The sequence below is a fragment of the Actinospica acidithermotolerans genome (assembly GCF_018139625.1).
Taxonomy (GTDB): Bacteria; Actinomycetota; Actinomycetes; order Streptomycetales; family Catenulisporaceae; genus Actinospica; species Actinospica acidithermotolerans.
In genome coordinates, this window is sequence record NZ_JAGSOH010000002.1 from 1 (window position 1) to 114,992 (window position 114,992).

The 114,992-nt window shown below is 70.9% G+C and carries 99 protein-coding genes and 2 tRNA genes; 24 read left to right on the plus strand and 77 right to left on the minus strand.

Annotation, left to right across the window (positions count from 1 at the left end; all coding sequences use genetic code 11):
• Positions 1–32: 32 nt before the first annotated feature.
• Positions 33–503: a hypothetical protein gene (locus tag KDK95_RS00845; RefSeq protein ID WP_212515996.1), complete on the minus strand. Its 471-nt coding sequence runs from the start codon at positions 501–503 to the stop codon at positions 33–35.
• Here KDK95_RS00845 and KDK95_RS00850 point away from each other — a divergent pair.
• The 3 genes from KDK95_RS00850 to KDK95_RS00860 are packed head-to-tail and all read left to right on the plus strand — an operon-like array spanning position 502 to position 4,316.
• Positions 502–1,854: a MinD/ParA family ATP-binding protein gene (locus KDK95_RS00850; protein ID WP_212515997.1), complete on the plus strand. Its 1,353-nt coding sequence runs from the start codon at positions 502–504 to the stop codon at positions 1,852–1,854. The genes KDK95_RS00845 and KDK95_RS00850 overlap by 2 nt on opposite strands.
• A gap of 20 nt (positions 1,855–1,874) precedes the next feature.
• A complete protein-coding gene (locus KDK95_RS00855; RefSeq protein WP_212515998.1) occupies positions 1,875–3,503 on the plus strand; it encodes a N,N-dimethylformamidase beta subunit family domain-containing protein in 1,629 nt (542 codons plus the stop codon).
• A 30-nt stretch (positions 3,504–3,533) separates the two neighbouring features.
• A complete protein-coding gene (locus KDK95_RS00860; RefSeq protein ID WP_212515999.1) occupies positions 3,534–4,316 on the plus strand; it encodes an IclR family transcriptional regulator in 783 nt (260 codons plus the stop codon).
• Between the two features lie 64 nt (positions 4,317–4,380).
• Here KDK95_RS00860 and KDK95_RS00865 read toward each other — a convergent pair whose 3' ends face one another.
• The 3 genes from KDK95_RS00865 to KDK95_RS00875 are packed head-to-tail and all read right to left on the minus strand — an operon-like array spanning position 4,381 to position 9,064.
• The gene (locus KDK95_RS00865; protein WP_212516000.1) at positions 4,381–5,958 is read right to left on the minus strand and encodes an amino acid permease; all 1,578 of its coding nucleotides are present in this window, start codon (positions 5,956–5,958) and stop codon (positions 4,381–4,383) included.
• A 4-nt stretch (positions 5,959–5,962) separates the two neighbouring features.
• Complete coding sequence (locus KDK95_RS00870; protein WP_212516001.1) at positions 5,963–7,483, minus strand: GMC family oxidoreductase; 1,521 nt, start codon at positions 7,481–7,483, stop codon at positions 5,963–5,965.
• 21 nt (positions 7,484–7,504) lie between these two features.
• Positions 7,505–9,064 carry an aldehyde dehydrogenase family protein gene (locus KDK95_RS00875; RefSeq protein ID WP_249159991.1) on the minus strand — a complete coding sequence of 520 codons (1,560 nt, stop codon included), beginning with the start codon at positions 9,062–9,064 and terminating at the stop codon, positions 7,505–7,507.
• A gap of 174 nt (positions 9,065–9,238) precedes the next feature.
• Between KDK95_RS00875 and KDK95_RS00880 the strand changes: the two genes are divergently transcribed.
• The 3 genes from KDK95_RS00880 to KDK95_RS00890 are packed head-to-tail and all read left to right on the plus strand — an operon-like array spanning position 9,239 to position 13,988.
• A complete protein-coding gene (locus tag KDK95_RS00880) occupies positions 9,239–11,680 on the plus strand; it encodes a GcvT family protein (RefSeq protein ID WP_212516003.1) in 2,442 nt (813 codons plus the stop codon).
• A 14-nt stretch (positions 11,681–11,694) separates the two neighbouring features.
• Positions 11,695–12,858: an N-methyl-L-tryptophan oxidase gene (gene solA / locus KDK95_RS00885; RefSeq protein WP_212516004.1), complete on the plus strand. Its 1,164-nt coding sequence runs from the start codon at positions 11,695–11,697 to the stop codon at positions 12,856–12,858.
• Positions 12,855–13,988, plus strand: coding sequence for an aromatic ring-hydroxylating oxygenase subunit alpha (locus KDK95_RS00890; protein WP_212516005.1), 1,134 nt, complete (start codon positions 12,855–12,857; stop codon positions 13,986–13,988). The genes solA and KDK95_RS00890 overlap by 4 nt, the downstream gene beginning before the upstream one ends.
• Here KDK95_RS00890 and KDK95_RS00895 read toward each other — a convergent pair.
• The 4 genes from KDK95_RS00895 to KDK95_RS00910 are packed head-to-tail and all read right to left on the minus strand — an operon-like array spanning position 13,985 to position 18,121.
• Positions 13,985–14,479 (minus strand): hypothetical protein, encoded by a 495-nt coding sequence (locus KDK95_RS00895; protein WP_212516006.1) that lies wholly within the window; start codon positions 14,477–14,479, stop codon positions 13,985–13,987. The genes KDK95_RS00890 and KDK95_RS00895 overlap by 4 nt on opposite strands.
• 38 nt (positions 14,480–14,517) lie before the next feature.
• Positions 14,518–15,840, minus strand: a complete 1,323-nt coding sequence (locus KDK95_RS00900) for a M20/M25/M40 family metallo-hydrolase (RefSeq protein ID WP_212516007.1) — start codon at positions 15,838–15,840, stop codon at positions 14,518–14,520.
• Positions 15,837–17,129, minus strand: coding sequence for a hypothetical protein (locus tag KDK95_RS00905; RefSeq protein WP_212516008.1), 1,293 nt, complete (start codon positions 17,127–17,129; stop codon positions 15,837–15,839). Before KDK95_RS00905 ends, KDK95_RS00900 begins: the two co-directional genes overlap by 4 nt.
• A gap of 50 nt (positions 17,130–17,179) precedes the next feature.
• Positions 17,180–18,121: a bifunctional riboflavin kinase/FAD synthetase gene (locus KDK95_RS00910; RefSeq protein ID WP_212516149.1), complete on the minus strand. Its 942-nt coding sequence runs from the start codon at positions 18,119–18,121 to the stop codon at positions 17,180–17,182.
• 122 nt (positions 18,122–18,243) lie between these two features.
• Between KDK95_RS00910 and KDK95_RS00915 the strand changes: the two genes are divergently transcribed.
• A complete protein-coding gene (locus KDK95_RS00915) occupies positions 18,244–18,951 on the plus strand; it encodes a hypothetical protein (protein ID WP_212516009.1) in 708 nt (235 codons plus the stop codon).
• Positions 18,952–19,070: 119 nt separating this feature from the next.
• On the opposite strand, the gene truB is transcribed toward KDK95_RS00915, so the two are convergent.
• The 12 genes from truB to dxr form a co-directional block, all read right to left on the minus strand.
• Positions 19,071–20,009 (minus strand): tRNA pseudouridine(55) synthase TruB, encoded by a 939-nt coding sequence (truB, locus tag KDK95_RS00920; RefSeq protein WP_212516010.1) that lies wholly within the window; start codon positions 20,007–20,009, stop codon positions 19,071–19,073.
• A complete protein-coding gene (gene rbfA, locus KDK95_RS00925) occupies positions 20,006–20,461 on the minus strand; it encodes a 30S ribosome-binding factor RbfA (protein ID WP_212516011.1) in 456 nt (151 codons plus the stop codon). Before rbfA ends, truB begins: the two co-directional genes overlap by 4 nt.
• A gap of 15 nt (positions 20,462–20,476) precedes the next feature.
• Positions 20,477–20,773 (minus strand): DUF503 domain-containing protein, encoded by a 297-nt coding sequence (locus KDK95_RS00930; RefSeq protein ID WP_212516150.1) that lies wholly within the window; start codon positions 20,771–20,773, stop codon positions 20,477–20,479.
• Positions 20,774–20,921: 148 nt separating this feature from the next.
• Positions 20,922–23,960, minus strand: a complete 3,039-nt coding sequence (gene infB, locus KDK95_RS36615; protein ID WP_212516012.1) for a translation initiation factor IF-2 — start codon at positions 23,958–23,960, stop codon at positions 20,922–20,924.
• Between the two features lie 185 nt (positions 23,961–24,145).
• Positions 24,146–24,562, minus strand: a complete 417-nt coding sequence (locus KDK95_RS00940) for a YlxR family protein (RefSeq protein ID WP_372463242.1) — start codon at positions 24,560–24,562, stop codon at positions 24,146–24,148.
• 35 nt (positions 24,563–24,597) lie between these two features.
• Positions 24,598–25,590 (minus strand): transcription termination factor NusA, encoded by a 993-nt coding sequence (nusA, locus tag KDK95_RS00945; RefSeq protein ID WP_212516013.1) that lies wholly within the window; start codon positions 25,588–25,590, stop codon positions 24,598–24,600.
• A gap of 7 nt (positions 25,591–25,597) precedes the next feature.
• Positions 25,598–26,200, minus strand: coding sequence for a ribosome maturation factor RimP (rimP, locus tag KDK95_RS00950; protein WP_212516014.1), 603 nt, complete (start codon positions 26,198–26,200; stop codon positions 25,598–25,600).
• Between the two features lie 136 nt (positions 26,201–26,336).
• Positions 26,337–28,076 carry a proline--tRNA ligase gene (locus tag KDK95_RS00955; protein WP_212516015.1) on the minus strand — a complete coding sequence of 580 codons (1,740 nt, stop codon included), beginning with the start codon at positions 28,074–28,076 and terminating at the stop codon, positions 26,337–26,339.
• Between the two features lie 90 nt (positions 28,077–28,166).
• Positions 28,167–29,027: a GNAT family N-acetyltransferase gene (locus tag KDK95_RS00960; RefSeq protein ID WP_249160002.1), complete on the minus strand. Its 861-nt coding sequence runs from the start codon at positions 29,025–29,027 to the stop codon at positions 28,167–28,169.
• Positions 29,028–29,240: 213 nt separating this feature from the next.
• On the minus strand, positions 29,241–30,395 hold the full coding sequence (gene ispG, locus KDK95_RS00965) for a flavodoxin-dependent (E)-4-hydroxy-3-methylbut-2-enyl-diphosphate synthase (protein WP_212516017.1): 1,155 nt from the start codon (positions 30,393–30,395) through the stop codon (positions 29,241–29,243).
• Positions 30,396–30,696: 301 nt separating this feature from the next.
• Positions 30,697–31,902: a M50 family metallopeptidase gene (locus KDK95_RS00970; protein WP_212516018.1), complete on the minus strand. Its 1,206-nt coding sequence runs from the start codon at positions 31,900–31,902 to the stop codon at positions 30,697–30,699.
• A 157-nt stretch (positions 31,903–32,059) separates the two neighbouring features.
• Positions 32,060–33,286 (minus strand): 1-deoxy-D-xylulose-5-phosphate reductoisomerase, encoded by a 1,227-nt coding sequence (dxr, locus tag KDK95_RS00975; protein ID WP_212516019.1) that lies wholly within the window; start codon positions 33,284–33,286, stop codon positions 32,060–32,062.
• 106 nt (positions 33,287–33,392) lie between these two features.
• Between dxr and KDK95_RS00980 the strand changes: the two genes are divergently transcribed.
• Complete coding sequence (locus tag KDK95_RS00980) at positions 33,393–34,319, plus strand: AfsA-related hotdog domain-containing protein (RefSeq protein WP_212516020.1); 927 nt, start codon at positions 33,393–33,395, stop codon at positions 34,317–34,319.
• A 265-nt stretch (positions 34,320–34,584) separates the two neighbouring features.
• Here KDK95_RS00980 and KDK95_RS00985 read toward each other — a convergent pair whose 3' ends face one another.
• Both KDK95_RS00985 and KDK95_RS00990 read right to left on the minus strand, forming a co-directional pair.
• Positions 34,585–36,030, minus strand: a complete 1,446-nt coding sequence (locus tag KDK95_RS00985; RefSeq protein ID WP_307844055.1) for an aldehyde dehydrogenase family protein — start codon at positions 36,028–36,030, stop codon at positions 34,585–34,587.
• A 92-nt stretch (positions 36,031–36,122) separates the two neighbouring features.
• A complete protein-coding gene (locus KDK95_RS00990; protein WP_212516022.1) occupies positions 36,123–38,141 on the minus strand; it encodes a DUF2510 domain-containing protein in 2,019 nt (672 codons plus the stop codon).
• Between the two features lie 195 nt (positions 38,142–38,336).
• On the opposite strand from KDK95_RS00990, the gene gabT reads away from it, so the two are divergent.
• Positions 38,337–39,698, plus strand: coding sequence for a 4-aminobutyrate--2-oxoglutarate transaminase (gabT, locus tag KDK95_RS00995; RefSeq protein ID WP_212516023.1), 1,362 nt, complete (start codon positions 38,337–38,339; stop codon positions 39,696–39,698).
• Positions 39,699–39,890: 192 nt separating this feature from the next.
• Positions 39,891–40,559, plus strand: a complete 669-nt coding sequence (locus KDK95_RS01000) for a phosphatase PAP2 family protein (RefSeq protein ID WP_212516024.1) — start codon at positions 39,891–39,893, stop codon at positions 40,557–40,559.
• Here KDK95_RS01000 and KDK95_RS01005 read toward each other — a convergent pair.
• The 8 genes from KDK95_RS01005 to KDK95_RS01040 all read right to left on the minus strand — a co-directional run bounded on the left by KDK95_RS01005 (position 40,526) and on the right by KDK95_RS01040 (position 50,595).
• Positions 40,526–41,494 carry a hypothetical protein gene (locus tag KDK95_RS01005; protein ID WP_212516025.1) on the minus strand — a complete coding sequence of 323 codons (969 nt, stop codon included), beginning with the start codon at positions 41,492–41,494 and terminating at the stop codon, positions 40,526–40,528. The two genes, KDK95_RS01000 and KDK95_RS01005, sit on opposite strands and share 34 nt — an antisense overlap.
• 93 nt (positions 41,495–41,587) lie before the next feature.
• Positions 41,588–43,105 carry a CoA-acylating methylmalonate-semialdehyde dehydrogenase gene (locus KDK95_RS01010; RefSeq protein WP_212516026.1) on the minus strand — a complete coding sequence of 506 codons (1,518 nt, stop codon included), beginning with the start codon at positions 43,103–43,105 and terminating at the stop codon, positions 41,588–41,590.
• Positions 43,106–43,251: 146 nt separating this feature from the next.
• Positions 43,252–44,649 (minus strand): NAD(P)/FAD-dependent oxidoreductase, encoded by a 1,398-nt coding sequence (locus tag KDK95_RS01015; protein ID WP_212516027.1) that lies wholly within the window; start codon positions 44,647–44,649, stop codon positions 43,252–43,254.
• A 191-nt stretch (positions 44,650–44,840) separates the two neighbouring features.
• Positions 44,841–45,647, minus strand: coding sequence for an ABC transporter permease (locus KDK95_RS01020; RefSeq protein ID WP_212516028.1), 807 nt, complete (start codon positions 45,645–45,647; stop codon positions 44,841–44,843).
• Positions 45,647–46,570, minus strand: coding sequence for an ABC transporter permease (locus KDK95_RS01025; protein ID WP_212516029.1), 924 nt, complete (start codon positions 46,568–46,570; stop codon positions 45,647–45,649). Before KDK95_RS01025 ends, KDK95_RS01020 begins: the two co-directional genes overlap by 1 nt.
• Positions 46,567–47,706 carry an ABC transporter ATP-binding protein gene (locus KDK95_RS01030; RefSeq protein WP_212516030.1) on the minus strand — a complete coding sequence of 380 codons (1,140 nt, stop codon included), beginning with the start codon at positions 47,704–47,706 and terminating at the stop codon, positions 46,567–46,569. The genes KDK95_RS01025 and KDK95_RS01030 overlap by 4 nt, the downstream gene beginning before the upstream one ends.
• A 23-nt stretch (positions 47,707–47,729) precedes the next feature.
• Positions 47,730–49,028 carry a polyamine ABC transporter substrate-binding protein gene (locus tag KDK95_RS01035; protein ID WP_212516031.1) on the minus strand — a complete coding sequence of 433 codons (1,299 nt, stop codon included), beginning with the start codon at positions 49,026–49,028 and terminating at the stop codon, positions 47,730–47,732.
• Between the two features lie 79 nt (positions 49,029–49,107).
• Complete coding sequence (locus KDK95_RS01040; RefSeq protein ID WP_212516032.1) at positions 49,108–50,595, minus strand: gamma-aminobutyraldehyde dehydrogenase; 1,488 nt, start codon at positions 50,593–50,595, stop codon at positions 49,108–49,110.
• Between the two features lie 407 nt (positions 50,596–51,002).
• Between KDK95_RS01040 and KDK95_RS01045 the strand changes: the two genes are divergently transcribed.
• The gene (locus KDK95_RS01045; protein WP_249159994.1) at positions 51,003–52,670 is read left to right on the plus strand and encodes a PucR family transcriptional regulator; all 1,668 of its coding nucleotides are present in this window, start codon (positions 51,003–51,005) and stop codon (positions 52,668–52,670) included.
• A 95-nt stretch (positions 52,671–52,765) separates the two neighbouring features.
• Here KDK95_RS01045 and KDK95_RS01050 read toward each other — a convergent pair whose 3' ends face one another.
• Entirely contained in the window at positions 52,766–54,193 is a 1,428-nt protein-coding gene (locus tag KDK95_RS01050; protein WP_212516034.1) for a gamma-aminobutyraldehyde dehydrogenase, read from the minus strand.
• A gap of 162 nt (positions 54,194–54,355) precedes the next feature.
• On the opposite strand from KDK95_RS01050, the gene KDK95_RS01055 reads away from it, so the two are divergent.
• The 6 genes from KDK95_RS01055 (at position 54,356) to KDK95_RS01080 (ending at position 59,824) form a co-directional block, all read left to right on the plus strand.
• Positions 54,356–54,850: an Lrp/AsnC family transcriptional regulator gene (locus KDK95_RS01055; RefSeq protein ID WP_249160007.1), complete on the plus strand. Its 495-nt coding sequence runs from the start codon at positions 54,356–54,358 to the stop codon at positions 54,848–54,850.
• Positions 54,847–56,226: an aspartate aminotransferase family protein gene (locus KDK95_RS01060; protein ID WP_212516035.1), complete on the plus strand. Its 1,380-nt coding sequence runs from the start codon at positions 54,847–54,849 to the stop codon at positions 56,224–56,226. The genes KDK95_RS01055 and KDK95_RS01060 overlap by 4 nt, the downstream gene beginning before the upstream one ends.
• Before the next feature lie 52 nt (positions 56,227–56,278).
• Positions 56,279–56,959, plus strand: coding sequence for a pyridoxamine 5'-phosphate oxidase family protein (locus tag KDK95_RS01065; RefSeq protein WP_212516036.1), 681 nt, complete (start codon positions 56,279–56,281; stop codon positions 56,957–56,959).
• 12 nt (positions 56,960–56,971) lie between these two features.
• On the plus strand, positions 56,972–58,342 hold the full coding sequence (locus tag KDK95_RS01070) for an NAD(P)/FAD-dependent oxidoreductase (protein ID WP_212516037.1): 1,371 nt from the start codon (positions 56,972–56,974) through the stop codon (positions 58,340–58,342).
• 97 nt (positions 58,343–58,439) lie between these two features.
• Positions 58,440–59,204 (plus strand): ATP-binding cassette domain-containing protein, encoded by a 765-nt coding sequence (locus KDK95_RS01075; RefSeq protein WP_212516038.1) that lies wholly within the window; start codon positions 58,440–58,442, stop codon positions 59,202–59,204.
• Entirely contained in the window at positions 59,201–59,824 is a 624-nt protein-coding gene (locus KDK95_RS01080) for a hypothetical protein (RefSeq protein ID WP_212516039.1), read from the plus strand. Before KDK95_RS01075 ends, KDK95_RS01080 begins: the two co-directional genes overlap by 4 nt.
• On the opposite strand, the gene KDK95_RS01085 is transcribed toward KDK95_RS01080, so the two are convergent.
• From KDK95_RS01085 to ffh, 24 genes are all read right to left on the minus strand, one after another.
• Positions 59,769–60,455: an HAD family hydrolase gene (locus KDK95_RS01085; RefSeq protein WP_212516040.1), complete on the minus strand. Its 687-nt coding sequence runs from the start codon at positions 60,453–60,455 to the stop codon at positions 59,769–59,771. The two genes, KDK95_RS01080 and KDK95_RS01085, sit on opposite strands and share 56 nt — an antisense overlap.
• 5 nt (positions 60,456–60,460) lie before the next feature.
• Complete coding sequence (rlmN, locus tag KDK95_RS01090; protein WP_212516041.1) at positions 60,461–61,570, minus strand: dual-specificity RNA methyltransferase RlmN; 1,110 nt, start codon at positions 61,568–61,570, stop codon at positions 60,461–60,463.
• Positions 61,571–61,600: 30 nt separating this feature from the next.
• The gene (locus KDK95_RS01095) at positions 61,601–62,428 is read right to left on the minus strand and encodes a phosphatidate cytidylyltransferase (protein WP_307844061.1); all 828 of its coding nucleotides are present in this window, start codon (positions 62,426–62,428) and stop codon (positions 61,601–61,603) included.
• A 180-nt stretch (positions 62,429–62,608) separates the two neighbouring features.
• Positions 62,609–63,166, minus strand: a complete 558-nt coding sequence (frr, locus tag KDK95_RS01100; RefSeq protein WP_212516042.1) for a ribosome recycling factor — start codon at positions 63,164–63,166, stop codon at positions 62,609–62,611.
• Positions 63,167–63,228: 62 nt separating this feature from the next.
• Positions 63,229–63,981, minus strand: a complete 753-nt coding sequence (gene pyrH, locus KDK95_RS01105; protein WP_212516043.1) for a UMP kinase — start codon at positions 63,979–63,981, stop codon at positions 63,229–63,231.
• Positions 63,982–64,086: 105 nt separating this feature from the next.
• On the minus strand, positions 64,087–64,926 hold the full coding sequence (gene tsf / locus KDK95_RS01110; protein WP_212516044.1) for a translation elongation factor Ts: 840 nt from the start codon (positions 64,924–64,926) through the stop codon (positions 64,087–64,089).
• A 42-nt stretch (positions 64,927–64,968) separates the two neighbouring features.
• Positions 64,969–65,880, minus strand: a complete 912-nt coding sequence (gene rpsB, locus KDK95_RS01115) for a 30S ribosomal protein S2 (protein WP_212516045.1) — start codon at positions 65,878–65,880, stop codon at positions 64,969–64,971.
• Positions 65,881–66,154: 274 nt separating this feature from the next.
• Positions 66,155–66,712: a M23 family metallopeptidase gene (locus KDK95_RS01120; RefSeq protein WP_212516046.1), complete on the minus strand. Its 558-nt coding sequence runs from the start codon at positions 66,710–66,712 to the stop codon at positions 66,155–66,157.
• Between the two features lie 77 nt (positions 66,713–66,789).
• Entirely contained in the window at positions 66,790–67,383 is a 594-nt protein-coding gene (locus tag KDK95_RS01125) for a TetR/AcrR family transcriptional regulator (RefSeq protein WP_212516047.1), read from the minus strand.
• A 297-nt stretch (positions 67,384–67,680) separates the two neighbouring features.
• A complete protein-coding gene (gene whiG / locus KDK95_RS01130; protein ID WP_249159995.1) occupies positions 67,681–68,544 on the minus strand; it encodes an RNA polymerase sigma factor WhiG in 864 nt (287 codons plus the stop codon).
• Positions 68,545–68,717: 173 nt separating this feature from the next.
• The gene (gene dprA / locus KDK95_RS01135; protein ID WP_212516048.1) at positions 68,718–69,881 is read right to left on the minus strand and encodes a DNA-processing protein DprA; all 1,164 of its coding nucleotides are present in this window, start codon (positions 69,879–69,881) and stop codon (positions 68,718–68,720) included.
• Positions 69,878–71,449, minus strand: a complete 1,572-nt coding sequence (locus KDK95_RS01140; protein WP_212516049.1) for a YifB family Mg chelatase-like AAA ATPase — start codon at positions 71,447–71,449, stop codon at positions 69,878–69,880. Before KDK95_RS01140 ends, dprA begins: the two co-directional genes overlap by 4 nt.
• Positions 71,449–71,862 carry a hypothetical protein gene (locus tag KDK95_RS01145; RefSeq protein WP_212516050.1) on the minus strand — a complete coding sequence of 138 codons (414 nt, stop codon included), beginning with the start codon at positions 71,860–71,862 and terminating at the stop codon, positions 71,449–71,451. Before KDK95_RS01145 ends, KDK95_RS01140 begins: the two co-directional genes overlap by 1 nt.
• Positions 71,862–72,242 carry a YraN family protein gene (locus KDK95_RS01150; RefSeq protein ID WP_212516051.1) on the minus strand — a complete coding sequence of 127 codons (381 nt, stop codon included), beginning with the start codon at positions 72,240–72,242 and terminating at the stop codon, positions 71,862–71,864. The genes KDK95_RS01145 and KDK95_RS01150 overlap by 1 nt, the downstream gene beginning before the upstream one ends.
• A gap of 141 nt (positions 72,243–72,383) precedes the next feature.
• Positions 72,384–72,692 (minus strand): DUF2469 domain-containing protein, encoded by a 309-nt coding sequence (locus KDK95_RS01155; protein ID WP_212516052.1) that lies wholly within the window; start codon positions 72,690–72,692, stop codon positions 72,384–72,386.
• Complete coding sequence (gene rnhB / locus KDK95_RS01160) at positions 72,689–73,447, minus strand: ribonuclease HII (protein ID WP_212516053.1); 759 nt, start codon at positions 73,445–73,447, stop codon at positions 72,689–72,691. The genes KDK95_RS01155 and rnhB overlap by 4 nt, the downstream gene beginning before the upstream one ends.
• Positions 73,448–73,525: 78 nt before the next feature.
• On the minus strand, positions 73,526–74,563 hold the full coding sequence (gene lepB, locus KDK95_RS01165; protein ID WP_212516054.1) for a signal peptidase I: 1,038 nt from the start codon (positions 74,561–74,563) through the stop codon (positions 73,526–73,528).
• Between the two features lie 25 nt (positions 74,564–74,588).
• Positions 74,589–75,473 carry a signal peptidase I gene (gene lepB / locus KDK95_RS01170; RefSeq protein WP_212516055.1) on the minus strand — a complete coding sequence of 295 codons (885 nt, stop codon included), beginning with the start codon at positions 75,471–75,473 and terminating at the stop codon, positions 74,589–74,591.
• 180 nt (positions 75,474–75,653) lie between these two features.
• The gene (gene rplS, locus KDK95_RS01175; protein ID WP_212516056.1) at positions 75,654–76,007 is read right to left on the minus strand and encodes a 50S ribosomal protein L19; all 354 of its coding nucleotides are present in this window, start codon (positions 76,005–76,007) and stop codon (positions 75,654–75,656) included.
• 128 nt (positions 76,008–76,135) lie between these two features.
• Entirely contained in the window at positions 76,136–76,927 is a 792-nt protein-coding gene (trmD, locus tag KDK95_RS01180) for a tRNA (guanosine(37)-N1)-methyltransferase TrmD (protein WP_212516057.1), read from the minus strand.
• Positions 76,928–76,944: 17 nt separating this feature from the next.
• A complete protein-coding gene (gene rimM / locus KDK95_RS01185; protein WP_372463243.1) occupies positions 76,945–77,454 on the minus strand; it encodes a ribosome maturation factor RimM in 510 nt (169 codons plus the stop codon).
• Between the two features lie 53 nt (positions 77,455–77,507).
• Complete coding sequence (locus KDK95_RS01190) at positions 77,508–77,747, minus strand: RNA-binding protein (RefSeq protein WP_212516059.1); 240 nt, start codon at positions 77,745–77,747, stop codon at positions 77,508–77,510.
• 4 nt (positions 77,748–77,751) lie between these two features.
• Positions 77,752–78,201 carry a 30S ribosomal protein S16 gene (gene rpsP, locus KDK95_RS01195; RefSeq protein ID WP_212516060.1) on the minus strand — a complete coding sequence of 150 codons (450 nt, stop codon included), beginning with the start codon at positions 78,199–78,201 and terminating at the stop codon, positions 77,752–77,754.
• 197 nt (positions 78,202–78,398) lie between these two features.
• Positions 78,399–79,943, minus strand: coding sequence for a signal recognition particle protein (gene ffh, locus KDK95_RS01200; protein ID WP_212516061.1), 1,545 nt, complete (start codon positions 79,941–79,943; stop codon positions 78,399–78,401).
• Positions 79,944–80,069: 126 nt separating this feature from the next.
• Between ffh and KDK95_RS01205 the strand changes: the two genes are divergently transcribed.
• The gene (locus KDK95_RS01205) at positions 80,070–80,978 is read left to right on the plus strand and encodes an exonuclease domain-containing protein (protein WP_212516062.1); all 909 of its coding nucleotides are present in this window, start codon (positions 80,070–80,072) and stop codon (positions 80,976–80,978) included.
• A gap of 89 nt (positions 80,979–81,067) precedes the next feature.
• On the opposite strand, the gene KDK95_RS01210 is transcribed toward KDK95_RS01205, so the two are convergent.
• The 5 genes from KDK95_RS01210 to KDK95_RS01230 form a co-directional block, all read right to left on the minus strand.
• Positions 81,068–82,693, minus strand: a complete 1,626-nt coding sequence (locus KDK95_RS01210) for a purple acid phosphatase family protein (RefSeq protein ID WP_212516063.1) — start codon at positions 82,691–82,693, stop codon at positions 81,068–81,070.
• Positions 82,694–82,771: 78 nt separating this feature from the next.
• Complete coding sequence (locus tag KDK95_RS01215) at positions 82,772–85,150, minus strand: [protein-PII] uridylyltransferase (protein ID WP_307844066.1); 2,379 nt, start codon at positions 85,148–85,150, stop codon at positions 82,772–82,774.
• Positions 85,151–85,171: 21 nt separating this feature from the next.
• The gene (locus KDK95_RS01220; RefSeq protein WP_212516065.1) at positions 85,172–85,510 is read right to left on the minus strand and encodes a P-II family nitrogen regulator; all 339 of its coding nucleotides are present in this window, start codon (positions 85,508–85,510) and stop codon (positions 85,172–85,174) included.
• Positions 85,510–86,907, minus strand: coding sequence for an ammonium transporter (locus KDK95_RS01225; RefSeq protein ID WP_212516066.1), 1,398 nt, complete (start codon positions 86,905–86,907; stop codon positions 85,510–85,512). Before KDK95_RS01225 ends, KDK95_RS01220 begins: the two co-directional genes overlap by 1 nt.
• A 135-nt stretch (positions 86,908–87,042) precedes the next feature.
• The gene (locus KDK95_RS01230) at positions 87,043–88,536 is read right to left on the minus strand and encodes an NsdA family TPR-like regulatory protein (RefSeq protein WP_212516067.1); all 1,494 of its coding nucleotides are present in this window, start codon (positions 88,534–88,536) and stop codon (positions 87,043–87,045) included.
• Positions 88,537–88,799: 263 nt separating this feature from the next.
• Between KDK95_RS01230 and KDK95_RS01235 the strand changes: the two genes are divergently transcribed.
• Positions 88,800–89,357: a bifunctional DNA primase/polymerase gene (locus KDK95_RS01235; protein ID WP_212516068.1), complete on the plus strand. Its 558-nt coding sequence runs from the start codon at positions 88,800–88,802 to the stop codon at positions 89,355–89,357.
• 123 nt (positions 89,358–89,480) lie between these two features.
• Here the strand turns inward: KDK95_RS01235 and ftsY are convergent, their stop codons facing one another.
• The 6 genes from ftsY to KDK95_RS01265 form a co-directional block, all read right to left on the minus strand.
• Complete coding sequence (gene ftsY / locus KDK95_RS01240) at positions 89,481–90,671, minus strand: signal recognition particle-docking protein FtsY (protein WP_212516069.1); 1,191 nt, start codon at positions 90,669–90,671, stop codon at positions 89,481–89,483.
• A 44-nt stretch (positions 90,672–90,715) separates the two neighbouring features.
• Positions 90,716–91,462: a hypothetical protein gene (locus tag KDK95_RS01245; RefSeq protein WP_212516070.1), complete on the minus strand. Its 747-nt coding sequence runs from the start codon at positions 91,460–91,462 to the stop codon at positions 90,716–90,718.
• Positions 91,463–91,475: 13 nt separating this feature from the next.
• Complete coding sequence (locus KDK95_RS01250) at positions 91,476–91,763, minus strand: hypothetical protein (protein ID WP_212516071.1); 288 nt, start codon at positions 91,761–91,763, stop codon at positions 91,476–91,478.
• Positions 91,764–91,810: 47 nt separating this feature from the next.
• Positions 91,811–95,407 carry a chromosome segregation protein SMC gene (gene smc, locus KDK95_RS01255; protein ID WP_212516072.1) on the minus strand — a complete coding sequence of 1,199 codons (3,597 nt, stop codon included), beginning with the start codon at positions 95,405–95,407 and terminating at the stop codon, positions 91,811–91,813.
• Positions 95,408–95,602: 195 nt separating this feature from the next.
• A complete protein-coding gene (locus tag KDK95_RS01260; protein WP_212516073.1) occupies positions 95,603–95,812 on the minus strand; it encodes a hypothetical protein in 210 nt (69 codons plus the stop codon).
• Positions 95,813–96,269: 457 nt separating this feature from the next.
• Complete coding sequence (locus KDK95_RS01265) at positions 96,270–98,921, minus strand: valine--tRNA ligase (protein ID WP_212516074.1); 2,652 nt, start codon at positions 98,919–98,921, stop codon at positions 96,270–96,272.
• 90 nt (positions 98,922–99,011) lie between these two features.
• Between KDK95_RS01265 and KDK95_RS36625 the strand changes: the two genes are divergently transcribed.
• Positions 99,012–100,028 (plus strand): hypothetical protein, encoded by a 1,017-nt coding sequence (locus tag KDK95_RS36625; RefSeq protein ID WP_212516075.1) that lies wholly within the window; start codon positions 99,012–99,014, stop codon positions 100,026–100,028.
• A 63-nt stretch (positions 100,029–100,091) separates the two neighbouring features.
• Here KDK95_RS36625 and clpX read toward each other — a convergent pair whose 3' ends face one another.
• From clpX to tig, 4 genes are all read right to left on the minus strand, one after another.
• Entirely contained in the window at positions 100,092–101,387 is a 1,296-nt protein-coding gene (gene clpX, locus KDK95_RS01275; RefSeq protein ID WP_212516076.1) for an ATP-dependent Clp protease ATP-binding subunit ClpX, read from the minus strand.
• Positions 101,388–101,559: 172 nt separating this feature from the next.
• Entirely contained in the window at positions 101,560–102,222 is a 663-nt protein-coding gene (locus KDK95_RS01280; RefSeq protein ID WP_282971175.1) for an ATP-dependent Clp protease proteolytic subunit, read from the minus strand.
• Positions 102,223–102,247: 25 nt separating this feature from the next.
• On the minus strand, positions 102,248–102,835 hold the full coding sequence (locus tag KDK95_RS01285) for an ATP-dependent Clp protease proteolytic subunit (protein ID WP_212516158.1): 588 nt from the start codon (positions 102,833–102,835) through the stop codon (positions 102,248–102,250).
• A gap of 259 nt (positions 102,836–103,094) precedes the next feature.
• Entirely contained in the window at positions 103,095–104,471 is a 1,377-nt protein-coding gene (tig, locus tag KDK95_RS01290) for a trigger factor (protein ID WP_212516077.1), read from the minus strand.
• A 253-nt stretch (positions 104,472–104,724) separates the two neighbouring features.
• Between tig and KDK95_RS01295 the strand changes: the two genes are divergently transcribed.
• Positions 104,725–105,573 carry a hypothetical protein gene (locus KDK95_RS01295; protein WP_212516078.1) on the plus strand — a complete coding sequence of 283 codons (849 nt, stop codon included), beginning with the start codon at positions 104,725–104,727 and terminating at the stop codon, positions 105,571–105,573.
• A 62-nt stretch (positions 105,574–105,635) separates the two neighbouring features.
• On the opposite strand, the gene KDK95_RS01300 is transcribed toward KDK95_RS01295, so the two are convergent.
• Positions 105,636–105,709: transfer RNA gene (locus KDK95_RS01300), tRNA-Pro, on the minus strand.
• 110 nt (positions 105,710–105,819) lie between these two features.
• Here KDK95_RS01300 and KDK95_RS01305 point away from each other — a divergent pair.
• Together KDK95_RS01305 and KDK95_RS37570 are read left to right on the plus strand one after the other, a co-directional pair.
• Positions 105,820–105,890, plus strand: a tRNA-Gly gene (locus tag KDK95_RS01305).
• 193 nt (positions 105,891–106,083) lie between these two features.
• The gene (locus KDK95_RS37570) at positions 106,084–109,221 is read left to right on the plus strand and encodes a penicillin-binding transpeptidase domain-containing protein (RefSeq protein WP_212516079.1); all 3,138 of its coding nucleotides are present in this window, start codon (positions 106,084–106,086) and stop codon (positions 109,219–109,221) included.
• Positions 109,222–109,246: 25 nt separating this feature from the next.
• Here KDK95_RS37570 and KDK95_RS01315 read toward each other — a convergent pair whose 3' ends face one another.
• From KDK95_RS01315 to KDK95_RS01325, 3 genes are all read right to left on the minus strand, one after another.
• Positions 109,247–110,383 (minus strand): PP2C family protein-serine/threonine phosphatase, encoded by a 1,137-nt coding sequence (locus KDK95_RS01315; protein WP_212516080.1) that lies wholly within the window; start codon positions 110,381–110,383, stop codon positions 109,247–109,249.
• Between the two features lie 160 nt (positions 110,384–110,543).
• Positions 110,544–111,011: a ribose-5-phosphate isomerase gene (locus KDK95_RS01320; protein ID WP_212516081.1), complete on the minus strand. Its 468-nt coding sequence runs from the start codon at positions 111,009–111,011 to the stop codon at positions 110,544–110,546.
• Positions 111,012–111,015: 4 nt separating this feature from the next.
• The gene (locus KDK95_RS01325; RefSeq protein WP_212516082.1) at positions 111,016–111,627 is read right to left on the minus strand and encodes a biotin transporter BioY; all 612 of its coding nucleotides are present in this window, start codon (positions 111,625–111,627) and stop codon (positions 111,016–111,018) included.
• 200 nt (positions 111,628–111,827) lie between these two features.
• On the opposite strand from KDK95_RS01325, the gene KDK95_RS01330 reads away from it, so the two are divergent.
• Positions 111,828–112,553 carry a response regulator transcription factor gene (locus KDK95_RS01330; protein ID WP_212516083.1) on the plus strand — a complete coding sequence of 242 codons (726 nt, stop codon included), beginning with the start codon at positions 111,828–111,830 and terminating at the stop codon, positions 112,551–112,553.
• An 841-nt stretch (positions 112,554–113,394) separates the two neighbouring features.
• On the opposite strand, the gene KDK95_RS01335 is transcribed toward KDK95_RS01330, so the two are convergent.
• From KDK95_RS01335 to KDK95_RS01345, 3 genes are all read right to left on the minus strand, one after another.
• Positions 113,395–113,592 carry a hypothetical protein gene (locus KDK95_RS01335; protein WP_212516084.1) on the minus strand — a complete coding sequence of 66 codons (198 nt, stop codon included), beginning with the start codon at positions 113,590–113,592 and terminating at the stop codon, positions 113,395–113,397.
• A gap of 192 nt (positions 113,593–113,784) precedes the next feature.
• Complete coding sequence (locus KDK95_RS01340) at positions 113,785–114,753, minus strand: MvdC/MvdD family ATP grasp protein (protein WP_212516085.1); 969 nt, start codon at positions 114,751–114,753, stop codon at positions 113,785–113,787.
• Between the two features lie 2 nt (positions 114,754–114,755).
• Positions 114,756–114,989, minus strand: coding sequence for a hypothetical protein (locus KDK95_RS01345; RefSeq protein WP_212516086.1), 234 nt, complete (start codon positions 114,987–114,989; stop codon positions 114,756–114,758).
• Positions 114,990–114,992 lie beyond the last annotated feature (3 nt).

Genomic DNA, 114,992 nt, shown 5'->3' on the forward strand with positions numbered 1-114,992 from the left:
GGTCCGGCGCTGCCTCCGTCGCCCGCGCCGCATCAGTCGCAGGGCGGTTCGGCGCTGCCGCCGCCCCCGCCGCCGCCGCCGCCGAACGCGCAGACGTCGCGGAACACTGACTCGTCGGCTGACGCGTCGTCCGCCGCCGCGCGCTCCAGCGAGCTTCCGGTGGACCCGCCCGCGCCCGGCGTGTGGCAGGCCGCCGCCCCGTCCCCGGCCACTCCGCCGTCACCGCCTTCGCTGCCCACTCCGCCGTCGCCGGCCACTTCGCCGTCGCCGCCTTCCCCGGCCACTCCGCCGTCGCCTTCGTCGCCGGTCCAGGACCAGCGCTCCGAGTCGCCCGCTCCCCCGGCGCTGCCGAAGCCGCTGTCCGCGCCGCCGCAGTCGCAGTCGCTGCCCGCGCCGCTGACGCCGCCGGCGCCGCCCGCGACGCAGGGTTCGCAGAACCTGCCCGCCCCGGTGCCCGCGCCGCAGTTCCCCGCTCCGCAGCCGCCGCACCCGGCGCCGCCCATGCCGATCAACCAGGCGCCGGTCAACACCCCGCAGCCGCCGCAGCCCGGTCCGAACCCCGGTCCGCAGCCGTTCGCGGTGTTCAACGCGCCGACGCCACAGCAGGGCCCGCAGCAGGGCGACCAGCCGATCTACGCGCCACAGCAGCAGCAGCCTCCGTACGGCTACCCGCAGCAGCAGGCTCCATACGGCTACCCGCAGCAGTACCCCGGACAGCCGGGCCAGCCGCCGCAGGGTCCGCAGCAGCCGCTGCCCGGCCAGCCGTACGACTCCGGCCAGAACCCGGCGCCGCAGCCCGGCTACTTCCCGGCCCAGCAGCTGCCGCCGGCCCCGAACTCCGGCTACACCGCGTCCGCCGGGCAGTCCTACGGCTCCGGCCTGGCCACGCCGCTGGGCTTCCAGGCCTCGCAGGAGCTCAGCTCGGAGCGCCTGGTGCGCCGGGCCGAGCCGGTGGCCAAGACCGGCTGGCGGCGCACCGTGCGCTCGGTCAGCGGCGGCGTCATCAAGGTCAAGCCCGGCAAGTCCGAGGCGCAGCGGCTGGAGAAGCTCGAGCGGATCCGCACGCCGCTGCTCGGCTGCTACAAGATCGCGGTCATCTCGCTCAAGGGCGGCGTCGGCAAGACCACGACGACCACCGCCCTCGGCGCGACGCTCGCCTGGAACCGCGGCGACCGCGTCATCGCGGTGGACGCCAACCCCGACGCCGGCACGCTCGGCCGCCGCGTGCGCCGGGAGACCGGCGCGACGATCCGCGACATGATGCAGGCGCTGCCGAACATCCGCAGCTACGTGGACATGCGCCGGTTCACCTCGCAGGCCCCGAGCCGGCTCGAGGTGCTGGCCAACGACGTCGACCCGGCCGTCTCGACCACGTTCAACGACGAGGACTACCGGCGGATCATCGAGGCGCTGCAGAACCAGTACTCGATAATCCTCACCGACTCCGGCACCGGCCTGCTCTACTCGGCGATGCGCGGCGTGCTGACGATGGCCGACCAGCTGATCGTCGTCGCGACGCCGAGCGTGGACGGCGGCAACTCGGCCTCGACCACGCTGGACTGGCTGATCGCGCACGGCTTCGAGGACCTGGTCCGCCGCTCGATCACGGTGATCTCCGCGGTGCGCCCGTCGTCCAAGGAGATCGACCTGTCCCAGCTGGTCGCGCACTTCGCGGCGCGCTGCCGGGCGGTCGTCTCGGTGCCGTACGACTCGCACCTCGCCACCGGCGCCGAGGTCGACCTCGAGTACCTCAAGCCGGCCACCGCGGACGCCTACCTGGAGCTCGCCGCGCACGTCGCGGACGGTTTCGCCTCGCAGCGCGGCGCCGGTCCGCAGCACCACTTCGGGCCCTGATCCGCAGGTACCATGGCGCCGTGAGCGAACAGCGCGAGCGCGGCGCGGATCAGGATCAGGACCACGAAGGCGGACGCGGCCCGAAGCGACGGGTCGTGCTCGGCGCGGCGGCGGCGGGCGCGCTCGGCGCCGTGGGAGTCGGTATCGCGGTCACGCAGCACTCCGGGGCCTCCGGCGCACCCGGGTTCTCGAGCGCCACTGCGGCGTCGGGGGCAGGCCCGAGCGCGGCCGCCGGCGTGTCCGCGGCGTCCTCGTCGGCCGTCGCCGAGGAGGACCTGCCGGGCGACGCGAACTGGCGGATCACCTCGGCCGGCAAGCCCGACGCGATCCAGGGATACGCCGATCGGTACAGCGTGCTGCCGGGTCAGCAGTTCGGCCTCTACGTCTCGACGACCGCCGCGTCGTACCAGGTCCGCGCGTTCCGCGTCGGCTGGTATGGCGGCGCCGAGGCTCGTCTCGTGTGGACGTCCGAGTCGCAGCGGGGGGCGATGCAGTCCGCCTCGCGGCTCGACAGCGCCACGCGCCGCGTCTCGACCGAATGGACCAAATCGCTGACCGTCTCGACGGACGGCTGGCCCGCGGGCGCCTACCTGCTGCGCCTCGACGCCGCGAACGGCCATCAGCGCTACGTGCCGATGATCGTGCGGTCGTCGAGCGCGAAGGGCAGACTGCTGCTGATGCACGCGGTTGCTACGTGGCAGGCGTACAACCTGTGGGGCGGCTACAGCCTCTACCAGGGTCCGAACGGAAGCTACGACACCCGGTCGCTCGTGGTCAGCTTCGATCGGCCGTACGACGACGTCGGCGCCGAGAAGTTCCTGGTCTACGAGCGCGCGGCGGTCGTGCTCGCGGAACGCCTCGGCCTGCCGGTCGCGTACACCACGGGCATCGACGTGCACGACGATCCGAGCATCCTCGACGGCGCCAATGCGGTCTTCTCTCTCGGCCACGACGAGTACTGGACGCCGCAGCAGCGCAAGAGCGTCATGGCCGCGCGCGATGCGGGCACGAACGTCGCGTTCCTCGGCGCGAACACGTGCTTCCGCCGGATCCGCCTCTCCGACACAGCGCTCGGCGCGAACCGCGACGTGGCCTGCTATAAGACCTCTTACGAGCAGGATCCGCTGTACGGCCGCGACAACGCGCTCGTGACCACGGACTTCCGCGCCGACCCGTCACCCGATCCCGAATCGTCGATGACCGGCGTGCTCTACGAGAACTATCCGACCGACGCGCCCTATGTCGTCCTGAACGCCGACCACTGGCTGTTCGACGGCACTGGCGTGAAGAAGGGCGACAGCTTCGACCACCTCATCGGCGTCGAGTACGACCGCGTGACGCCGGACCAGCCGACGCCGCGGCCGATCGAGATCGTCGCGCACTCCCCGCTGGTCTGCAACGGCGAGTCGAGTCACTCGGACTCGGCGTACTACACGGTCGCCAGCGGCGCCGGCGTCTTCGCCTCGGGAACGATGCGCTGGGTCGAGGGCCTGCTCGCGGGTACCCCCGACGCGGACAACGGCATGGATGCCAGGACCGGCGCCTTCGTCACGAAGACGACCGAGAACCTGATGCGCGCCTTCGCCTCAGGCCCCGCGGGCCACGGCCAACCGGTCCCGAAGGACAACGTCGCCGAGGTCTACGCGTAGCGGGGACACTTTCCTGCATACTGTTGCGCTATGAGCAACACTGAGGGCGTGTCGGGCGCGTCGCCGGTGCAGTCGGTGGATCGGGCGGTCAGCATCCTGGAACTGCTCGCCGGGCGCGGCGAACTCGGGATCACGGAGCTCGCCGCGCACCTCGGCGTGCACAAGTCCACGGCCTTCCGCCTCGCCGCCGCCCTGGAACGCAGGGGCCTGATCGAGCAGACCCGCGAGCGCGGCGCCTACCGCCTCGGCTTCGGCCTACTCCGCCTCGCGGGCGCGATGAGCGGCCAGATGGACCTGAACCAGCAGAGCCGGCCGATCTGCGCCCGTCTCGCCGACGAGGTCGGCGAGACGGTCAACATAGCCGTGCTCGACGGCTCCAGCGCGGTCAACATCGACCAGGTGCTCGGACGCTCCTCCATCACGACGCACAACTGGGTCGGCCAACGCACGCCGCTCCACGCCACGTCCAGCGGCAAGGTCCTGCTCGCGCACCTCCCGGACGACCGCGCGGCGGCCCTGATCGCCGAAGGCCTCGAACCCTCCACCCCCCGCACGTTCACCGACCCCGCCGCGCTGCGCGAGCAGCTAGAGCAGGCGCGAGCGGCCGGCTACGCCTACACCGTCGAAGAACTCGAACCCGGCCTCAACGCCGTGGCCGCCCCGATCCGCGGCCCCGGCGGCCTCGTCATCGCCGCCGTCAGCGCGTCAGGCCCCTCATTCCGCCTGCCCGAGGCGCGCATCCCCGAAGTCGCCGAACGCGTCATCGCGGCGGCTACCGAGATCTCGTACCTCATGGGGCACCTGCCGGGCTGAGCCGGAGCCACGCGCGGCTGCCGGGCGGAGCACGCGATCCGCTCTCCACCCGGCAGTCGCCGAATCAGACCTCCGGCAGCGCCTCCGGCACCACCTCCCCCTCGATCACCGACTCGATCACCGACTCGGTCACGCGGCCATGCTGGCGCAGTGCGTAGTAGGCGGCGCCGACGAGGACGATGACGGTGGTGAACACGACGCCGCCCCACTGGTAGTACCAGTGGTCGCTGCCGTAGACGGCGGCGCGGGGCCAGGCGAGGTTGACGATCATCGCGGCGCCGTAGAGGACGGCGAAGCCGTTGACGAGCAGGCCCCAGCGGCCGAGGCTGAAGTACGCGCCGTGCTCGGGTCCCGGCCAGCCGCCGCGCAGGCGGCGCAGCAGGACGGGAGCGGTGACCATCAGGTACGGGATGTAGAACAGGATGATGGCCACCGACGTGAGGATGTAGAACACCCGCTGGTTTCCGATGTTGATCAGCAGCAGCACGATCGTCAGGCCGCCGGTGAGCAGCGCGGGCAGGACGGGGGTGCGGGAGCGCTCGGAGACCTTGGCGAGCGAGGCGGAGAAGGGCAGCCGCTGGTCGCGGGCCATGGAGAAGATGAGCCGGATCGCGGCGGTCTGCACGGCGAGGCAGCACACGGTGATCGCGATCGCCGAGCAGATCAGGAAGACGTCTCCGAGTCCGTTGCCGAGCACGCTCTTGACGATGTACGGCAGGCCGAGGGTGCCGATGTTCGAGTCGCCGAGGTTCTTGGTGGCCATCATCGCGAACAGCATCAGCAGGCCGCCGATGACGAACGCGGCGCTGATGGCGCGCAGGATCGCCTTCGGGGCGTGCTTGCGCGGTTCGAGGGTCTCCTCGGCGAGCGAGCCGGCGGTGTCGAAGCCGTAGAACACGTACGCGCTCATGACGGCCGCGACGAGGAACGCGCCGACGTAGCCGCCCGCGTGCCCGGCTCCGGTCCCGTTGGTCTCGGTGACGATCTGCGGGCCGTGCTTGACGTGCGCGATCAGCAGGATGACGAGCAGCGTGGAGCCGCAGAGCTCGACGAGCACGCCGAAGTTGTTGATCTTCGCCATCGCCTTCACGCCGAGGATGTTCACGACCGTCGTGAACACGATCAGCGCGAGGGCGAGCACGATGGCGTTCCGCGCGCCGGCCGGGGTGCTGGTCAGGCCCGCGTCGGAGGAGCCGCCGACGATCTCGAAGCCGAGCGAGACCTGCGGCAGGATCACCTGGTAGGCCACGGCGACGGCCGCCGCGGTGACGATCGAGCCGATGATGATGATCCAGCCGGCCATCCAGGACGTGGCCGGGCTGGCGATCTGCTTGGCCCACTGGTAGACCGAGCCGGCCAGCGGGAACTGCCCGGCCAGCTCGGCGAAGCAGAGCGCGACGGCGAACTGGCCGAGGAAGACCAGCGGCCAGGTCCAGATCATCGCCGGTCCCCCGGCGCCGAAGCCGAAGCCGAAGAGCTGGAAGACACCGGTCATGATGGAGATGTAGCTGAACCCGGCGGCGAAGCTGGAGAAGGAGCCGAGGGATCGGTGCAGCTCCTGCTTGTAGCCGAATCGGGCCAGATCGCGTGTGTCGCCCGGTTCGGCGAGGGCGGTGGCTGCGGGCGGTTCGGATGAGGTCACGTGCTCACTCCTTAGCGATCAGGGTTGCTGCCTTCTCGCCGATCATCAGCACGGCCACCATCGGGTTGACGGTGGGCATGCTCGGGAACACGGAGGCGTCGGCGATCCGCACTCCGGCCACGCCGCGCAGCCGCAGCTCGGGGTCGACGACGGCGAGCCCGTCGTCCGCGGCGCCCATCCGGCAGGTGCCGGCCGGATGGAAGACGGTGAACGCGGCACGCCGCGCGTACTCGGACAGCTCCTCGTCCCCGGTCACGTCGGGTCCGGGCGCCACCTCGCGCAGCAGCCAGTCGGACAACGGGGCCGTCCGGGCGACCTCGCGGGCCAGCCGGATGCCGTCGACGAGGGTCCGGGCGTCGTAGTCGTCCGGGTCGGTGAAGTAGCGGAAGTCCAGCGCGGGCTTCACCGCGGGGTCGGCGCTGGTGAGGTAGAGCCGGCCGCGGCTGTGCGGCCGCGGGATGTTCGGGGTCATGCACACCCCGTGCTCGGGCACCGGGTAGCCGAGCGGGGCCGTGTTCTCGCAGAACGGGATCTGGTAGAAGTGGAACATCAGGTCGGGGCGCGGATCGCCGGCGTCCCGGCGCACGAACAGGCCCGCGTCCGAGTCCATCGCCGACTCCGGCGGCAGCGGCGCCTTCGTCTCCCAGATGATGATCGACTCGGGGTGGTCGAGCAGGTTCTCGCCGACTCCGGGTACGTCCGCGACGACCTCGATGCCGAGTTCGCGCAGCTGGTCCGCGGGGCCGATCCCGGAGAGCAGCAGCAGGCGCGGCGTGTCGATGGATCCGGCGCACAGCACGACTTCCTCGCGCGCTTCGACGAACTCGACGGAGCCGTCCGGCCGGCGCACGCGCACGCCGGTGGCGCGGCCGTCCGCCACCGACAGCTTCTCGACCCACGTCTCCAGGTGCAGGGTCAGGTTCGGCCGGTCGAGGACCGGGTGCAGGTAGGCGACGGAGGAGGACGAGCGGATGCCGGTTTCCGGGTCGTAGCCCACCGAGAAGAACCCGACGCCCTCGTCGAAGGGCTCGGCGTTGAAGTCCTCGATCTCCGCGATGCCGAGCGCGGTGCTGACGGCGGTGACGAAGTCCTTGGCGATCGGGTTCCGGTCCTTCTCGGCGACCGGCGCGATGGTGTTCCGCAGCCGCCGGTAGTGCGGCAGCATCGCCTCGTAGCCCCAGCCGGCGGCCCCGGCCGCCTCCCAGTCGGCGAAGTCGGCCGGCTGCGGCAGGAAGCTGATCATGGTGTTGTGCGAGGAGCAGCCGCCGAGCACCCGGGCGCGCGAGTGCCGGATGTTGGAGTTGCCGCGCGGCTGCGGCGTGGTCGGGTAGTCGTAGTCGAGTTCGGTGCCGAGCAGGTTGATCCAGTTGCGCAGCCGGAGCACGCGGTCGTCGCCGAGGTCGCTGGGGCCCGCCTCGATCAGGCAGACGGTGCGGTCCGCGTTCTCGGTCAGCCGCGCGGCGAGCACGGCGCCCGCCGTGCCGCCGCCGACGATCACCACGTCGTGGATCTCGGCCGAAGTCATATGCCTCCCTAGGTCGGTGCCTCAGCCCGAGAACCACCTCTGCGGCTTCGGGTCGAGCGTGCGCCAGATGTGCTTGGTCTCCTGGTACTCGCGCAGCCCGGCCGGGCCGAGTTCGCGGCCGGTGCCGGACTGCTTGTAGCCGCCCCATTCGGCCTGCGGCACGTAGGGGTGGTAGTCGTTGATCCACACCGTGCCGAGCCGCAGCCGGGCCGCGACCCGCGCGGCGCGCGCCTCGTTCGCCGTCCAGACGGCGCCGGCGAGGCCGTAGGGCGTGTCGTTGGCGAGCTCGACGGCCTCGTCCTCGGTCTCGAAGGTCTCGACGGTGAGCACCGGGCCGAAGACCTCCTCGCGCACGATGGTCATGCCCGCGGTGCAGTCGTCGAGCACGGCGGGCCGCAGGAAGAAGCCCGGCTTCAGGGCTGGCTCGGTCGGCCGCGTGCCGCCGCAGCGCAGCTTCGCGCCCTGCTGGAGCGCGCCCGAGATGTACCGCACGACCTTCTCGCGGTGGGCGGCCGAGATCAGCGCGCCGGTCTCGCTGTCCTTGTCGAGGCCCCGGCCGACGCGGATCAGCTCAGCGCGGCGCACCAGCTCGGCGACGAACGGCTGGTGCAGGCTCCGGTGCAGCAGCAGGCGCGAGCCGGCCGAGCAGACCTGGCCGGAGTGCAGGAACGCGGCGGTGAGTGCGAAGTCCACCGCGGTGTCGAAGTCGGCGTCGTCGAACACGATGTTCGGGTTCTTGCCGCCGAGTTCGAGCGCGACGCGCTTGACCGTGCTGGCGGCGGCCCTCATGACGGACTTCCCGCTGGCCGCTCCGCCGGTGAACGACACGAGGTCGACGTCCGGGTGCGCGGCCAACGCGGCTCCGGCCGCGCCCGCGCCCAGAACGAGGTTCGCCACCCCGCTCGGCGCGCCTGCTTCGAGCAACGCGATCTCCAGCAGCTCGAACAGCCGGATGGTCGTCAAGGGGGTGAGCTCGCTCGGCTTGGCGACGAGCGTGTTCCCGGCCGCGAGCGCGGGCGCGATCTTCCAGGAGATCTGCAGCAGCGGGTAGTTCCACGGCGTGATCAGGCCGCACACGCCGACCGGCTCGTGCACGACGCGGCTGTCCACATCCGCACGTCCGGCGTCGACGACGCGTCCCGAATCCTGGGCGGCCAACGCCGCGTAGTAGCGGTAGACGGCGGTGGAGTCGTCGACGTCGTATTCGCTCTCGGCGAGCGTCTTGCCGGTGTCGCGGGTCTCCAGCCTGGCGATGTCGTCGCGGTGCGTCTGGAGGGCATCGGCGACGGCGTTGAGCACGGCGATGCGCCGCGAGCTCGGCAATCCGGACCACTCGCCGCTCCGGAACGCCGCCTTCGCCGCGGCGACCGCGGCACCCACGTCGGCCGCATCCGCCTCGGCGACCTGCGCGATCACGGTCCCGTCGCAGGGATCGAGGATCGAGCGGGTGGCGCCGGCGGCGGACGGCCGCCAGGTGCCGTCGATGAAGAGCGAGTCGGAACGCACGGTCGGACCTACCTCCTCGATCGTTGCGCAATCAGAGACAGTCTCCTTATCGCGCAACGGGATTGCAGACAGCATGGAATCAGCCGAGTACCCCGTCAAGGCTCCGGAGTTAACTCGGCATGAGCCATTGTTTCCCCGTCGTATCAGCTCACAACGATGCCCCCGAGCCCTTGACAGCTGCCGGACCGCGCCCGAACCTGTTCCTTATCGCGAGCTCCATTTCGCTATACGCAACAGCGAGGGGACCCCATGCCGGCGCAGCCCAGGATCGTGATCATCGGCGCGGGCATCGTCGGCTGCGCGCTCGCCGACGAACTGAGCGCGCGGGGCTGGGCGCGGCGGCTCACGGTGCTGGACCAGGGCCCGCTGTTCGCGACCGGCGGTTCCACGTCGCACGCGCCCGGGCTCGTCTTCCAGACCAACCCCTCCAAGACGATGACCGGATTCGCCGCGTACACCGTCGCCAAGTACTCAGGGCTCGAACTGGACGGCCGCTGGTGCTACAACGCCGTCGGCGGCCTCGAAGTCGCGACCACGCCCGAGCGCGCCGAAGACCTCAAGCGGAAGGCGGGCTACGCGGCCTCCTGGGGCGTTCCGGCGCGCCTACTCGATCCCGGCGAGTGCGTCGCGCTGCACCCGCTGCTGGACCGCGGCCGCGTACTCGCCGGGTTTCACACACCGACCGACGGATTGGCCAAGGCGGTACGCGCCGCGGAAGCCCAGGCACTGCGGGCGATCGAGCAGGGGGCGCGCTTCCTGCCTCAACACACCGTCGTCGGCATCGAGTCGGCGAACGGACGCGTGACCGGCGTGGTGACCGATCAGGCCACGTTCCCTGCGGACGTCGTCATCTCCTGCGCGGGCTTCTGGGGGCCGAAAGTCACACGCATGGCAGGGCTCGAACTCCCCCTCCTGCCGATGGCGCACCAGTACGTCCGAACGACGCCGGTCCCCGCGCTCAGCGACCGGAAGGCCGATCCGGTCGCCGAAGCGCTCCTTCCGATTCTGCGCCACCAGGACCGTGACCTGTACTTCCGCGAGCACGAGGACCGGATCGGCATCGGCTCGTACGCACACCGGCCGATGCCCGTCGACCTCGCCGACGTCGGCTCGCCGGGCGGCCCGGCCATGCCCTCGATGCTCGCGTTCACGGCCGACGACTTCGAACCCTCCTGGCGCGACGCCGCCGATCTGCTGCCCGCGCTGTCCGCCGCGAAGCTGGACGAGGGCTTCAACGGCATCTTCTCGTTCACGACCGACGGCTTCCCGCTCCTCGGCGAATCCCCGCAGTTGCACGGCTTCTGGGTCGCCGAGGCGGTGTGGGTGACGCATTCGGCGGGCGTGGCCAAGGCCGTCGCGGAGTGGCTGGTCGACGGACAGCCGAGCGTCGACGTGCACGAGTGCGACATCAACCGCTTCGAGGACGTGCAACTCGCGCCGCCGTATGTGCATCGGCGCAGCAGCCAGAACTTCGTCGAGGTCTACGACATCATCCATCCGCTGCAACCCGCCGAGCAGCCGCGTCCGCTGCGCGTCAGCCCCTTCTACCCGCGACAGCAGGAGCTCGGCGCCGTGTTCCTCGAGGCGGGCGGCTGGGAGCGCCCGCACTGGTTCGAGGCCAACGCCGGCCTCCCCGGCGTCGACGCGATCCCGCCGCGCGGCGCGTGGGCCTCGCGCTACTGGTCGCCGATCGCGGGCGCGGAGGCGCTGGCCACGCGCGACCGCGTGGCGATGTACGACATGACCCCGCTGAAGCGCCTCGAAGTCACCGGCCCGGGCGCGCTGGCTTTCCTCCAGCGCACGACCACCAACCAGCTCGACAAGCCCGTGGGCGCGGTCACGTACACGCTGCTGCTCGACGAGCTCGGCGGGATTCGCAGCGACCTGACCGTTGCCCGCCTCGGCCCCGACCGCTTCCAGGTCGGCGCGAACGGCCAGCTCGACCTCGACTGGTTCACCCGGCGACTGCCGGACAACGTCCGGATCCGCGACATCACCGCCGGCACCTGCTGCATCGGCGTCTGGGGACCGCTCGCGCGCGACCTCGTCCAGCCGCTGACGCGCACCGACTTCAGTCATCGCGGCTTCGGCTACTTCAAGGCCAGGCAGGCGTACATCGGCGAGATACCGGTCACGGCCCTGCGCGTCTCCTACGTCGGCGAGCTCGGCTGGGAGCTGTATACGACGGCCGACGCCGGACTGCGGCTGTGGGACACGCTCTGGGAGGCGGGACAGGCACTTGGCGTCGTGGCCGCCGGCCGTAGCGCATTCAACAGCCTGCGCCTGGAGAAGGGCTACCGATCCTGGGGCGTGGACATGACGCCCGAGCACGATCCGTACGAAGCAGGGCTCGGATTCGCCGTGCGGCTCGGCAAGGGCTCCTTCACCGGTCGCGACGCCCTGGCCGACCGGCAGACGCCGGCCCGGCGCCTCGCCTGCCTCGTCCTCGAAGACCCCGAAGCGGTCGTGATGGGCAAGGAGCCGGTGTACGTCGACGGAACCCCGGTCGGCTACGTCACGAGCGCGGCGTACGGGTACAGCGTCGGCGCGTCGATCGCGTACGCCTGGCTGCCGGCCGCGGCGGCCGAACCCGGCTCCCACGTGCACGTAGAGTATTTCGGAGGCCGCCTCGCCGCCCGCGTGGCCGAGGAGCCGCTCTTCGATCCCGCGATGGCCCGCATCCGCCGTTAGGAAGGCGCACCCGGATGACCAGCTCGTACGACGCGATCGTCATCGGCCTCGGCGGAATGGGAAGCGCCGCCGCCTACCGGCTCGCCGCGCGCGGACTGCGCGTGCTCGGCCTCGAACGCTTCACGCCCGGCCACGACCGCGGCTCCAGCCACGGCGGCTCGCGGGTGACCCGGCAGGCCTACTTCGAGGACCCCGCCTACGTGCCGCTGCTACTGCGCGCCGCCGACCTGTGGGAGCAGGTCGAACGCGACTCGGGCCGCGACATCGTCACCTACACCGGCGGCGTGATGATCGGCCGCCCCGACAGCCGCACGGTGGCCGGGAGCAAGCTCAGCGCCGAGCAGTGGGGGCTGGCCCACGACATGCTCGACGCGGCGGAGATCCGGCGCCGCTTCCCGACCCTGAACCCGGCCGACGACGAGATCGCCCTCTACGAGGCGATGGCGGGCTTCGTCCGGCCCGAGGAGTCCGTCCTCGCGCACCTCCAGCTGGCCGGCCAGGCGGGCGCGGAGCTGCACTTCGAGGAGACGGTCGCCGAGTGGGCGGCCGAGGGCTCGGGCGTGCGCGTGACCACGGATCAGGACACGTACACCGCCGGCCGCCTGGTGATCTGCCCGGGCGCCTGGGCCCCGGATCTGCTCGCCGGCCTCGGCGTCGACTTCGAGATCGAGCGGCAGGTCATGTACTGGTTCGCCCCCGAGGGCGGCACCGCCGCCTTCGTCCCCGAATCCCACCCCGTCTACATCTGGGAGGTCGACGCCGACACGCAGTTCTACGGCTTCCCGGCGATCGACGGCCCGGACGGCGGTGCGAAGGTCGCGATGTTCCGCGGCGGCCGACGCTGCACGCCGGAGACGATCGACCGCGAGGTGCACGACGCCGAGGTCGAGGCCATCCGCACCCACCTGCGCCCGCGCATCCCCGCGCTTCCCGGCCCGCTGCTGCACGCCGCGACGTGCATGTACACGAACACCGCCGACGAGCACTTCGTCATCGCCGCGCATCCCGCACACAGCCAGGTGACGGTCGCGTGCGGCTTCTCCGGCCACGGCTTCAAGTTCGTCCCGGTCGTCGGCGAGATCCTGGCCGACCTGGCCGCCGAGGGCTCGACCCCGCACCCGATCGCCCTGTTCGACCCCGCACGCCTGCTGCCCGCGTCCCGGAAGGCTCACCCGTGACCGCTGCCCCCCACGACATCTCACTCCCCGCCAGCCTGCTGCGCACCCTCCCCGGCACCGCGTACGCCGACCCCGACGTCTTCGCGCTCGAACAGGAGCGGATATTCGAGCGCATGTGGATCTGCGCCGTACGCGGCGCCGACCTGCCCGGCCCGGGCAGCTTCCGCACCGTGCAGATCGGCCGGGAGAGCGTGCTCGTCGTGCGCACGCGCGAGGGCGGCATCCGCGCGTTCCTCAACGCGTGCAGGCACCGCGGCGCGCAGCTGTGCGCCGAGGACTCCGGCGAGGTCAAGCGCACGTTCCGCTGCCCCTACCACGCCTGGACCTACGCCCTCGACGGCAGCCTGGTCGCCGCGCCCAACCTCGCCAAGATGCCCGACATCGACCGCGTCGAGTACGGCCTGCTGAAGGTCCACGTCCGCGAATGGCTCGGCTACGTCTGGATCTGCCTGGCCGACGAGCCGCCGCCCTTCGAACGAGACGTCATCGGCGCCGCCGTCGAACGCCTCGGCAACGCGGAGGCGATCGAGCACTACGACACCGGCCAGCTCACCGTCGGCCGGCGCATCACGTACGACGTGAAGGCCAACTGGAAGCTCGTCATCGAGAACTTCATGGAGTGCTACCACTGCTCCACGATCCACCCCGAATTGGTCAGCGTCCTGCCCGAGTTCGCCAAGGGCTACGCGGCCCAGTACTACGTAGGCCACGGCGCCGAATTCGGCGGCGCCGTCGAAGGCTTCACCGTCGACGGCCGCCCCGGCGTCTCCCGCATCCCCGGCGTCACCGAGGACCAGGACCGCCGCTACTACGCGATCACGGTCAAGCCCCAGGTCTTCATCAACCTCGTGCCCGACCACGTCATCGTGCACCGGATGTTCCCCGTCACCGCGGACCGGACGCTCGTCGAGTGCGACTGGCTGTTCCTCCCCGAGGTCGTCGCCTCAGGCACCGACCTCGACGCCTCCGTCGAACTCTTCCACCGCGTCAACGTCCAGGACTTCGCAGCCTGCGAACGCTGCCAGCCCACGATGACCTCCCGCTCCTACGCGAAGGGCGGCGTCCTCGTCCCCAGCGAGCACCACATAGCGGCGTTCCACCAATGGCACAGGGCGATGCTGGAGAGCTAGCCGCCTGGACAGTCGTTGCTTCCGCTGAAGCACGGGACGTAGGTGTACGTGCTGGTCGGCGTTGGTGTTGGTGTCGACTGAACGGTCGGCGTCCCAGAGGACGGGAACAACCGCTCGTAGTGATGCACCGCAGATGCGGTGAATATGAGCACCGCGACGATGAACACGCATTGCAGCAGACCGGTCAGGTAAGTCCTCGCCCAGACGGTGCACGCCGCGATCAGGACCAGGACGGCGGTCACGACGCCGCCGAGCAACTCCGTCTGCGAGGCCTGTTTACTCGAGAGCGCAGGGCTCGTCTCAGCGAAACTCTGGAAGTCGATCAGCAGCATAAGAAAGCCGCCGAGAATCGCCAGCAGCACGTCCGCGCCGAGGACCAACGCGATCACCGCGCCCCGAGGCGGGCGCGGGCGCGGCTCCTTGTACGTGAACGGCACCTCGAGCCGCACCGGAAGCGGCTCCGGCGCGGCGTCCTGGATGTCGTCTTCCATCTGCCGATCCCCCTCGTTCTCCGGTCCCCCGACCGGTTCTACGCGGCCATCAGGAACCTGTCGAGCACCCGGGCGCCGAAGTCGAGCGCCGAGACCGGGACGCGCTCGTCGACGCCGTGGAACATGGCGGCGAAGTCCAGGTCGGGCGTCAGGCGCAGCGGGACGAATCCGTAGCCTGTCATGCCGAGCGAGGCGAAGGTCTTGTTGTCGGTGCCGGCGGACAGGCAGTAGGGCACCGTGCGCGCGGCCGGGTCCTCGGCCTGGAGGGCGGCGAGCATCGTCTCGACCAGCGGCGTGCCGAAGGGCGACTCGACGCTGCGGTCGAGGTGGATGTTCTCGCGGGTCACGCCCGGGCCGGCCAGCTCGTCGATGGCCGCCAGGAACTCGTCCTGGCCGCCGGGCAGGAAGCGGCCGTCGATCACGGCCGAGGCGCGCTCGGGGATGACGTTCGACTTGTATCCGGCCTCGAGCATCGTCGGGTTCGCGGTGTGCCGCAGCGTGGCGCCGATGAAGCGGGCGAGCGGGCCGAGCTGGGCCACCGCCGCCTCCGGCTGCTTCGGGTCGAACTCGATGCCCATCGCCTCGCAGACCTCGGTCAAGAAGTCCCGCACGGTCGGGGTGAGGGTGACCGGGAACTCGTGCGCGCCGATCCGGGCCACGGCCTGGGCCACCCGGGTCACCGCGTTGTCCGTGTTCAGCATCGAGCCGTGGCCGGCCTGGCCGCGCGCGTGCAGGCGCATCCAGGCGAGGCCCTTCTGCGCGGTCTCGATCAGGTAGAGGCGCAGCTCGGGATTGATCTCGTAGGAGTAGCCGCCGACCTCGCTGATCGCCTCGGTGCAGCCCTCGAACAGCTCCGGGTGCTTGTCGGCGAGGAACTTCGCGCCGTAGTTGCCGCCCGCCTCCTCGTCCGCGAGGAACGCCAGCACGATGTCGCGGCGCGGGCGGCGGCCCTCGCGCAGCATCCGGCGCACGACGGCGAGCGTCATCGCGTCCATGTCCTTCATGTCCACGGCGCCGCGGCCCCAGACCAGGCCGTCCTTCACCTCGCCCGCGAACGGGTGCACGCTCCAGTCCGCCGGATCCGCCGGGACGACGTCGAGGTGGCCGTGCACGAGCAGCGCGTCGGCCGAGGAGCCGCTGCCCTCGAGGCGGGCGACGACCGAGGCGCGGCCCTGGTCCGACTCGAAGATCCGCGGTTCGAGGCCGGCCTCGGCGAGCTTCTCCGCGACGTACTCGGCGGCCGGGCGCTCCGGTTTGACCGGGTTCGAGGTGTCGATCCGGATGAGGTCGGTCAGGAAGCCGACCACCTCTCCGTACTCGGTCTCGTGCTCGTCGGTGGCCGGGGTCGCGGAGTCGCTCATGGCTCCAGCCTAGACGGCGCCGCGTGCCGGTGCTGATGGGGCAGCTCGCGCAACTCGTGCTCCAGCGCGTGCGCGTGCTGCAGCAGCACGCCGGACGCGCTCAGCTCCTCGGGGTCGCCGGCGTGCCGTCCCTCGTAAAGCGCCAGGTAGACGCGGCGGACCTGGATCGCGGTCTCCAGCTCCCGGTTCATCCGGTCGTAGAACTGCTCCTTGTACGCCTCGTCGGTCATCGAGGAGATGGCGAAGAAGAACGCGGAGACCGCGGCGAGGAACAGCGAGACCTGCCAGAGCCGCGCGTCGACGGAGAAGTGCAGGTAGTCCTGCAGCTTGTGGTTGAACAGGTAGGCCGGATCGGTGAAGTCCTCGGTGTGGCCGGTCCAGTCGTTGATCAGCTTGTCGGTGAGCGCGGCCTTGCCGAAGCCGAGGAAGAACACGAACACCAGCACGCCGAGCAGCAGCACCTGCAGCATCTGGCCGATGAACAGCACCAGCAGCACGTTGAGCCGCTGCGAGCGGGACAGCGGCAGCTCGCCCTCGTGCAGCACGACGCGCTCGACGACGGTCTCCATCGGCGTCTTGCGGCAGGCCTCGATGATGGTCGTCCGGTCGTCGTGCGCGGCGACCCTGGCCACCTCGTCGGGCAGCCGGTAGAACAGGAACAGGACTGTGAACACGGCGAACAGCCCGACCACGCCCCAGATCCGGTGCTTGGACATCTCGCCGCTGAACTCCCACACGTCCTTGCTGATGAACAGGAAGCTGTTGAACAGGAACAGCAGCGGCAGCGCCCGCGCGGCCAGGTCGAACACCTCGCCGAGCTCCTGGAACGTGCGCCGGAACGCCCAGCGCGCCAGCGGGAAGAGGGCCGAGGCGACCAGCAGGATCAGCAGCACGACGACCACGTCCACGCCGAGGTCGACCAGCGCGACCTTCGGCTTGCGCCGGGTGGCGAGGTCCACGATCGGCGGGATCAGCACGAAGCCGCCGAACTCGATCCAGCTGATCCGGCTCGGCAGGCCGACCACGCGCTCGCCCTTGACCCGGTTGCGCAGCATGTACAGCAGCGCCAGCAGCGCGATGCCGAGGGCCGCGCCGCCGACCCGCTGCCAGAGCGTGAGCCGCAGCGAGAGCACGACCATCAGGTTGATGACGAAGTAGCCGAGCAGCAGCGGCAGCGCGGGCGTGAAGACGTCCTCGGTCGCCCTCCGGTCCTCGATGAAGTACGGCAGGCCGCGCCGCACGAACCAGGTCTCGGCGCTCTCCAACAGCTGGTCATCGTTCTCGGCCACGCCGACTGCCCCCGATTGGGTTCTGGTTCCTCCGATGGTCGGAGGGCAGTCTACCCAGCGTTCAGCAGAACTCTGACCTTCGCGACGTCCTGGTTCATCCGCTCGACGAGCTCGTCGATCCCGGCGAAGCGCTCCTGGCCGCGCACCCGGGCCACGAACTCCACCGCGACGTGCTGGTCGTAGATGTCGAGGTCGGTGCGGTCCAGCGCGTACGCCTCGACGGTGCGGTGCTCGCCGTCGAACTGCGGGTTGGTGCCCACCGAGATCGCCGCGGGCAGCCGCTCGCCGTCCACGACGAGCCAGCCCGCGTACACGCCGTCGGCCGGGATCGCGGTGTACTGCGGCGTCTCCACGTTCGCGGTCGGGAAGCCGAGCTCGCGGCCCCGCTTGGCGCCGTGCACGACCGGCCCCTCGACCCGGTGCGGCCGGTCGAGGCGCAGCGCCGCGGTCTCCACGTCGCCCGCGAGCACCATCCGGCGCACGTCGGTGGACGAGAAGCGCGACTCCTCGCCCTCCTCCGGGGCGGCCAGCGCGATGCCCTCGACGGTGAATCCGTGCTCCGCGCCGAGCTCGGCGAGCACCGCGACGTTCCCGGCGGCCCGGTGCCCGAAGCGGAAGTTCTCGCCCACCACGACGCCGACCACGTGCAGCCGGTCGACCAGGACGCTCTGCACGAACTCGGCCGGCGACTCCTTCGAGAGCGCCGGAGTGAACGGCAGCACGAGCACCGCGTCCACGCCGAGCGAGGCCATCAGATCGGACCGGTACGCGGGCGTCGTCAGCAGCGCCGGGTGCGTCCCGGGCCGCACGACCTCGCTCGGGTGCGGGTCGAAGGTCAGCGCGACCGCCCGCACTCCGCGCTCCCGCGCCTGCTCCACGGCGCGGCGCACGACCCGGCGGTGGCCGTGGTGCACCCCGTCGAAGAAGCCGATGGTGACCACCGAGGGCCCCCAGTCCGCGGGCACCTCGTCCAGGCCGCGCCAACGCTGCATCGATTCCCGCTCTACGCTCACAGACCAAGGGTGCCAGATCTTCGGTGCCGATCCCTACTCGCGGGTGGCGTCGCGGCCTTAACATGAACAGCGTTTCGCCTGACGAGGAGGGGATTTCCCGCATGTCCTACCAGCCCCCGGGTCCGTACCCGCAGTACCCGCAGCACCCCGGCGGGGCCGTGATGCCGGACAACCGGCCGCCGCTGCCGCAGACGGTGCTGCGTGCGCACTACTGCATGCTGGCCGGCGCAGCGCTCGCCGTGGTCAGCGCGGGGATCACCGTCGCCCAGTCGGGCACGATCAAGGCGCAGCTGAACACCGACCTGACGAACGCGGGCAGCAGTTCCAGCGCCAGCATCGCCAGCACCGCCGGCACCTTCGTCATCGTCGCGGCGTGCTTCTTCGCCGCGATCGAGGTCGGCCTGTGGATCTGGATGGCCTACGCGACGAAGGCCGGGAAGAACTGGGCGCGCATCCTGAGCACGGTCTTCTTCGGGCTCGAGGCGACCGGCTCGCTCGTCGGCGGGGCGAGCTATCTCGCGACGTCCTCGGACGGCACGACGAGCTCGAGCGCGGCCTACTCCGGTTCGAGCACCGGAGCCGGCGAGATCGTCGGCCTGCTCACGTTCCTGGTCGGGCTCGCGGCGATCATCCTGCTCTGGAACAAGGCCTCCGGGCCCTACTTCAAGGCGCCGGCGGCTTACTACCCGGTGCCCTACGGCTATCCGGGCGGCCCGGTGCCGTACACGTACCCCGTGATGCCGCAGCAGCCCGGCGCGGCCCCGCAGCAGCAGCCCGCCGACCCGTGGGCCACACCGCCGAACGGCTGATCACGGCGACCGCGACGACCGCGGCAACTGCGGAAACCGTGGGAACAGCAATGAAAGCGCCCCTCGACCGAGGGGCGCTTTCTTCTCATACGAGTACGACTCTCATTCGAATACGACTCTCATACGAATACGGCGATCGGCTTACAGCGCCGACCCTGCTCCTCGACCAGCGCGAGGAAGGTGCCGTCCGGGGCGAAGACCGCGATCGGGCCGGGGCCCAGGCCCCGCGCGGGCAGCGGGCCGCCGTGCGCGATCGCCTTCGCCTGATCCTCGTCCGCGTCGTAGCGCGGGAAAGCGGCGCCAGCCGCCTGCGCGATCGGCAGCACCGGGACCTGCTCGCCGGCGTCCACGAGGGCCATCAGGTCGGTCAGCGACTCCGCCTCGGCGAGCGTGTACGGGCCCACCCTGGTGCGCCGCAGGGCCGTGAGATGGCCGCCGACGCCGAGTCCCTCGCCGAGATCGCGGGCCAGCGCCCGGATGTAGGTCCCGCTGGAGCACACGACCCGGACGTCGAGATCGATCAGGCCGCCGGCCTGCGTCCGCCGGATCTCGCGCAGTTCGAACTCGAAGATCGTGATCGGGCGCGGCTGCAGCTTGACCTCGTCCCCCGAACGGACCCGCGCGTACGAGCGCACGCCGTCCACCTTGATAGCCGAGACCGCCGAGGGCACCTGCATGATCTCGCCGGTCAGCGCCGCGATGCCGGCCGCGATCGCCTCGTCGGCCACGGCGGCGACGCGCTCGGCGGCCGCCTGCTCGGTGACCTCGCCCTCGGCGTCGTCCGTGATGGTGGCCTGGCCGAGCCGGACGGTCGCCTCGTACTCCTTCCGGGTCAGCGCGAGGTGGCCGAGCAGCCGGGTGGCCCGCTCGACCCCGAGCACCAGCACGCCGGTGGCCATCGGATCCAGCGTCCCCGCGTGCCCGACCCGGCGGGTGCCGACCAGCCGGCGCATCTTGCCGACCACGTCGTGCGAGGTCCAGCCCTGGGGTTTGTCCACAATGACGAGACCGTCCGGCGGCGCCGGACGGTCCGCATAGGCCTTGGGACGACGGCTCAACTCTCGTCCTCGTCTACCTCGTCCTCGTCATCGGCGCGCGGCGCCCTGTACGGGTCGGCCTCGCCGGCGAAGGCCTTGCCCTCGGCGATCTCGCGCACCCGGGCGTCCTCGGCGGCGGCCTTCGCGAGCAGGTCGTCGATCTGCTTCGCGCCCTCCGGCACCGCGTCCAGGATGAACGTCAGGCTCGGCGTGAACTTCACGCCCGTCTGCCGGCCGACCTCGCTGCGCAGGATGCCCTTCGCCGACTCCAGCGCCGCCGCGGTGGCCGCGCGCTCCTCCTCGTCGCCGAAGACCGTGTAGAAGACCGTGGCCTCCCGCAGGTCGCCGGTGATCCGGGTGTCGGTGATCGTGACGAACCCCAGACGCGGATCCTTGATCCTGGTCTTCAGCGTCTCCGCGACCACCACCTTGATCCGGTCGGCGAGCTTCGCCGAACGCGTGCTGTTCGCCATGGTCCGCTCCTTCGTTCACTCGTCCTCGTCGCTGCGGACGCGGCGGCGCACCGAGAGCACTTCCAGCTCCGGCCGCCAGGCCACCGTGCCCTCGCAGTCATCCAACAGCTCTACCACCCGCGCGTGGGTGCCCGCCACGACAGCCACGCCGAGCACGGCGCGCCGGTGCAGGTCCTGCAGCGCGACCTCGGCCGCGCCCACCCCGGCACGCCGGTTGAGCTCGGCCAGGACCGGCCTGATCAGAGCCCGCTTCTCCTTGAGCGAGTGCACCTCACCCAACAGTACGTCGATCCTCAGCGTTCCGGAGAACATGCCGTCCTCGGCCATAGCGCATCAAGGCTTTGACCCAGCCAGGGGGTATCCGCGGGGATTTTCAAAGCCCTTACGGGCCCGGTGCACGAGGTTCGCACACCGGGCCCGCTCGGACCAAGGGAATTACCTACCGCTCACCGCCGTCGCGTCAGACGCGCGGCTTCTCCCGCATCTCGTACGTCTCGATCGTGTCGCCGATCTGGATGTTGTTGTACGAGCCGAGGCCGATACCGCACTCGAAGCCCTCGCGGACCTCGGTGGCGTCGTCCTTGAAGCGGCGCAGCGAGTCGATCGCCAGGTTCTCCGTCAGCAGCACGCCGTCCCGGATCACCCGGGCCTTGCTGTTGCGGCGGATGGTGCCCGAGCGCACCAGGCAGCCCGCGATGTTGCCGAACTTGGAGGAGCGGAAGACCTCGCGGATCTCCGCGGTGCCGAGCTGCACCTCCTCGTACTCCGGCTTGAGCATGCCCTTGAGCGCCGCCTCCATCTCCTCGATCGCCTGGTAGATGACCGAGTAGTAGCGGATCTCGATGCCCTCGCGGTCGGCCTTCGTCCGCGCGCGGCCGTCGGCCCGCACGTTGAAGCCGATGATGATCGTGTCGCTGGTCAGGGCCAGGTCCACGTCGGACTCGGTGATCGCGCCGACGCCGCGGTGAATGATCCGCAGGTCGACCTCCTCGCCGACGTCCAGCTTGAGCAGCGCGTCCTCCAGGGCCTCGACCGAGCCGGACACGTCGCCCTTGATGATGAGGTTGAGCTGCTGGATGTCGCCCGACTTGAGGGCCTTGTCCAGGTCCTCCAGCGAGACGCGCACCCGGCGCCGCGAGAGCAGCGCGTTGCGCTCCCGGGCCGCACGGCGCTCGGCGATCTGCCGGGCGACGCGGTCCTCCTCGACCACCAGGAAGGTGTCGCCGGCCCCGGGCACCGAGGTCAGGCCGAGCACCTGCACCGGACGGGACGGGTCGGCCTCCTCCACGTTGGCGCCGTTCTCGTCGAGCATGGCCCGGACGCGGCCGTGCGCGTCGCCGACGACCATCGTGTCGCCCACGCGCAGCGTGCCGCGCTGGACCAGCACCGTCGCCACGGCACCGCGGCCGCGGTCCAGGTGGGCCTCGATCGCGACGCCCTCCGCGTTCTGGTGCGGGTTCGCCTTCAGATCCAGCGCCGCGTCCGCGGTCAGCACGACCGCCTCGAGCAGCTCCTGGATGCCGATGTTCTCCCGCGCGGAGATGTCGACGAACATGGTGTCGCCGCCGAAGTCCTCCGCCACCAGGCCGTACTCGGTGAGCTGGCCGCGGACCTTCATCGGGTCCGCGCCTTCCTTGTCGATCTTGTTCACCGCGACCACGATCGGCACGTCGGCCGCCTTGGCGTGGTTGAGCGCCTCGATCGTCTGCGGCTTCACGCCGTCGTCCGCCGCGACCACCAGCACCGCGATGTCGGTCACCTTGGCACCGCGGGCACGCATGGCGGTGAACGCCTCGTGGCCCGGGGTGTCGATGAAGGTGATCCGCCGCTCCACGTCGCCGACCTCGGCCGTGACCTGGTAGGCGCCGATGTGCTGGGTGATGCCGCCGGCCTCGCCCGCCACGACGTTCGCCTTGCGGATCGCGTCCAGCAGGCGGGTCTTACCGTGGTCGACGTGGCCCATGACGGTGACCACCGGCGGACGCGGCGCGAGGTCGTCCTCGCCGCCCTCGTTGTCGCCGAAGTCGATGTCGAAGGACTCGAGCAGCTCGCGGTCCTCCTCCTCGGGCGAGACGATCTGGATCTCGAAGCCGATCTCGGAGCCGATCAGCTGCAGGATCTCCTCGTTGACCGACTGGGTCGCGGTGACCATCTCGCCGATCGCGAAGGCGGCCTGCACCAGCGCGGCCGGGTTGGCGCCGATCTTCTCGCCGAGGTCCATCAGGGACGAACCGCGGGTGAGACGGACGACCTGCCCGTTGCCGCGCGGCAGCATCGCGCCGCCGATGGACGGCGCCTGCATGTTGTCGAACTCTTGCCTGCGCTGCTTCTTCGACTTGCGCCCGCGGGCCGGGCCGCGGCCGCCGGGACGGCCGAACGCGCCCTGGGTGCCGGCGCCGCGGCCACCGCGGCCACCGCCGCCGCCACCGCCGGGACGGCCGGCGAAGCCGCCGCCACCGCCGCCGGGGGCACCGCCGCCGCCGGGACCGCCGCCGAAGCCGCCGGGCCGCGGGCCGAAGCCCGCGCCGGGACCGGGACGGGGGCCGCCGCCGGGACGCGGGGCGCCGCCGGCCGGACGCGGTCCGCCGGGAGCGCCGGCACCGCGGCCACCGCCGCCGCCGGGACCCGGACGCGGTCCGCCGGGACCGCTCGGACGGCCGCCGCGGTCGCCCTGGGCGGGGCCGGGACGGTTGGGCATCATGCCCGGGTTCGGGCGCGGGCCGCCGCCGGGACGCGGCGCGGCCGGACGCGGGGGCATGCCCGGACGCGGCGCGCCGGGCACGGCGCCCTCGCCGCGGGCCGGGCCTCCCTCGCCGCGGTGCTGCTCGGCACCGGGACGCGGGCCGGCCGGACGCGGCGCCTGCGGGCGCGGCATGCCGGTCGAGCCCGAGGTGAACGGGTTGTTGCCGGGACGCGGTCCCTGCGGACGCTGGCCGCCGCCGGGGCGCTGGCCCTGGCCGCCGGGGCGCGGGGCGCCCTGCTGGCCGCGGTCGCGCTCGCCGCCGGGGCGCGGACCCTGGCCGCGGTCCCGGTCGCCGCCGGGGCGCTGGCCCTGGCCGCCGGAACGCGGGGCCGGCTCGGCGGCCGCCGGACGCGGGGCCGGCTTGGGGCCGGGCGTCGGACGGTTCAGCGCGGGCGCCGCCGGGGCGCCGGTCGCGGGGGCCGCCGCCGGGGCTTCCGCCTGGAACTGCGCGGGCTGCGGGGCCGCAGCCGGACGCGGCGCGGGACCCGGCTTGGGCGCGGGACCCGGCTTCGGGCCGCCGTTGGCGGCGGCCGGACGGGGCTGCGGGGTCGGCCTGGGCGCGGAAGACCGCGCCGGGGCGGCGGAGCCGCCCTTGCCCTCGGCCGCGAGGGCATCTCTCAGCTTGCGCTCGACGGGCGCCTCGATCGTCGAGGACGCCGAACGGACGAACTCACCGAGGTCTTGGAGCTTGGCCATGACGACCTTGCTCTCAACACCCAAATCCTTGGCGAGCTCATAGACCCGGACCTTGGCCACTTCACTCCTTCTTCGGCCCGCGTCTTATCGTCCGCGCGACCGTCGCTGTCACTTCATGGGCGTGCTCATCGCTGTGTGCTCATCGCGTGCTCATGATGTTTCTCTACCTGCTTCCGCCTGATTCGCCGTTCCCGCCGGACCCCGTTCGGTGCCCTGGACCTGCGTGCTCACCTCGCAAGACTGCCTCAGTCGCCCTGCGCGCGCACCCCGAGGGCGGCGCGCAGCGGCTCGAGGTCCAGCGGGCCCGTCCTGCGCAGTGCGCGCGTGAAGGCCCGCCTCCTCTCCGCCAGAGCGAGGCAGTCGGTCCGCGGATGCACGTAGGCGCCGCGTCCCGGGAGGCGCCGCCGCGGATCGGGCCGGACGCTCTCCACGCCCGACTCCGCCGTCACCGCGACGACACGGAGCAACAGGTCCTGCGCACCCCGTTCACGGCATCCGACGCACGTACGCGTCGGGACGCCGCGGACTTTCGAGATTTCCGGCAGGCCAGTCACGCAGTATTGTAGCTTTCGCAGGCCCGCTGGCGCGAACTGCTGCGGTGGCCTGGGCTCGGGCTCCGAGACAGTAGTACGGATGGCTCTCCTCGGTGGGGGCTTACTCACTGCCTCTGGGTCCTCGTCGCTTCTCTCGCGCCGCCTTACTTCTCTTCCTGGACGTCCGAGCGGATGTCGATCCGCCAACCCGTCAGGCGCGCCGCGAGGCGGGCGTTCTGCCCCTCCTTGCCGATGGCCAGCGACAGCTGGTAGTCCGGCACGATGACCTGTGCGGACCGGTTCTCCAGGTCGAGGATCTTGACCTTGGAGACCTTCGCCGGGGAGAGCGCGGAGGCGACCAGCTTCTCCGGGTCGTCCGACCAGTCCACGATGTCGATCTTCTCGCCGTGCAGCTCGGTCATCACGTTGCGCACGCGCGCGCCGACCGGGCCGATGCACGCGCCCTTGGCGTTCACCCCCGGCTTGCGCGAGCGCACCGCCATCTTGGTGCGGTGCCCGGCCTCGCGGGCCAGCGCCGCGATCTCCACCGTGCCGTCGGCGACCTCGGGCACCTCCAGCGCGAACAGCTTGCGCACCAGGTTCGGGTGGCTGCGCGAGAGGATCACCGCGGGCCCGCGCGGCGTGCGCCGCACCTGCACGACCAGGCACTTGATCCGCAGCCCGTGGCTGTACTGCTCGCCGGGCACCTGCTCCGGGGTCGGCAGCATCGCCTCGAAGCGCTCCTGCTTGCCCGAGTCGATCTCGATCAGCACGTGCCGCGGGTCGTCGCTCTGCTGCACCCGGCCGGAGACCAGGTCGCCCTCGCGCGCCGCGAAGTCCTTGAAGACGGCCTCGTCGGCGGCCTCGCGCAGCTTCTGCGCGATCACCTGCCGGGCGGTGGCCGCCGCGATCCGGCCGAAGCCGCTCGGGGTGTCGTCGAACTCGAGCCCGACCGGGGCGCCGGCCTCGTCGGTCTCCTTGACGAACACGGTCACGTGGCCGCTCTTGCGGTCAAGCTCCACCCGCGCGCCGGGCCGGGCGCCCTCGGTGTGCTCGTACGCGTGCAGCAGCGCCTGCTCGATGGCCCCGTACAACAGGTCGAGCGAGATCTCCCGATCCTGCGCGAGATCGCGCAGCATCCTCATATCGATGTCCATCGGTTCCTCAGCTCTGCTCGTCCTCGTCGTCGTCGACCCCGTCGTCGCCGCCCTCGGTGGCGGCTCCGTCGACATCGCCCTCGGCGACGTCCTCTTCGTCCAAATCGTCCTTCGCCCCCGGACGGTTGAACTCCACCTGCACCTTGCCGCGGCCCAGCTCCCCGAACGCGAGCCGGCGCCGTTCCCCGGCGGTCCCCGGCTTCTTCCCGGGCAGCTCCAGCGTCACGCCCTCGTCGTCGACCTCGACGATCCGCCCGGTCAGCTCGCCGCCCGCGGCGAGCTGAACCTGCACCAGACGCCCGGCCGCGCGCCGCCAGTGCCGCGGGAGTGTCAGCGGCCTGCCGACGCCCGGGGAGCTGACTTCGAGGTCGTACGGCTCCTCGCCCATCACGTTCGTCTCGTCCAGCGCGGCCGAGACGGCCTGGCTCACCTCGGCGATGTCGTCCAGGCTGATCCCGCCGTCGCCGTCCACGACGACCTGCAGCAGCTGCCGCGAGCCTGCCCGCCTCGCGGTCACGTCCTCGAGGTCGTAGCCCAGCGCGGCCACGACCGGCTCGAGCTGTGCGCGGAGCTTGGCCCCGTCGAGTCTGGCGCGGGCGGCGGGGCTCATCGGAAAGGCTCCTCGGCTGTACTCGGTCTGATCTCCCGCGACGCGGAAGCACGGCGGGCGGAACCGCGAGTTCCGCACCCTATCAGGGTAGTCGCTCGCGGCCCGCCCGAAAGCCTTGCCGAGCCGCTCAGACGGGTTAGACCGCCAGGGCCGCCACGGCCTCGCCGAGCGGCACGTCCCGCTTCTCGCCGGTCGCCCGGTCCTGCACCTCGATGACGCCCTCGGCCAGCCCCTTGCCGACCACGGCGACCGTCGGCACGCCGATGAGCTCGGCGTCCTTGAGCTTCACGCCCGGGGAGACCTTGCGCCGGTCGTCGAAGATGACCCGCACCCCGGCCGCGTCGAGCTCGGCGGCCAGATCCGCCGCGGCCTCGAAGACCGCGTCGTCCTTGCCGGTGGCGACCAGGTGCACGTCGGCCGGGGCGATCTCGCGCGGCCAGACGATGCCCCGCTCGTCGTAGGTCTGCTCCACGACGGCGGCCACCGCGCGCGAGACGCCGACGCCGTACGAGCCCATCGTCACCCGCACCGGCTTGCCCTCCGGGCCGAGCACGTCCAGCTGGAACGCGTCCGCGTACTTGCGGCCGAGCTGGAAGATGTGGCCGATCTCGATACCCCGATCGATGGACAGCGCGCCGCCGCACCGCGGGCAGGCGTCGCCGGCCCGCACCTCGGCGGCGCCGACGGTGCCCTCCGGCGTGAAGTCGCGGCCGCAGGTCACGTGCGCGGCGTGCTTGCCCGCCTCGTTGGCGCCGGTGATCCAGGACGAGCCCGGCACCACCAGCGGGTCCACCTTGTAGGTGTATCCGGCCTCTGCGAGGCCCTGCGGGCCGATGTAGCCGCGCACCAGCGCCGGGTGCTTCGCGAAGTCCTCGGCCTCGAACAGCTCGATCTCGGCCGGCGCGACGGCCGCCTCGAGCCGCTTCATGTCCACGTCCCGGTCGCCCGGCACGCCGACGATCAGCACCTCAGCGTCCTTCTTCCCCGGCACCCGCAGCTTCACGACCACGTTCTTGAGCGTGTTCGCGGCGGCGGTGTCCTCGAAGCCCTCGAAGCCGCGGAAGACCTCGACCAGGCTCTCGATGGTCGGGGTGTCCGGCGTGTCGTAGACCCGCGCGGCCGGCGTCGCCGAGGCGTCGATCTCGGCGCCCGGGCGCCCCTCGACGGCCTCCGTGTTCGCCGCGTAGTCGCAGTTGACGCACTGCACGAAGGTGTCCTCGCCGGTCGCCGCCGGGGCCAGGAACTCCTCGGAGGCCGAGCCGCCCATCGCGCCGGACATCGCCGAGACGATCCGGTAGTTCATCCCGAGCCGGGTGAAGATCCTGATGTAGGCCTCGCGGTGCAGCTCGTAGGAGCGCTTGAGGCCCTCGTCGTCCAGGTCGAAGGAGTACGAGTCCTTCATCAGGAACTCGCGGCCGCGCAGGATGCCCGCGCGCGGGCGCGCCTCGTCCCGGTACTTGTTCTGGATCTGGTAGAGGATCACCGGCAGGTCCTTGTAGGACGAGTACTCGCCCTTGACCATGAGGGTGAACATCTCCTCGTGCGTCGGGCCGAGCAGGTAGTCCCCGCCTTTGCGGTCCCGTAGCCGGAAGAGGTTCTCGCCGTACTCGGTCCACCGGCCGGTGGCCTCGTAGAACTCGCGCGGCAGCAGGGCCGGGAACTGCACCTCCTGGGCGCCGATCCGGTCCATCTCCTCCTTGACCACGCGGGCGATGTTGTCCAGCACGATCTTGCCCAGCGGCAGCCAGGAGTAGATGCCCGGGGCGACGCGGCGGACGTATCCGGCGCGCACCAGGAGCTTGTGGCTCGGCACCTCCGCGTCCGCCGGGTCGTCGCGAAGGGTGCGAAGGAACAGCGACGACATGCGCGTGACCACTGCGGGACTCCTCGATCGGCTTCTACTGAACGCTTGACAACCGAGGATATCCGTCTTCCGCGCGTACGCCGAACGCGTTACCGGAACGGATCAGAACAGGATGGAGGCGAACTCGGAGACCTCGCGGAAGCCGACCCGGTGGTAGGCGGCCCGCGCCGGGGCGTTGAAGTCGTTGACGTACAGCGTCACCAGCGGCGAGAAGTCGCGCAGCGCGTACTCGACCACGGCGGACATGCCGCCCTCGGAGACCCGCCGCCCGCGGTAGCGCGGGTTGACCCAGACGCCCTGGATCTGGCACGCCTCGGCGGTCACCGCGCCGATCTCGGCCTTGAACACGACCTCGCCGTTCTCGATCCAGGCGAACGCGCGGCCCGCCGCGATCAGCTCGGCCACCCGCTGCCGGTAGCCGTGCCCGCCGTCCGCGGCGACCGGCGAGACGCCGACCTCCTCGGTGAACATCGCGATGCAGGCCGGCATCAGCGCGTCGAGTTCGGCCGGGCGCACCGGCCGGATCCGGAAGTCGGGCGCGACGGTCGGCGAGGACTCGCGGATCGACATCACCGGCTGGCTGGCCCGGATCTCGCGCGGGGAGCCCCAGTGCGCGCCCAGGTAGCCCCACAGGTCGAGCACCGGCTCGCGCGGCCCGACGATCGAGGAGCAGCGCCGGCCCTGCTTGCGCGCCCGGTCGGCGAAGGCCCGCACGGACTCCGGCGTCGCGTTGACCGGCACCAGGTTGGCGCCGGAGAAGCACATCGAGCTGAGCCGGCCGCCGACGTGGAAGCCCCACAGCTCGCCGCCGAGCTGCCACGGATCGAGCCCGGACGCGGCGACCCGGGAGGCGATGAAGACGTTGTCGACCGGATCGCGGCCGAGCAGATCGAGGACCTCGCCGAGATCGGCCTGACCGAGCACGCGGGCGGCGGCGGACGGCGAGAGCAGCCGGGTCATCATGTTCACGCGGCGCTCACCCCCGCGCGGCGCGGCGCCGTTCGGACGGCGGCTGAGAAAGCGGCGCCGCGGCTTGCGCGGTCGCGGCACTGACGTGGCACACCACCACTGTAAGCCCTGCAGAGGGAGTTGTAATCGGGATCGTCCGCGCAGCGGACGGCCCCCGCGGCCGCGGCGGCCCCGGGGACCGGCTCCGGTCTCAACGCCTGTAGACGATCAGCCCGCCGAGACCTGCGGCTCGCCCTCGCCGAGATCGGCGCCGAGCTCCTCGGCCAGCCGCGCGGCCTCCTCGACGAGCGTCTCCACGATGCGCGCCTCGGGCACCGTCTTGATCACCTCGCCGCGCACGAAGATCTGTCCCTTGCCGTTTCCGGACGCGACGCCGAGGTCCGCCTCGCGCGCCTCGCCGGGGCCGTTGACGACGCAGCCCATGACGGCCACCCGCAGCGGCACGTCCAGGCCCTCCAGCGCCGCGCTGACCTGGTCGGCGAGGGTGTAGACGTCCACCTGGGCCCGGCCGCAGGAGGGGCAGGAGACGATCTCCAGGCCGCGCTTGCGCAGCCCGAGCGACTCCAGGATCTGGATGCCGACCTTGACCTCCTCGACCGGAGGCGCCGAGAGCGAGACCCGGATGGTGTCGCCGATGCCCTCCGCGAGCAGCGCGCCGAAGGCGACGGCCGACTTGATGGTGCCCTGGAAGGCCGGTCCGGCCTCGGTCACGCCGAGGTGCAGCGGGTAGTCGCACGCGGCGGCCAGCTGCCGGTAGGCCTGGATCATCACGACCGGGTCGTTGTGCTTGACCGAGATCTTGATGTCCCGGAAGTCGTGCTCCTCGAACAGCGAGCACTCCCACAGCGCGGACTCGACCAGCGCCTCCGGGGTGGCCTTGCCGTACTTCTCGTAGAGCCGCGGGTCGAGCGAGCCGGCGTTCACGCCGATCCGGATCGGGGTGCCGAGGTACTTCGCGCGCTTGGCGATCTCGCCGACCTGGTCGTCGAACTTGCGAATGTTGCCGGGGTTGACCCGGACCGCCGCGCAGCCCGCGTCGAGCGCGGCGAAGACGTACTTCGGCTGGAAGTGGATGTCCGCGATCACCGGGATCTGCGACTTCTTGGCGATCATCGGCAGCGCGTCCGCGTCGTCCTGCGAGGGGACGGCGACGCGCACGATCTGGCAGCCGGACGCCGTGAGCTGCGCGATCTGCTGCAGCGTGGCGTTCACGTCCGAGGTCAGGGTCGTGGTCATGGACTGAACGGAAACCGGGGCGTCCCCGCCCACCGGAACGCCGCCCACGTGGATCTGCCGGGAGACCCGGCGCGGAGCGAGCGGCTTGGCCGGAACGGACGGAGTGCCGAGTGCGACGGCGGTCATCTGTCGGGGTCTCCTGCGAGTCGTGACGATGCTGGGGTCGGCTAGGTCCTGCGGGGCTTACACCATGATTCTCACCGAGGCCGGGCCTGCTACCCCCTCCACGCTACGGTACGTCCCCCTCAGCGGTGGACACCGGTCGCCGAACGGCACCGGGTCTTCACCCGATCTTCACCACGTCAGCAATCCAATTAGCCCAAGCGGATCGGGTTGGTGACATCGGCTGCCACCAGGAGCACCACCGTGAGGCGTGAGGCAACGGTCTTCACCCGATGCTGTGACCTTCACCACGTCACCAATCCAATTAGCCCAAGCGGATCGGGTTGGTGACATCGGCTGCCACCAGGAGCACCGTGAGGCACACGAAGAACAACAGGAACCCGTAGGCGACCGGCATCATCTTGTTCAGGTCGACGCGGCCGGGATCCGGCCTGCGCAACAGCCGGCAGATCCGCTTGCGCGCCTCCTCGTAGAGCAGGATCGCGATGTGGCCGCCGTCCAGCGGGAGGATCGGCAGCAGGTTGAACACGCCGATGAAGACGTTGACCTCGGCCACCAGCAGCAGTACCGAGCCGAAGCCGCCCTGCTGGTAGAGCGTGCCGCTGACCTCGGCCATGCCGACGACGCCGACCGGGCTGCTGGTGGAGCGCTGCGTGTGGTCGACCGTCGAGGTGAACAGCTTGGGGATGGACGCCGGGATCGAGGCCAGTCCGGTGAAGGTGTCCTTGATCGAGGTCCAGAACTCGTCGCCGCTGGTCTTGACCGCGGCGATCGGATTCTGGTGCACGGTGGCCGAGCCGAGGCTGATGCCGATCAGGCTGCCCTTGCCGGTGCTGCCGTTGGTCTCAGTCACGCTGTTCGAGCTCACCGGGGTGACCGTCGCGGTGCGGGTCTTGCCGCTGGTGTCCGTGAAGGTGATGGTCGCCGGCTCGCCGCCGGGCAGCGCGTGCAGCGCGTCGACCAGGCTCGTCGCGTCGGTGACCTTCTTGCCGTTCACCTCGGTGATCTTGTCTCCGACCACGAGCCCGGCCGCGGCGGCCGGGGACTTCTCGGCGCCGGTGCAGCCGGTCGTTGCGCCGGCGTTGGTGCCGCTGGGAACCATGCAGGTGGCGATGGTGCCGACGCTCGTGGTGCTCTGCTGCGTGCCCCACGCCATCGGCACGAAGGCGAAGATGAACAGCGCGATCAGGAAGTGCATGAGGGAGCCGGCGGAGAGGGTCAGCAGCCGCTTGCGCGCGGGCTTGTTCTTCAGCGCCCGGTCCTCGTCTCCCGGCTCGATCTCGTCGAGATCGGTCATTCCGACGATCTTGACGTAGCCGCCCGCCGGGATCGCCTTGACGCCGTACTCCGTCTCGCCGCGCGTGAAGGACCACAGCCGCGGCCCGAAGCCGACGAAGAACTCCGTGACCTTGCCGCCGGACCAGCGCGCGCACCACATGTGCCCGGCTTCGTGCAGCACGATGGAGACCAGAAGAGCGAGCACGAACAACAGCGCGCCTACCACACCCACGCTCGACTACCCGCTTTCCATCGCTTGCCGCTCAGTCTCCCGCGCGCCGTCCATCCCATCGGATAGACGCATGGCGACGCGCGGAAAGTTCCCCCGCGCGTTCACCACACCGGGCCATCGCCTTACGCACGGTCCGCGGGCGCCGTGCGGTTCAACCTTAGTTGGCCCGCGCCAGCTGCGCGGCGCGTTCCCGGGACCAGGCGTCCGCGGCCAGCACCGCCTCCAGGCTGAGCTCGGCCCGGCCGACCCGGTCCGGCGAGGCCTCGTGCTCGGCGACGACGGCCGCGACGGTGTCCACGATCGCGGTGAACGGGATGCGGCCCTCCAGGAAGGCGTAGACGCAGGCCTCGTTGGCGCCGTTGAAGACCGCCGTGCTGGTGCCGCCCTGCTCGCCGACGTGCTTGGCCAGCTCCACCGCCGGGAAGGCCTCGTTGTCCAGCGGGAAGAACTGCCAGGTCGCGGGCTGGGTCCAGTCGCAGGCCGGGGCCGCGTCGGCGACCCGCTCCGGCCAGCCCATGCCGAGCGCGATCGGGATGCGCATGTCCGGCGGCGAGGCCTGGGCGAGCGTCGAGCCGTCGGCGAACTCGACCATCGAGTGCACCACCGAGGTGGGGTGCACCACGACCTCGATCCGGTCGAAGGGCACGTCGTAGAGCAGGTGCGCCTCGATGACCTCGAGACCCTTGTTGACGAGAGTGGCCGAGTTGATCGTGACCAGCGGCCCCATCGCCCACGTCGGGTGGGCCAGCGCCTGATCCGGCGTCACGTCGTGCAGCTCCTCGCGCTTGCGGCCGCGGAACGGCCCGCCGCTCGCGGTCACGATCAGCTTGCGCACCTCGGCGGCGGCACCGCCGCGCAGGCACTGCGCGAGCGCCGAGTGCTCCGAGTCCACCGCGACGATCTGCCCCGGCGCGGCCAGCGACGTGACCAGGTCGCCGCCGATGATCAGCGACTCCTTGTTGGCGAGCGCGAGCGTCCGGCCCGCCTTGAGGGCGGCGAGCGTGGCGAGCAGGCCGGCCGCGCCCTCGATGCCGTTGAGCACGACGTCGCAGTCGTACGCCGCGAGCTGCGCCACGCTGTCCGGCCCGGCCAGCAACCGCGGCACCCGCGCGTCCCCGGTGCTGTAGCCGCGCCGCTGCGCCTCCGCGTACAGCTCGAGCTGGAGGTCCTCGGCCGCCGTCCCCTTGGCCACCGCGACCGCCTCGACTCCGAGGTCGAGGGCCTGCTGGGCGAGCAGGCGCGGGTTCTTGCCGCCCGCAGCCAGCGCGACGACGCGGAAGCGGTCCGGGTTGCGCAGGACGACGTCGATGGCCTGGGTGCCGATGGAGCCGGTGGAGCCGAGGATGACGATCCGCCTGGGGCTGGAGGAGGAGCTCGAAGTCATGGCCTCATTCTCCCGCAGCCCCCGGTGCGGACCAACCGGCGGATCCCGGCCGGCGGCCACGGCGAGTCAGCGCCCGAATTCGACTACAAGTCGTTTATATATCCGCATGACCCACACCACCGACGTCGACCTGCTCGCCCACCCCGCGCCGAACCGCTCGGCGCTGGCCGCCCGCGGCTTCGTCGCCCGGCTGTCCCGGAGCCAGATCCTGCTCTCGGACGTGCGCCGGGCCGGCCCCGACGCCTTCCGGGCCAAGGCCCAGTGGCCGCGCACCCGCGCCGCCTTCGAGCGCCGCTCCCCCGGCACCGAGCGGCACGACCCGCTGCTCGTCGCGGAGACCCTGCGCCAGCTCGGCACCTACCTCCCGCTGCGCTGCTACGGCGTGGCGGCGGACTCCCGGGTGCTGATCGAGGAGCTGCGCTTCGACATCACCCCGCACGCTGACGGCGACGGCGCGCCGAGGCCGTATCAGGGCACGGAGGTGACGTGCAACGCCGCCGTGGACAGGGGACCGGCGCCCCCGGGAGCCGACAGGCTCCGCAACCTCGCTCTGAAGGTCTCGCTCTCCGCGGGCGGACGCGAATTCGCCCGTGCCGACGGCGTGGCACGGATGCTGAGCCCCGCCGCGTACCGCGCCGTCCGCACCCGGACGCCCGCTCCGTCGGCGGGCGACAGCCCGCGCCTCACACCGGTGGACCCCGGCCGCGTGGGCGTGACGCGGACTCAGGACGTCCTGGTCGCCGTGGACGCGCGGGGCGCGGTACGCGTCGCACCCGCCGACCCGCACCACCCGTTCTTCCACGACCACCCGAGCGACCACATGACCGGCATGGTGCTGGTCGGAGCCGTCCAGCAGACCGCCGCCCTGCACGCGAACGAGCCGAACCTGCGGATGCGCAGCTGCACTGTGCGCGCCCTGCGCTTCACCGAGCCGACCCCGCCCGCGACGGTGGAGTTCGGCCCCGACGGTCGCTTCGAGATCCGCCAGCGCGGAACCGTCACCGCCACCGGCGAGGCCGCATTCGAGCTCTAGCACGCGCTGCGGAGCGAGCCCGAGCCGACGCCGGCCGTGATTCGAGCTCTAGCACGCGCTGCGGAGCCCGAGCCGACGCCGGCCGTGATTCGAGCTCTAGCACGCGCTGCGGAGCCCGAGCCGACGCCGGCCGTGATTCGAGCTCTAGCACGCGCTGCGGAGCGAGCTCGAGCCGACGCCGGCCGTAGCCCCAGGCAGGGATCGAGCCCTGAAGCCGGGCACCCAGAATCCGGGCTCGATCCCTTTTCCCTGCAGGTCGAATTCCCTACAGGTCGATGCCGGTCAGGACGAGGACGCGCTCGTAGGTGTAGTCCGCCATGGCGTACTTGACGCCCTCGCGGCCCACGCCGGAGTTCTTGGTGCCGCCGTACGGCATCTGGTCGGCGCGGAAGCTCGGCACGTCGCCGACGATGACGCCGCCGACCTCGAGCTCGCGGTGCGCGCGGAACGCGGCCTGGATGTCGTGCGTGAACACGCCCGCCTGCAGGCCGAACTGCGAGTCGTTGACGAGCTTGAACGCCTCGTCGGTGCCCTCGACGCGCTGCAGCACGAGCACCGGGCCGAAGACCTCCTCGCGCACGACCTTCGCGTCCGCGGGGACGTCGGCGAGCACGGTCGGCGCGTAGCTCGCGCCCTCGCGCTTGCCGCCGGCCAGCAGCGTCGCGCCCGCGGCGACGGCCTCGTCGACCCACTGCTCGACGCGCTCCGCCGCGGCCTCGCTGACCAGCGGGCCGACGTCGGTGCCCGGGTCGGTCGGGTCGCCGACGCCCTGCCGGCCGACCGCCTCGACGATCTTCCCGACGAGCCGGTCGTAGACCGCGGCGTCGGCGATCACGCGCTGCACCGAGATGCAGGACTGGCCGGCCTGGTAGTTGCTGAAGGTGGCGATGCGGTTGGCGGCCCAGTCGAGGTCGGCCTCGGAGGAGTAGTCGGCGAGCACGACCGCCGCGGCGTTGCCGCCGAGCTCCAGGGTGACGTGCTTGTGCGGGGCCTGGCCCTGGATCAGCTCGCCGACCACGGTCGAGCCGGTGAACGAGATGACCGGCAGCCGCGGGTCCTCGTTCAGCGCGGCCATCCGCTCGTTCGGCACCGGCAGGATCGACCAGGACCCGGCGGGAAGGTCGGTCTCGGCCAGCAGCTCGCCGATCAGCAGCCCGGAAAGCGGCGTGGCCGGGGCCGGCTTGAGCAGGATCGGCGCGCCGACGGCGATGGCCGGGGCCACCTTGTGCGCGGCCAGGTTCAGCGGGAAGTTGAACGGCGAGATGCCGAGCACCGCGCCCTTGGCGAAGCGCCGCACGATCGCCGCCCGGCCGGTGGCCGCGGCGTCGGTGTCCAGCCGCTGCAGCTCGCCGCCGAAGCGGCGGGTCTCCTCCGCGGCCCAGCGGAACACCGATACGGCCCGGCCGACCTCGGCCTTCGCCCACTTGACCGGCTTGCCGTTCTCCGCGGTGATCAGCGCCGCGATCTCCTCGCTGCGCTCGCCGAGCCGCCTGGCCACGTGGTCGAGCGCCGCGGCCCGCGCGTGCGCGGGCAGCGCCCCGGCCGTCGCGACCGCCGAGTGCGCCGCCGCCACCGCCTCCTCGACCTGGGCGTCGGTGGGGATCGAGACCTCGGCGATCGTCTCGCCGGTGTACGGGTTGACGACCGGGAAGGACCCGGAGCCGGTGGCCGGACGCCCGGCGAGCCAGAAACTGCGCGGTTCGGTGGACACGTGGCACTCCCTCAAGACGGCGGCGATCTCCTTGGCCACATTAGTTCGCCGCATCCCGCGTGTCGCGCTACAGGTTGCAGCCTAAAAGCGGCCTACGCCCTCAAGTTGACGAGCACCGGGGGCGTCCTTATTCCATCCGGGGTCGCGAGCGAGATCAGCGCGTGCCCGACCGGGACCTCGTTGATGATGTCCGAGGGCGACCACACGTACCGCTCCACGGCCCTCGTGGAGACCGCGCGGTTGTACTGCGTGCTGGTCGAGCCGGTCAGCGACTGCACGACGGACTTCTCGCCGCCGCGGCCGAAGCGGCCCGGCGAGCCCGGCGTGGACATGTGGCCGGAGGTCGTGGTCGTCGCGGTGCCGGTGGTCACGGTCGTCTCCGCGGCCCACGACGTGCCCCAGTAGTCCGCGAAGTAGCGCGCGTCCGCGGGCTCGACGCCGGCGAACACCGCCTTGCAGCCGGTGCCGGTGAACACGGCCGAGCGCAGGTGCTCGGGGAACTGGGCGAGGGACTGGGCCAGCAGCACGATCCCCGCGTTCGCCGCGCGGGCCCGCTGCAGGCCCTGGACGACGTACTCGTCGACGAAGCGGCCCGCCTCGTCCACGATCAGGCCCTTGAAGACCTCGCGGTTCGCCTCGGGCGCCGCGACCACCTGCACGAACTGCGCGATGGCGAGCCGGGCGAGGATCCGCGCCGCCTGCGGCGAGCTGCCCTCCGGAAGCGCGATCCGCACCCGCAGCGGCCGGTCGATGTCGCGCATCGAGAACTTGCGCGGCCGGCCGTCGAACAGGTCGATCAGCTGCGGCCGGTCGAGCAGCCGCAACCGCTCGTTGAGCAGCGGCACCGGGCTCTGCGTCTGCACCAGGTCGAGCAGCTCGCGCAGCAGCGGGTAGCGGCCGTTGCGCTCGTGGAACTCCGCGATGACCGTGTAGAGCGTGTTGCGGGCCGCCGAGTCCACGGCCGGGTCGTGCACCGCGGTGTCCGGCGGGAGCACCGCGCCGGCCAGCCGGTCCGCCGCCTCCTCGGGCCCGCTCGCGCCGCCGAACAGGTCGAAGCCCCATGATCCAGGACCGGGCTCCGCGTTCGGGTCGATGTCCACGTCGAAGAAGTCCGGCAGCTGCCGCGCGTCGAAGGCGGAACCGGTCGGGTCGATCACGACGACCGAGGCCATCCCGACGAGGGTCTGCAGGCCGAGCAGCTCGATGATCGGCCGCGCGAAGGAGCGCGTCTTTCCGGCTCCGGGCGGCCCGACCACCAGCATCGAGGTGCGCAGGACCTCGGTGTCGAGCGCGAACCACTCCTTCTGGTGGGTCGCGGGGTTCCGGTCCGTCTCCGCGGCCACGCCGAGCCGGGCCTGGCCGGTGACCAGGTCGTGCTGCACGAGCCGCGGCATCGGCAGGTCGCGCTGGCCGGAGGAGTGCAGGAACGCGCCGCCGCCCTGCTCCTGGATCGCCACCGCTATCGGCTCGAGCTCGGCCAGGCCGTTCTGCCGCGCCGTGCGCTGCACGACCCGCGCCACCCGGACGTAGTCCACGTCCGTCAGCTCGCCGGTGGCGACCTCCTCGTCGAGCCGCCGCGCGGCGTCCGCGAAGCCCGCCTCGCGCAGGTCGGCCCACAGGTCGGGGCGCGGCTTGGGCACCGGGGCCGGCGGCTTCGGCTCGGGCCGGTACCGGAGCCAGAGCCAGCGCGCGACGATGTGCCAGCGGCCGTAGCCGCCGACGCCGACCAGGACGATCAGCAGGGCGAGGACGTTGTCCGCCGGAAGCTTGAGGTAGGACAGCAGCAGCCCGAGCGGTAGCAGCGCCGCCAGGTAGATCGGCAGGAAGAGGTAGAGCGCGAGCCGGGCCCGGCGCCAGATGTGCGGTTCGAGCGGACCGGGCCGGCCGCCCTCGCTTTCATCCGGGTTGCGGCCGTAGGCGAACACGCCGGGCGCGTCGAGCACGCGGTCGCCGTGCACCCAGCTGACCAGGTCGGGCCGGGTCCGCTCGGTCCAGGCCGAGCCGGTCCAGTAGCGCAACTGCGGCGAGCCGCTCGGACACGGGTACCAGCCCTCCGGCATCCGCTGCCGCCGCGGCCCCGCTACCGCGGAAACGCCGTCCTCCACCGCCACAGTGACTCTCCCCTGCCTGACGACCTGTCGAGTCGATCGTATCGATCGGGCGCCGGGATGGGAGGTGTAGACACTGTGCGAAGGAACGTCCGGATTTTGGCGACGATCTGCGAGGTGTAGACCGCTGCGACCTCGGCTACTGTCGATGCCGAGCCCCTCGCAGTCGGCGCTTTTCCACGGAATGGAGTCCCAGCTATGTCCGCGCTCTCCCACGGTGGTCCCACGCTCCCGCAGGAGCGCCGCCTCGTCACCGAGATTCCGGGCCCGCTCTCGCGGGAGCTGTTCGAGCGGCGCAACGCCGTCGTGGCGAACGGCGTCTCGACGACCCTGCCGGTGTTCGTCACTCAGGCGGGCGGCGGCGTCGTGGTGGACGTGGACGGCAACTCGCTGATCGACTTCGGTTCCGGCATCGCTGTGACCAGCGTCGGCAACAGCGCCGAGGCCGTGGTCAACCGCGCGGGCGAGCAGCTGCGGCGGTTCACCCACACCTGCTTCATGGTCACCCCCTACGAGTCCTACGTCGCGGTCTGCGAGCAGCTGGCCGAGCTGACCCCGGGCGATCACCCGAAGAAGTCGGCGCTGTTCAACTCGGGCGCGGAGGCCGTGGAGAACGCGGTGAAGATCGCCCGCTCCTACACCAAGCGGCAGGCCGTCGTCGTGTTCGACCACGGCTACCACGGCCGGACCAACCTGACGATGGCCCTGACGGCGAAGAACATGCCGTACAAGGACGGCTTCGGCCCCTTCGCCCCCGAGGTCTACCGGATGCCGATGGCCTACCCCTTCCACTGGCCGACCGGGCCGGAGAACTGCGCCGAGGAGGCCGCGGCGCAGGTGATCTCGCAGATCGAGAAGCAGGTCGGCGCGACGAACGTGGCCGCCGTCGTGATCGAGCCGATCCAGGGCGAGGGCGGGTTCATCGAGCCGCCGCTCGGCTTCCTGCCGCGCATCGCCGAGTTCTGCACGGCGAACGGGATCGTGTTCATCGCGGACGAGATCCAGACCGGCTTCTGCCGCACCGGCGACTGGTTCGCCGTCGAGCACGAGGGCGTCGTGCCCGACCTGATCACCACCGCGAAGGGGCTGGCCGGCGGCCTGCCGCTGGCCGGCGTCACCGGCCGCGCCGAGATCATGGACGCCGCGCACGCCGGCGGCCTCGGCGGCACCTACGGCGGCAACCCGGTCGCCTGCGCGGGCGCGCTCGGCGCGATCGAGACGATGCGCGGCCAGGACCTGCCCGCCGCCGCCCGCCGGATCGGCGAGATCATGCTGCCCCGGCTGAACAAGATGGCCGCCCGCTTCCCGCAGATCGGCGACGTGCGCGGCCGCGGCGCGATGATCGCGGTCGAGCTGGTCAAGCCGGGCACCAAGGAGCCGGACGCCGCGCTGACCGGGCAGATCGCCAAGGCCTGCCACGCGCAGGGCGTGATCGTGCTGACCTGCGGCACCTACGGGAATGTGCTGCGCTTCCTGCCGCCGCTGGTGATCGGCGAGGACCTGCTGACCGAGGGCTTGGACGTCATCGAGGGCGCCTTCGAGCAGCTCACCGCCGCCTGAGCGGAGCGATGAGCCCCACCCGCGCATTGCCCGGTGCGCAGACGCGGGCGCCCGCGTAGCGGGAGGATCCAGGTGGTTCAGACGGTTGGGCCCGGAGTCGGCGGCTCGGAGACGAGAAGCCGGCGCCGGGCTTTTCGGTACCCGCGCCCGGCTGACCGCCCCGACCTGCCCGAGGGCGTAGGGTCTGGGGCGATGATCGAGTCCCGCGCCCGCGCTGCCCGGCCGACCTGGTGGATCGCGCCGGGCGCGCTGCTGTGCCTGTTCGGGCTGCTGACCTGGCAGGTGGTCACGCACGGCCCGCTGACCAGGCTCGACCTGCACGTGCGCGACGGGATTCAAGACGCCGCCACCTCCTCGGGGCTGGAATGGCTCGCGGCCTTCGGCCGCGGCTGTGCGAATCTCGGGGATCAGGCTCCGGCGATCCTGAGCCTGGCGGTCGCGGCCCTGCTCGCCGTCTGGCGCGACCGCTCCCGGCGGCCGGCGCTGCTGGCCGTGGCGGCCTGGATCGTGCTGGCCACGGTGATTCCGCTGAAGATCTGGGTCGGCCGGCCGGGCCCGGGCGAGGTCACCCTCGGCAACGCGGCACTCGGCTTCTTCCCCTCCGGCCACACGGCGGACGCGGTCTGCTGCTATGTCACGGCCGCCTATGTGCTCGGCCTGTTCGTCTGGACGAGCCGACTCGCGCGGCGGGTGCTCGGCGGCATCGCCGTACTGCTGCTGGTGTTGACGATCTTCGGGCTGCTCTGGTCGAACTACCACTGGCTGACGGACATCCTGGGCTCGCTCTGCTGGTGCGGCGCCTGGCTGCTGGTGTTGAGGCATGTCGATCAGGCCAGGGCGTATCCGCGCGGCAGCCGGTAGGTCGGCGGGCGGTTGAGCAGCCCGCGCAGCTCCTCCCACACCTCGTCCCAACTCTCGCGGATCTGGGTCGGGGTGACCTGGGCCACCGTCAGCCGCAGCACCGAGGCCATCCAGCGACGGCGCGCCACGGCCCGATCCAGCGCGGCCGGACTCGGCTGGAAGCCGGGGGCCACTTCGAGCGCGATGCCGCGGTCCGGCCAGAACGCCCCCGGGAGCACGGCCACGCAACCGGTGGCCTGCTCGAAGATGCGGCGGTTCCACAGCGGACTCGGCGCCGAGGTCCGGGCCAGCCGCTCCTGGCAGACCGCCTCCTCCCGCGTGCGGATGCCCGCGCTGAACTCCGCCAGCACGGCGCGCATCCGGGCCGAACGCTGCGTCTGATGCGCCGCCAGCTCCGTGCACAGTTGCGCGGGCGTGCAGCGGCGGCTGTAGACGAGCTCGTTGACGATCGAGCGGACGTATTCCTTGTCCTTCAGATCGAGGCACGCATCCACCGCCGCGCGCGGCAGCGGCGCCACCGGGCAGCCCTCGATACGCACCGGCTCGGGCATCCTCGTCGAGCGCCCGACGAGCACGAAGCCGTGCGACTGCCGCCTGCGGCCGTGCGGGATGAGCACCTTGACCTGCGGCTCTTGCCCTGAGGCCAAGGCCGCGGCGACCCGGTGCAGGCGCAGCGCGGCGAGCCCGGTCACCACCGCGCCCGGCCCCGCGTAGAGCAGCGCGGCCCGGATCCGGCCGAGGCCCTTCAGCGCGTCCTCGCGGCTTGCGCAGACGCCCTTGAGCACCCGGCGCCACGGCCCGCGCGGGCCCTCGCGGAGCCGGATCGTGGACGGCGGGACCCCGAGCTCGATCAGCTGCGACCGGCCGGCCAGGCCGCCCTGGCTCTCGAAGAGCCGCTCGACGGCTCCCTTGTCATAGTTCGCATGTTTCGTCATGCATCCAGCATCACCGCCGCCGCACGACGAAACATCGTGCAATCGGCGTATATAAGTACGCCGATTGCACGATGCGCTGCGCAGGCAGAACCCTTAGGCGTTCGTCGGGAAGCCCAGGTTGATGCCGCCGTGCGACGGGTCCAGCCAGCGCTGGGTCACGGCCTTGGTCCGGGTGTAGAAGTGCACGCCCTGCGTTCCGTAGGCGTGCGAGTCGCCGAACAGCGAGGCCTTCCAGCCGCCGAACGAGTAGTAGGCCACCGGCACCGGGATCGGCACGTTGATGCCGACCATGCCGACCTCGACCTCGTTGCGGAACTTCGCCGCCGCGCCGCCGTCGTTGGTGAAGATCGCGGTGCCGTTGCCGTACGGGTTGGAGTTGATCAGCTCGAGCGCCTCCTCGTACGACTTGGCGCGCACCACCGAGAGCACCGGGCCGAAGATCTCGTCCGTGTAGACCGGCATCTCGCGCCCGACGTTGTCGAACAGCGTCGGGCCGAGCCAGAAGCCGTTGGTGGTGTCCACACCCGACTCGGCGAGCGAGTCGACCGGGTGCTTGCGGCCGTCGACCACCAGCGTCGCGCCGGCCGCGACGCCCGCGTCCAGGTACGAGGTGACCTTGTCCCGGTGCACGCCGGTGACCAGCGGGCCCATCTCCGAGGTCGCCGAGCAGCCCGGGCCGACCCGCAGCTTGCCCATCCGGTCGACGATCTTGCCGACCAGCTCGTCGCCGATCGGGTCCACCGCGACCAGCACGGACACCGCCATGCAGCGCTCGCCGGCCGCGCCGAAGCCGGCGTTGACCGCCGAGTCGGCGGCCAGGTCCAGGTCGGCGTCCGGGAGCACCAGCATGTGGTTCTTGGCGCCGCCGAGGGCCTGCACGCGCTTGCCGTAGCGGGTGCCGTTCTCGTAGACGTAGCGGGCGATCGGGGTCGAGCCGACGAAGGAGACGGCCTTGACGTCCGGGTGCTCCAGGATGCGGTCCACCGCGACCTTGTCGCCGTGCACGACGTTGAACACGCCGTCCGGCAGCCCGGCCTCCTTCCACAGCGCGGCCAGCCAGTTCGCGGCCGACGGGTCCTTCTCGCTGGGCTTGACGATCACCGTGTTGCCGGTGGCGATCGCGAGCGGGAAGAACCACATCGGGACCATCGCCGGGAAGTTGAACGGCGAGATGATCGCGACCGGGCCGAGCGGCTGCTGCAGCTCGTAGACCTCGACGCCGGTGGACGCCTGGTCGGTGAAGCCGCCCTTGAGCAGCTGCTGGATGCCGCAGGCGAACTCGACGACCTCGATGCCGCGGGCGACCTCGCCGAGGGCGTCCGAGTGCACCTTGCCGTGCTCGGAGACGATGATCGCGGCGAGCTCGTCGCGGCGCGCGTTGATCAGCTCGCGGAAGTTGAACAGGATCGAGGCCCGCTTGGCCAGCGACACCGCCCGCCAGGCCGGAAACGCCGCGGCGGCCGCGGCCACGGCGTCGTCCACCTCGCGCACCGAGGCGAAGTCCACCGCGCCGGTGAGCGCACCGGTGGCCGGGTCGTAGATCTCGCCTCGCCGCTCGGCCGAGCCGGTCCACGGTCGGCCGTCGATCCAGTGCGTCACATGCTTGCTCACGGAAGACCTCTTCAGTGTGATTGCGGGAGTCCTGTTTCCGAGTCTGCGGCCCGCGCGGGGGTCGCGTCACTTTCCAGGGTGTCGGTCCCCGCGCGTTTCGCCTTACACACCCCGTGCGGACTACCCCGCGGACCACCCCGTGCGGACTACGAGTCGAAGCCGAGACCGAAGCGGTCCAGCGTGCGCAGCCAGAGGTTGCGCTTGCCGCCGTTGCGGTCCGCGCGGCCCAGCGACCAGGCCGTGGCGTTGATGCCGATGGACTTGAACGGCTCCGGCGGGAACGGCAGCGGCTTCGACTTCACCATCTCCAGCTCGGTCAGTTCGGTCTGCTCGCCGGACAGCAGGTCCAGCATGACCTGCGCGCCGAACCGGGTCGCGCCTACGCCTAATCCGGTGAAGCCAGCCGCGTACGCCACTCGTCCGTCGTAAGCCGTGTCGAAGAACGCGCAGAACCTGGTGCACGTGTCGATGACGCCGCCCCACTTGTGGGTGAAGGCCACCTCCGCCAACTGGGGGAACGCCTCGTAGAAGTGCCGCGCCAGCTTCTCGAAGGTCTTCGGACGCTGGTCGAGTTCCGGCGCGATGCGGCTGCCGAAGTGGTGGACGGCGTCGTAGCCGCCCCACAGGATCCGGTTGTCCGCGCTCAGCCGGTAGTAGTGGAAGTGGTTCGCGCTGTCGCCGATCCCCTGGCGGTTGCGCCAGCCGATCGACTCCATCTGCGCGTCCGTCAGCGGCTCGGTCATCAGCGCGTAGTCGTAGACCGGCACGATGTACGGCCGCACCCGCTTGACCAGCGACGGGAAGACGTTCGTGCCGAGAGCCACCCGTTCGGCCGAGATCTGACGGCCGTTCAGGGTACGCAGCGCCATCCCCTTCTCGGTCTTCTCCAGCCCGGTGACGCGCGTACCCTCGTAGATCTTCACGCCGAGCGCGAGGCAGGCATCGCGCAGCCCCCAGGCTAGCTTGGCCGGGTGCACCATCGCGCAGCCCTCGCGGTCCCACAGGCCCGCGAGGTAGGTCGGCGAATCGACTTGGGCGCGGATCGCCTCGCGGTCGAGGAACTCCACGTGCTCGCCGTACTGCCCGGCCACGTCCGCGTACTCGGCCAGGTCCTTCGCCTGCCATTCCGCGGTGGCCACGCTCAGCTGGCCGGTGCGCTCGAAGTCGCAGTCGATGCCGTAGCGCTCCACACTCGCCTGCATCGCGTCCAGGTTCGCCTCGCCGAGCTTGACCAGGGTGCGCAGCTCCGGCTCGAAGCGGTCGATCCCGTTCGGAAGCCCGTGGGTGAGCGACGCCTCGGCGAAGCCGCCGTTGCGCCCGGAGGCCGCCCAGCCGATCCGGTTCGCCTCGACGAGCACGACCTCGCGGCCGGGATCCCGCTCCTTGGCGATCAGCGCGGTCCACAGCCCGCTGTACCCGCCGCCGACCACCGCCAGATCGCAGGTCAGGTCCTCGGCGAGGGCGGGCAGGGCAGCCGGCCGGCCGGGGTCGTCCAGCCAGAACGGCACCGGCGCGGCCCCGGCCAACGCATGGCTGACTTCCATGGGGATCCCTCTCACTGTGTCTGAAAAGCGCTTGCTGAATTCATCCTGGCGCCGGCCGTGGGGCGCGCACCAAAGGCAACGGTGTCCGATCACCTCCTCGAATCTTGCACTCTGGAAGTTCGCACCGCCGCCCGAAACGCTCGGGCGGCGGTCTCCGCGAAGACCGCCGCCCGAGTGAGAACCGCCGCGTGTTACGCCTTACGGGTCTTGATGATCTGCGGCACCTGGGCGAACGTGATGCCGGCCAGCGTGATGAGCAGCATCGTCGAACCGATGACGTCGATCTGCGCCGGGACCGAGTGCTGGAACGAGGAGTAGACGTACATCGGGAACGTCACCTCGTTGCCGGCCGTCAGTACCGTGATGATGTAGTCGTCGATCGACAGCGCGAAGGAGAGCAGTGCTGCGGCCAGGATGCCCGGCATCACCAGCGGCAGCGTCACCCGGCGGAAGGTCTGGAACGGCGTCGCGTACAGGTCCGCAGCCGCGTTCTCCAGCGTCGGATCCATGCCCGCGAGCCGCGCCTTGACTGTCACGACCACATAGCTCAGCGAGAACATCACGTGCGCGATGATGATCGTGTCGAAGCCGAGCGAGTTGCTGCCGGTCGTGTTGTAGAAGAAGGTCATCAGGGTGATGCCCATGGTGACCTCGGGCGCCGCCATCGGCAGGAACAGCAGCACGTTCAGGAATGTGCGGCCCTGGAACCGGTAGCGCATCATCGCGAAGGCGACCATCGTGCCGAGCGCCGTCGCCAAGATCATCGTGATGATCGCGATGGTGATCGACAGCTTGATCGACGAGCACATGTCCGCGCTCGCGCACGGGTTCTTCCACGCGTTCAGGGAGAACTTGTGCCAGACGAAGTTGTACTTGTTCGCCGGCTGGTTGAAGGAGAACAGCAGCATGACCGCGTTCGGCGCGATCAGGAAGACGAAGATCAGGATGGCGACGAACCCGAGGGTGTGCGCCTTGATCCAGTCGAAGGTCTTGGTCATCACAGCAGATCCTCCGAACCGGCCTTTTTGACGTACGCGAGCACGATCAGCAGCGTGCCGAAGGTGAGGATGACGCCCATCGCGGACGCGATCGGATAGCCGAAGACGTCGCGCAGCGCCTCGTTCTCGATGACCTGCCCGATCACCTGCGTGTTCGGGCTGCCGAGCATGTAGGCGTTGACGTAGTCTCCGACCGCCGGGATGAACGTCAGCAGAGTGCCGGCGATCACGCCGGGCAGGGACAGCGGCCAGGTGACGTAGCGCCAGGTCCGGTAGCCCGAGCAGTACAGGTCGCGGCCGGCCTCGTGAAGTCGCGGGTCGATCTTCTCCAGCGACGTGTAGAGCGGCAGGACCGTGAACGGCAGGAAGTTGTAGACCATGCCGAACACGACCGAGAAGGGGCTGTTGAGCACGTGGTTCCCGGTGATCAGGCCCAGGTGGTCCATCAGGTTCGTGATCCGCAGGTCGATCATGATCCGGACCACGGTGCCGTGGTCGGACAGGATCGTCTCCCATGCGATCGTGCGGATCAGGAAGCTGGTGAACGCGGGCGCGATCACCAGCGCCATCAGCAGGTTCTTCCACTTGCCGCCGCGGAAGGCGATGAAGTACGCGAGCGGATAGCCGAGCAGCAGGCAGATCACCGTGCACGCGATCGAGTAGATCAGCGAGTGGATGATCTCGGTGTTGTAGGTGCTGAACGTGGACGAGTAGTTCGCCCAGTTCCAGGTGACCTTGAAGCCCATGTCCAGGCTGCCGGTCTGGATCGAGGCCGAGATCGCGGTGATGATCGGGATCAGGAAGAAGACCACCAGCCACAGCACGCCGGGCGCGAGCAGGAGGTACGGCAGCAGGTTGCGCTTCTTCTTCGGCGCGCCGAGGACCTCGGAGGCCTTCGGCGGCGCTTCGGTCAGAGTGGTCACTTGGCCGCCTCGTCGTCGATCTCGGCGCCCGCCTCGATGTCCTGGCTGCCGTCCAGGCCGAAGGTCTGGGTCGCGTCCCAGTGCAGGGTGACCTCGGCGCCCGGGCGGTAGATCTCCTTGCCGGTGTTCTGCTCGAAGACCGAAAGCTCCTGGCCCCAGGGCATCTTCACCAGGTACTGCGTGGAGACGCCGATGAAGGACGCGTCGGTGACGACGCCGCCGGGCAGCGCGTTGCGGCCGGACTCGATCGCCGCGTTCCCGGCCGCGAGCTCCACCTTCTCCGGACGCACGCCGACGATCACCGCGCCGGACTCGACCCGGGAGCGGGACTCCGGCAGCGCGATCCGCACGCCGTGCGTGTCGACGGTGATGACGCCGTCCTCCTTGCCGGTCACGGTGCCGGCGACCAGGTTGGACTGGCCGAGGAAGTTCGCGACGAACGTGGTGGCCGGGTTCTCGTAGAGCTCCTCGGGCGAGCCGAGCTGCTCGATCCGCCCCGCGCTCATCACGGCGATGGTGTCGGCCATGGTCATGGCCTCCTCCTGGTCGTGCGTGACGTGCACGAAGGTGAGGCCGACCTCGGTCTGGATCCGCTTGAGCTCGATCTGCATCTGCCGGCGCAGCTTCAGGTCCAGCGCGCCGAGCGGCTCGTCGAGCAGCAGCACCTGCGGCTGGTTGATCAGCGCACGCGCCACGGCGACGCGCTGCTGCTGGCCGCCGGAGAGCTGGGTCGGCTTGCGCTTGGCAAGGTGGGCCAGCTCGACCAGCGCCAGGATGTCGTCGACCTGCTTCTTGACGTCCTTGACGCCGCGGCGGCGCAGGCCGAACGCGACGTTGTCGTAGATGTTCAGGTGCGGGAAGAGCGCGTAGTTCTGGAAGACCGTGTTCACCGGGCGCTTGTACGGCTTGGTCGAGGTGACCTCGGTGTCGCCGATGTATATCCGGCCGGCCGTCGGGTCCTCGAGCCCGGAGACCATCCGCAGGGTGGTGGTCTTGCCGCAGCCGGAGGCGCCGAGCAGGGCGAAGAAGGAGCCCTGCGGGATCGTCAGATCCAGATCGTCCACCGCCGTGAACGAGCCGAAGCGCTTGGTCAGTCCGGTCAGCCGCAGATCGCCGACCGCCTCGAGAGTGTTCATCAATTGCCTTCGATTCTGGGGGGTCAGCCGGAGATCTGCTGGAAACGGGTGGTGTACGCGTTGAGCTGGTCGACGTTGAGGTTCATGAACCCCTTCGCGCCGGCCTTCATCTTGGCCGTGGGCACGATCAGCGGGCTGGCGGCCGCCGTCGGGTCGAGGCTCTGCAGCGAGGCGACCGCGCCGTCGACGCACGGGATGTAGTCGATGTAGTCGTCGAGCTGCGCCGCGATGTCCGGGTTGTAGTACCAGTTCATCAGCAGCTCGGCGTTCTTCTTGTGCCGCGCGTAGTTCGGGATGCACATGTTGTCGGACCAGGAGAGCATGCCCTCCTTGGGCAGGTTCACCGTGACCAGGTTGTCGATGCCGAGCTGCGCGACGTCGCCCGAGTACGCCATCGTCGCCCCGATGTTCCCCTGGCTGAACGAGCTGATGTAGTCCTGGCCCATGAACTGCCGCACCTGGCCGCGGGCGCGCGCCGCGGATATGTAGTCGAGCGCGTCGGTGAACTGCGCGTCGGTGAAGTTCTCCGGGTCGATGCCGAGCGCGAGCAGCGCGAAGGCGACCGTGTCCTCCATCTCGGCGAACAGGACGACCTGGCCGCGCAGGTCGGGCCGCTCGAACAGCTCCTTGATGGAGGTGACCGGCTCCTTGATGATCTTCGTGTTGTACGCGATCGTGGTGTAGCCGTAGGCCCAGGGGAGGGTGAACCTGCGGCCCGGGTCGATCGGGTCGTTGAGGATCTCGGGCAGCACGTTCTTGTGGTTGGGCATCACCGAGAGGTCCAGCTTCTCGATGTAGTTGTAGTACCGGAGGATCGGGATCATGTAGTCCGAGAAGACCATCAGGTCCACGCCGGTGTCCTTGCCCGCGGACAGATCCGGGTCGATCTTCGTGTAGTACTCGTTGTTGTCCGTGATGTCCTCGACGTAGTTCACCTTGATGCCGTACTTCTTGGTGAACGCGTCGAGCGTCGGGTGGTCGCTGGTGTTCGTGTCCGACTCGATGTCGATGTACGAGCCCCAGTTGTGGAAGTTGACCACCTTCTCGGAGTCCGAGTAGTCGGTCCCCGTCCGGCCGGTGGACACGGACTCCGGCACGACCGGGAACTTCGGATCCACCCCGCACGCGCTGAGGGCGCCGGCGCCGGCCACCGCGAGCGAGCCGAAGGCCCCCGCCCGCAGCAGGTTGCGGCGGCTGACGACGCTCGAGTCGGCATAGGTGCGGCTGCTTCTGCGCATCGAGCCGGCGCGCGCGGCCCGGGCGATCAGGGAGCGCTGCTCGTGGAGTTCGTCCGGGTCGCGGAACGGTGTCGAGGGTGGCATAGACGACTCAGCCTTCTGGGTGATCCGGGTCCCCCCGGGGGGTGAGGTTCAGGGCGCCGGGACGGCGGGCCGTGCGCGGTCAGGCGTCGAAGACGGTCCGGTGCCAGTCCTTGCGGGCCAGCCCGGTGATGTCGTGCATGACGTGCTTGACCTGGGTGTACTCCTCGAGCGAGTACGCGGACATGTCCTTGCCGTAGCCGGACTGCTTGTAGCCGCCGTGCGGCATCTCGCTGATGATCGGGATGTGGTCGTTGATCCACACGCAGCCGGCCTTGATGTCGCGGCTGGCCCGGTGCGCGCGGACCAGGTCCTTGGTCCACGCGGAGGCGGCGAGGCCGAACGGGGTGTCGTTGGCCAGGCGGACGGCTTCGTCATCGGAGTCGAAGGGCAGGGCGACCAGGGCCGGGCCGAACAGCTCCTGCTGGACGATCTCCGAGTCCTGGCTCACGCCGGTCACCAGGGTGGGCCGGTAGTAGGCGCCGTTCTCGAACTCGGTCCCGCGCAGCTCCGCCGGGAACTCGCCGCCGACCACGATCTTGGCGCCGTAGCCGCGGGCGCGCTCCACGAACGCGGCGACGGAATCCCGCTGGCGCACCGAGCTGAGCGGGCCGAGGTCGGTGGCGGGGTCGTTCGGGTCGCCCAGCTTGACGGCGGCGAAAAGCTCCGCGACGCCCTCGACGAACTCGTCGAAGCGGCTGCGGTGCACGTAGGCGCGGGTGGCGGCCGTGCAGTCCTGGCCGGTGTTGATCAGCGATCCGGCGACGGCACCGTGGATGGCCGCCTCCAGGTCCGCGTCGTCGAACACGACGAAGGGCGCCTTGCCGCCGAGCTCCAGATGCACGCGCTTGACGGTCTGCGCGGCGATCTCGGCGATGCGCTTGCCGACCGGCGTGGACCCGGTGAACGAGACCATGTCGACGTCGGGGTGGCCGATCAGCGCCTCGCCGGCAACCCGGCCGAGCCCGGTGACGACGTTGACCACGCCGTTCGGAATACCCGCCTCGGTGCACGCCTCGGCGAAGGCCAGCGCCGTCAGCGGGGTGATCTCGGCGGGCTTGAGCACGATCGTGTTGCCCGCGGCGATGGCCGGCAGTATCTTCCACGCGGCCATCTGCAGCGGGTAGTTCCACGGCGCGATCGAGCCGACCACGCCGATCGGCTCGCGGCGGATCGAGGAGGCGTGCAGGCCGCTGTACTCGGCCTGCGCCTTGCCCTCGAGGTGGCGCGCGGCGCCGGCGAAGAACGCGACGTTGTCCACCGTGCCCGGCACGTCGAAGTTCGTGGTCAGCCGGATCGGCTTGCCGGTCTGCGAGGTCTCGAGCCTCGCCAGCTGCGCGGACCGCCCGTCGAGGATCGCGGCCAGCTTGTGCATCAGGGTGCTGCGCTCGCCGGGGGTGGCGCCGGCCCAGCCTGGCAGTGCGGCGCGCGCGGCGGCCACCGCCCGGTCCACGTCGGCCGGACCCGCGTGCACCGAGCTCGCGATCACCCGGCCGGTGGCCGGGTCGAGGACCGACAGCCCCTCGTCTCCTGTGCCGTCCGCGAGCCCGCCGTCGATGTACTGGTGCATAGTGTCCGCTCCCGGAGCGTGATCGGTCTTCCCTGGCTTCCAGCGCCCTTCAGACGCTTTGGCGCCGAAGCTCGTGCAGCTTTGGCAGGTTGTCTGAACAGGGCGCTCCCGGCGTCCGCGACCACGCTGCCGCTCTGACCGAAGGATCGTGACATAGACCACGCGCTTCCGACAAGGGATTCCGCAGGGAAACTTGGTCTGAACGACGGATTCTTGATGACTTTCCGATCACGATCGTCGAAGTCCGTCGTTCGAGGGAAAGTTCTGGCACCTTGCCAGTCGGCCGTCCAGCTGTCAGAGTGCCTGTTGTAGGCCCATTCGAGCGACAACCTGTCGCAACCCGGCATGACGGGCGGATGAACGGCCGCTCACGCGCTCCCCGAATCCCGATGGAAAGCCTGACGACGATGTCCCTGCCTCCCACCGACCAGCCCGATCCGCGGGCGACGCTGCTGCCCGGGTACCCGACCGTCGCCGAGGTGCTCGCGCTCGACGCGGTGCGCCAGGGCAACCCGCGCGTGGTGGCGGGCACGGCGGGGCTGGACCGGCGGGTGCGCTGGGTGCACGTGACGGAGCTGACCGACGTGCGCGAGATCCTGCGCGGCGGCGAACTGGTGCTCTCCACGGCGATCGCCTGGCCGGACGACCGTGAGTCGCTCGCGAGGTACATAGCCGACCTGGCCGGGCTCGGCGCCGCCGGCCTGGTCGTCGAGCTGGGCCGACGCTACCCGCAGGCCCCGCCGAAGCCGCTGCTGCTCGCCGCGGAGAAGCACCGCCTTCCGGTCATCACGCTCGGCCGCGACACCCGTTTCGTGACGATTACCGAGGCGGTCCACGCGCGGATCATCGACGCGCAGCTCGCGGAACTGCGGGCCTCCGAAGAGGTTCACCAAACCTTTACCGAACTCGCGGTCGAGGGAGCCGAGCCGGGCGAGGTCGTCCGGCAGATAGCCAAGATGGCCGGGCACCCGGTCGTGCTGGAGAACCTGGCGCACCAGGTACTCGTCTACGACACGGCCACGACCACGGAGGAGGCGCTGCTCGACGGCTGGGAGGGCCGCTCCCGCGCCGTGCGCCCGGCGACGCGGACCGCGTACGACGAGCGTTCCGGCTGGCTGACCACGGTCGTCGGCGCGCGCGGCCAGGACTGGGGCCGGCTCGTGCTCGTCTGCGACGGCATCCCGGCCCCCGCCCCGAGCCGCCTGGTCATGCTGGCCGAGCGCGGCGCGGCGACCCTGGCGCTGAACCGGCTCATGCAGCGCGACCGCGAGTCGCTGGAGCGCCAGACCCACCGCACGCTGCTGACGGCGATCCTCAACCACGCGCACTCCTCGTCCGAGATATCGCTGCGTGCGCGTGCGATAGGCGTTCGCCTCGACGACAAGCGCCTGGTCGGCATCGTGCTCCGGCTGCGCGGCCACGCCTCCTCGCTCGAGCACCAGTCCCGCCTGCGCGAACTCACCGACAACGCGGCGGCCGCCGTCCGCGACAAGCGCCTCGCCGCCCTGATCGGCGCCGTGGACGAACACTCCGTAGGCCTGCTGCTCGCCCTCGGCCCGCAGGACCGCGAGGACGTCGCGCTGGAGACGTTCGCCAGTTCGGTGCGCAAGCTCGCCGGCCCCGACGGCGGCGACTTCGCCATCGCCGTGGGTACGTCCGTCGGCGCCGTTCGCGACGCGCGCAGGTCGCTCCTCGAGGCAGTGCAGGTCGCCGACGCCGCGATCCGCCAGACCGGCGGCCCCTCGTACCACCGCCTCGTGGACGTGCGCCTCAGGGGTCTGCTGCACCTGCTGCGCGACGACGCGCGGCTGCAGACATACGTCGAGCGCGAGCTCGGCCCCCTGCTCGCCTACGACACCGAGCGCGGCACCAACCTCGTCGCCATGCTCGGCATCTACCTCGACCAGGGCCGCAACAAGTCCGCCGCCGCCGACGCCGCGCACCTGTCCCGCCCCTCGTTCTACGAGCGGCTGCACCGCATCGAGCGCGTCCTCGGCGTCGACCTCGACTCGGTGGAGTCCTGCCTCTCCCTGCACGTCGCGCTGCTGGCGCTGGAGGCCGTACGCAACGTCTGAGGGGGGCCGCCCAACCAGTCGTGCCAGAGTCTCGAGACGCCGGGTGCAGGCCCGGACGGTTGTCCGGGCCCGCACCCCGCGTGCAGGGCGAGCGGCTAGATCGCCGACATCACGTGCTTGACGCGGGTGTAGTCCTCGAAGCCGTACATCGACAGGTCCTTGCCGTAGCCCGAGTGGCCGAAGCCGCCGTGCGGCATCTCGGCGACCAGGGGGATGTGGGTGTTGATCCACACGCAGCCGAAGTTGAGGTCGCGGCTGAAGGCGAGGGCGCGGGAGTGCGAGGCGGTCCAGACGGAGGAGGCGAGGCCGTACTCCACTCCGTTGGCCCACTCGAGGGCCTCGTCGTCGTCGGAGAACTTCTGCACGGTGATGACCGGGCCGAAGACCTCGTTCTGGATGATCTCGTCGTCCTGGTTCAGGTCGGCGACGACGGTCGGGGCGAAGAAGTAGCCGACCTCGCCGACGCGGTGGCCGCCGGCCTTGACGGCGGCGTGCGCGGGCAGGCGCTCGATGAAGCCCTGGACGCGGGCGAGCTGGTTGGCGTTGTTGAGCGGGCCGTACAGCACGTCCTCGTCGTCCGGCCGGCCGGTCTTGGTCTCGGCCGCCGCGGCGGCGAGCTTCTCGACGAAGGCGTGGTAGACGTTCTCGTGCACCAGGACCCGGGTCGCCGCCGTGCAGTCCTGGCCGGCGTTGAAGTAGCCGCCGACGCTGATGCCCTCGACGGCCGCGTCCAGGTCGGCGTCGGCGAAGACGATGCAGGGGGCCTTGCCGCCGAGCTCAAGGTGCACGCGCTTGACGTCCTTGGCCGCGGAGGCCGCGACCTCCATGCCGGCGCGGACCGAGCCGGTGATGCTGGCCATGGCCGGGATCTTGCTCTCGACCAGGGCGCGGCCGGTGTCGCGGTCGCCGCAGACGACGTTGAAGACGCCGGCGGGGAAGAATTCCTGGGCGACCTCGGCGAGCAGCAGCGTGGACATCGGCGTGGTGTCCGAGGGCTTGAGCACCACGGTGTTGCCGGCCGCGAGCGCGGGGGCGATCTTCCAGATCGCCATCAGCAGCGGATAGTTCCACGGCGTGACCTGGGCGCAGACGCCCACCGGCTCGCGCCGGATCGAGGAGGTGTGGCCTTCCATGTACTCGCCCGTCGCCCTGCCCTCGAGCACCCGCGCGGCTCCGGCGAAGAAGCGCAGCTGGTCGATGATGGGGGTGAGTTCCTCCGTCCGGGTGAGCCCGAGCGGCTTGCCGGTGTTCTGCGACTCGACGGCGGCGAACTCGTCCGCCCGCGCCTCGACGGCGTCGGCCAGCTTGAGCAGGGCCAGCTGGCGGGCGGCGGGAGTGCTCCTGCGCCACTCCTTGAAGGCCTCCTTCGCGGTGCGCAGCGCGTGCTCGACGTCTTCCGCGCTCGACACCGGCGCGAGGGCGATCACCTGCTCGGTGACCGGATCGATGATCTCGCTGGTCTTACCGCCAACGGTCTCGACGGGCTTGCCGCCGACGATGTTGCGCAGCACGCGGGGCTCCATACAGCACTCCTGAGGGTCGTCTAGGTCGCTCTGCGACAGCACTCTAGTCCGAATATCGAGACTCGGCGAGACCTCCGAAGCTATGGATTCCGTGGTGATGACGGCCATGAAAGACGAAATCCATCGGATCGGCCTTGCCAAACGACGGGAACAGCAGACATGATGAACGACGTGTCGATCGACGGCGCGGCCCGGCGCAGAAACCCGGGAGCGTCCTTGGACCCGGTGTCCAAGGCGATCATCGAGCAGCTCCAGCAGGACGGTCGGCGGTCCTACGCCACGATCGCCAAGGCCGTGGGGCTGTCCGAGGCGGCGGTGCGCCAGCGGGTGCAGCGCCTGCTCGACTCCGAAGTGATGCAGGTGGTGGCGGTCACCGATCCGCTCACCGTCGGCTTCAACCGGCAGGCGATGATCGGCATTCGGTGCGAAGGTGATATCGAGCCGGTGGCCGAGACGCTGTCCGCGATGGAGGAGGTGGCCTACGTGGTCGCCACCGCGGGCTCGTTCGACCTGATGGCGGAGGTGGTCGCGGAGGACGACGACCAGCTCCTGTACATCATCAACAAGCGGATCCGGGCGATCCCGCAGGTGCGGAGCACCGAGAGTTTCGTCTACCTGAAACTGCACAAACAGACCTACACCTGGGGTACCCGATGACAGAGACCATCGACAGCCGCGCCTACGACCACCTCTGGATGCACTTCACCCGGATGTCCAGCTACAAGGACCACGCGGTGCCGACGATCGTCAAGGGCGACGGGGCGTACATCTGGGACGCCAAGGGCCGCCGCTACCTCGACGGCCTCGCCGGCCTGTTCGTCGTGCAGGCCGGCCACGGCCGCGCCGAGCTGGCCGAGGCCGCCGCGAAGCAGGCCAGGGAACTGGCCTTCTTCCCGGTCTGGTCCTACGCGCACCCGAACGCCATCGACCTGGCGGACCGGCTGGCCTCCTACGCCCCGGGCGACCTGAACAAGGTCTTCTTCACCACGGGCGGCGGCGAGGCGGTGGAGACCGCCTGGAAGCTGGCCAAGCAGTACTTCAAGCTGGTCGGCAAGCCGATGAAGCACAAGGTCATCAGCCGCTCGATCGCCTACCACGGCACCCCGCAGGGCGCCCTGTCGATCACCGGCATCCCGGACGCCAAGAAGTACTTCGAGCCGCTGGTGCCCGGCGCGCACAAGGTGCCGAACACCAACTTCTACCGGGCCGCGGAGATCTCCGGCGTACCGGAGCTCGGCCAGGACCTCGAGCGCTTCGGCCGCTGGGCCGCCGACCAGGTGGAGCAGGCGATCCTGGCCGAGGGCCCGGACACCGTGGCCGCCGTGTTCGTCGAGCCGGTGCAGAACTCCGGCGGCTGCTTCCCGCCGCCGCCCGGGTACTTCCAGCGGCTGCGCGAGATCTGCGACACCTACGACGTGCTGCTGGTCTCGGACGAGGTCATCTGCGCGTTCGGCCGCCTCGGCACGATGTTCGCCTGTGACAAGTTCGGCTACGTGCCGGACATCATCACCTGCGCCAAGGGCATGACCTCGGGCTACTCCCCGATCGGCGCCGCGATCGTCTCCGACCGGATCGCCGCCCCGTTCTACGAGGGCGACAACTACTTCCCGCACGGCTACACCTTCGGCGGGCACCCGGTCTCGGCGGCCGTCGCGATGGCCAACCTGGACATCTTCGAGCGCGAGGGCCTCAACGAGCAGGTGCTCAAGAACGAGCAGGCGTTCCGCTCCACGCTGGAGAAGCTGAGCGACCTGCCGATCGTCGGCGACGTGCGCGGCGACGGGTACTTCTACGGCATCGAGCTCGTCAAGGACAAGGCCACCAAGACCACGTTCGACGACGACGAGTCGGAGCGCCTGCTGCGCGGCTTCCTGTCGACGGCGCTGTTCGACGCGGGCCTGTACTGCCGCGCCGACGACCGCGGCGACCCGGTCGTGCAGCTCGCGCCGCCGCTGATCTGCGACCAGCAGCAGTTCGACGAGATCGAGCAGATCCTGCGTTCGGTGCTCACCGAGGCCTGGACGAGGCTGTAGTCCTTCCGATGGACGCACAGCCAATGCTCGCGAACCCGGGTTGCCTCGGGCGATGAACGCGGAAGCAATGCTCGCGAACCCGGGTTCCACCGAGCGGACCCGGGTTCGACGTATCCCCGAGCTCGCCGTCACGGACCGTTCGATGCTGCATCGGGTCCTCGACGCCGGGCTGGTCGGCCACCTCGCGCTGGCCGACGAGACCGGCCAGCCGTACGCGCTGCCGGTGGCGTACGCGCGCGACGACGAGTCGCTCATCGTGCACGGCTCGACGGCCAGCCGGCTGTTCCGGCTCTGCGCGGCCGGCACCCCCGTCTGCCTCACGGTCACGCTGCTCGACGGGCTCGTGCTGGCCCGCTCGGCCTTCGAGTCCTCGATGAACTACCGCAGCGTGATGGTGCTCGGGCACTGCAGCGTGCTGCACGGCAAGGCCAAGGAGCGCGGCCTGCGCCTGATCAGCGACCACCTGATGCCGGAGCGCTGGAACGAGGTCCGCAAGCCCTCCGCGCAGGAGCTCAAGGCCACCGCTGTGCTCGAGCTCCCCCTCGACGAGTGCTCGGTGAAGATCAACGCCGACGGCCCCGACGATCCGGCGGAGGATGTCGAGCTGCCGGTGTGGGCCGGGCGCGTGCCGCTGATCCGGCAGTGGGGCGACCCGGTGCCGTCCGCGGACCTCAAGCCGGAGTACGGCGCGATACCCGAATACGTCCGCCGCTGGAATCAGCGCACTTCCTGAAGGAAAAAGCCCGTGACCGGCCCGAGCTTCTGGCACGACTCCCTGCCGCAACCCGTCACCCCGCGCCCGCCGCTGCCCGGCGACAGCGAGGCCGACGTAGTCATCGTCGGCGCCGGGTACACCGGCCTGTGGACGGCCTATTACCTGAAGAAGGCCGACCCCGGCTGCCGCGTCATCGTGCTCGAATCCGAGTACGCGGGCTTCGGCGCGTCGGGACGCAACGGCGGCTGGTGCTCGGCACTGTTCCCGTCGAGCCTGTCCAAGGTCGCGAAGGTCGCGGGTTCGCGCGACGCGGCGATCGCCTTGCAGCGGACGCTCAACGAGACCGTGGACGAGGTCGGCGCCGTCACCAAGGCGGAGGGCATCGACTGCCACTACGCCAAGGGCGGCACGATCATCCTCGCACGTACACCGGTCCAGCTGGAGCGCGCGCAGGAGGAGATCGCCGAGTTCCGCGAGTACGGCTTCGGCGAGGAGGACCACCGCCTGCTGACGGCCGAGGAGGCGAAGGCCGAGCTCGCCGCCACCGACGTGCTCGGCGCCACCTACACCCCGCACTGCGCGGCGATCCAGCCCGCGCTGCTGGCCAGGGGCCTGGCGGACGTCGTCGAGCGGATGGGCGTGCAGATCTACGAGCAGACGCCGGCCACCTCGATCTGGAACGGCGAGGCCCGGACCCCGCACGGCAACGTGCGCGCGGAGACGGTCGTGCGCGCGACCGAGGGCTACACGAAGACCATCTCGGGCTTCAAGCGCGCGATCGCCCCCGTCTACTCGCTGATGCTCGCGACCGAGCCCCTGACGGACGCTCAGTGGGACGAGATCGGGCTGAAGGGCCGTCAGACCTTCTCCGACGGCCGCCATCTGATCATCTACGGGCAGCGGACGGCCGACGGGCGGTTCGCGTTCGGCGGCCGCGGAGCGCCGTACCACTACGGCTCCTCGATCAAGCCGGAGTACGACAGCCACCCGCGCGTGCACACGGAACTCAAGCGAGTCCTCGACGAGATGTTCCCGGTCCTGCGCGACGTCCAGGTGAGCCGGACGTGGGGCGGCGCGCTCGGCGTGCCGCGCGACTGGTTCGCCTCCGTCGGCTACGACCGCGCGGCCAAGCTGGCGTGGGCGGGCGGCTATGTGGGTGACGGCGTGGGCGCGGCTAACCTGGCCGGCCGAACCTTGGCCGATCTGATTCGCGGCAAGCGCACGCCGCTGACGGCGCTGCCCTGGGTCGGGCATCAGTCGCCGAAGTGGGAATTCGAGCCTTTCCGCTGGATCGGCGCGAATCTGGGCCTGCGCGTGATGGACGGCGCGGACGCCGAGGAGTCGCGCACCGGCCGTGCCTCGCGGCGCGCGGCGCTGTTCGGCAGGTTCCTCGGAAGCTGAGATCCGGCCCCGAGCCGGCGGCCCGTCGATCATCAGATCGGATGAATCCCGCCCATCTCGGCGAGAAGCGGACGAGGATTTCGGGCATGGTGGGAGGGTGAGTGTTCCCTCGGACAATCCCGTGCTCAACGCCGTCGGCCTGGTCTTCCCGGCCGACGGCTCGGTACTGCGCGGAGCGCATCTGGCCGTCGGGGAACGCGAAGCCGTGGCTGTCCTCGGCGACGCGGGTTCCGGCAAGTCGGTCCTGCTCGCGCTGCTCTGCGGCATGCTGGAGCCGGCCAAGGGCAGTCTGTGGGCCAGCGGCCGCCCGCTGCACGTCCTGCCCACGGACCAGCGGCAGACCGTCTTCCGACGGCGCTTCGGCGTGCTGCCCCAGGACTGCCGTCTGCTCCCGGAGCTCACCGTCGCCGAGAACGTCGCACTGCCGCTGCGGCTGGCCGGGATGCGCTCGTCCCAGGCCATAGGGCGTTCGCGAGTCTGGCTGGAGCGCTTCGAGATAGAGGATCATGCCTCGAGCTCGGCCGCCGACCTGCCGAAGCCGATCCTGCGCCGCGCCGCACTGGCCCGCGCGCTGGTCGGCGATCCGACGGTCCTGCTGGCCGACGAACCGCTCGCCGACCTGTCCGTGCCGACGGCCGAGTCCACCGCGCGGATCCTGCGCTCCATCGCGGCGTCGCACGGCACCGCGGTCGTCGTGTTCACCCGCGAGGCGATGACGGCCGCGTACTTCGACCGGACGATCAAGCTCGCGGACGGCCGTACCGACACGATGGCCGCGACCGCACCGCCGGCGGCCGTGCCGCTGCTCGCTTCGAGTGAACAGGCTGCCGAATTCGGCCTGCCGCTGGGACGGACCCGATGAGCGCGGCGGCGACGCGGCCCGAAGAGGCGCCGGAGAGCTCGCGGCTGCCGGTGCTGCTCTGGCTGGCCTGGCGTTTCCTGCCTCCGCTGCACCGCCAGGACCAGCGCACGCTGACGTGGGTCGGCGCGTCCTGCGCGTACCTCGCGGTGCCGCTGACCGTGGGCCTGGCGGCCGACCACGTGCCCGGGCTGACCCTGCTCAGCCTGCTGTTCCTCTCGGCGCCCGGGCTGCCGATCTGGTGGATGAGCGCGATTCCGCTCGGCGAGCGCCGCCGCGAGACCTCTCTGGCGCTGCGTCAGGCGCGGATCAACACGCGCAGCGCCGCGGCCACCTCGATCAGCAGGCAGGTGGCGTACCCGGCGGCCGGAGCGATCGCCGGCACGGTGCTGATCGCGCTGCTGCACGGTCCGATCGGCCGCGCGCTGCCGGCGAAGGCGCCGCTCGCGATCGCGATCAGGAGCGCATCGGGCAACTGGCTGCTCGCGTCCGTGGCCTCGGTCGCACTGCTCGTCGCGCTCACGGCCGTCCTCGGCACCAAGGGTTCGGCCGACTGCTACGCGAAGGTCAGACGCCTCGCGACAAGGATCGGTCGTCGCGAAGCAGCTCCACAGCCTCAATGAGCGAATCCACCACCGGCACTCCGAGACCAGCGGCCTCCAGATTGCGCCGACTGGATGAACCGCCGGTGTAGAGCACGGCCGTCGCGCCGACTTCGAGCGCGGCCATGGCGTCGTCCACGCAGTCGCCGACCAGTGCCACCTCCGCCGGTTCCAGCCCGTCGTACGCGGACTGAAGGTGGGTCAGGTGCACGGCGAGGTACTTCGTCTTCGGCCCGTAGTCCAGCGCGGGCGGACGTCCGTCGACCCGGGCAAGCCGCGCGGCCAGTCCGAAGGAGTCGACCAGCGGGATCAGCTTGTCGTGGTCGTACATGGACAACAGCGACTGGGAGCGCGGCGCCCAGGAGTCGAGCGCGGTGATCGCGTCGGCCGTCAGGCCGCACCCGTACATCCCGGCCGAGTAAGTCTGGCTGAAGGCCGCCTCGACGAGCTCCCACTCTTCGGCCGAGAACGCCCGCCCGACCATCGCCAGGTAGAAGTCCTGGAGGGGGCGCCGGTAGAGGTCCTGGTAGAGCTCGCCGCCGAGCGAGGGGAAGCCGACGGCGGCGAGCGAGGCGTTCGTCGAGTTGGTGACCAGGGGCTGGTCGTCGAACAGGGTGCCGTTCCAGTCCCAGACGATGTGTCGGATGCGCACCGGCGTCAGTCCTCGTGCGCGGCGAGCTGGCCGCAGGCGCCGTCGATCTCCCGGCCGCGGGTATCCCGGACCGTCACCGGCACGCCGTGCGCCTCGAGCGTGCGCACGAACGCGGCCTCGTCCTCGGGCCGGGAGGCGGTCCACTTCGAGCCCGGCGTCGGGTTCAGCGGGATCAGGTTCACGTGCGCGAGCTTGCCCTTGAGCCGCTTGCCGAGCAGGTCGGCGCGCCAGGCCTGGTCGTTGATGTCCTTGATCAGCGCGTACTCGATGGAGACGCGGCGGCCGGTCTGCCCCGCGTAGTCCCACGCGGCGCCCAGCACCTCGCCCACCTTCCAGCGCGTGTTCACCGGCACGAGCTCGTCGCGCAGCTCGTCGTCCGGGGCGTGCAGCGAGACGGCCAGCGTGACGCTCAGCTTCTCCGCCGTCAGCCGCTCGATCGCCGGGACCAGGCCGACCGTGGAGACGGTGATGTGCCGCTGGGACAGGCCGAGGCCCTCCGGCGCCGGGTCGACCAGCCGGTGCACCGCGCCGATGACCGCCTTGTAGTTCGCCAGCGGCTCGCCCATGCCCATGAACACGACGTTGGACACCCGGCCGGGACCGCCGGGCACCTCGCCGCGGGCCAGCGTGCGGGCTCCGGCGACCACCTGCTCGACGATCTCGGCGGTCGACATGTTGCGGGTCAGCCCCGCCTGGCCGGTCGCGCAGAACGGGCAGTTCATGCCGCAGCCGGCCTGCGAGGAGACGCACATCGTGGTGCGGTCCGGGTAGCGCATCAGCACGGACTCGACCAGCGCGCCGTCGTGCAGCTTCCACAGGGTCTTGCGCGTCGTGCCCTTGTCCGCGGTCAGCTCGCGCACCGGCGTCATCAGCGCCGGCAGCATCGCCTCGCGCAGTTGCTCACGCTGGGCCAGCGGGATGTCCGTCCAGCCCTGCGGGTCGTCCTCGAGCCGGTCGAAGTAGTGCTTGGACAGCTGCGCGGCCCGGAATCCGGGCAGACCGGCGTCGCTCAGGGCCTGCTTGCGCTCGGCGAGGGTCAGGTCGGCGAGGTGACGCGGGGGCTTGCCCCGGCGCGGGGCCTCGAAGACCAGCACCCCCGGCTTCTGTGCGCTCATCCCTCTATTGTCCCATGCGGGGACCGGTGCTCATTTCCTGAGGAAGACCGAGAGCAGCAGGTAGACGACCGGGGCCGTGGGCAGCAGCGAGTCGAGCCGGTCCATGATGCCGCCGTGGCCCGGCAGCAGGTGCCCCATGTCCTTGATGCCGAGGTCGCGCTTGATCATCGACTCGCACAGGTCGCCGAGCGTCGCGCTGGCCACGACCGCGACGCCGGTCACCGCGCCCTGCCAGTACTGGCCGTGCAGCATCAGGTTCATCCCGACCGCGCCCGCGGCGGCCGCGGCGACGACCGAGCCGAACAGCCCCTCCCAGGACTTCTTCGGCGAGATCTTCGGGGCGAGCGGGTGCCGGCCGATCAGCACGCCGGCAGCGTAGCCGCCGGTGTCGTTGCAGACCACCAGGATCAGGAAGAGCAGCACGCGCTGGGCGCCCTGGTCCTCGGCCGTCAGCAGTGCCGCGAACCCGGCCAGGAACGGCACGTAGACCACGGCCAGGATGCCCGCGGTGGCGTCCCGCAGGTAGCCCTCGGCGCCGTCGGCCAGCCGCCAGACCAGGATGGCCACGGCCGTCAGCGCCAGCACCGAGGCCAGCGCGCCCTCCCCGGAGAAGTACGCGGCGGCGAGGATGCCCAGGCCGCCGACGCACACCGGCACCAGCGGCAGGACGATGCCGCGCTCCTTGAGCGCGTTGCTCAGCTCGCGCAGCGCGAACAGGACGGCGAGCGCGATCACGCCGATGAACGCGGCCTTCTCCACCAGGAGCGAGGCGACGATCACCGCGCCGAGGCCCACGCCGACGCCGATGGCCGCGGGCAGGTTGCGGCCGGCCTTGCCCGTGGCCTTGGGCTCCGCCACGGGCTGCTCCCTCCGCTTCACAGCGTTTGTCACCAGCGCCCGCCCACTTTCCTTTTCGCTCTCACGACAACAATCCTCGCTCCGGACCGCCGCCGCAGGAAGGCTACACCGCCCGCCTTTTCACAGCTCGGGCCGCCCGCGAGTCCCCCCGTGGGCGGCCGGGCCGCGCCGTCGCCCCGCTCACACCTCGAGCAGTTCGGCTTCCTTGTGCTTGAGCAGCTCGTCGATCTTGGCGGTGTGCTTCGCGGTCAGGTCGTCGAGCTCCTTCTCCGCGCGCCGGCCCTCGTCCTCGCCGACCTCGCCGTCCTTGACCAGCTTGTCGATGGCCTCCTTGGCGTGCCGGCGGATGTTGCGCACCGACACCTTGGAGTCCTCGCCCTTGGACTTGGCGAGCTTGATGTACTCGCGGCGGCGCTCCTCGGTCAGCTGCGGGAAGACCACGCGGATGAGGTTGCCGTCGTTCGACGGGTTCACCCCCAGGTCGGAGTCGCGGATCGCCTTCTCGACGGCGGCCAGCGAGCTCTTGTCGTAGACGGAGATCGTCGCCATCCGCGGCTCCGGCGCCTGGATCGTCGCCAGCTGCGGGATGGGGGTCATGGTGCCGTAGTAGTCCACCACGATCTTGTTGAACATCGCCGGGGTGGCCCGGCCGGTCCGGATGCCGGCGAAGTCCTCCTTGGCCACGGACACGGCCTTGTCCATCTTCTCCTCGGCCTCGAGGAGGGTCTCGTCGATCATCACGGCTCCCTACATCCGGGTTCTGCACATTGGGTTGGGACTAAGCTGCTGCAGGGCACACGCTACTGCGCGTCGAGGTCGTCGACACGGCACACCAGGGTACCGATCTTCTCCCCGGCCACGGCGCGGCCGATGTTGCCCTCGGTCTCCAGCTCGAAGGCGAGCAGCGGAAGCTTGTTGTCGCCGCACAGCGAGACCGCCGCGGCGTCGATCACCTTCAGGCCGCGCACCAGGAACTCGCGCGGGTCGATCACGTCGAAGCGGTGCGCGTCCGGGTTCGCCTTGGGGTCGGAGTCGTAGATGCCGTCCACCCCCTGCTTGGCCATGAGCACCACCTCGGCGCCGATCTCCAGCGCGCGCTGGGCGGCCGTGGTGTCGGTGGTGAAGAACGGCATTCCGGCGCCGGCGCCGAAGATGACCACGCGGCCCTTCTCCAGGTGCCGGATGGCCTTGCGCGGGATGTACGGCTCGGCGACCTGGGCCATGGTGATCGCGGTCTGCACCCGCGTCTCGACGCCCTGCTTCTCCAGGAAGTCCTGCAGCGCCAGGCAGTTCATGACGGTGCCCAGCATGCCCATGTAGTCGCCGCGGGCCTGCTCCATGCCGCGGATCTTGAGCTCGGCGCCGCGGAAGAAGTTGCCGCCGCCGACCACGACGGCGATCTGCGTCCCGGTGGCCCGCTGCGCCTCGGCGATCTGCCGGGCGATCGACTGCACCACGTCGGGGTCGACCCCGACCTTGCCGCCGCCGAACACCTCCCCGGACAGCTTGAGCAGGACACGCTTGTACGGGGATTTGCTGAGTCGTTCCGGCACGCTCGACCTCCTGGCTCGGTATTTCTCGGCTTCTCGCACGGAAGGGCGGCTCCGTGTGGGTATCGCTGTGGCTACCTCACACGGAACCGCCCCTCGTGGCTCGGATCAGACCCCGACGCGGAAGCGGGCGAAGGCCTGCAGCGTCACGCCGGCCTCCTCGAGGACCTTGGCGACCGTCTTCTTCGGATCCTTGGCGAACGCCTGCTCGAGCACGACGTTCTCCTTGAAGAAGCCGTTGACGCGGCCCTCGACGATCTTCGGCAGCGCGGCCTCCGGCTTGCCCTCCTCGCGGGAGGTCTCCTCGGCGAGGCGGCGCTCGTTCGCCACCACGTCGGCCGGGACCTCATCGCGGGTCAGGTAGGCCGGCGAGAACGCGGCGATGTGCTGCGCCACGTCCTTGGCCGTCTCCGCGTCCGCCTTGTCGAGCTGGACCAGCACGCCGACCTGAGCCGGCAGGTCCGGCGAGGTCTTGTGCAGGTAGGCGGCGACGAAGCCGCCCTCGAAGGTGGCGGTGCGGCGCAGCTCGATCTTCTCGCCGAGCGTCGCGTTGGCCTCGTCCACGAACTCCTGGACGGTCTTGCCGCTGCTCGGGAAGGTGCTCGCGAGCAACTGCGGGACCTCGGCCGGGCCGGTGGCCACGGCGTGGGCCAGCAGCTCGGCGGCGACCTGCTGGAACCGCTCGCCCTTGGCGACGAAGTCGGTCTCGCAGGCCAGCTCGAGCAGCGTGCCCTTGCTGCCGTCGGCCTCGATCTGCGCGGTGACCAGGCCGTTGGAGGCCGTGCGGCCCTCGCGCTTGGTCACGCCCTTGAGGCCCTTGACCCGCAGGTACTCGACGGCCTTGTCGAAGTCGCCGTCGGTCTCCTCGAGCGCCTTCTTGCAGTCGAGCATCCCGGCCGCGGTGAGCTCCCGCAGCTTCTTGATGTCGGCGGCGGTGTAGTTCGCCATCTGTGTTGAACCCCTGTCTCTACCTTGTCGCGGTGCGGAAGGTCAGGCCTGCTCGGCCGTGGTCTCGGTCGCGGGGGCCTCGGCCTCGGCCTCGGCGGCCGGAGCGTCCTCGGCAGCCGGAGCGGCCTCGGCGGCGGGCTCCGCGGCGGGGGCCTCGGCGGCCGGAGCGGCGTCCGCGGCCGGGGCCAGCAGGTCCTTCTCCCACTCGGCGAGCGGCTCGCCGGCGGCGACCTCGGCACCCTCGGTCGCGGCGGCCTGCTGGCCGGAGCGGGCGACGAGGCCCTCGGCCACGGCGTCGGCCACGACGCGGGTGAGCAGCGCGACGGAGCGGATCGCGTCGTCGTTGCCCGGGATCTTGTAGTCGACCTCGTCCGGGTCGCAGTTGGTGTCCAGGATCGCGATCACCGGGATGCGCAGCTTGCGCGCCTCGCCGACGGCGATGTGCTCCTTCTTGGTGTCGATGATCCACACCGCGGAGGGGACCTTCTGCATGTCCCGGATGCCGCCCAGGGTCTTGTCCAGCTTCTCCTTCTCGCGGCGCAGGACCAGCAGTTCCTTCTTGGTCATGCCGGACGCGGCGACGTCGTCGAAGTCGATGAGCTCGAGCTCCTTGAGCCGCTGCAGCCGCTTGTAGACGGTGGAGAAGTTGGTGAGCATGCCGCCCAGCCAGCGCTGGTTCACGTAGGGCATGCCGACCCGCTTGGCCTGCTCGGCGACGGCCTCCTGGGCCTGCTTCTTGGTGCCGACGAACAGGACGGTGCCGCCGTGCGCGACCGTGGCCTTGATGAACTCGTAGGCGCGGTCGATGTAGGACAGCGACTGCTGCAGGTCGATGATGTACGTGCCGTTGCGCTCGGTGAGGATGAAGCGCTTCATCTTCGGGTTCCAGCGACGGGTCTGGTGTCCGAAGTGGACGCCGCTCTCCAGGAGCTGGCGCATGGTGACGACGGCCATTGCCGTGTCCTCCTCGTAGTTCGTTTCCGGTTTGTCCGCGGGATCCCGGGGCCCCGCGAGGGGTTCGGGACCTTCGCCCTGGTGTCCGGGCGGACGGTCGCACCGCGCCGTAACCGCGGGTGAGGCGGATCGGGGCGGAACCGTGCGGCCGCCGTTCAGGCCCGCCCGGAGGCGGACTCGGCCATGGACACGCGAATTCGGTCCGCGCGCGCTCCGATCTTGGTCGGATCGGTGAGTCGCGGACCTGGGTTCTGGTTTGTACTGCCGAGACATTCTAACCGGTTCCCGGACCGGCCATGACCGGTTCGAGCCGCACCTGTCCGCAGCCGAGCAGCAGCAGCGGGTCGAAGTAGGCGGTGCCGTGGCCGTGTCCGCTGAGCAGCCCCCAGTGCAGGCAAGGAGAGGCGGCGCAGTGCCCCGCCTCCAGAGTGCCCACCTGCTCGCCTGGCGCGACCGTGGCGCCGACCGGAACGGACGACGCGACGGGCTCGTAGCTGGTTCGAAGTACGCCGTGCCCGATCACCACCACCCCGCGGTCGACGAGCCGCCCGGCGTACAGCACGACCCCGGACCCGGCGGCCCGCACCGGATCGCCCAGGCGCCCCGCGAGGTCCACGCCCCGATGTCCCGCATCCCACCGATGCGCCGGCGGCTCGAACGGCCGCAGAACGGTGGGCCCGGCCCGCACATCCGGTCTCTCCAGGGGCCATCGCCAAACCGTGTCGTTGTTCGTCGGCGCACAGGGCGGATCCCCGACCGCCGCCGAACCGGTCGAACTCACCGCGGCGAACGCCGAGGCCGCCACCGTCATCAATGTGATCAGAACGCGCATGCCTCAACCGTGCACACACGGCTGACTCTATGCGGTGAAATCGACCTCAGACGGTACGGATATGCCCATTCGGACGTTCAGGACAGGCGGCGGCGGGCTCCGCGCACTCCGAAGAGGATGAGCGTGAGCGTCGCCTCGATGGTCGCGTTCGGGTCGGCCCCGGCGTCGATCCGCTTTGCGGCGCCGTCGATCGCGCCCTGCAGCGCGGCGGCCGTGGCGCGGGCGTCCGAGTGGCCGAGGCGGCGCAACGCGCCGACGACCAGGTCGACCAGCAGGCTGTGCGCGCTCCGTATCCGGTCCCGGGCCGAGCCGTCCAGCTCGAGCGCCGAGAGCGCCAGCAGGTTGCGATGGCCCGGCTGGGAAACCAGTTCCAGCTGTCGGCGCACGTAGGCGGCGATCTGCCGTTCCGGCGTCGGCTGGGCGAGCATCACGCCCCTGATGTCGTTCACGGCCGCCGGGAAGTCCTCGACGGCCAACGCCTCGACCACGTCGCCCTTGGTCTTGAAGTACTCGTAGACCGAGGAACGCGCGAGGCCGGCCCGCTCCGCCATGGCGGAGAAGGTCACGGCCGAGATCCCGCCCTGCGCGAGCAGGTCTCTGGCCGCGTCCAACAGGGCCGCGCGCTGCATGCTGCGATGCTCGGCGACGGTCGCTGCTTTGATCCTCGGCACAGGCTCAGCGTAGACGACGTGCGGCCCGCGCGGGACCGCATCAGCGAAGTTCAGCCGATGACAACTTCGCCGGCCGCCCGCCGCGTCACCGAAGCTCCGCCAACCGAGTGCGCAACGTGAGTCCGGCCGCCCGCCACCTCACCGAAGCTCCGCCAACCGAGCGCGCAAGGTGAGTACGGACGCGTGCCCCATCACCGAAGCTCCGCCAGCCGAGTACGCAACGTGAGTCCGGCCGCCCGCCACGTCACCGAAGTTCCGCCAGCCGAGTGCGCAACGTGAGCCCGGACGCCCGCCACCTCACCGAAGCTCCGCCAACCGAGTACGCAGTGTGAGTACCGCCTTGGCGTGGATCTGGCAGACCCGGCTCTCGGTGACGCCGAGCACGCCGCCGATCTCGCCGAGCGTCATTCCCTCGAAGTAGTAGAGGGTCACGACGGTCTTCTCCCGGTCGGGCAGCGTGTTGACGGCCCGGGCCAGCAGATGGCGCGTTTCCCGGTTCTCGGCGACCTCGACCGGGTTCTCGGCGGAGACGTCCTCCAGCGTCTCCATCAGGCTCAGCCGGCCGCCGTCGCCGGTGGACAGGGTCAGCACCTCGTCCAGCGCGATGACGTTGACCAGCGAGAGCCGGGAGAAGATGTGGTGCAGCTCGCCCAGGGTGATATGCAGCTCTGCGGCAATCTGCCGCTCCGAGGGCGTGCGGCCCAGCTTGTGCTCGAGCCGGACCACCGCCTGCTCGATCTCCCTGGCCTTCTGCCGCAGCGAGCGCGGGATCCAGTCCAGCGCTCGCAGTTCGTCGATGATGGCGCCGCGGATCCGGTTGATCGCGTACGTCTCGAACTTGATCGCCCGCTCGGGGTCGTAGCGCTCGATCGCGTCGATCAGCCCGAAAATGCCGTAGGAGACGAAGTCGGCGTGCTCCATGGACCCGACAAGCCCGACCGAGACCCGCCCCGCCACGTACTTGACCAGCGGCGAGTAGTGCAGGATCAGCTGTTCGCGCAGCCGCGGGTCCCCGCTCGCCTTGAACTTGGCCCACAGCTCGGCCATCGCCGCCGCGCCCATCGCCGCATCAGGCCCCCCGCCGCCGAGAGCCGCCGTCGGCGTGCGGCCGGATTCGGCCTGCGCCACGACGCTCCCCTGCTGCTGGGTGTTCCTGGACATGTCGAGCCCTGATCTACTCAACCTTTACACGAGCGGCCACAGGCGGTTCCGGAAAGGTATATCGACTGGCCATGAGCGTATCGCACACACTCGGGCACGCCTGGTAACCGACACCGTCTTCCACACGATCCGGTGATCTGATCCCGTGACCGCGTCAGCCGGGAATATCGCGGTCACCTCCCCAGCGCCCACCCCCCGCCGGTTCTGACGGCCTGTCCGAGGCCCGCGAGCCGCCCGAGCAGGGCCAAGACCTCGGACGGAGCCAAGCCGGTTTCGGCGGCGAGCGTCAGCACCGGTGCGGCACGACCGGATCGCGCCGTGGGCAGCGCCTCGCGCACCAGCGCGGCACGCGGGTCGATTTCCGTTGCTGCTGACGGGGTGTCGGACTTCTCGACCCGCCGCGCGACAGGACTGGACTCCTCGATCCCGAGCTCCGCGAGCACCTGCGGGCCGTCCACGGCCGGGATCGCCCCGTCGCACAGCAGCCGATTCGTGCCGGTCGATTCGCGCGTCGTCACCGGACCCGGCACCGCGAACACGGCCCGGCCGAGCTCGGCGGCGAGCCGCGCGGTGACCAGGGACCCGCTGCGGACGGCCGCCTCGACGACCACCGTCGCCATCCCCAGCGCCGCGATCAGCCGGTTCCGCGACAGAAAGCGGAAGCGCGTCGGCCGCGAACCGGGCGGCAGTTCGGCGAATACCGCGCCACGCTGCCCGATCGCCTGGATCAGCTCCGTGTGCGACGCCGGGTAGCTCCGGTCGATGCCGCACGCCAGCACCGCCACGGTCGCCCCGCCTGCGTGCAGTGCACCTCTATGCGAGGCGCCGTCCACGCCGATCGCCGCGCCGGAAACGATCGCGACATCGGCCCGCGCGAGTTGCGAGGCCAGCTTCGCGGCGGCCAGCGCTCCGTAGGGTGTGCACTGCCGCGCGCCGACCATCGCGACCGACGGCGCGCGGTGGTCGAACCGCCCGATCATCCAGATGCCGAAAGGCGCGCGCTCGCCGAGGTCCTCGAGCGAATCGGGCCAGTCCGCGTCGCCCGGGATCAGGAACCGGGCGCCGACCGCAGCCCCGGCAGCCAGATCGGCCATCGGATCGGCGCCGGGCAGTTTGAGCTCCATCCCGGCGCGGCGCCCTTCAAGCCGCTCGACCAGCTGAGCCGGCCAATCTGGTGGCGACCAGCCCCGTTCAAGGATCGCGCGCAGCATCTCGGCGGGCGCGGCGACCTCACGGAGCGCGGCGAACAGCCGGTCGTCCGGCTCGATGAGGCGGCTGAGCATCAGCCGGACCATGCGCGCGTCGTCATAGTCGATCTCGGGGATGAACAGGCTCATGCGAAGGCTCCGGAGTGGAACGTCGTGGAGAGTCGGAAGCTGAGCGCGGTGTCGAGCTCTGTGCGGCCTGGTCTGTCGCGGCCGGCGAGGTCGGCGAGCGTCCAGGCGACGCGCAGCACGCGGTCGAGCCCGCGGGCCGTGAGCACGCCCGCTTCGAGGGCCTGCTCGGCGCCTTCGAGCGAGTCGGCTCCGAGCGGCCAGTGCGTGCGGAGAAATCGGGCGGGAACCTGTGCGTTGAGGCGCCACGGCGTGTCTCTGAGCCGCCGTACGGCCCGATCCCGGGCCTGCCGGACTCGGTCGGCCACCTGAGCCGTGCTCTCGCTCGCCAGGCCCCCTGCGGCCGCCGCCAAGAGCTCTGTGGAGCCGACCGGGGACACGTCCACGCGCAGGTCGATTCGATCGAGCAGCGGGCCGGATATTCGGCCGAGGTACGCACTACGACTGCGCGAGCTGCACGTGCAGGCTCCGTGCGTCGACATCGCCAGTCCGCACGGACAAGGGTTCGCCGCCGCGACGAGGAGAAAATCCGCTGGAAACGTCGCCACACCCGCACTGCGCGCGATCACGACCTCGCGGGATTCGATCGGCTCACGGAGCGAGTCCAGGGCCACGCGGCCGAACTCGGGAGCCTCGTCGAGGAAGAGAACCCCGCGGTGAGCGCGGGATACGGCGCCGGGCCGAATCACCGCCGCACCGCCGCCGACCAGGGCCGGCACGGTCGCGGAATGGTGGACCGCGCAGAAGGGCGGCTCGGTGACGAGGGGTTTCGCGGGGTGGAGGGTCCCGGCGAGGGAATGGACCGCCGTCACCTCCAGCGCGGCACGCTCGTCCAAGGGCGGGAGCAGGCCGGGAAGGCGTTCGGCGAGCATCGTCTTGCCCGAGCCCGGAGCTCCGCAGAGGAAGAGGTGGTGGCCGCCCGTCGCGCTGACCTCCAGGGCGAGTCGGGCTTCGAACTGGCCGAGTACGTCGGCCATGTCCGGCGTGTCAGGATTCGGTGACGGTGACGGGACAGGGCGCGGGAGGACGGGCACTGACGGCTCGTCGGGGATCGGCTCTCCGTTGGCGTACGCGACGGCCTGGCGCAGGGTGCGGACGCCGATGGTGCTGACGCCGGTGACCTGCTCGGCCTCGATGAGGTTGTCCTCGGCGACGCAGACCTTCTCATAGCCGGCGCGCGCGGCGGCCAGCACCGAGGGCAGGACGCCGCGGACGGGGCGGACCGAGCCGTCGAGGCCGAGTTCGGCGATGAAGACCGTCTCGCTCAGCCCCGCCGGGCGGACCTTGCCGTCGGCGCGCAGGACGGCGATGGCGATGGCCAGATCGAAGCTGCTGCCCTGCTTGCGGATCGAGGCGGGCGCGAGGGAGACGGTAAGCGAGGTCTGCGGCCAGCTGATCGCGCTGTTGATGACTGCGGCGCGGACGCGGTCGCGGGACTCGGACAGGCCGGTGTCGGGCAGGCCGATCAGGCTGAAGCGGGACAGGCCGGCCGTGACGACGGCCTCGGCCTGGACCAGGACGCCGGACAGGCCGAGCAGGGCCACCGCGCTCGCCCGGCCGTACCCGGCCATCAGGCCACCGCCCGCAGGTGCTCGATCCCGACGAGCGGGTGCAGTGCGCGGCCGTGCCAGGCGGACATCCGGCCACCGCCCCGCAGATGCTCAAGCACGACGAGCGGGTGCAGTGCGCTGCCGTGCAGGGCAGCCATCACGCCCCAGTTCCGCACATGCTCGACCACCCCGAGCGGGTGCAGTGCGCGGCCGTGCCAGGCGGACATCCGGCCACCGCCCCGCAGATGCTCGACCACGACGAACGGGTGCAGTGCGTGGCCGTGCCGGGCGGACATCCGGCCACCGCCCCGCACATGCTCGACCACGACGAGCGGGGGCAGTGCGCGGCCGTACCGGGCGGACATCACGCCCCAGCTCCGCACATGCTCGACCACGACGAGCGGGTGCGGCGCGTGGCCGTACCGGGCGGACATCAGGCCACCGCCCGCAGGTGCTCGATCGCGACGAGCGGGTGCGGCGCGCGGGGGTCGAGGCGGACGGCGACGACGTCGATGCGCACGGAGCGGCGGGCGGCGGGATGCTCGCGCAGCCAGAGGACCGCGAGCCGGCGCAGCCGGGCGGCCTTATCGGGGGTGACCGCCTCGGCCGGGTGCGCGAGCGCGGCGCCGGTGCGCGTCTTGACCTCGCAGACGACCAGCGCCCGCCGGTCCCGCAGCACGAGGTCGAGCTCGCCGGGCCCCTCGGCCGCCGGGCTGCGCCAGTTCCGGTCGAGGACGCGGTACCCGCGCCCCTCGAGGTACCGCCGGGCCGCCTCCTCGCCGAGACGGCCGATCCGGATGTTGCGGCTGGTCAAAGCGCCCTCCCCTGGTTCCTGATGATCCGTTGGATCCAGGGTGCGGCAGGGACGGGCGCTATGTCCGGTATCTCAGTGAAAGGTTAGAAAACTCGGGTGCGTGAAGGTGCCCTCGTGCCCAGGTTGAGCGTGCGGCGCGGCTCAGTCGGTGGGAACCTCGAGGTCGGGCTTGGCCAGCTCCTCGACGTTGACGTCCTTGAAGGTGACGACCTTGACGTTCTTCACGAAGCGCGCGGGCCGGTACATGTCCCACACCCAGGCGTCCGCCATGGTCACCTCGAAGTAGACCTCGCCGTCGCTGGTCTTCGGCTCGAGCTCGACCTGGTTGGTGAGATAGAACCGCCGCTCGGTCTCCACCACGTACCGGAACAGGCCGACCACGTCGCGGTACTCCCGGTAGAGCTGCAGCTCCATCTCGGTCTCGTACTTCTCGAGGTCTTCCGCGCTCATCTACGCGCTCCCCACTGGGTCTCGGTCAGGTCGAGCAGGAGGTCGCCCTGGGTCGGCGGCGACGCGTCCGCACCGGTGTGCGATCCCGGCCCGTCGGCTCCATTGTCACCCACCGCGCGAGCGGGGACGTTCGCGTAGGTCAGCCGGTGCTCCGGACAGGGACCGTGCAGCTCCAGCGCCGCCTGGTGCACGGCGGTCGCATAGCCCTTGTGGCCGGCGAATCCGTACACCGGCCACTGCTCGTGCATCTCGGCCAGGATCCGGTCGTGGGTGACCTTGGCCAGGATGGACGCCGCGGCGATGCAGGCCACGAGGCGGTCGCCCTTCACCACGGCCTGCGCCGGGACGCCGAACGCGGGGACCATGAAGCCGTCGATCAGGGCGAGGGCGGGGCGCAGCCCGCCGAGGCCGGCCACGGCCTCGCGCAGCGCCCGGTAGTTGGCCTCCTGGACGCCGACGCGGTCCACCTCGGCCGCCGGGATCACCGCCACCGCCCAGGCGAGGGCGCACGCGGTCACCTCGTCGTAGAGCCGGTCGCGCTGCCGCGCGGTGAGCATCTTGGAATCGCCCAGGCCCTCGATGCGCAGCCCGGGCGCCAGCACCACCGCGCCGGCCACCAGCGGGCCGGCGCAGGCTCCCCGGCCGGCCTCGTCCGCACCTGCCACCGGGGTCACGCCCGCCGCCTCGAGCTCGAGGACGTAGGCGTAGAGGTCGCGCCCGTCGCCGACACGGGGCGAGCGCGGACCTTCGAACAACGGGCTCGGCTCATCGGCCGCGGGGCCGGGCCGAGCCCGTCGTGCTGCTTGCTTCGGGACTACCGACACCACCTCAGGTTAACCGGTGGTGGCCCGCTTCGCCGCCAGCAGCCTCCGCCGCTTGCGGCGCTTGAGCGCGAGCGGCATCGTGCCGACCAGCGCCACGCCGGGAACGGCGCCAGGCAGGGCCAGCGCGGACAGCCCGACCTGCTTGAACGTGCTCGGGATGGGCAACGTCTTCCAGTGGCTGATCGGCCAGACGACGATGTCCGCGCGGCCGACCACGTTGCCCACCGGCACCATGCCGCCGAACTCCTGCTGCTGGTGGTAGCGGGAGTCCAGCGAGACGCTGCGGTGGTCGCCCATGACCCACAGGTAGCCCTGCGGCACGGTCACGTCGAAGGGCTTGAGGTAGCCGGAGTTCGGCTCGTCGCCGGGATAGAGGTAGTTCTCGGTCAGCGCGACGCCGTTCACCGTGATCTGGCCCTGCGCGTTGCAGCAGACCACGTGGTCGCCGCCGACGCCGATGACCCGCTTGATCAGGTCGCCGTTGTCCGCGGGCAGCAGGCCGACCCAGGTCAGCGCGCTCTTGAGCCAGTTGCCGCTGGTGGTCGTGCTGGTGGTGCTGTCCTCCAGCCAGTTGCCCGGGTCCTCGAAGACCACGACCTCGCCGCGGCTCGGCGTGCTGCCCAGCCACTGCGCCGCCCGGTTGACCAGCACCCGGTCCCCCGGCTGCAGCGTGTTCTGCATCGAGCCCGAGGGGATGTAGAAGGCCTGCACCAGGAAGGTCTTGATCAGGAACGCCAGGACCAGCGCGAAGACCACCAGGAAGGGCAGCTCCACCAGGAACGGCCGCGGCTTCTTCGGGAACAGGAAGCGCCATACGACGGCGAACGGGAAGGCCAGCCAGCCGAGCGCGGAGCTCGGCCTGGCCACGCCGGCGAGGCGCTCGCCCTGCTCGGGCTCCTCCGGCCGTTCCCGCTCGCCGGGCTGCTCCGGGCCCGCGGCCGCGGACCCGTCCGGCGTGGCGGCCGCAGGGACGTAGGCCCCGTTGTGCGGCTGCTCTCCCGGTTCCACGGCCTCGGGCAGGCCAGTGTCCGGTCTCTCCACGGTCATCGTGCGCCCCTCATTAGGTTCCTCGTCAAGCGTTCCGGTCCTGCCTACCACACGTTCGCCGGCGTCTTCGGCGCACTCGGCGCGCCGCCCGCCCGCCGGCCAGCCGCAGCGGGACGGCGCCGAGGAGGGCGGTGGCCGGCAAGGTGCCGGTCGGCAGGCTGGAGAGCACGGTCAGACCCTCCTGCGAAAAGGTAGCCGGAACTCCCAGTCCTCCGGCGCGACTTGGCGGCCAAATCAACACGAACGCGTGACCCACCACATCGCTGATCGGAACCATTCCACCAAACTTGTCCGTCATGTGGAACCGCGAGTCCGCGGAGTCGGCGCGGTTGTCGCCCATGACCCAGATGAAGCCGGCCTTGACGCGGACGTCGAAGGTGATGGTGGACGGCGCCGAGCCGGGAAAGATGTACGAGCTCTCACTGAGCGGGACGCCGTTGACGGTCACCCGGCCCTGCTTGTCGCAGCACTTGACCTCGTCGCCGGGGATGCCGATGACCCGCTTGATCAGGTCGTGCTGGTCGTCGGAGGGCAGCAGGCCGACGAAGGTGAACACGTCCTTGACGTAGCGCACGGCCACGTTCGAGGTGTCCGGGGCGGCGGTGGCCGGCAGCCAGCCGCCGGGGTCGTTGAACACGACGACCTGGCCGCGCTGCGGCTGCGCGCCGAACCACGGGGAGAACTTGTTCACCAGCACCCGGTCGCCGGGCATGATCGTGTTCTCCATCGACTGCGAGGGGATGAAGAACGCCTGCACCACGAAGGTCTTGATGCCGAGAGCCAGCACCAGGGCTATGGCCAGCAGCAGCGGCACCTCGCGCCAGAGTTTGATCGGCTTGAGCCGGCGCCTGCGGCCGCGGGCGGGCGCGGTTGCGGGCTCCTGCCTGCGCCGCGTCCCTCTCGCCGCCACCCGGTCCTCCGTCCACAGGTCCGCTGAAGCGACCGTCGCGCGCTCATCCGTCGCGGCAGACTACTACGTCCCCTGATCGCCGCGCTGCACACCGGGTCGCCGGACCGGGAAAGCCGACGCCCCCGGCCCTTGGACTCACCAAGGTACCGGGGGCGGCTGAGAGAAATGTAGGACCGGGAACTACTTGTTCCAGTCCACCTTCTCCTTGATCTTCGCCTTCTTGCCGCGCAGGTCGCGCAGGTAGTACAGCTTGGCGCGACGCACGTCACCGCGGGTGATGACCTCGAGCTTCTCGAAGATCGGCGAGTGCACCGGGAAGGTGCGCTCGACGCCGACGCCGAAGCTGATCTTGCGGACGGTGAAGGTCTCGCGCACGCCGTCGCCCTGGCGGCGGATGACGACGCCCTTGAACTGCTGGACCCGGGAGCGGTTGCCCTCGATGACCTTCACGTGGACGTTCACGGTGTCGCCGGGGCGGAAGGCCGGGACGTCGGAGCGCAGCGACTTGGCGTCGAGCTCAGCGAGCTTTTGCATGGTTTTCTCCTCGCACGTGCCACAGGTCACGCACGGCTCAATACTGCGGGGATGGAGGCTGCCGCATCCGGACGTTCCCGCTCCCCCTGTGGCAGGGGCGGGCACACGGGTGGCGACGTGCCGAAGGCTTAGTCTCGCACGTGGGACGGCGATTCCGGAAATCCGAGCTCCGCCAGCGCGGCGCGGTCCTTCTTGTCCAGCGTCTCCGGGTCGAGCGCGCGCAGCAGATCGGGCCGGTTGGCCGCGGTGCGGGCGAGCGCCTGGTCCCGCCGCCAGCGGGCGATGGCGCCGTGGTTGCCGGAGATCAGGACGGGCGGGACCGACCGGCCGCGCCATTCCGAGGGCTTCGTGTAGACCGGGCCCTCGAGCAGGCCGGCCATCGGACCGTCGGCGAACGAGTCGTCGCGCGCGGACTCCGCATTGCCGAGGACGCCGGGCAGCAGCCGGGCGACGGCCTCGACCATGACCAGGACCGCGGCCTCGCCGCCGGCCAGCACGTAGTCGCCGATGGAGAGCTCCTCGACGGGCATGGTCTCGGCGGCGGCGTCGATCACGCGGCGGTCGATGCCCTCGTAGCGGCCGCAGGCGAAGACCAGGTGCCCGCGCTCGGCGAGCTCGGCGGCCTTGGCCTGGGTGAACGGACGTCCGCTGGGGGTGGGCACGACGAGGGTGGGCGGCTGCGCCGCGTCGTCGGAGGCGGTGACGGCCTCCAGCGCCAGCGCCCAGGGCTCGGCCTTCATGACCATGCCGGGGCCGCCCCCGTAGGGCGTGTCGTCGACGGTGCGGTGCACGTCGTACGTCCACTGACGCAGGTCGTGCGTCTCGATGCTCAGCAGGCCCTTGTCGGCGGCCTTGCCGAGCAGGGAGACGCGGAGCGGTTCGAGGTACTCCGGGAAGATCGTGATGACGTCGATGCGCATGGGGAGGCAGCCCCCTTCTAGAGCGAGAGCAGGCCCTCGGGCGGGTCGACGAGCAGCAGGCCCTGCTCCAGGTCGACCTCGGGCACGAACTCTGCGATGAACGGGAGCAGCAGCTCGCCGCCGTCGGGGCGGCGGATGACGAACAGGTCCTGCGCCGGGCCGTGCACCATCTGCTCCACGACGCCGAGCTCGGCGCCGTCGACCGAACGCACCGTCAGGCCCTCGAGCTGGTGGTCGTAGTACTCGTCCGGATCGTCAGGCAGCTCGGTCGGGTCGACCTCGGCGACGAGCAGGGTGTTGCGCAGCTGCTCGACGGCGGTGCGGTCCGCGACGCCCTCGAAGGAGAGCACGAGCCGGCCGCCCTGCACCCGTCCGGCGCGGACGGTCAGCGGGCCGCGCTCGGCGGGATCCGTCAGCAGCACGGCTCCGGGCGCGAAGCGCAGCTCCGGGTCGTCGGTGCGGACCTCGACGGTCGCCTCGCCCTTGATGCCGTGCGCCTTGCCGATACGGCCGACGACGAGCCGCAGTGACTCCTGCGGCTCGTCGTCGGAGTGATTCTCGATGGCCATGCTCTACGGCTTCAGCGCAGACCGGGCGCTTCGACCAGGTCGATGCGCACGGCGCGGCCCCCGAGGGCGTGGATGACGGTGCGCAGCGCGTTCGCGGTGCGACCCTGCCGTCCGATCACCTTGCCGAGGTCGTCGGGGTGCACGCGCACCTCGAGAATCCGGCCGCGGCGCAGCGTGCGGTCGCGGACGGTGACCTCGTCGGGATGTTCGACGATCCCCTTCACCAGGTGTTCGAGGGCCTCTTCGAGCATCGCCTCAGGCCTCGGTGCTCTCGGCGGCCGGAGCCTCGGCGCTCTCCTCGGCCTTCGGAGCGTCGGCCTTCTTCTCGGCCTTCTTCTTCGGCGTCGCGGCGGCCTTCGGCTCCGACTCGGCCTCCTTGGCGGCGGCCTCGAACAGCGCCTTCTTGTCCGCCTTCGGCGCGGCGACCTTCATCGGCGCCGGGGCGGGCAGGCCCTTGAACTGCTGCCAGTCGCCGGAGACCTTGAAGATGGCGACGACGGCCTCGGTCGGCTGGGCGCCGACCTTCAGCCAGTGCTGGGCGCGCTCGCTGTTCACCTCGATGAAGGACGGGTCCTCCTTCGGGTGGTACTTGCCGATCTCCTCGATCGCGCGACCGTCACGCTTGGTGCGGGCGTCGGCGACGACGATGCGGTACTGGGGGTTGCGGATCTTGCCCAGGCGCTTCAGCTTGATCTTGACTGCCACGGGAGTGGAATCTCCTGAATTCTCAATTCGGGTGGACGGGCGGGAACGGCGCGTGGGGATTGCTCCGACTCGCCTATCCGAAAGGACGCGACGTCCGGCGGAGAGAGGGGCCGCCGAGGCCGAGTGCTCAGCGACCCATTATGCCAGACCTAAACCCCTGCTCCGGACCCTCAATCGAGGCCCGGAATCGGCGGGATTCAGCCCAGCATCTTCTTGAACTCGTCCGGCAGCTCGAAGTTCTGCGGCACCTCGGCGGCGCCGTTCGCGGCCGCCGCGGCGCGCTCCGCCTTCGCCGCCTCCTCGGCCTTGCGCTTGGCCGGGTTGCCCGAGCGGGACTTGTTCTTCGAGCGCGCGGCCTGTGCGTTCGCCTTGGCCTTGGCGCTCATCCGGCGGCCGCCGCCGGCGCCGAAGCCGGGCATGCCGGGCAGTCCGGGGATGCCGCCGCGGCCCATCGACTTCATCATCTTCTGCGCCTCGGTGAAGCGCTCGAGCAGGTTGTTGACCGCGGAGACGTGCACGCCGGAGCCGCGGGCGATGCGCGCGCGCCGGGAGCCGTTGAGGATCTTCGGGTCGCGCCGCTCCTGCGGGGTCATCGAGCGGATGATCGCCTGGACGCGGTCGATCTCCTTGTCGTCGACCTGGTTGAGCTGCTGCTTCATCTCCCCCATGCCCGGCAGCATGCCCATGATCTTGGAGAGCGATCCCATCTTGCGGATCTGCTCCATCTGGACCAGGAAGTCGTCCAGGGTGAAGCTGTCGCCGCCCATCAGCTTCTTGGCCATCTCTTCGGCCTGCTGGGCGTCGAAGGCCTTCTCGGCCTGCTCGATCAGGCTGAGCATGTCGCCCATGCCGAGGATGCGCGAGGCCATCCGGTCCGGGTGGAAGACGTCGAAGTCGTCCAGCTTCTCGCCGTTGGACGCGAACATCACCTGACGGCCGGTCAGCTGCGCCACGGACAGCGCCGCGCCGCCGCGCGCGTCGCCGTCGAGCTTGGTCAGCACCACGCCGTCGAAGCCGACGCCGTCGAGGAAGGCCTGCGCGGTGGTGACCGCGTCCTGGCCGATCATCGCGTCGAGGACGAACAGGATCTCCTGCGGGCCGACCGCGTCGCGGATGTCGGCCGCCTGCCGCATCAGCTCCTCGTCGATGCCGAGGCGCCCGGCGGTGTCGATGACGACCACGTCGTGCTGCTTGGCGCGGGCGTACTCGATCGAGTCCCTGGCGACCTTCACCGGGTCGCCGACGCCGTTGCCCGGCTCGGGGGCGTACACGGGCACGCCGGCGCGCTCGCCGACCACCTGCAGCTGGGTCACCGCGTTGGGGCGCTGCAGGTCGGCGGCGACCAGCATCGGGGCGTGGCCGTTGGACTTCAGCCAGCGGCCCAGCTTGCCCGCGAGGGTCGTCTTACCGGCACCCTGGAGGCCGGCCAGCATGATGACCGTCGGCGGCTGCTTGGCGAAGCGCAGCCGGCGGGTCTCGCCGCCGAGGATCTTGATGAGCTCCTCGTTGACGATCTTGATGACCTGCTGGGCGGGGTTGAGCGCCTGGGAGACCTCGGCTCCGAGGGCGCGCTCCTTGACCGCGGCGACGAAGGGCCGCACGGCGGCGAGCGCCACGTCCGCCTCGAGCAGCGCGATCCGGATCTCCCGGCAGGTGGCGTCGATGTCCTCCTCGGAGAGGCGGCCCTTGCCCCGCAGGGATTTGAAGGTCGCTGCCAGGCGGTCGGAAAGCGTGTCGAACACGGCGGCGTCAGTCCTCGGTCAGTGGGATGGAATGCTGTTCTCCCGTCCAGGGTAGCCGCTGCGCGAGTGATGTCGGCGGGCTCGCCTATCGTGAGATGCAGTCAACAGGAAGGGTCGGTTCGGCGGATGGCAACCAACCGTTTCCCCGGTACGTGCAAGACCTGCGGGACCCAGGTCCCCGCCGAGCAGGGCGAGCTGCGCAAGGAGCAGGGAGCCTGGATCGTCTACCACCCGGGCTGCCTGCCCGCCGCGGCCCCCGGCTGGCACACCGGGGTGCTCGGTTCCTACGACTGCGAGACCACCGGCCGCGATCCGCTCACGGCCCGGCTGATCTCGGCGGCGTTCGTCACCAGCGACGGGCGGCGGCACGACTTCCTGGTGAACCCGGGCGTGCCGATCCCGCCGGAGACCACGGCCGTGCACGGGATCACCGACGAGCGGGTGCGCGAGCACGGCACTGACCCGGTCCAGGCGCTGGAGCAGATCGCCGATCTGCTCGCCGCGCACCTGTCGGCCGGCCTGCCGCTGGTCGTCTTCAACGCGCCCTACGACCTGACCCTGCTGGAGGCCGAGCTCGAGCGGCACGGCCTGCGCTCGCTGGCCGGGCGGGTGGGCCGGATCGAGCCGGTGATCGACCCGCTGGTCATCGACAAGGCGGTGGACCGCTGGCGCAAGGGCAAGCGGAACCTGGAATCGCAGTGCGCGCACTACGGCGTGGTGATCGAGGGCGCGCACGACGCGGCGGTGGACGCCATCGCGGCGCTCGAGGTCGCGAAGGCGCTGGCCGAGCGCTACCCCGAGGTCGGCCAGTCCAGCCTGGCGGACCTGCACCGGCAGCAGGAGCAGTGGAAGGCCGCGGCCGAGGCGGATTTCGCGGCCTACCGGCAGCGCCGCGGCGAGGAGTACACGGCGGAGCACGGCTGGCCGGTCCGGCAGCGCGGGCCGATCGCGGAGGTCGTCGCGGTCGCCGAAGCCGTCGCGGAGGCCTCGGCCACCGTCCCCGAGCTGCCGGAAGCCCCCGGATCGCTCTTCTAGCGAGCCCGCTCTGCACGATGTTCCACGCGGTTTCACGCGAGTGTTCCACGTGGAACATCATGCAGAGCGATGCATAAAGATTCCAGCGGCTAGCCGTCGGAGCGCCGGCGATAGAGCGTGAAGCTTTCCAGCGCCTGCACCGTGCCGTAGGGCTGCACCACGTTGTAGTAGGTGACCCGGATGCTGGTCGTGCCGCCCGGCGCGCTGCCCGGGTCCACGTCGAAGGCCGCGAAGCCGTAGGGGTGCTCCTCGTCCCGGAAGGCCGACCAGACGGCGTCCTCCATGACGTAGGTCGGCTTGCGCTTGCCGGTGGTGACCGGGCCGCTGACCGCGGTGATGACCTTCGCCTGGCCGTTGGTGAAGAACTCGGTGTTGCTGTTCGCCGAGTTTCCGCCGCCGCCGAGCACCATGTGCACGGTGCCCTGGCCGGTATCGATGTTGGCGTCCTCGGTCGAGACCGGGTTCGGCGTCAGCGTCTCCGAGCCGGAGACCGTGCCGCGCACCGCATAGGAGCGCTCGTAGTCGTGCTCGTGACCGCACACGACGAGGTCGACCTCGTACTCGTCGAACAGCGGTCCCCAGCTCTCCCGGATGCCGAGGTCGGCCCCGTTCGCGTTGCAGGAGCTGATGATCACCTGGTGCATGCAGACGACGACCCAGTCGATCGCCTTCGACTTTCGCGCAGCCGCGAGTTGCTTCTCCAGCCAGGCCTTCTGCTCGCCGCCGCTGTAACCGTTGACGTAGCTGTCGCCCGCGTCCTGCAGGGCCACGTCGTCGTTGGCGACGACGATGACGCGCACGCTGCCGACGGTGAAGGCGTACCAGAGGCCTTCGAAGTCCGCGGAGCCGTTGCTCGGCACCGAGAAGCGGGTGCGGAAGGAGTCATAGCCGATGGCGCCGTTGCCGAGCTCGTTCTCGTGGTTGCCGGGGGCCGGCATCCACGGCCGCTTGCGGGCGGAGCGCTCGTTGTTGGTGAAGAAGTCGTTCCAGGTGCGCACTCGGTCGACCGAGAGGTTCGCGTAGCTCAGGTCGCCGTTGATCAGGTGGAACAGCGGGCGGACCTGCTCGATCGCATCCACGATGTCGCCGGCGGACGGCGCGGCGAGGGTGGTGATCTCGGCGGAGTACGAGGTGCCGCTGGTCCCCCAGCTCGAGGTCGGCACGCACTGGTCGCCGAAGCTGGTGAAGGTGAACGGGCTGCGCCCGACCGGCGCGGTCTCGAAGGTGCCGGCGTCCGGCAGCACGCCGTCGGCCAGGGCGGCGTAGATGTACGTCGTGTTCGGCTGCAGGCCGGTGAGCCTGGCGTGGTGGATGTAGCACTCGATCTTGGAGTCGGCGTCGATGTAGGTGACCGTCTCGGCGCGCGCCTCGTCGCCGAAGCCGCCGTCCGGCGTGCCGAAGCGCACGCGCGGGTTGGAGACCGACGCGGCGGTGCTCCAGGAGACGGTCATCTCCCGGGCCGGGTCGGTGCCGAAGGTCAGGTGCAGCCCGGAGTTCGGCGGTGCGCCGAGCTTCTCAGGCTGCTTCCAAAGGAGCGGAGAAGGGGTCTTGGACGCGGTGGACGTTGCAGAAGATGCGGACACTGCGGCGGATGCCTCCGAGTCGACGAGGATCACGGGCGCTGCCGCGAACGTGCCCGTGACGGCGGCGGCACGCAGCGCGGATCGACGCGAGAGCGGCAGCCTGCCCTCGCCGTCGGTGGTGTGGGTAGTCATGGTTCTGGACGTTAGCCGTGCAGTCTGTCCTGAGCCGCTGCCTCCAGGAGAAATGCACGGTGACTTCGCGGCGAACGGTCAGTTGAGTGCTGCGCGCACCTCAGCGATGAGCTCCTCCGCGACCGCGCTTCCCACCGCGGTCTCCGAGCCGGCGCCGAAGGTCAGGTAGAACACGTCCACAGCCTGTGGACCGAGCGTCGCGATCCGGGCCCGCTCGATGTCGGCGCCGGTTCCGGCGATGGCGGCGGCGATCCGGTGCAGCAGGCCGGGAGTGTCCTCGGCGCGCACCTCGAGCACGGTCGCCGTCTCCGACGCGCTCGGCAGCAGGCGGACCGTCGCAGGCGCCTCGTTCGGGCGCTGCCTGCGCTGCGAGGCGCGCTCCTGGTCCCGCGTCGCCAGCCGGTCGGCGATCTTGAGCGAACCGGCCCGCGCGCTGCGCAGGTCCGTGCGGAGCCGGACGAGATCCGGCAGTTCGCCGTACTCGGCCGCGACGGTCCACCGCTGCACGGCGTACGCCTTGCCCTCCGCCTTAGCGGAGTTCAGCTCGGCCGAGAGCACGCGCACGTGACGCAGCGTCAGGACCCCCGCGACCAGCGCGAGCGCGCCGACCTGATCCGGGATCGCGATGTCGATGCGGCCGATTCCGGCGCTGCCCGGCGCCACCGCCTGCACGGCGATCCCGTCCGGTGCGATCGCCGCCTGCGAGGCGAGCGCGAGGTCCGCCTCGTCTTGCTCGACGGTGTGCGCGCTCGGCTGCTCCTCCCCCGCCAGGACGGCCTGCGCACGCAGTCCGAGCTCGCGGTAGAGCGACGCGCGCCACGTGGACCACACGGCAGGGCCGGTGGCCTGGGAGTCGGACTCGGTCAGCAGTTGCAGCAGGGCGACGAAGTCGGCCGGGCTCGTACCGGACTCCCCCGCCGCGGCCAGCAGCGGCGCCAGCGTCGCGGGATCGGTCGGGTCCCGGTGCACGGCGAGCTCGGCGAACAGAAGGTGATGCCGCGTCAGTGCGACGAGCGTGGCGATGTCATGGGCCGGGAAGCTGAGGCGCGCGGCCAGCTTCGCGACGATGTCCGCGCCGGTCGCGCAGTGGTCGCCGGGCAGTCCCTTGCCGAGGTCGTGGAAGAGCGCGGCGGCGAGCAGCAGGTCCACGCGGTCCACGCGGCGGGTGCGCTCGGCGGCGTGCACGACGGTCTGCACGATGTGCCGGTCCACGGTGTGCACGTGGAGCGCGTTGCGCTGCGGAAGCGACCTGATCCGCTCCCACTCGGGCAGCAGCCGCACCAGGAGTCCGGTGCGGTCCAGCGCCTCCAGGACCGGGATGAGGCCCGGGCCGGCGCCGAGCAGGCGCATCAGTTCGGCGCGCGCGTACTCCGGCCACGGCTCGGGCAGCACGGCCGTGGACGCGGCCAGCCGCTCCAGCGAGGCGGGCGAGATGGGCAGCCCGGCCCGCGCGGCGGCGGAGGCGATGCGCAGCGGCAGCACCGGGTCGTTCAGGTCGGCCGCGAGCGCGAGAGCGGCCTCGCCCTCCGCCTTCACGACGCCGTCCGCCAGCGGCTCACGGGGCGGGGCACTGCTGCCGCCGCGACGCAGCAGACCACTGATGCCGCTCGACCGGTTCCGGGCGGCGAGCGCCTGATCGACGCGGCGCCAGGCCACATCGCACGCGTAGTCGATGGTCCGCGCCGCGTCGCTGACCGACCGCATCAACTCATCGGCACTCTCGAATTCGAGCGCGGCGGCCAGCTCGTCCTGCTCCTGCAGCAGGATGCGGTCCGCGGCTCTGCCGGTGCGCGTGTGCAGCACCCAGCGGACGTCCAGCAGAAAGGCCTGCGCGGCCTCGGGGTCGCCATGCGGAACGTCGGCGATCCAGCTCGCGGCGATCGCCCGCAGGCTGTCCGCGTCCCGCAGGCCGCCGGTGCACTCCTTGAGGTCCCCCTCAAGCCGGTAAGCCAGTTCCCCGTGGCGCTCCCGGCGCTGCTCGCGCATCGCCCTCAGCTCGGGCAGCCGGCGCGGGGCGTTCTTGCGCCAGTCCGCCAGCACCACCGAGCGCAGCGACTCGGTCAGCTGCGGATCGCCGGCGATGTGCCGGGCCGTCAGCATGCCGAGTACGACAGCCAGGTCCTCCAGCGCCACCGAGCGCGCCTCGGCCACCGTGCGCACCGAGTGGTCGAGCTTCACCTTGGCGTCCCAGATGGGGTACCAGACGGAGTCGGCGAGCTCGGCGACGGCCTTGGCGTCCCGCGAGCCGTCGTGCAGCAGCACGACGTCGAGGTCGCTGCCCGGGCTCAGCTGCCGGCGGCCGTAGCCGCCGACCGCCACCAGGGCGGCGCCCTCGACGTCGCCGAGCAGTCCGGCCAGCCACGCGTCCATCTCCGCGGAGCGCGCCTCGCGTCCCTGTGCGAATCGCAAAGCGTGCTCCCCTTCGAGGTGCGTGACCGGCCGGCCGGGGTCGTTCACTTCGTACGTGTTACAGAGCTCTTACAGCGCCTCGGCCCCGCGCTCGCCGGTGCGGACCCGGACCACGGTCTCGACCGGGGTGACCCAGATCTTGCCGTCGCCGATCTTGCCGGTCTGCGCCGCCTTGGCGATGACGTTGAGCAGGTCCTCGACGTCGTGGTCCTCGGCGAGCAGTTCGATCCGGACCTTCGGCACCAGGTCCACGGTGTACTCGGCGCCGCGGTAGACCTCGGTGTGGCCGCGCTGGCGGCCGTAGCCGGAGGCCTCGTTGACCGTCAGGCCGTGCACCCCGAACGCCTGCAGGGCGGTTTTGACCTCGTCCAGCTTGTACGGCTTGACGACTGCGGTGATGAGCTTCATCAGACGTTGACCTTCTCCTCGTCGGACTCCCCGGTGCCCGTCGGCGCGGACCCGTTGGAGGGAGCGGCGGTCGCCGCGGCCACGCTGACCGCGGCGCGGTGCAGACTTCCGGACAGGCCGCCCCAGTCGTAGGCGGTCTCCGCGTGCTCGGCCTGGTCGATGCCGGCGATCTCGGCCTCGGCGGTGACCCGCATGCCGAGGGTGGCGTTGACGATCTTAGCCAGGATGAACGAGACGATGAAGGAGTAGGCGAAGACGATTCCCGCGCCTTCGGCCTGGGAGACCAGCTGGCTCGCGCCGCCGCCGTAGAACAGGCCGGCCTTCGCGCCGTTGGAGAAGCCCGAGACCTCGTCCGGGGCGGCGAAGAAGCCGATCAGCAGGGTGCCGAGGATACCGCCGACCAGGTGCACGCCGACGACGTCGAGCGAGTCGTCGAAGTCGAAGCGGTTCTTCAGGTTCACCGCGTAGCAGCACACGAAGCCGGGGATCAGGCCGACGAAGATCGCGCCGATCGGGGAGACGGAGGCGCAGGCCGGGGTGATCGCGACCAGGCCGGCGACGGCGCCGGAGGCGGCGCCCACGGTGGTGAACTTGCCGTGCTGGATCTTCTCGGCGGCGAGCCAGCCGATGACCGCGGTGCACGTGGCAACCTGGGTGTTCATGAACACGACCGAGGCCTGGCCGCCGGAGGTCAGCGCCGAGCCGGCGTTGAAGCCGAACCAGCCGAACCACAGCAGCGCGGCGCCGAGCATCACGAACGGCACGTTGTGCGGACGCATCGGGTCCTTCTTGAAGCCGACCCGCTTACCGAGCACCAATGCGCAGGCCAGTGCTCCGGCACCTGCGTTGATGTGCACCGCGGTACCACCGGCGAAGTCCATCACGTGCAGCTTGGCGTTGATGAAGCCGTTCGGCGAGAAGACCCAGTGGGCGACCGGGAAGTAGATGACGGTGACCCACGCGCACACGTACACGGTCCAGCCGACGAACTTGGTACGGTCGGCGATGGCGCCGGAGATCAGCGCCGGGGTGATGATCGCGAACATCAGCTGGAAGCAGGCGACCGCGAAGATCGGGACACCGGTCGATCCGTAGATCGTCGCGTGGCTGTTGCTCGCGATGCCGGTCGTGATGTCCTGCATCCCCCACTGCTTCAGGCCGCCCCAGAAGCCGTTGCCGCTGGCGTCGTTCGCGTTACCGAACGATACCGACCATCCGTACAGCACCCAGGCCACGGTGACCACGGCTATACAGATGAAGTTCATCATGAGCATGTTCAGCACGCTCTTCGCGCGGACCATGCCGCCGTAGAAGAACGCCAGGCCCGGCGTCATGAGCAGGACCAGCGCGGAGCTCGCGAGCACCCACGCTGTGTTGCCGGTGTCCAGTGAGGGCATGGTTCACGTTTCCTTCGTGTTGGCGCGATTTCGTCAAGGTCCGGAGAGTGGTGCGATGCGTCAACACGATCGCGGCGCACCGTTACCGCGCGCCGCCTGCGTTGTTTCCCGACCGTGACGGAATCGGCAAGAAGGTTACGTATGTGTGAACGACGGGGCGGCGGATGCGCCGTCCCCCGGCTCGCGCTCCTCGGGGAACGCCGCACGTACCCGCGAGGCGGCCTCACGCAGCCGTTCCTCGGCCAGCCGGGACCTGATGCGTACGGCCAGACCTCCGGCGGTGCGCAGCGCGGCCACGGCGGCCGCACGGTGCCCGAGCACGGCGTGCGCCTCGGCCGAACCGGTGAGCGCCTCGACCCGCCCGCGCAACTGGCGCGGGAAGTCGCGCTCGTAGAGGCCGGCCGCCGCGTCGAACTCGGCCGCCGCCTCGCCGGTCAGCTGCGGCAGCCGGGAGGCCAGGTCGCGCAGGGCGCGGGCGGCCTCGAGGCGGACCGCCGCCGGGGTGAAGGTGGGCGGCCACGGGTGGCTCGCGTTGCTGAGCGGGGTCGAATTCGGCCCGTACTCGGCGGCCCAGCCCTTGGCGTGTAACGTCCGGGCCCGCTCGAGCGCGAGCTTCGCGGGCTCGATCCGGCCCAGCGCGCCGTAGCCGCGGGCCTCGACGAGGTCCACGAACGCCGCGGGCAGCGGGTCGAGGTCCCCGCGGGTCGCGGTGCGCCCGACGGCCAGCAGGTCCAGCGCGTCCTGCGCGCGGTTCAGGCCCACGAGCTGGCGGGCCGTCGCGGCGAGGACGACGGCGATCGTGTTGCGATCGGCGCTCTCCTTCGCCGCGTGCAGGCCGAGCACGAGGTACCGCTGCGCCGCCGCCTGCAGTCCGCTGTCCAGCGCCATCTCGCCCGCGAGCAGGCAGTAGTGCGCGGCGATGCGGAAGATGCGCGGGTGCGCCGGCTCGGGACTGTGCCGGATCAGCTCGGCCACCTCGTACAGCTGCCCGGTCACCGCGGCGCGCCGGATCCCGCCGCCGATCGCCGCCTCCCAGTCGCGGAACACGCGCAGCGTCTCCTCGAGCTGGTCGGCCAGCACCGCGGCCCGGCCCGGGCGGCCGCGCTGCGGCTGGGCCGGGATCGGACCGCCCGAGGGCAGCGCCTCCAGCACGTCGATGGAGCGCTGCGGCGCGGGCACGTAGGGCAGCAGCCAGCGCTTGACCGGCTCGATCAGCGCGGTGCCCGCGGCCAGCGGCGGCGCGCCGTCGCCCACCCGGCGCGCCGGGTTCGGCCCGAGCAGCAGGTCGCTGCGGCAGAACTCGGCCAGCAGCTCCGCCGTGCGCTCCGGCCCCCAGGGCAGGTCGGCCAGGGTGCCCGCGATCGGGCTCGAGGGCTCGCGCAGGCCGAGGTCGCTGAGCGTGACCACGCAGCCGAAGCGCTCGCTGAACAGCTCGGTGAGAATCCGCGGAATCGGATCGCGCGGCTGCTCGCCGTCCAGCCACCGACGCACCCGCGAGGTGTCGGTGGCCACATGTGTCGCGCCGAGATCCCTTGCCCTGCGGTTGACCATCCGGGCGACTTCGCCCTTGGACCAGCCGCTGCGCTGGAACCAGGAGGCGAACAGGGCGTTGGGTACGCGTTCAGGCACGATGGATCGCCGCCGTGATTGCCAGGTCGCTCATGGTGAGGCGACGGTAACGCCTTGGAGCGGACTCGCGCAGGCGTTTGCCGGAATGCGCCAGGATTCGCCACCCGCGACATCCTGCGTTCCCGGCGCGCGGTGGCTAGCGTTACCTGGTGAGAGGCTGTCACGGGGAGTACAGCCCGAGGCTCGACCGTGCCGAAAACGGCATACCCGGCCGTGTGTAAGCAGCGGGCGAAGATGGAAGACAAGACTTTGTGGGGCGTGTGATGCGTGGGCCGAACCTCGGCTTACTGCCGCGGCAGGTGCGCCGTCCGGCGCAGGGAACGGCGCGGGCGGCGACGGCGCGGCAGTGTGCCGTGCGCTACGCCGCGTACGGCTGGCCGGTGACCACCGGCTCGACGACGCCGACCCGCGATCCCGAACAGGCGCAGACCCTCTGGTCGATGCTGCCGAGCGCGTCCGTGCACGCGGTCAGCGGCGAGGCCTTCGACGTCGTCGAGGCGGACGCCTCGACGGGACGCGCCGCGCTGCTCCGGCTGGAGCGCCTCGGCGTGCCGGTCGGGCCGGTGCTCTGGGCGCCCGCGACCGACCGCATAGGCTTCCTCGTGCAGCGCGAGACGCTCGGCCAGGTACCGACGCTGCTGGGCGAGACCTGTCAGCTGCGCGTCCTGCACCGCGGTGACCTCGTCGAACTCCCCGGCTCGCCGCACAACCGCGTCCGCTGGCTCCGCGAGCCGGCCACCGTCGGCACGCCGCCGGAGCTGCCGCCCGCGCACGTCGTGCTCGGCGGCATCGCGAGCTGCCGCATCCCGCAGCGGCACTGAAGCCGCGACATCAGGACCGCGGAAAGGCTTAGCAAGCGCGGCCGGGCGAAGCGGCAGCGCGGCAATGAGAACGGCGAAGGCCGCGGAGCGTGATGCTCCGCGGCCTTCGGCAAACCCGCTCCGTCAGCTGCCGACCAGGGCGTCGACGAAGGCGGCTGGGTCGAAGGGGGCCAGGTCGTCGGCGCCCTCGCCGAGGCCGACGAGCTTGACCGGGACGCCGAGCTCGCGCTGGACGGCGATGACGATGCCGCCCTTGGCGGTGCCGTCGAGCTTCGTCAGGGCGATGCCGGTGATGTCGACCACCTCGCGGAAGACCCGGGCCTGGACGAGGCCGTTCTGCCCGGTGGTCGCGTCGAGGACGAGCAGCACCTCGTCGACCGGGCCCTGCTTCTCCACGACGCGCTTGACCTTGCCGAGCTCGTCCATCAGGCCGGTCTTGGTGTGCAGCCGGCCGGCCGTGTCGATCAGCGCGGTGTCCACGCCGAGCTCCTTGGCCTTGCGCACCGCCTCGAAGGCGACGGAGGCCGGGTCGGCGCCCTCGGCGCCGCGCACGGTGGTGGCGCCCACGCGGTCGCCCCAGGTCTCCAGCTGGTCGGCGGCGGCGGCGCGGAAGGTGTCGGCGGCGCCGAGGACGACGGTCCTGCCGTCGGCGATCAGCACCCGGGCGAGCTTGCCGGTGGTCGTCGTCTTGCCGACGCCGTTCACGCCGGCGACGAGGACCACGGCCGGGCCCTCGCCGTCCTCGCGCAGCGAGCGCACGGTGCGGTCCAGCTCCGGGTCGACCAGCTTGAGCAGCTCCTCCTTCAGCAGCTCGCGCAGCTCGTCGGGGGTGCGGGTGCCGAGCACCCGGGTCCGGGTGCGCAGCGCCTCGACGAGCTCCTGGGTGGGGCCGATGCCGAGGTCGCTGGTGAGCAGGACCTCCTCGATCTCCTCCCAGGTGTCCTCGTCCAGCTTGTCCCGGGACAGCAGCGAGAGCAGCCCCTTGCCGACGGCGCTGTTCGAGCGGGCCAGCCGGGAACGCAGCCGGACCAGCCGGTTCGCGCTCGGCTCGGGGGCCTCGAGCGCCGCCTTCGGCTTCTCGAGCTGCTCGACATCGACGGCGATCGAGTCCTTGCCTTCGACGAGAAGGTCGGACGCTCCCTCGTCCTCCCGCTCGGCCGCCTCGCCGAGCTTGAGCCGCAGGTCGTCGGGGGAACGCCGTTCGGAGGGCGGCAGGAAGCGGTCGGCGCGCTTGTTCCTCCCCCGCACGACGAGCGCGGCCACCAGGCTCGCGAAAAGCACTCCGGCGATGACGCCGATGATCACATCCACCATGATGTCTATTCTGTCAGGAACCGGACCGGAGCCTGGAATCGGCGCTATTCGATCGCGGCGAGGTCGAAGATGAAGCGCATCGCCTCGAGCCGTTTGAAGCCGCGGACCGCGTCGAGGATCTTGGTCACGTCGGACTGGACCATGTTCAGTTTCCCGCCGAGGAACGCGATCTTCTTCGCGACATAGGCCAGCTCGACCTGCGCCTGCGCCGCGGCCACCGGAGTGACCGTGCCGGCCGTGACGAACTCGGCCACCAGCAGGCCGCCGAGCGAGCCGATGAGGATGTTGATCAGCATCTGGATGGTGCCCTCGGCCAGCTGGGCCTCGCTGCGCACCGCGCGCACGCACTCCCAGGTGGTGCGCACGCAGCCGGCCAGCGCGTCGAGCTCGTCCAGGTAGACGGAGAGCGCGGGCTCGAAGCGGTCCGCCTCGGGCCCCTGCCATTCGGGGGTCAGCCTGCCGGCGACGGCCCGCAGCTCGTCGATCCTGGCGGACAGGTCCTGGTACCCGGCCTGCCAGATCTTCTCGACCCGCTCGAGTTCCACGCAGTCGCCGGTCATCCGCTCCAGGGCGTGAAAGGGATTCGGCGCGCCGGTGTGGTCGCAGATGAAGAAGACGAGCTTCTTCTCCAGCGTGCTCAGGCCCGGAATGGGAATCGCGGGTATGTGAAAGTGCGACAGATGGGTGCGGCCGAACTCCGCGAGGCTCGCCTCGTCGACCTTTTTCGGCGCGTGCTCGTCGTAAGCGGCCGGGTCCGCGGCCACGGCGTCGTATCGGTGTGTCCAATGCATGGATTCCCCCCGACTACTCCTTCGCGGTGAATTCCGCGATGAAAGACTCGGCGACCTCGCGCGCCTCGGTCAGGTTGACCTTGGTCGCGGGCAGCCGGTCGTGGTACGCGTCGCGCACCTTCGCCGCGTCGATCAGCTTCCCGAACGCGTGCTCGTGCACGCCCGCGGCGCCCAACTGCTCCTCAAACGTGACGCAGGCCGCGCCGACGGACTCGAGCGCGCCGACCAGGGCCCGCACCAGGTCCGTTTCCACTCCCAGCAGAACCCTGACAAGCCCGACATCCCCACCCGACTCAGCCATGCGGAGCAGCGTACCGAGCCGGATGGGGGAAGGGAAGAGACTCCGGATCAGGCCTCGAGCGCTGCGGCCTGCGGCGGAACCTGGTCGCGCATCTTGCCGTCCTGCCGCAGCTTCTGCGAGATGACCGTGGTGACGCCGTCGCCGCGCATGGAGACGCCGTAGAGCGCGTCGGCGACCTCCATCGTGCGCTTCTGGTGGGTGATCACGATCAGCTGCGAGTTCTCCCGCAGCTCCTCCATGATGGCGATCAGCCGCTGCAGGTTGGTGTCGTCCAGCGCCGCCTCGACCTCGTCCATCACGTAGAAGGGCGAGGGACGGGCCTTGAAGATCGAGACCAGCAGCGCGACGGCCGTCAGCGAGCGCTCGCCGCCGGAGAGCAGCGAGAGCCGCTTGACCTTCTTGCCCGGCGGACGCGCCTCGACCTCGATGCCGGTGGTCAGCATGTCGTCCGGGTCGGTCAGGTACAGCCGGCCCTCCCCGCCGGGGAACAGCCGCGAGAACACGCCGACGAATTCGCGCTCGGTGTCCGCGTACGCCTCGGCGAAGACCTGGCGGACCCTCTCGTCGACGTCGTCGACGACCTGGAGCAGGTCGGCGCGGGTCTTCTTGAGGTCCTCGAGCTGCTCGCTGAGGAACTTGTAGCGCTCCTCCATCGCCGCGAACTCCTCGAGCGCGAGCGGGTTGACCTTGCCCAGCGCCGCGTAGTCGCGCTCGGCCTGCTTGAGCCGCTTCTCCTGCTCGGGGCGGACGAACTCGATGAAGCCGGGCTCGCCGTCCGGGCCGACGACCGGGACCGGGACCTCGGGGCCGTACTCGGCGACCAGCGCCACGACCTCGATTCCGTGGTCCTCCATGGACTTCTCTTCGAGCTGTTCGAGCCGCATCCGCTTCTCGGCGCGCGCCACCTCGTCCCGGTGCGCGGTGTCCGTGAGCTGATCCAGCTCGCCGGCCAGCTCGCGGCCGCGGGTGCGCAGCAGGCTCAGGCGCGCCTCGCGTTCGGCGCGCTCCTTCTCCGCCTGCTCGCGCATCGCGCCGGCCTGGGCCAGCGACACTTCGAGGCAGGCGAGGGTCTGCTTCACCCCGGAGACGACGGCCTGCGCGACGCGCACCTGCGCGCTCGCGGCGGCCTGCCGCTCGGCGGCCCGGTTGCGCGCCTCGCGCTCGGCGGCCGCGCCGCGGTCCAGCGCGTCGGCGCGGCCGGCCAGCGAACGGGCCCGCTCCTCGCCGGTGCGCACCGCGAGGCGCGCCTCCATCTCGGCCGCGCGCGCGGCGGTGGCCTCGGCGGCGAGCTCGTCGCGCAGGTCGGTCGAGCTCGCGTCGTCCTCGGCCAGCGTCTCGGCCGCGGCGGCGGCCTCCTCGTGCTCGATCTCGAGGTCGGCGAGGGTGCTCTCGTCCTTCTCCTTGGCCGACTCCGCCGCCTCGGCGGCCTTGGCGTACCGCTCGACCTCGGCCAGCGCGGCGCGCGCCTGGCCGCCGAGGCGGCCGAGCTGCTGGGCCACGGAGGCCTTCTGCGCGTCGGCGGCCCGGCGCTCGGCGACCAGCGCGTCCAGCTGCTGCTTCGCGGCACGCTGGTGCTCGGTCGCCTCCTCGAGCTCGCCGCGCAGCTGCCGGGAGCGCTCGACCGCCTCGGCCAGCTTCTCCGCCGCCTCGTCGACCGCGGCCTGGATCTCCAGCAGCGAGGGCGCGCTGGACGAGCCGCCGTGCGCGATGTGCCGGCCGAGCACGTCGCCCTCGCGGGTGACGGCGACCAGCTCGGGCCGCGCCTCGAGCAGCCGGCTGGCCTCGCCGAGGTCGTCCACTATCGCCATGCCGTGCAGCAGCCGCCGCACCGAGGCGCCCATCTCCGCCGGAACGCTCACCAGCTCGCTGAGGTAGCGCGCGTACGACGGCAGCTCCGGCAGCTCAGCGCCCTGATAGAGGGCGCCGCCGATCAGTATGGCCGCCCGGCCGTGGTCCTCGGCCTTGAGCAGCCGGATCGCGTTGACCGCGGCGTCGGACGAGGCGACCGCGACGGCGTCCGCCGCGACGCCGAGCGCCGCGGCCACGGCCGTCTCGGCCCCCTGTTCGATCGTCAGTATCGCCGCGACGGAGCCGAGCATGCCGGAGAGCCGGTCGGTCGCCGCCAGCAGCGCGCCGGCGCCGTCCTTGCGGTTCAGGCCGAGCTCGAGGGCCTCCTTGCGGGCGGCGAACGCGCCCTTCTCCCGCTCGGCGTCGCGCTCGGCGGCGCGCAGCGCGGTCAGCCGGTCCTCGGCCTCCGCGACGGCGGTCGTGGCGTCCTCGACCTCGGCGTCCAGGCCGTCGCCGTCCTCGATGCCCTCCACCTGCGCCTTGAGCTCGTCGTACTCCGCCTGCACGGCGGCGGCCCGGGCCCGGGCCTCCTCGTGCGCGGTCCGCAGACGGCCGAGCTCGGCGTCGGCGGCGGTCAGCTTCGAGCGCACCGCGCCGACCCGGCCGGCCAGCTTGGCCAGGCTCTCCCGGCGGTCCGCGGCGGAACGCACCGCGGCGGCCAGCCGGCGCTCCTCGGCGCCGTGCGCCGATTCGGCCTCGCCGCGGCGGCGCACCGCGTCGGCCAGCGCCTCCTGCGCCTGCGCGATCTCCTCGGCGAGCGCGTCCTCCTGCTCGCGGATGTACTCGGCCTCGCGCTCCATCTCCTCCGGGTCGCGGCCCTGGCGCTCGGTCTGCGCGCCCTGCGCCAGCTGGGTCAGGTTGCGCACCCGCTCCCCGGCCAGCGATCCGGTGCCACGCAGCCGCTCACGCAGCGAGGAGAGGCGGTACCAGGCCTCCTGCGTCGCGGCGAGGTGCGGAACGAGTTCCTGGACGGACTGCTCGAGCTCGGTCTCCTGCGCCAGGCACTGCGCGACCTCCTGCTCGATCTGCGCACGGCGCTTGCGCACCGCCTGGTCGTCCGCGGTCTCCTGCTCGTAGGCCAGCTTGAGGTTGACGAACTCGTCGGCGAGCAGCCGCAGCCGGGCGTCGCGCAGGTCCGCCTGGATCGCCACCGCGCGCCGGGCCACCTCGGCCTGCCGGCCGAGCGGCTTGAGCTGGCGGCGCAGCTCGGTGGTCAGGTCGGTGATCCGGGTCAGGTTGGCCTGCATCGCGTCCAGCTTGCGCAGCGCCTTCTCCTTGCGCTTGCGGTGCTTCAGGACGCCCGCGGCCTCCTCGATGAACGCGCGCCGCTCCTCGGGACCGGCCCGCAGCACGGCGTCGAGCTGGCCCTGGCCGACGATGACGTGCATCTCGCGGCCGATGCCGGAGTCGGAGAGAAGCTCCTGGATGTCGAGCAGGCGGCACGCGGTGCCGTTGATCGCGTACTCGGAACCGCCGTTGCGGAACATGATCCGCGAGATGGTGACCTCGGTGTAGTCGATCGGCAGGGCGCCGTCGGTGTTGTCGATCGTGAGGCTGACCTCGGCGCGGCCCAGCGGCGGGCGGCCCGCGGTGCCGGCGAAGATGACGTCCTCCATCTTGCCGCCGCGCAGCGACTTCGCGCCCTGCTCGCCCATGACCCACGCCAGCGCGTCCACGACGTTCGACTTGCCGGAGCCGTTCGGGCCCACGACGCAGGTGATGCCGGGCTCGAAGCGCATGGTGGTGGCCGAGGCGAAGGACTTGAAGCCGCGCAGGGTCATGCTTTTGAGGTGCACGTCGTCCCGAGTTCCTAGGTGTCCAGTGGCTTACCGACCGACTACTCCGCTCAGCGTACCGGCCGGGTCACCGGTAAGAGCAGAAGGGACGCCTCGGCGTCCCTTCGATTTCTCTCGGCGTACGCCTCAGCCTAACCCGTGGCGTATGCCGTCGATGAAGTTGTGAGGGGGTCCCGCCGCCGGGGCCCGGACCGCTCAGGTGAGCGCGGGCTCCCGCTCCTCCACGGCCGCGAGCAGCTCGCGGTCGAAGGAGTCGGCGTGCACGGCCGCGGCCAGCGCGTCGTTCTCCGCCTTGGCGCGCCCGAGCTCCTCCTCCAGGTCGCGTACTCGCTGCTGCAGCCTCCGGACCTCGGCGAGCATCCGCGGGTCCGCTCCCCCGATGTGTCCGAGTAGTGCCTTAGCCATTCCAGGGTCCTCCACGTCGAGTGGACCGACACGGCCGGTCAGGATGCCGTGTCGCCATTGTTTTCACCGTCGGCTCGAGCCACGGTGGCTTGTGTTCCGCGCCATCCGCCCGAGGTTTCCTGGGTCACGACAAGGGCCCTAGGCGGGGGCTGGAGCGGTGTGCGGACTACCGCACAGGCACAGCTTCCGCTGGCGGTCCCTCGCGCGAAATGGGCAGGTGCGCGGGCTTCTAGCGTCTCACCGCGGGCCAGCTGGGTCAAATCCTGCGCCACTTCGCGCCGTCCGCCAGGTTTAGCCGCCCCGCGGGCGTGGTAAAGCAGAACGCTCACACTCCGTGCGGACGCGGCGACCCCCGGCGCACGAGGGCTCCGGGGGTCGCCGTCCGTCCTTGGGCCGTCAGCCGAACGGCCCGCGGCCGTTCACGTGGATCACGCCCGCCCGCGGCCGTTCGCGCGGGTCACGCCTGCGGCAGCGCGGCCAGCTGCTGCCGGATCCGGCTGAGATCGGCCTCGGCCGTCGCCAGCCGGGTGCGGATCTTCTCGACGACCGGCTCCGGAGCCTTCGCCAGGAAGGCCTCGTTGCCGAGCTTCGCGTTCGCCGCCGCGATCTCCTTCGCCGCGGCCGCCTGGTCCTTCGTCAGCCGGGCCCGCTCGGCGGCCACGTCGATGGTGCCGGACAGGTCCAGCTCCACGGTCGCCAGCGCGGTCTGCAGCGTCGCCGTGGCGGCGAAGCCCTCGGCCGGCTCGGTGAGCCGGGCCAGCGACCGAAGCTCCACCTCGTGCGCTTGCAGTGAGCCCTGGAGGGACAGCCTTCCGGGCACCCGCTGGCCCACGTTCAGGCCCTGGTCGGAGCGGAAGCGGCGCACCTCGGTGACCGCCTCCTGCAGCGCCAGGATGTCCGCCTCGGCCGCCGGGTCGCGCAGCGCCCCGTCCGCCTGCGGCCAGGCCGCGGTGACGATCGTCTCGCCCCCGGTGAGCGTCTTCCACAGCTCCTCGGTGACGAACGGGATGTACGGGTGCAGCAGGCGCAGCGTCGCGTCCAGCACGTGGCCGAGCACGGCGCGGGTGGACTCCGCCGCCCGGCCGCCGGCCGCGAGCGGCGACTTGGCCAGCTCCACGTACCAGTCGAACACCTCGTCCCAGGCGAAGTGGTAGAGCGCGTCGCAGGCCTTGGCGTGCTGGTAGTCCTCCATCAGCGCGTCCACCTCGGCGGTCACCGCGGTGAGCCGGGACAGGATCCACCGGTCGGCGGTGGACAGGTGCTCCTTCGCGGGCAGCCCGGCGACCGTCGCCCCGTTCATCAGCGCGAAGCGGGTGGCGTTCCAGACCTTGTTGCAGAAATTGCGCGAGGCCTGGCACCACTCCTCGCCGGTGGCCAGGTCCACGCCCGGGTTGGCGCCCCGGGCCAGGGTGAACCGGGTGGCGTCCGCCCCGTACTTCTCCACCCACTCCAGCGGGTCGATGCCGTTGCCCAGCGACTTGGACAGCTTGCGGCCGAACTGGTCGCGGACCAGGCCGTGCAGCGAGACGGTGTGGAAGGGGATCGAGCCCTCGGGGCCGCGGTCCTTCATCGCGTACAGGCCGAACATCATCATCCGGACGACCCAGAAGAACAGGATGTCGTAGCCGGTCACCAGCACCGAGGTCGGGTAGAACTTGCGCAGGTCCTCGGTCTCGTCCGGCCAGCCCAGCGTGGAGAAGGGCCACAGGCCGGAGGAGAACCAGGTGTCGAGCACGTCCGAGTCCTGGCGCCAGCCCTCCGCCTCGGTGCCGGGCGCGTCCTCGTCCGGGCCCACGCACACGATCTCGCCGTTCGGGCCGTACCAGACCGGGATCCGGTGGCCCCACCACAGCTGCCGGGAGATGCACCAGTCGCGCAGGTTGTCGACCCACTGGAAGTAGCGCGGCTCGAGCTCCTTCGGGTGAATCCGCACCCGGCCCTCGCGCACCGCCGCGGCGGCGTCGGCGGCCAGCGGGGCCACCTTCACCCACCACTGCATGGACAGCCGCGGCTCGACCACCGTGTCGCAGCGCGAGCAGTGGCCCACGGCGTGCACGTAGGGCCGCTTCTCGGCCACGATCCGGCCCTCTTCGCGCAGCGCCGCGACCACGGCCGGGCGCGCCTCGAAGCGGTCAAGTCCGAGGAACGGGCCGTGCACGGTGATCACGCCGCGCTCGTCCATCACGACGAGGTTCTCCAGGCCGTGCCGCTGCCCGATCTCGAAGTCGTTCGGGTCGTGCGCCGGGGTCACCTTCACCGCACCGGTGCCGAAGGACGGGTCCACGTGCGCGTCGGCCACGATCGGGATCCGGCGGCCGGTGAACGGCAGCTCCACCGTGGTGCCGATCAGGTGCTGGTAGCGCTCGTCGTCGGGGTGCACGGCCACGGCGGTGTCGCCGAGCATGGTCTCGGCCCGGGTCGTCGCCACGACGATCGCGTCGTCGCCCTCGCCGTAGCGGATGGAGACGAGCTCGCCGTCGTCGTCGTGGTGCTCCACCTCGGCGTCGGACAGGGCGGTGAGGCAGCGCGGGCACCAGTTGATGATCCGCTCGGCCCGGTAGATCAGGCCGTCGTCGTAGAGCCGCTTGAAGATCGTCAGCACGCTGCGGGACAGGCCGGCGTCGAAGGTGAAGCGCTCCCGGGTCCAGTCCACGCTCGCGCCGAGCTTGCGGATCTGGTTGAGGATGGCGCTGCCCTTCTCCTCCTTCCACTCCCAGGTGCGCTTGACGAAGGCCTCGCGGCCCAGGTCGTGCCGGGACAGGCCCTCCTTGGCCAGCTGCTTCTCCACCGCGTTCTGGGTGGCGATGCCGGCGTGGTCGGTGCCCGGCAGCCACAGCGCCTCGAAGCCCTGCATGCGCTTGCGCCGGGTGATCGAGTCCTGGAGGGTCACGTCGAGGGCGTGGCCGATGTGCAGCACGCTGGTCACGTTCGGCGGCGGGATCACGATGGTGTGCGCGGGCTTCTCGCTCTTCGCGTCCGCCTCGAAGTAGCCGGCGCCTACCCAGTGCTCGTACAGCTTCCCCTCTACCTCGGCCGGCGCGTACTGCGGCGGCAAGGCGGCGGCAGCGGCGTGGCTGCCCTGGCTCTGGGGGGAAGTGGTTTCGGTCACGCAGACGATTGTACGGAGCCCGCGAGACCGGTATGTATCCGTTACGCCCGCCCGTCTTCGCGCGGACCGACGAATGGGTAGGTTTACCCCATGTCGTGGGGAGAGCCGCAGCAACCGCCGTACGATCCGCGCAACCCGTACGGCCAGCAGCAACAGCCTTATCAGCAGGGCGATCAGCCTCAGCAGGGGCAGCCCGGCGCACCGTCCGGGTGGGGGCAGCCCTCGAACTCCGGGTCCGGCTACACGCAGCCGATGCCGGATCAGGGCAACCCGTACGGACAGCCCCAGCAGCCCCAGCAGCAGAACCCGTTCGGGGCGCCCGGGCAGCCCTACGGACAGCAGCAGTACGGCCAGCCGTACGGGCAGTCGTACGGGCAGCCGTACGGACAGCCGACCTACGGCCAGCCCGCCTACACGGGCTTTCCGGCGCCTCCGCCGAAGAAGGGCAACGCGACCTTCGTCGCACTGCTGGTCGGCGGGCTCGTCGTGGTGGGCGGAGGCATCGCGGCCGCGGTGGTGCTCACCGGCAACCACAGCAGCAACCCGGTCGCGGGGCCGACGGCGAGCGTCTCGATCGGCACCACGGGGTCGGCCGGCGCCAGTTCGTCGGCGAGCGCGACGACGGGATCGACGAAGCTGACGGCGCCGACCGGCGTGCAGGGCCTGACGCTGCTGTCGAACTCCGTCGCCCAGCAGGACCTGTCCTCGATGAAGACCAGCCTGGCCGCCGACGCCGAGCTCTACCCGGACCCGGTTCTCGCCGCGTACAACGACGGCGGCGGCAGCGACGTGACCACGATCCTGGTGGACCAGGCGATGTCCGACCTGAGCTCCACGGACCAGACCGAGCTGACCTCCTCGGGCTCCGCCGCGAACGTGGTCTCGCAGATCATGACCGGCGCCGGGGTCAGCAACGCGCAGACGGAGACGACCGACGCCAGCGACGGCGCGCTCAGCTGCGGGACGAAGGACGAGAGCGGCACGAACGTGACGATCTGCGTCTGGTACGACCAGAGCACCTTCGGCACGCTGCAGTACCTGGACGGCACCACGCCGAGCACCGCGGCCCCGGTCGCGGACGCCATGCGCGCCGCCGCGGAGAGCTGAGCCCGGCCGACGACGAACGAGCACCCGGTCACGCGACCGGGTGCTCGTCTCGCTGAGGGGCCGTCAGGCCGACTTCTCCCGCGGCAGCCTGGGGCTCGGCCCGCCGCGCAGCGGCGAGTCGCGCGGGATCAGCGTCGGGTTGGCGCGCTCGCGGACCGTCTCCGCGGTGACCAGCACCTGCGCGATGTCGCGGCGGGAGGGGACGTCGTACATGATCGACATCAGCACCTCCTCCATGATCGCGCGCAGCGCGCGCACGCCGGTGCCGCGCAGGATCGCCAGGTCGGCGAGGGCCTGCAGCGCGTCGTCGGAGAACTCGAGCTCCACGCCGTCCAGCGCCATCAGGTGCTGGTACTGGCGGACGAGCGCGTTCTTCGGCTCGACCAGGATCCGCCGCAGCGCCGCCGAGTCGAGGTTGCTCACGTGCGTCAGGACGGGCAGCCGGCCGATGAACTCCGGGATCATCCCGAACTTGATCAGGTCCTCCGGCATGACGTCGGCGAAGACGTCCTCCGCCTCCAGCTCGGCCCGGCTGCGCAGCTGGGCGCCGAAGCCGATCCCCTGCTTGCCGACCCGCGCCTGGATGATCCGCTCGAGGCCGGAGAAGGCCCCGCCCACGATGAACAGGATGTTCGTCGTGTCGATCTGGATGAACTCCTGGTGCGGGTGCTTGCGGCCGCCCTGCGGGGGCACCGCGGCGATCGTGCCCTCCAGTATCTTCAGCAGCGCCTGCTGCACGCCCTCGCCCGAGACGTCCCGGGTGATCGAGGGGTTCTCCGACTTGCGGCCGATCTTGTCGACCTCGTCGATGTAGATGATCCCGGTCTCGGCCTTCTTCACGTCGAAGTCGGCGGCCTGGATCAGGCGCAGCAGAATGTTCTCGACGTCCTCGCCGACGTAGCCGGCCTCGGTCAGCGCCGTGGCGTCCGCGATGGCGAAGGGCACGTCCAGCATCCGGGCGAGGGTCTGCGCGAGGAAGGTCTTGCCGGAGCCGGTGGGGCCGAGCAGCAGCACGTTGCTCTTGGCGATCTCCACCGTCTCGTCGCGGTTCGAGCGGCTGGTGTCGCCGGCCTGGATCCGCTTGTAGTGGTTGTAGACGGCCACCGCGAGGGCGCGCTTGGCGTCCTCCTGCCCGATGACGTACTGGTCCAGGAACTCGCAGATCTCCCGCGGCCTGGGCAGCTCCGACCACCGGTGCTCCGCCACCCCGGCGAGCTCCTCCTCGATGATCTCGTTGCACAGGTCGATGCACTCGTCGCAGATGTACACGCCTGGCCCGGCGATCAGCTTCTTGACCTGGCGCTGGCTCTTCCCGCAGAAGGAGCACTTGAGCAGATCGCCCTCACCGATTCGCGCCACGGCGGGAACCTCCTGAGCAGATCGCGCTGCGACGACCGATGCGTGCCACTGGGTCGGTCTCCTTAGCGGAGTGGTGTGGTGGATGACTCGCTTATCTGAAGGTACCGCTTCGCGGGCCGTTGCGGGGCCAAGCGGGCCCGGACCACGCCCGGACCCGCTCGGCCGTCACCCGTCAGGCCCCGCTGGCGAGCGCGTCGGCGCGGGTGGAGAGCACGCTGTCGACGATCCCGTAGTCGAGCGCCTCCTGCGCCGTGAGGTACTTGTCGCGCTCGACGTCGGCACGCACGTCCTCCTCGGTCTTGCCGGTGTGCCGGGAGAGCATCTGCTCCATCGTGGTGCGGATCCGCAGGATCTCCGCCGCCTGGATCTCCAGGTCGATCAGGTCGCCGCGGCCCGTCTCGGTGTACGGCTGGTGGATCAGGATCTTGGAGTGCGGCAGCGCCATCCGCTTGCCCTTGGTCCCCGCCGCGAGCAGCACCGCGGCGGCCGAGGCGGCCTGCCCGATGCACACGGTCGAGATGTCCGGCTTGACGAACTGCATCGTGTCGTAGATGGCGGTGAGCGCGCTGAACGAGCCGCCGGGCGAGTTGATGTACATGGTGATGTCCCGGTCCGGGTCCATCGACTCCAGCGTGATCAGCTGGGCCATGACGTCGTTCGCCGAGGTGTCGTCGATCTGCACGCCGAGGAAGATGATCCGCTCCTCGAACAGCTTCGAGTACGGGTTGTGCTCGCGCAGGCCCTGGCTGGTGCGCTCGACGAAGCTGGGCAGGATGTACCGGGACTCGACGCGGGGACCGTCGTGCCGCGCGTCCAGGCTGAACCGATTCGACATGTTTCCTTCTCTCTGGACGGGCGGATCAGGCCTCGGCCGCGGCGGCGTGCGCGGAGGTCGTGAAGATCTCGTCGATCAGGCCGTAGTCCTTGGCCTCCTCGGCGGTGAACCAGTTGTCGCGCTGCGAGTCCTTCTCGATGGTCTCGAAGCTCTTGCCGGTGTGCTGGGCCGTCAGCTCCAGCATCCGGTGCTTCATCCGCAGCAGCCGCTCGGCCTGGATCTTGATGTCCGAGGCGGTGCCGCCCAGGCCCGCCGAGCCCTGGTGCAGCAGCACCTCGGCGTTCGGCAGCGCGAAGCGCTTGCCCGGGGTGCCCGCGGTGAGCAGGAACTGGCCCATCGAGGCCGCCATGCCCATCGCCACGGTGGCCACGTCGTTGCTGATCAGCTGCATCGTGTCGTAGATGGCCATGCCCGCGGTGACCGAGCCGCCCGGGGAGTTGATGTAGAACCAGATGTCCTTGGTCGGGTCCTCGGCGTTGAGCAGCAGCAGCTGGGCGCACAGCGTGTTGGCGATGTCGTCGTCCACCTGCTGGCCCAGGAAGACGATCCGGTTGCGCAGCAGCCTGTTGAACACCTGGTCGTTGAGCCCGCCGGGACCGTCCAGGCCTGCCATCCGGGGTGCGTGGGAGTTCTGATTCGTCACGTCGTCCACCTTGTTCCGCTGGGGGTGTTCCACCCCACGGCTCTCGCCGCTTGCCGACTCATTGAAAACGACCCTAACCCGTGCCGAGGATTCGGCAGCGGATTAGGGTCGCTTGTTCGCTCTAGGCGTAGAAACTCAAGACCGCCACGGGTCGCTCACGCGCTGGAGCGTGGAAACCCGAGCGCTCCCGAGACCTGTTCCCGAGCCCTGCTCCCGAGCTCTAAGGCGCTTACTCGTGCGCGTGCCCGAAGTGCTCGTCGCCCGCGGTGCGGCCGAAGGCGTCGGTCTCGGCCTCGGCCAGCTCGGCGAGGTCCACCACGTTGCCCGAGGCGTCCTTGACGACGGCGGACTCGAGGATCTGCTGCAGCGCCTTGCCGCGGCGAACCTCGCCGACCAGCGCCGGGATCTGGCCCGACTGCACGACGGACTGGGCGAACTGGTCCGGGCTCATGCCGGAGCCGGCCGCGCGGCGGATCAGGTGGTTGGTCAGCTCGCCCTGGTTCACCGACAGCTCGGCGGAGTCGGCCACCTTGTCGAGCACGAACTGCGCCTTCATGCCGTCGCGCACCTGCTTGTCCAGCTCGGCGTCGAACTCCTCGGGCGTCTGCTCCTGCAGCTTGAAGAAGCCCTCGCGGGTCATGCCCGCGGCCTCGATCTGCTGGTCGAGCTGCTCGTTGCGCCAGGCGATCTCGGCCTCGACGGCCTTGGCCGGCAGCGGGAAGTCGAGCTGCTCGAGGACGGCCTCGAGGACCTTGTCGCGCGCCTGGGCGCCCTGCTCGAACTTCTTCGACTTGGCCAGCCGCGCGGCGATCGACTCGCGCAGCTCGGCGAGGGTGTCGAACTCGCTCGCCAGCTGGGCGAAGTCGTCGTCCAGCTCGGGCAGCTCGCGGGTCTTGACCGAGCCGATGGCGACCTTGATGTCGGCCTCGTCGCCGGCGCGGGAGCCGCCGACCAGGGTGCTGCGGAACTCGACCTCGTCGCCGCCGTTCTTGCCCAGGATCGCCTCGTCCAGGCCGTCGACCATGTTGCCGGAGCCGACCTCGTAGGAGACGCCGGTGGCGGTGCCGTCCTCGAGGACCTCGCCGTCGATGGAGGCGGTCAGGTCGAGGCTGACGAAGTCGCCGTCCTCGATCGCCCGGTCGACGCCGACCAGCGAGCCGAAGCGCTTGCGCAGCGAATCGAGCTGCTCGTCGATCTGCTCGTCGCCGATCTCGGCGTCGTCGACCTCGACCTCGAGGCCCTCGTACGCGGGCAGGTCGAACTCGGGGCGCACGTCCACCTCGGCGGTGAACTTCAGCGCCTCGCCGTCGGTCAGGTCGGTGACCTCGACCTCGGGACGGCCGACGACCTCGAGCTTCGCCTCGTTGACGGCCTTGCCGTACAGGTCGGGCAGCGCCGAGTTGATGGCCTCCTCGAGCACCGGGCCGCGGCCGAACCGCTGGTCGATGATTCGCGGCGGGACCTTCCCCTTGCGGAAGCCCGGCACGTTCACCTGCTCGGCGATCTTCTGGTACGCCGCGTCGAGGCTGGGCTTGAGCTCGGCGAAGGGAACCTCGACGGTGAGCCGGACCCGGGTCGGGTCCAGATTCTCGACGGCGCTCTTCACAGCAGTGGTCTCCTCGTTGGGACTTCGGTATTGACCGCAGGCGCCGCGCCGGACGGTGACTCGGCTGAGTCGGGCACTGATCTACGCCGGCGGGCGGTTTTCCGCACGCCGATACCGCACCTGCGGGGCCATCGTACCCCGCGGACCCCCGCAGGGTGATAAAAGTGCAGTTCACCGCGTACCCAAAGGTCCGGAATCGGTCTAAACGACCTTGAAAAAGGCGGGTGTCCGGCGGCATCGCTATGCTGCGCGCATGTCACCGGACGAATCACAGGACCCTGCAAGACCCGGCGAGTGGACGTCGCCCGTCCCGCAGGACGCCGCGCCGGGTATCCCCGGGATAACCCAGCCGCACGCCCAGCCCTATGGCGGCTACCCGGTCGCCCCGCCCAGGCGGGCGAACACGGGCCTGATCCTCGGCCTCTCGATCGGCTTCGCCTTCCTCGCGGCTATCGGCGTCGGCGCCTACGCGCTGGTCGCCTCCTCCGGCTCCCCGACCTCGACGGCCGCCGCGGCCTCGGACTCCGCGACCGCGGATGCGATCAACTCCGCGGTGGTGAGCGCGATCCAGGCCCAGGCGAGCAGCGACGACAGCACGTCTGCGAGCCCGACGAGCGCGGCCGTCGCCCTGCCCGCCAGCGTCGACGGCCTGCAGCTGCTCAAGTCCAGCAGCGCGCAGGCGGAGGCGAGCCGGGTGCGGACCGGCGTGAGCAAAGGCGGCGCGACGTACACCGGCGCGCTGATCGGCGCCTACGGCCCGCAGGCGAACGGCGGCTGGCGGCTCGTGCTGGTGGACCAGCCGTTCACCAACCTGACCGCGGCCACCGAGAACGAATTCACCTCTACACCGGCCGCCACCATCGTCGACGAGATCACGACGGCGGTGAAGATGGCCGGGACGCAGGTCGAGACGAGCAGCGACTCCTCGGCGGCGATCAGCTGCGGAACGTTGGCCGCCGACGGCCAGACCATCCCGACCTGCATCTGGGTCGACTCGACGAGCTTCGGCCTCGCGTACTTCTACCCCACGTACTACACGACGAGCCTGGACAGTGCCGCGCACTACACCGACGACCTGCGCGCGGCGGCCGAAGCCGGCTGACGCGAAAGCGTCTGCGCCCCCGCCCGACTCCCGGGCGGGGGCGCAGACGCCGATCATTGCAGTCGGGGTGGCGGGATTCGAACCCACGGCCTTTCGCTCCCAAAGCGAACGCGCTACCAAGCTGCGCCACACCCCGGCGAGCGGAGCTTACCCGGTACGGAGCCTCGCATGCACCCGGGTTCTGGTGCGGGAAAACCGTGTCACGCGGCGGCACGGCGATGTGGCAAGATAGGGTCGCGTCACCACGCGGATGTAGCTCAATGGTAGAGCCCTAGTCTTCCAAACTAGCTACGCGGGTTCGATTCCCGTCATCCGCTCCGACGGGGCCCTGGGCGCTTATGCCGGGGCCCCTTTGCGTGCCTATGAACCGCGTTGTCGGTCTTGTTGCCTGGATGTGACGCATTGTCCGCACGTCCGCACATGGCGTGCGGATAGGATCTGCGCGCAACGGACTTGCACACCTGCACGTCTTATGAGCTGCAAGGGTCCGTATCAAGGAGGGGACTTGAGGTGAGCGACGATTCTCCGAGCAAGGGCTGGGACGGCTGGTTCAGCGCCGAGCAGGACTCGTCGGGGGGTGAGGAGGGCTCGGCGGCCGGGCGGCCCGTGCCGGAGGGCGCGCCGGAGCCGGCGCCGGAGGCCGAGGCCGAGCAGACCGACTGGACGATGCCCGCGGTCAAGGGGGACGCGCGGCCCCCGGCCGGCCGGCCCTCGCAGCCGGAGTCGGAGTCGGAGTCGGCAGTCGAGCCGGGGCCGGAGCCCGTGGCGCAGGCCGAGGCCGAGGCCGGGCCGGAGGCCGAGCGTGAGCCGGAGCCTGAGCTCTCGGCCCGGCAGCCGCGGCCGCCGGAGCCGGTGGGCGTGCCGGAGCCGGTGGGCGTGCCGGAGTCGCAGCCGACGGAGGCTCAGCAGCCGTTCGCGTGGAGCCCGGCGCCGACCTCGGAGCCCGAGCCCGCGCCGGAACCCCGGGAGTCCGCGACGCGGGTGCCCCTTGCGTGGAGCCCGGAACCGCAGGCGCTGGCGCGACCGGAGGAGCCTGCGGCCGAGGTGCGGGAGCCGCTCGCCTGGAGCCAGGAAGCGCCGTCGCAGCCGCGGGTGACGGAGGCTCAGGAGCAGTCGGCGTGGAGCCCGGAGCCCGCGCCGGGCGCGCCGGGCGCCGGCTCGACGCCGGACTCGATGGCCACGCACGTGGTGCACCTGGAGAACCCGGACGCGATGGCGACGCGGATCGTGGTCCACGAGGGTCCGGGCCAGAACGCCTCGGCGGCCACGCATCTGGTGAACCAGCCCGTGAACCAGCCCACGCCGGACGGTATGCCCACGCAGCTCGTGAACCAGCCGACGCCGGACGCCACCCCGACCCAGCTCGTGAACCAGCCGACGCCGGACGCCACCCCGACGCAGCTCGTGCCCCAGGCTCCCGCTTCCGCGCAGGACGCGGGCGGCACGTGGCAGCCGCCACAGTCTGCGCAAATGTGGGGCGAGCCTAGGCCCTCGGCCCAGCAGCCGCCGCAGTCCGCGCAAATGTGGGGCGAGCCGCGGCCGTCGGCCCAGCAGCAGTCGCAGTCCTCGTCGAGGGCGGCTCGCGGGTACGCGGGCGCCCCTGGCCAGGGCGCGGCATCCGGCGCCGAAGCCGGTGCGGAGCACGGGCAGCAGGAGCAGCGGCCGGCTCAGCCGTTCCGGATTCCGGAGCCCGAGCCGACGGCCTACCAGCCGCAGGTGCCTCGGCGCCCGGCGCCGCCGCCCGCCGAGGACTTCGCCACCGGCGAGGAGCGGCGTCCCGGCTCGCGCAAGAAGGTGTACCTGGCCAGCGGGATCGGGGCCGCGGCGATCGTCGGGCTGGCGACCGTGCTGGTGCTCAACCAGGGCGGGCTCACCGGCGCGGGCGCCTCGGCCCACGCGACGCCGAGCGGCTTCCAGCCGACCGGGACCACGGTCACGGCCGACGCGCAGGAGACCGCCCAGGCGTTTCTGACGGCCTGGGAGAGCGGGAACTTCAAGCAGGCCGCGTCGTACACGGACGACTCGGCGGCCGCGCAGTCCACGCTGGCGGCGTTCAGCTCGAATCTGAACCTCCACGGTCTGACGCTCTCGGCCACCGGTTCCACGGCGCTCGCCGCGGCGTCCGCCTCGGCCGGGGCGTCCGCGACGGGTTCGACGTCTGCTTCGGCATCGGCGTCCGCATCCGCCTCGTACGGCGCCTCGGCGCCGACGGGCACGGCCGGCGCGGTCACGTTCTCGGTCGTCGCCAAGGTCGGCCTGCCGTCCACCTCCGCGTCGTCGACGTCGTCGAGTTCCTCGTCCGCGTCGAGCTCGGCCGGCGCGTCGTCGTCCTCCTCGTCGTCGTCGAGCACGAGCACGGGCACGAGCACGTCGACCTCCGACACGAGCTCGGTGTCCGCGAACTGGTCGTACAGCTCAAAGGTGGTGGCCTACAAGAAGAACGGCGGCTGGTGGATCCAGTGGAACCCGTCGCTGGTCGCGCCGAACCTGACCGCTGACGAGAAGGTCGTCAGCGTCGCGCTCGCCCCCTCAGCCTCCGAAGTGGTGGACGACGCCGGGAACAGCCTCTCGTCCGCCACGGACCCCGGCGTGCACAACATCTACACCGCGCTGAAGAAGTCGGCTCCGGCCGGCCAGGGCACGCCCGGCGTCGAGATCGTGCTGGAGAAGGCCGACGGCACGCAGGTCAGCGGCAGCACGGACGTGCTGAGCCAGCCGATGAACACCGGGGTCGTCAAGACGACGATCAACGCGAAGGCGGAGGCGGCCGCGCAGGCGGCGGTCCAGAAGTACTCGGACAGCTCGATGGTCGTGCTGCAGCCGAGCACCGGCGACATCCTCGCGGTGGCGAACAACGACGGCGGCAACGACTTCGCGCTCACCGCGCGGATCGCGCCCGGCTCGACGAACAAGATCATCACCGCGACGGCGCTGCTGGCCAACGGCGAGGTCTCCTCGACCAGCCAGGCGGTGGAGTGCCCCGCGAAGATCACGGTCGACGGCACGGTGTTCGCCAACTCGCAGAACGAGAGCGAGCCGGCCGGCACCCCGTTCCTGACCGACTTCGCGGTGTCCTGCAACAACGCGTTCGGCCAGTGGTACGACAAGATCGGCTCGACGACGCTCGCCCAGACGGCCGAGAAGTACTACGGACTGAACCAGCAGTGGAACCTCGGCACCGGCCTGGCCGGCCCGTACTACCAGATCCCGTCCAGCTCCTCGAACGGCGAGCTGTTCCAGGAGCTGTTCGGCCAGGGCCAGCTCGAGGCCGCTCCGCTGGCGATGGCCTCGGTCGCCGCGACGGTGGACACCGGCACGTTCAAGCAGCCGATCGTGGTGCAGGGCGCCTCGCAGCTGACCGCTACCTCGCTGCCGACGAACGTGCAGCAGGGCCTGTGGAAGATGATGAAGGCCGTCACCAACGACTCCGATGGCACCGCGTACAACGTGTTCAGCAGCGTGAACTCGACGGTCTACGGCAAGACGGGCACCGCGGACGTCGGCGCCACGCAGACCAAGCCGAACAGCTGGATGGTCGTGTTCGACCCGACCCTGGACATCGCGATCGCGACCGTCGTGCTCGACGCCGGCTACGGCGCCTCGTACGCGGGTCCGGAGTCGGCCGCGGCGCTCGCCGCGATGCAGTAGCCGGAGAAGGGCGCGGCGCCCTGGCCTAGGCCTGGGCGTCGCGGCACAGCAGGACGAGGGCGCGGTCGTCGTTCACCGAACGCGCGACCGTGTCCACGATCCGCATCGCGCCGCCGGGGAAGCTCTTGTGCCGCAGCGTCTGCGCGGCGCCGAGCAGCCGGTCCAGGCCCACGGAGAGGTCCCGGCCAGGCCGCTCGACGAGTCCGTCGGTGTAGAGCAGCAGCGCGTCGCCCGGGTCCAGGCGCCCGCGGCTCGGCTCGTACACCACGTCGGGCAGCACGCCGAGCACCGGGCCCGGCGCCTCGGCGAGCTCCCATCCGCCGGTGCCCGCGTTCAGCCGCGCGACCGGCGGATGCCCCGCGCTGTAGCACTCGAACGCGCCGGACTCCAGGTCCAGCACGAGGTGCACGGCGGTCGCGAAGCCCTCCTCCCAGCCCTGCCGCAGCAGGTAGCGGTTCGCCGCGGCCAGGAACTCGCCGGCCGGGACCGAGCCGAGCAGGCCGCCGAACGCGCCGGACAGAGCCAGGGCCCTGGTTCCCGCCTCGAGGCCCTTGCCGCTGACGTCGACGAGGCCGAGCTGCAGGACGCCGCCCTGCTCCGAGCGCGCGGCGACGAGGAAGTCCCCCGCGAAGGCATGGCCGCCGGCCGACTTGAGGGCGACGTCGACGTCCCAGCCCTTCGGCAGCCGGGGCACCCGGCCCTGCGCCTGCAGCCGTTCGCGCAGATCGAAGAGCATGGATTCGCCGCGGGTGCCGCGCACCCCGAGCCGCACCCGCTCGCGCGACATGACGAGCACGACGAGCGCGGTGAGGCCGACGAGCAGCACGGTGCCGGGGTCGGGCCTGGCGGGGTTCATCGTGGCCGAGTCGGCGAGCACGACGACGGCCGCGGCGAGCAGCAGCATCAGCTGCGCGGTGAAGGTGAGGGTGAAGCCGCCGAGCAGCAGCGGCAGCGTGACCATCGAGGTCTGCACCCACGGGTTGTGCAGGTGCGCGAGCACCCCGAGGGCCGCGGTGAGGGCGAGCAGCGCCGGCAGGACGAGGGCCTCGGCGGCCAGCAGCCGGTGCCTGACCCAGAACCTCACCGGGGACCATCGGCTCCGGCGGCGCGCCGCGTCACGCGAGCGGGCCGCCGGACGGTCCATCGCAGCCGTCGCCATCATGGTCGCCGACCTTACCGACCGGCCCCGCCACCGTCACCCGAGCGGGGGCAAAAGCCCCGGTGGCGTCCCCTGCTGTCACTCATTGGGTTGAATACCGTGGGGCACGGGGCATGGGGCGCCGGGCACTCGGCCCGGCGCCGCAGCTGCCGACCCGGCGGGCTCATTCGGGCTTGGGCAGCTCTCCGGTGGTCTCGAACTCGGTGAGCATGCCGATCCGGCGGATGTGCCGCGGGTCCTGGCTGAACGGGGTCTCGACGAAGATCTCGACGAAGCGGGTGGCGACCTCGACCGGGTGCATCCGGCCGCCGATGCTGATCACGTTGGCGTCGTTGTGCTGCCGGGCCAGCGCCGCGGTCTCCTCGCTCCACACCAGCGCGGCACGGGTGCCCGGCACCTTGTTCGCGGCGATGACCTCGCCGTTGCCGGAGCCGCCGATGACGATGCCGAGCGTGCCCGGCTCCTCGGCCGCGTTCTTGGCGGCCGCCATCACGTACGGCGGGTAGTCGTCGGTGGCGACGTACTCGTAGGGACCGCAGTCGACCGGCTCGTGCCCGAGCTCCTTCAGGTGTGCGACAAGGTGCTGCTTCAGCTCGAAGCCCGCGTGGTCCGAGCCCAGGTAGATACGCATGCGGCTAGTGTCCCACGCCGCGCTCGCCGGCGAACTTCCAGGCGCCCGGCAGCAGGCCGGCGGCAAGCAGGATCTTCAGCGCGTCGCCGAGCAGGAAGACGGTCAGGCCGTAGTGCACGGCCTCGGACATCGGCAGGTGCGCCGACCAGGCCAGGTAGGGGACGCCGCAGGCGTAGATGACGACGTTCCCCGCCGCCATCGTCACCGCGGTGCGCCACGGCGAGCGGTCCGCGCCGCGTTCGGCGAGCCGGCCGACGAGCGCGCCCGCCAGGATGAACCCGACCAGGTAGCCGAGCGTGGCCAGGTGGATCGAACCGCTGGTGGCGCCCGCGAACCAGGGCACGCCGACGAATCCGGCCAGCAGGTACAGCGCCATCGAGGCCGCGCCGCGACGGGCGCCGAGCGCTGCGCCGACCAGCAGCACGCCGAAGGTCTGGCCGGTGACCGGCACCGGGGAGCCGTGCACCGGGATCGAGATCTGCGCGGCCAGTCCGGTCAGGCCCGCACCGGCGGCGATCAGCGCGGCCTCGCGTGCCTTCGCGCCCAGCGGCACGCGGATCAGGTCGGCCAGCACGCGGCGGCCGGCGCGCGGATCGAGGGCGAGGGTGGACGCCATCGGGGCTCCTTCGCTTGTAGGGCTCCTCTAGTGGGAACTTCCGTCTCACGACGCTAGCGGCGCGCCGGGCGCCGATCTGTTGCCGGATTCCACAAAAAGGCCCTCGCAGCGTTGCCCCCGCTCACAGCAGACTCCCAGCGAACACACAAGTAGGGCACAGTGGAGAAGGAGACCGTGGTCGGGACCGGAAAGGCGGTTTCATGAACGGGACGCGACCCGAGGCGCGGATCCTGGTGGTCGACGACGAGAACTCGATCACCGATCTTGTCGGCCTGGCGCTGCGCTACGAGGGCTTCGAGGTGGCCAGTGCGGCGAACGGCCGTACCGCGCTCGCGGCCGCCGCCGAGTTCGGCCCGGACCTGCTGGTGCTCGACGTGATGCTGCCGGACTTCGACGGGCTCGAGGTCTGCTCGCGGCTGCGCGCGCAGGGGCTGCGGGTGCCGGTGGTCTTCCTGACCGCGCGGGACGCCACCGAGGACAAGATCACCGGGCTGACGGTCGGCGGGGACGACTACGTCACCAAGCCCTTCTCGCTGGACGAGCTGATCGCGCGGATCCGGGCCGTGCTGCGGCGGACCAGGCCGGAGGCCGAGCAGGTGCGGCTCGGCTACGCGGACCTGGTCATCGACGAGGACGCGCACGAGGCCCGGCGCGGCGGCGAGGCGATGGAGCTGACGCCGACCGAGTTCAAGCTCCTGCGGTTCCTGACCCTGAACGCGGGCCGGGTGATGTCGAAGGCGCAGATCCTGGACCACGTCTGGCAGTACGACTTCGGCGGCGGCGACAACGTCGTCGAGACCTACATCTCCTATCTGCGCAGTAACCCCCGCTATGTACATAGTACCGGGCGAGATGGCCTGTATCAAGGCTCTGGTGAGCTTGAATGCAGGTCACAGGGCTGGGGCGGGGTGCGGGCCAGGGCGTGAGCCCTGGTTTACCACCCACTAGGGCGGCCGGTTTTGGGTGCGGGGGTCTCCTCGTCGGGCGGGCTTGCCCGGACCAGGGTTCTGACGGGGCACGCCAGCGGCGGAGCGGTGAGCGCGTACGGCGTGACTGTTCGCCGCTGGCGTGCCCCGTCAGGTTCCTGGTACGCCTTCGGCGCTCGTCGAGGTGACCCCCGCACCCAACCGGCCAACCGGACGCACGTCGCCGGACGCGGCCGGGCCACGGCGGTGTTCGCGCGGGGGCTCTCCGAGGAGCGGTCCGCGCCGGAGGCGGCAGAGGGTTTTCAAGTCGTTGCCTGCGGCGGGCTTTCGAGCGTGTTCGGGTCCTTGCTATCATCGCCGCGATGCCGATCACTTCGGCAGGCGCCCCGGGTTTTGACCATCCCCCCCGGTCAATCTGGCGGCGTACCCGGCCCGGCGTCCTCCCCCCCGATGCCGGGCCGGGCCTTTGTCGTAGAGGTTCCGCAGCGTTCGAGTGGGCGGAGATGCCGGCGGAGCCGCGGCGCCCCGACCACGGCCTGAGCAGGCATAGCGTGCCGCTGCTCTGCCGGTTTCGCAGCCCTGGTGAGCACGCTGGAACCCCTTAGCGAGCAACAGCGGACCCGCCGCCGATTGGTCTTTCCTCGCGACCCACCACCCAGCTAGCGGAGAGGACGGGACGGAGAGGGACGCACTGTGTGCGGCGCTCGCCGTAACGGCCACGGGAGCGGCAACACCTTCTCGGAGCTGGGCCACGATGCTTGAGAGCCTGACCACCCTCGGAGCTGCTTTGCGACGACGGGTAGCGGTCCGGGCCACGGCGGCGAGTAGCGCCCGGAGGAGCCTAGCGTGCCTGTTTGCGCCGGTTGAGGGCATGGCTGAGCCGGGCTGTCGCCTTGATCCGGGCCATGGTGAGGGCTCGGATGACGACTGCCGATGTGAGGAAGTACGCCGTGATCACTGCGGCGAAGACGGTTAATGCGAGTTCGGCGGGGACTCGGATCAGGGCGGGTATGCGGTAACGGGGTGAGCCGTCGTTCATCCTGGTTCCTCGGTCGTGGGCAACAGATGGGACGACAACGCCCCCTGATCCTCCGACCGTGCGACGGGTCGGGCGCAGGGATCAGGGGGCGCCGTGTGCGCTGGCTGGGGGGAGAGCGTTCACCAGTTCGCGCGGGGATGCCCGCCGCTGCTCGTGGGGACTAGCTGCGCGGCGGCGGGCGGCTCGTTTGGCCTACTCGGGTGAGGGGGCCTTGGTGAGGGCGCGGGCGATGGCGTCGGCGATGTCGTCGGAGACTTCGTCGATCCATGCCCATTGCCCGTTGGCGTTGATTTCGAGGAACCACCAGGTTCCGGCCTTGTCGATCAGGAAATCCAGGGCTCCGTAACGCAGGTTCATTCGCCGCATGAGCTGCCGAACGCTGTCAGCGACTGCGGGCGGCGGCTGGACGCGCTTGTACGTCAGTGAGTCCTGATCTGATCGCCAGTCGAGCCGGGCGGCTGGTGAGCCGAAGTGGATTTCGGCGGCGAACAGCTCGTCGTCCACGGCGGTGAGCCTGACGGCGTGCTCCGCGTTGATCCACCGTTGGAACTGGTGGGGTATCCCGAGCAGGCTTGCCGAACGGATCTCGTCGGCGCGCAGTCGTCGGGTGTAGATGGCTTCCTGTTCGCCCTCGGGGCCGAGAAACGCGGCTGTTCCGAAGGACTTGACCGCGACTTCCCCGCCGACCTGCGCGGCGAAGTGCGCGGCGTGCGCGGTGTCTCCGGTGACCATGGTCGCGGGGACGGTGAGGCCGCACGCGTCGGCGAGCACGAGTTGCCAGGGCTTTGAGCGCTGGACGGCGAGCAGGGTTGCCGGATGGCCGAGCCAGAGGTGTTCTGGGAGCGCGGCGAGGACTCCGCCGAAACCGAGAGTGATCTCTTTCTCGACGAATCCGTCTCGGCCGGGCGAGCCGTGTCCGGTGACGCGCGGGGTGGACGGGCGCCGATAGTAGACGCCGGTGATCTCGCGGAGCGTCGTGGTGCGGCTGCCGACGCGCAGGATTCCGGCCCACTCGCCGCCGTTGAACTGCGCGGTCATTCCGGCGCCTGCCGGAAAGTCGGCGTAGTCCAGTCGAATGACGGGAGTATCCAGCTCGCGAAGCTTGACGATGACGCGGTCGGCGGTGATGTCCTGGCGCTGGGTCAGGATCAGCGCGGGCACGGTCAGTCGTCCTCGTCCTTGATGTTGTCGGTCACGGAGGTGGAGGTGGTTCCGGCGATGAAGTCGGGAACGGTGTGCGCGGGGGTGTCGGTGCCCTTGATGACGAGGATCTGAAGGGCCTCGTCCCAGTCGGTGGCGGGCAGTTCGGTGGTGGGGATGGTCTGGGTGCCGCGCAGGATCAGCGGCAGGGCGGTCTCGGTGTCGGTGGGCGTGTCGTGCTGGAGGGTGGGGGACATTGC

Bases quoted from the DNA above. Each gene is read 5' to 3' on its own strand.
- KDK95_RS00850 (WP_212515997.1), top strand. From the start codon at position 502: ATGCCGATCAACCAGGCGCCGGTCAACACCCCGCAGCCGCCGCAGCCC.
- KDK95_RS00845 (WP_212515996.1), bottom strand. From the start codon at position 503: ATGGGCGGCGCCGGGTGCGGCGGCTGCGGAGCGGGGAACTGCGGCGCG.
- KDK95_RS00860 (WP_212515999.1), top strand. From the start codon at position 3,534: ATGAGCAACACTGAGGGCGTGTCGGGCGCGTCGCCGGTGCAGTCGGTG.
- KDK95_RS00870 (WP_212516001.1), bottom strand. From the start codon at position 7,483: ATGACTTCGGCCGAGATCCACGACGTGGTGATCGTCGGCGGCGGCACG.
- KDK95_RS00875 (WP_249159991.1), bottom strand. From the start codon at position 9,064: ATGCTGTCTGCAATCCCGTTGCGCGATAAGGAGACTGTCTCTGATTGC.
- KDK95_RS00880 (WP_212516003.1), top strand. From the start codon at position 9,239: ATGCCGGCGCAGCCCAGGATCGTGATCATCGGCGCGGGCATCGTCGGC.
- solA (WP_212516004.1), top strand. From the start codon at position 11,695: ATGACCAGCTCGTACGACGCGATCGTCATCGGCCTCGGCGGAATGGGA.
- KDK95_RS00895 (WP_212516006.1), bottom strand. From the start codon at position 14,479: ATGGAAGACGACATCCAGGACGCCGCGCCGGAGCCGCTTCCGGTGCGG.
- KDK95_RS00900 (WP_212516007.1), bottom strand. From the start codon at position 15,840: ATGAGCGACTCCGCGACCCCGGCCACCGACGAGCACGAGACCGAGTAC.
- KDK95_RS00910 (WP_212516149.1), bottom strand. From the start codon at position 18,121: ATGCAGCGTTGGCGCGGCCTGGACGAGGTGCCCGCGGACTGGGGGCCC.
- KDK95_RS00915 (WP_212516009.1), top strand. From the start codon at position 18,244: ATGTCCTACCAGCCCCCGGGTCCGTACCCGCAGTACCCGCAGCACCCC.
- rbfA (WP_212516011.1), bottom strand. From the start codon at position 20,461: ATGGCGAACAGCACGCGTTCGGCGAAGCTCGCCGACCGGATCAAGGTG.
- KDK95_RS00930 (WP_212516150.1), bottom strand. From the start codon at position 20,773: ATGTTCTCCGGAACGCTGAGGATCGACGTACTGTTGGGTGAGGTGCAC.
- nusA (WP_212516013.1), bottom strand. From the start codon at position 25,590: ATGGACATCGATATGAGGATGCTGCGCGATCTCGCGCAGGATCGGGAG.
- rimP (WP_212516014.1), bottom strand. From the start codon at position 26,200: ATGAGCCCCGCCGCCCGCGCCAGACTCGACGGGGCCAAGCTCCGCGCA.
- KDK95_RS00960 (WP_249160002.1), bottom strand. From the start codon at position 29,027: ATGATGACCCGGCTGCTCTCGCCGTCCGCCGCCGCCCGCGTGCTCGGT.
- ispG (WP_212516017.1), bottom strand. From the start codon at position 30,395: ATGACCGCCGTCGCACTCGGCACTCCGTCCGTTCCGGCCAAGCCGCTC.
- dxr (WP_212516019.1), bottom strand. From the start codon at position 33,286: ATGACTTCGAGCTCCTCCTCCAGCCCCAGGCGGATCGTCATCCTCGGC.
- KDK95_RS00980 (WP_212516020.1), top strand. From the start codon at position 33,393: ATGACCCACACCACCGACGTCGACCTGCTCGCCCACCCCGCGCCGAAC.
- gabT (WP_212516023.1), top strand. From the start codon at position 38,337: ATGTCCGCGCTCTCCCACGGTGGTCCCACGCTCCCGCAGGAGCGCCGC.
- KDK95_RS01000 (WP_212516024.1), top strand. From the start codon at position 39,891: ATGATCGAGTCCCGCGCCCGCGCTGCCCGGCCGACCTGGTGGATCGCG.
- KDK95_RS01005 (WP_212516025.1), bottom strand. From the start codon at position 41,494: ATGACGAAACATGCGAACTATGACAAGGGAGCCGTCGAGCGGCTCTTC.
- KDK95_RS01015 (WP_212516027.1), bottom strand. From the start codon at position 44,649: ATGGAAGTCAGCCATGCGTTGGCCGGGGCCGCGCCGGTGCCGTTCTGG.
- KDK95_RS01020 (WP_212516028.1), bottom strand. From the start codon at position 45,647: ATGACCAAGACCTTCGACTGGATCAAGGCGCACACCCTCGGGTTCGTC.
- KDK95_RS01030 (WP_212516030.1), bottom strand. From the start codon at position 47,706: ATGAACACTCTCGAGGCGGTCGGCGATCTGCGGCTGACCGGACTGACC.
- KDK95_RS01035 (WP_212516031.1), bottom strand. From the start codon at position 49,028: ATGCCACCCTCGACACCGTTCCGCGACCCGGACGAACTCCACGAGCAG.
- KDK95_RS01040 (WP_212516032.1), bottom strand. From the start codon at position 50,595: ATGCACCAGTACATCGACGGCGGGCTCGCGGACGGCACAGGAGACGAG.
- KDK95_RS01045 (WP_249159994.1), top strand. From the start codon at position 51,003: ATGTCCCTGCCTCCCACCGACCAGCCCGATCCGCGGGCGACGCTGCTG.
- KDK95_RS01050 (WP_212516034.1), bottom strand. From the start codon at position 54,193: ATGGAGCCCCGCGTGCTGCGCAACATCGTCGGCGGCAAGCCCGTCGAG.
- KDK95_RS01055 (WP_249160007.1), top strand. From the start codon at position 54,356: ATGAACGACGTGTCGATCGACGGCGCGGCCCGGCGCAGAAACCCGGGA.
- KDK95_RS01060 (WP_212516035.1), top strand. From the start codon at position 54,847: ATGACAGAGACCATCGACAGCCGCGCCTACGACCACCTCTGGATGCAC.
- KDK95_RS01065 (WP_212516036.1), top strand. From the start codon at position 56,279: ATGAACGCGGAAGCAATGCTCGCGAACCCGGGTTCCACCGAGCGGACC.
- KDK95_RS01080 (WP_212516039.1), top strand. From the start codon at position 59,201: ATGAGCGCGGCGGCGACGCGGCCCGAAGAGGCGCCGGAGAGCTCGCGG.
- rlmN (WP_212516041.1), bottom strand. From the start codon at position 61,570: ATGAGCGCACAGAAGCCGGGGGTGCTGGTCTTCGAGGCCCCGCGCCGG.
- frr (WP_212516042.1), bottom strand. From the start codon at position 63,166: ATGATCGACGAGACCCTCCTCGAGGCCGAGGAGAAGATGGACAAGGCC.
- tsf (WP_212516044.1), bottom strand. From the start codon at position 64,926: ATGGCGAACTACACCGCCGCCGACATCAAGAAGCTGCGGGAGCTCACC.
- rpsB (WP_212516045.1), bottom strand. From the start codon at position 65,880: ATGGCCGTCGTCACCATGCGCCAGCTCCTGGAGAGCGGCGTCCACTTC.
- KDK95_RS01120 (WP_212516046.1), bottom strand. From the start codon at position 66,712: ATGCGCGTTCTGATCACATTGATGACGGTGGCGGCCTCGGCGTTCGCC.
- whiG (WP_249159995.1), bottom strand. From the start codon at position 68,544: ATGTCCAGGAACACCCAGCAGCAGGGGAGCGTCGTGGCGCAGGCCGAA.
- dprA (WP_212516048.1), bottom strand. From the start codon at position 69,881: ATGAGCCTGTTCATCCCCGAGATCGACTATGACGACGCGCGCATGGTC.
- KDK95_RS01140 (WP_212516049.1), bottom strand. From the start codon at position 71,449: ATGGCCGGGTACGGCCGGGCGAGCGCGGTGGCCCTGCTCGGCCTGTCC.
- KDK95_RS01145 (WP_212516050.1), bottom strand. From the start codon at position 71,862: ATGTCCGCCCGGTACGGCCACGCGCCGCACCCGCTCGTCGTGGTCGAG.
- KDK95_RS01155 (WP_212516052.1), bottom strand. From the start codon at position 72,692: ATGAGCGCGGAAGACCTCGAGAAGTACGAGACCGAGATGGAGCTGCAG.
- lepB (WP_212516054.1), bottom strand. From the start codon at position 74,563: ATGACCGTGGAGAGACCGGACACTGGCCTGCCCGAGGCCGTGGAACCG.
- rplS (WP_212516056.1), bottom strand. From the start codon at position 76,007: ATGCAAAAGCTCGCTGAGCTCGACGCCAAGTCGCTGCGCTCCGACGTC.
- trmD (WP_212516057.1), bottom strand. From the start codon at position 76,927: ATGCGCATCGACGTCATCACGATCTTCCCGGAGTACCTCGAACCGCTC.
- KDK95_RS01190 (WP_212516059.1), bottom strand. From the start codon at position 77,747: ATGCTCGAAGAGGCCCTCGAACACCTGGTGAAGGGGATCGTCGAACAT.
- KDK95_RS01205 (WP_212516062.1), top strand. From the start codon at position 80,070: ATGGCAACCAACCGTTTCCCCGGTACGTGCAAGACCTGCGGGACCCAG.
- KDK95_RS01210 (WP_212516063.1), bottom strand. From the start codon at position 82,693: ATGACTACCCACACCACCGACGGCGAGGGCAGGCTGCCGCTCTCGCGT.
- KDK95_RS01220 (WP_212516065.1), bottom strand. From the start codon at position 85,510: ATGAAGCTCATCACCGCAGTCGTCAAGCCGTACAAGCTGGACGAGGTC.
- KDK95_RS01225 (WP_212516066.1), bottom strand. From the start codon at position 86,907: ATGCCCTCACTGGACACCGGCAACACAGCGTGGGTGCTCGCGAGCTCC.
- KDK95_RS01235 (WP_212516068.1), top strand. From the start codon at position 88,800: ATGCGTGGGCCGAACCTCGGCTTACTGCCGCGGCAGGTGCGCCGTCCG.
- ftsY (WP_212516069.1), bottom strand. From the start codon at position 90,671: ATGGTGGATGTGATCATCGGCGTCATCGCCGGAGTGCTTTTCGCGAGC.
- KDK95_RS01245 (WP_212516070.1), bottom strand. From the start codon at position 91,462: ATGCATTGGACACACCGATACGACGCCGTGGCCGCGGACCCGGCCGCT.
- KDK95_RS01250 (WP_212516071.1), bottom strand. From the start codon at position 91,763: ATGGCTGAGTCGGGTGGGGATGTCGGGCTTGTCAGGGTTCTGCTGGGA.
- KDK95_RS01260 (WP_212516073.1), bottom strand. From the start codon at position 95,812: ATGGCTAAGGCACTACTCGGACACATCGGGGGAGCGGACCCGCGGATG.
- KDK95_RS36625 (WP_212516075.1), top strand. From the start codon at position 99,012: ATGTCGTGGGGAGAGCCGCAGCAACCGCCGTACGATCCGCGCAACCCG.
- KDK95_RS01280 (WP_282971175.1), bottom strand. From the start codon at position 102,222: ATGTCGAATCGGTTCAGCCTGGACGCGCGGCACGACGGTCCCCGCGTC.
- KDK95_RS01285 (WP_212516158.1), bottom strand. From the start codon at position 102,835: ATGGCAGGCCTGGACGGTCCCGGCGGGCTCAACGACCAGGTGTTCAAC.
- KDK95_RS01295 (WP_212516078.1), top strand. From the start codon at position 104,725: ATGTCACCGGACGAATCACAGGACCCTGCAAGACCCGGCGAGTGGACG.
- KDK95_RS01315 (WP_212516080.1), bottom strand. From the start codon at position 110,383: ATGATGGCGACGGCTGCGATGGACCGTCCGGCGGCCCGCTCGCGTGAC.
- KDK95_RS01320 (WP_212516081.1), bottom strand. From the start codon at position 111,011: ATGCGTATCTACCTGGGCTCGGACCACGCGGGCTTCGAGCTGAAGCAG.
- KDK95_RS01325 (WP_212516082.1), bottom strand. From the start codon at position 111,627: ATGGCGTCCACCCTCGCCCTCGATCCGCGCGCCGGCCGCCGCGTGCTG.
- KDK95_RS01330 (WP_212516083.1), top strand. From the start codon at position 111,828: ATGAACGGGACGCGACCCGAGGCGCGGATCCTGGTGGTCGACGACGAG.
- KDK95_RS01335 (WP_212516084.1), bottom strand. From the start codon at position 113,592: ATGAACGACGGCTCACCCCGTTACCGCATACCCGCCCTGATCCGAGTC.
- KDK95_RS01345 (WP_212516086.1), bottom strand. From the start codon at position 114,989: ATGTCCCCCACCCTCCAGCACGACACGCCCACCGACACCGAGACCGCC.